Annotated in this window: 84 protein-coding genes and 1 pseudogene (2 of these 85 cut by a window edge); 29 read left to right on the top strand and 56 right to left on the bottom strand. The window is 46.8% G+C overall.

What is annotated here, in order from left to right; translation table 11 throughout:
* Together AAHN97_RS08505 and AAHN97_RS08500 are read right to left on the bottom strand one after the other, a co-directional pair.
* A protein-coding gene (locus AAHN97_RS08505; protein ID WP_317044463.1) for a DeoR/GlpR family DNA-binding transcription regulator crosses the window boundary here: on the bottom strand, nt 1-84 show its start. Its footprint begins 687 nt before the window's first position; only the first 84 of its 771 coding nucleotides appear in the window; its start codon is at nt 82-84; the stop codon falls past the left edge of the window.
* Between the two features lie 52 nt (nt 85-136).
* The gene (locus tag AAHN97_RS08500) at nt 137-961 is read right to left on the bottom strand and encodes an N-acetylmuramoyl-L-alanine amidase (RefSeq protein ID WP_343307146.1); all 825 of its coding nucleotides are present in this window, start codon (nt 959-961) and stop codon (nt 137-139) included.
* Between the two features lie 36 nt (nt 962-997).
* Here AAHN97_RS08500 and AAHN97_RS08495 point away from each other — a divergent pair, with 36 nt between their 5' ends.
* Complete coding sequence (locus tag AAHN97_RS08495) at nt 998-2,080, top strand: metallophosphoesterase (RefSeq protein ID WP_343307145.1); 1,083 nt, start codon at nt 998-1,000, stop codon at nt 2,078-2,080.
* Here AAHN97_RS08495 and AAHN97_RS08490 read toward each other — a convergent pair.
* The gene (locus AAHN97_RS08490) at nt 2,063-3,163 is read right to left on the bottom strand and encodes a Gfo/Idh/MocA family protein (protein ID WP_343307144.1); all 1,101 of its coding nucleotides are present in this window, start codon (nt 3,161-3,163) and stop codon (nt 2,063-2,065) included. The two genes, AAHN97_RS08495 and AAHN97_RS08490, sit on opposite strands and share 18 nt — an antisense overlap.
* A 132-nt stretch (nt 3,164-3,295) precedes the next feature.
* On the opposite strand from AAHN97_RS08490, the gene AAHN97_RS08485 reads away from it, so the two are divergent.
* Complete coding sequence (locus tag AAHN97_RS08485) at nt 3,296-4,849, top strand: PAS domain S-box protein (protein WP_343307143.1); 1,554 nt, start codon at nt 3,296-3,298, stop codon at nt 4,847-4,849.
* Nucleotides 4,850-4,906: 57 nt separating this feature from the next.
* Here the strand turns inward: AAHN97_RS08485 and AAHN97_RS08480 are convergent, their stop codons facing one another.
* From AAHN97_RS08480 to AAHN97_RS08430, 11 genes are all read right to left on the bottom strand, one after another.
* Entirely contained in the window at nt 4,907-6,307 is a 1,401-nt protein-coding gene (locus AAHN97_RS08480) for an alpha-L-fucosidase (RefSeq protein ID WP_343307142.1), read from the bottom strand.
* Nucleotides 6,307-8,052 (bottom strand): RagB/SusD family nutrient uptake outer membrane protein, encoded by a 1,746-nt coding sequence (locus tag AAHN97_RS08475; RefSeq protein ID WP_343307141.1) that lies wholly within the window; start codon nt 8,050-8,052, stop codon nt 6,307-6,309. The genes AAHN97_RS08480 and AAHN97_RS08475 overlap by 1 nt, the downstream gene beginning before the upstream one ends.
* A gap of 7 nt (nt 8,053-8,059) precedes the next feature.
* Nucleotides 8,060-11,134, bottom strand: coding sequence for a SusC/RagA family TonB-linked outer membrane protein (locus tag AAHN97_RS08470; protein WP_343307140.1), 3,075 nt, complete (start codon nt 11,132-11,134; stop codon nt 8,060-8,062).
* Between the two features lie 20 nt (nt 11,135-11,154).
* Nucleotides 11,155-12,798, bottom strand: coding sequence for a RagB/SusD family nutrient uptake outer membrane protein (locus AAHN97_RS08465; RefSeq protein ID WP_343307139.1), 1,644 nt, complete (start codon nt 12,796-12,798; stop codon nt 11,155-11,157).
* Between the two features lie 3 nt (nt 12,799-12,801).
* Nucleotides 12,802-15,585, bottom strand: a complete 2,784-nt coding sequence (locus tag AAHN97_RS08460; RefSeq protein WP_343307138.1) for a SusC/RagA family TonB-linked outer membrane protein — start codon at nt 15,583-15,585, stop codon at nt 12,802-12,804.
* 168 nt (nt 15,586-15,753) lie between these two features.
* Entirely contained in the window at nt 15,754-19,803 is a 4,050-nt protein-coding gene (locus tag AAHN97_RS08455; protein ID WP_343307137.1) for a hybrid sensor histidine kinase/response regulator transcription factor, read from the bottom strand.
* A gap of 83 nt (nt 19,804-19,886) precedes the next feature.
* The gene (locus AAHN97_RS08450) at nt 19,887-20,309 is read right to left on the bottom strand and encodes a DUF983 domain-containing protein (protein ID WP_343307136.1); all 423 of its coding nucleotides are present in this window, start codon (nt 20,307-20,309) and stop codon (nt 19,887-19,889) included.
* A gap of 3 nt (nt 20,310-20,312) precedes the next feature.
* Nucleotides 20,313-21,182 (bottom strand): AraC family transcriptional regulator, encoded by an 870-nt coding sequence (locus AAHN97_RS08445; protein ID WP_343307135.1) that lies wholly within the window; start codon nt 21,180-21,182, stop codon nt 20,313-20,315.
* 83 nt (nt 21,183-21,265) lie between these two features.
* On the bottom strand, nt 21,266-21,667 hold the full coding sequence (locus AAHN97_RS08440) for a GreA/GreB family elongation factor (protein ID WP_343307134.1): 402 nt from the start codon (nt 21,665-21,667) through the stop codon (nt 21,266-21,268).
* A gap of 10 nt (nt 21,668-21,677) precedes the next feature.
* A complete protein-coding gene (locus AAHN97_RS08435) occupies nt 21,678-21,857 on the bottom strand; it encodes a hypothetical protein (protein ID WP_343307133.1) in 180 nt (59 codons plus the stop codon).
* A gap of 53 nt (nt 21,858-21,910) precedes the next feature.
* Entirely contained in the window at nt 21,911-22,075 is a 165-nt protein-coding gene (locus AAHN97_RS08430; protein WP_343307132.1) for a hypothetical protein, read from the bottom strand.
* 217 nt (nt 22,076-22,292) lie between these two features.
* On the opposite strand from AAHN97_RS08430, the gene AAHN97_RS08425 reads away from it, so the two are divergent.
* Together AAHN97_RS08425 and AAHN97_RS08420 are read left to right on the top strand one after the other, a co-directional pair.
* Complete coding sequence (locus AAHN97_RS08425; RefSeq protein ID WP_343307131.1) at nt 22,293-22,721, top strand: SRPBCC family protein; 429 nt, start codon at nt 22,293-22,295, stop codon at nt 22,719-22,721.
* Nucleotides 22,722-22,781: 60 nt separating this feature from the next.
* Complete coding sequence (locus AAHN97_RS08420; RefSeq protein ID WP_343307130.1) at nt 22,782-23,660, top strand: arginase family protein; 879 nt, start codon at nt 22,782-22,784, stop codon at nt 23,658-23,660.
* Between the two features lie 401 nt (nt 23,661-24,061).
* On the opposite strand, the gene AAHN97_RS08415 is transcribed toward AAHN97_RS08420, so the two are convergent.
* The 4 genes from AAHN97_RS08415 to AAHN97_RS08400 form a co-directional block, all read right to left on the bottom strand.
* The gene (locus AAHN97_RS08415) at nt 24,062-26,008 is read right to left on the bottom strand and encodes a discoidin domain-containing protein (protein ID WP_343307129.1); all 1,947 of its coding nucleotides are present in this window, start codon (nt 26,006-26,008) and stop codon (nt 24,062-24,064) included.
* 8 nt (nt 26,009-26,016) lie between these two features.
* Complete coding sequence (locus AAHN97_RS08410; protein ID WP_343307128.1) at nt 26,017-26,619, bottom strand: SGNH/GDSL hydrolase family protein; 603 nt, start codon at nt 26,617-26,619, stop codon at nt 26,017-26,019.
* Nucleotides 26,616-27,878: a kynureninase gene (gene kynU / locus AAHN97_RS08405; RefSeq protein ID WP_343307127.1), complete on the bottom strand. Its 1,263-nt coding sequence runs from the start codon at nt 27,876-27,878 to the stop codon at nt 26,616-26,618. The genes AAHN97_RS08410 and kynU overlap by 4 nt, the downstream gene beginning before the upstream one ends.
* A 249-nt stretch (nt 27,879-28,127) precedes the next feature.
* A complete protein-coding gene (locus tag AAHN97_RS08400) occupies nt 28,128-29,255 on the bottom strand; it encodes a fatty acid desaturase family protein (RefSeq protein ID WP_343307126.1) in 1,128 nt (375 codons plus the stop codon).
* 135 nt (nt 29,256-29,390) lie between these two features.
* Between AAHN97_RS08400 and AAHN97_RS08395 the strand changes: the two genes are divergently transcribed.
* Nucleotides 29,391-30,779, top strand: a complete 1,389-nt coding sequence (locus AAHN97_RS08395; RefSeq protein WP_343307125.1) for an MFS transporter — start codon at nt 29,391-29,393, stop codon at nt 30,777-30,779.
* A 171-nt stretch (nt 30,780-30,950) separates the two neighbouring features.
* On the opposite strand, the gene AAHN97_RS08390 is transcribed toward AAHN97_RS08395, so the two are convergent.
* The 16 genes from AAHN97_RS08390 to AAHN97_RS08315 all read right to left on the bottom strand — a co-directional run bounded on the left by AAHN97_RS08390 (nt 30,951) and on the right by AAHN97_RS08315 (nt 52,521).
* Nucleotides 30,951-31,175, bottom strand: coding sequence for a hypothetical protein (locus AAHN97_RS08390; RefSeq protein WP_343307124.1), 225 nt, complete (start codon nt 31,173-31,175; stop codon nt 30,951-30,953).
* Nucleotides 31,172-31,507 (bottom strand): hypothetical protein, encoded by a 336-nt coding sequence (locus AAHN97_RS08385; RefSeq protein WP_343307123.1) that lies wholly within the window; start codon nt 31,505-31,507, stop codon nt 31,172-31,174. The genes AAHN97_RS08390 and AAHN97_RS08385 overlap by 4 nt, the downstream gene beginning before the upstream one ends.
* A gap of 12 nt (nt 31,508-31,519) precedes the next feature.
* On the bottom strand, nt 31,520-32,449 hold the full coding sequence (locus AAHN97_RS08380) for a DUF6772 family protein (RefSeq protein ID WP_343307122.1): 930 nt from the start codon (nt 32,447-32,449) through the stop codon (nt 31,520-31,522).
* Nucleotides 32,450-32,451: 2 nt separating this feature from the next.
* Entirely contained in the window at nt 32,452-34,971 is a 2,520-nt protein-coding gene (locus AAHN97_RS08375) for a sodium:solute symporter family transporter (protein WP_343307121.1), read from the bottom strand.
* Between the two features lies 1 nt (nt 34,972).
* Nucleotides 34,973-36,049, bottom strand: coding sequence for a sialidase family protein (locus tag AAHN97_RS08370; RefSeq protein WP_343307120.1), 1,077 nt, complete (start codon nt 36,047-36,049; stop codon nt 34,973-34,975).
* Entirely contained in the window at nt 36,049-37,566 is a 1,518-nt protein-coding gene (locus AAHN97_RS08365) for a RagB/SusD family nutrient uptake outer membrane protein (protein WP_343307119.1), read from the bottom strand. The genes AAHN97_RS08370 and AAHN97_RS08365 overlap by 1 nt, the downstream gene beginning before the upstream one ends.
* 4 nt (nt 37,567-37,570) lie before the next feature.
* Nucleotides 37,571-40,516, bottom strand: coding sequence for a SusC/RagA family TonB-linked outer membrane protein (locus AAHN97_RS08360; protein WP_343307118.1), 2,946 nt, complete (start codon nt 40,514-40,516; stop codon nt 37,571-37,573).
* A 29-nt stretch (nt 40,517-40,545) separates the two neighbouring features.
* Entirely contained in the window at nt 40,546-41,655 is a 1,110-nt protein-coding gene (locus AAHN97_RS08355) for a sialidase family protein (RefSeq protein WP_343307117.1), read from the bottom strand.
* Nucleotides 41,656-41,924: 269 nt separating this feature from the next.
* Nucleotides 41,925-42,623, bottom strand: coding sequence for a FadR/GntR family transcriptional regulator (locus AAHN97_RS08350; RefSeq protein ID WP_343307116.1), 699 nt, complete (start codon nt 42,621-42,623; stop codon nt 41,925-41,927).
* A 174-nt stretch (nt 42,624-42,797) separates the two neighbouring features.
* Nucleotides 42,798-44,585 (bottom strand): TlpA disulfide reductase family protein, encoded by a 1,788-nt coding sequence (locus AAHN97_RS08345; protein ID WP_343307115.1) that lies wholly within the window; start codon nt 44,583-44,585, stop codon nt 42,798-42,800.
* Entirely contained in the window at nt 44,585-45,973 is a 1,389-nt protein-coding gene (locus AAHN97_RS08340; RefSeq protein ID WP_343307114.1) for a RagB/SusD family nutrient uptake outer membrane protein, read from the bottom strand. The genes AAHN97_RS08345 and AAHN97_RS08340 overlap by 1 nt, the downstream gene beginning before the upstream one ends.
* 11 nt (nt 45,974-45,984) lie before the next feature.
* The gene (locus tag AAHN97_RS08335) at nt 45,985-49,173 is read right to left on the bottom strand and encodes a TonB-dependent receptor (protein WP_343307112.1); all 3,189 of its coding nucleotides are present in this window, start codon (nt 49,171-49,173) and stop codon (nt 45,985-45,987) included.
* Nucleotides 49,174-49,394: 221 nt separating this feature from the next.
* On the bottom strand, nt 49,395-50,546 hold the full coding sequence (locus AAHN97_RS08330) for a FecR family protein (RefSeq protein ID WP_343307111.1): 1,152 nt from the start codon (nt 50,544-50,546) through the stop codon (nt 49,395-49,397).
* A 63-nt stretch (nt 50,547-50,609) separates the two neighbouring features.
* Nucleotides 50,610-51,209 carry an RNA polymerase sigma factor gene (locus AAHN97_RS08325; protein WP_343307110.1) on the bottom strand — a complete coding sequence of 200 codons (600 nt, stop codon included), beginning with the start codon at nt 51,207-51,209 and terminating at the stop codon, nt 50,610-50,612.
* 20 nt (nt 51,210-51,229) lie between these two features.
* Nucleotides 51,230-51,883, bottom strand: coding sequence for a hypothetical protein (locus AAHN97_RS08320; RefSeq protein WP_343307109.1), 654 nt, complete (start codon nt 51,881-51,883; stop codon nt 51,230-51,232).
* A 26-nt stretch (nt 51,884-51,909) separates the two neighbouring features.
* The gene (locus AAHN97_RS08315; protein ID WP_343307108.1) at nt 51,910-52,521 is read right to left on the bottom strand and encodes a superoxide dismutase; all 612 of its coding nucleotides are present in this window, start codon (nt 52,519-52,521) and stop codon (nt 51,910-51,912) included.
* Nucleotides 52,522-52,593: 72 nt separating this feature from the next.
* On the opposite strand from AAHN97_RS08315, the gene AAHN97_RS08310 reads away from it, so the two are divergent.
* Nucleotides 52,594-53,223, top strand: coding sequence for a helix-turn-helix transcriptional regulator (locus AAHN97_RS08310; protein ID WP_343307107.1), 630 nt, complete (start codon nt 52,594-52,596; stop codon nt 53,221-53,223).
* Here AAHN97_RS08310 and AAHN97_RS08305 read toward each other — a convergent pair.
* On the bottom strand, nt 53,220-53,675 hold the full coding sequence (locus AAHN97_RS08305; RefSeq protein ID WP_074238078.1) for a YhcH/YjgK/YiaL family protein: 456 nt from the start codon (nt 53,673-53,675) through the stop codon (nt 53,220-53,222). The two genes, AAHN97_RS08310 and AAHN97_RS08305, sit on opposite strands and share 4 nt — an antisense overlap.
* 79 nt (nt 53,676-53,754) lie before the next feature.
* Between AAHN97_RS08305 and AAHN97_RS08300 the strand changes: the two genes are divergently transcribed.
* The 7 genes from AAHN97_RS08300 (at nt 53,755) to AAHN97_RS08270 (ending at nt 60,433) form a co-directional block, all read left to right on the top strand.
* Nucleotides 53,755-55,599 (top strand): hypothetical protein, encoded by a 1,845-nt coding sequence (locus AAHN97_RS08300; RefSeq protein WP_343307106.1) that lies wholly within the window; start codon nt 53,755-53,757, stop codon nt 55,597-55,599.
* A gap of 140 nt (nt 55,600-55,739) precedes the next feature.
* The gene (locus AAHN97_RS08295) at nt 55,740-56,027 is read left to right on the top strand and encodes a hypothetical protein (protein WP_343307105.1); all 288 of its coding nucleotides are present in this window, start codon (nt 55,740-55,742) and stop codon (nt 56,025-56,027) included.
* A gap of 168 nt (nt 56,028-56,195) precedes the next feature.
* Nucleotides 56,196-56,801 (top strand): START domain-containing protein, encoded by a 606-nt coding sequence (locus tag AAHN97_RS08290; protein ID WP_343307104.1) that lies wholly within the window; start codon nt 56,196-56,198, stop codon nt 56,799-56,801.
* The gene (locus AAHN97_RS08285) at nt 56,798-57,586 is read left to right on the top strand and encodes an SDR family NAD(P)-dependent oxidoreductase (protein WP_343307103.1); all 789 of its coding nucleotides are present in this window, start codon (nt 56,798-56,800) and stop codon (nt 57,584-57,586) included. Before AAHN97_RS08290 ends, AAHN97_RS08285 begins: the two co-directional genes overlap by 4 nt.
* Nucleotides 57,583-58,569: an NAD-dependent epimerase/dehydratase family protein gene (locus AAHN97_RS08280; protein ID WP_343307102.1), complete on the top strand. Its 987-nt coding sequence runs from the start codon at nt 57,583-57,585 to the stop codon at nt 58,567-58,569. Before AAHN97_RS08285 ends, AAHN97_RS08280 begins: the two co-directional genes overlap by 4 nt.
* A complete protein-coding gene (locus AAHN97_RS08275) occupies nt 58,569-59,672 on the top strand; it encodes a sensor histidine kinase (RefSeq protein ID WP_343307101.1) in 1,104 nt (367 codons plus the stop codon). Before AAHN97_RS08280 ends, AAHN97_RS08275 begins: the two co-directional genes overlap by 1 nt.
* Nucleotides 59,672-60,433, top strand: a complete 762-nt coding sequence (locus AAHN97_RS08270; RefSeq protein WP_343307100.1) for a LytR/AlgR family response regulator transcription factor — start codon at nt 59,672-59,674, stop codon at nt 60,431-60,433. Before AAHN97_RS08275 ends, AAHN97_RS08270 begins: the two co-directional genes overlap by 1 nt.
* A 137-nt stretch (nt 60,434-60,570) precedes the next feature.
* On the opposite strand, the gene AAHN97_RS08265 is transcribed toward AAHN97_RS08270, so the two are convergent.
* From AAHN97_RS08265 to AAHN97_RS08225, 9 genes and pseudogenes are all read right to left on the bottom strand, one after another.
* Nucleotides 60,571-63,276, bottom strand: coding sequence for a DUF7594 domain-containing protein (locus AAHN97_RS08265; protein WP_343307099.1), 2,706 nt, complete (start codon nt 63,274-63,276; stop codon nt 60,571-60,573).
* A gap of 140 nt (nt 63,277-63,416) precedes the next feature.
* Nucleotides 63,417-64,169, bottom strand: a pseudogene (locus AAHN97_RS08260) (penicillin-binding transpeptidase domain-containing protein).
* A 138-nt stretch (nt 64,170-64,307) separates the two neighbouring features.
* Nucleotides 64,308-65,621, bottom strand: a complete 1,314-nt coding sequence (locus AAHN97_RS08255; protein WP_343307098.1) for an IPT/TIG domain-containing protein — start codon at nt 65,619-65,621, stop codon at nt 64,308-64,310.
* Nucleotides 65,622-65,624: 3 nt separating this feature from the next.
* A complete protein-coding gene (locus AAHN97_RS08250) occupies nt 65,625-66,536 on the bottom strand; it encodes a phosphodiester glycosidase family protein (RefSeq protein WP_343307097.1) in 912 nt (303 codons plus the stop codon).
* Between the two features lie 21 nt (nt 66,537-66,557).
* Complete coding sequence (locus AAHN97_RS08245; RefSeq protein WP_343307096.1) at nt 66,558-67,844, bottom strand: RagB/SusD family nutrient uptake outer membrane protein; 1,287 nt, start codon at nt 67,842-67,844, stop codon at nt 66,558-66,560.
* A 19-nt stretch (nt 67,845-67,863) separates the two neighbouring features.
* A complete protein-coding gene (locus tag AAHN97_RS08240) occupies nt 67,864-71,214 on the bottom strand; it encodes a SusC/RagA family TonB-linked outer membrane protein (RefSeq protein WP_343307094.1) in 3,351 nt (1,116 codons plus the stop codon).
* A gap of 83 nt (nt 71,215-71,297) precedes the next feature.
* Nucleotides 71,298-72,455, bottom strand: coding sequence for a FecR family protein (locus AAHN97_RS08235; RefSeq protein WP_343307093.1), 1,158 nt, complete (start codon nt 72,453-72,455; stop codon nt 71,298-71,300).
* Nucleotides 72,456-72,521: 66 nt separating this feature from the next.
* Complete coding sequence (locus AAHN97_RS08230; RefSeq protein WP_343307092.1) at nt 72,522-73,121, bottom strand: RNA polymerase sigma-70 factor; 600 nt, start codon at nt 73,119-73,121, stop codon at nt 72,522-72,524.
* 146 nt (nt 73,122-73,267) lie between these two features.
* The gene (locus AAHN97_RS08225) at nt 73,268-73,825 is read right to left on the bottom strand and encodes a hypothetical protein (RefSeq protein WP_343307091.1); all 558 of its coding nucleotides are present in this window, start codon (nt 73,823-73,825) and stop codon (nt 73,268-73,270) included.
* Nucleotides 73,826-73,958: 133 nt separating this feature from the next.
* On the opposite strand from AAHN97_RS08225, the gene AAHN97_RS08220 reads away from it, so the two are divergent.
* Genes AAHN97_RS08220 through AAHN97_RS08210 form a run of 3 tightly spaced genes read left to right on the top strand, consistent with a single transcriptional unit; the run spans nt 73,959 to nt 76,557 of the window.
* Nucleotides 73,959-74,750: an MlaE family ABC transporter permease gene (locus AAHN97_RS08220; protein ID WP_343307090.1), complete on the top strand. Its 792-nt coding sequence runs from the start codon at nt 73,959-73,961 to the stop codon at nt 74,748-74,750.
* A gap of 7 nt (nt 74,751-74,757) precedes the next feature.
* Nucleotides 74,758-75,531, top strand: a complete 774-nt coding sequence (locus AAHN97_RS08215; RefSeq protein ID WP_343307089.1) for an ABC transporter ATP-binding protein — start codon at nt 74,758-74,760, stop codon at nt 75,529-75,531.
* A gap of 3 nt (nt 75,532-75,534) precedes the next feature.
* A complete protein-coding gene (locus AAHN97_RS08210) occupies nt 75,535-76,557 on the top strand; it encodes an MlaD family protein (protein ID WP_343307088.1) in 1,023 nt (340 codons plus the stop codon).
* A gap of 86 nt (nt 76,558-76,643) precedes the next feature.
* On the opposite strand, the gene AAHN97_RS08205 is transcribed toward AAHN97_RS08210, so the two are convergent.
* On the bottom strand, nt 76,644-77,498 hold the full coding sequence (locus AAHN97_RS08205) for an EamA family transporter (protein WP_343307087.1): 855 nt from the start codon (nt 77,496-77,498) through the stop codon (nt 76,644-76,646).
* A gap of 336 nt (nt 77,499-77,834) precedes the next feature.
* On the opposite strand from AAHN97_RS08205, the gene AAHN97_RS08200 reads away from it, so the two are divergent.
* On the top strand, nt 77,835-80,069 hold the full coding sequence (locus tag AAHN97_RS08200) for a GDSL-type esterase/lipase family protein (RefSeq protein ID WP_343307086.1): 2,235 nt from the start codon (nt 77,835-77,837) through the stop codon (nt 80,067-80,069).
* Nucleotides 80,070-80,107: 38 nt separating this feature from the next.
* On the opposite strand, the gene AAHN97_RS08195 is transcribed toward AAHN97_RS08200, so the two are convergent.
* The gene (locus tag AAHN97_RS08195) at nt 80,108-81,640 is read right to left on the bottom strand and encodes a glycosyltransferase family 39 protein (protein ID WP_343307085.1); all 1,533 of its coding nucleotides are present in this window, start codon (nt 81,638-81,640) and stop codon (nt 80,108-80,110) included.
* Nucleotides 81,641-81,713: 73 nt separating this feature from the next.
* Between AAHN97_RS08195 and AAHN97_RS08190 the strand changes: the two genes are divergently transcribed.
* From AAHN97_RS08190 to AAHN97_RS08175, 4 genes are all read left to right on the top strand, one after another.
* The gene (locus tag AAHN97_RS08190) at nt 81,714-82,709 is read left to right on the top strand and encodes a family 43 glycosylhydrolase (protein ID WP_343307084.1); all 996 of its coding nucleotides are present in this window, start codon (nt 81,714-81,716) and stop codon (nt 82,707-82,709) included.
* 99 nt (nt 82,710-82,808) lie between these two features.
* Nucleotides 82,809-83,231, top strand: coding sequence for a VOC family protein (locus AAHN97_RS08185; protein WP_343307083.1), 423 nt, complete (start codon nt 82,809-82,811; stop codon nt 83,229-83,231).
* 422 nt (nt 83,232-83,653) lie between these two features.
* Nucleotides 83,654-86,650, top strand: coding sequence for a SusC/RagA family TonB-linked outer membrane protein (locus AAHN97_RS08180; protein ID WP_343307082.1), 2,997 nt, complete (start codon nt 83,654-83,656; stop codon nt 86,648-86,650).
* Nucleotides 86,651-86,669: 19 nt separating this feature from the next.
* Nucleotides 86,670-88,250 carry a RagB/SusD family nutrient uptake outer membrane protein gene (locus AAHN97_RS08175; protein WP_343307081.1) on the top strand — a complete coding sequence of 527 codons (1,581 nt, stop codon included), beginning with the start codon at nt 86,670-86,672 and terminating at the stop codon, nt 88,248-88,250.
* An 80-nt stretch (nt 88,251-88,330) separates the two neighbouring features.
* On the opposite strand, the gene AAHN97_RS08170 is transcribed toward AAHN97_RS08175, so the two are convergent.
* Nucleotides 88,331-89,461 (bottom strand): MBL fold metallo-hydrolase, encoded by a 1,131-nt coding sequence (locus AAHN97_RS08170; RefSeq protein ID WP_343307080.1) that lies wholly within the window; start codon nt 89,459-89,461, stop codon nt 88,331-88,333.
* A 148-nt stretch (nt 89,462-89,609) separates the two neighbouring features.
* Complete coding sequence (locus tag AAHN97_RS08165) at nt 89,610-90,692, bottom strand: DUF2652 domain-containing protein (protein ID WP_343307079.1); 1,083 nt, start codon at nt 90,690-90,692, stop codon at nt 89,610-89,612.
* A 119-nt stretch (nt 90,693-90,811) separates the two neighbouring features.
* Between AAHN97_RS08165 and AAHN97_RS08160 the strand changes: the two genes are divergently transcribed.
* The 8 genes from AAHN97_RS08160 (at nt 90,812) to fucP (ending at nt 100,435) form a co-directional block, all read left to right on the top strand.
* Complete coding sequence (locus AAHN97_RS08160; protein WP_343307078.1) at nt 90,812-91,819, top strand: LacI family DNA-binding transcriptional regulator; 1,008 nt, start codon at nt 90,812-90,814, stop codon at nt 91,817-91,819.
* 63 nt (nt 91,820-91,882) lie between these two features.
* Nucleotides 91,883-93,019, top strand: a complete 1,137-nt coding sequence (locus tag AAHN97_RS08155) for a glycoside hydrolase family 172 protein (protein WP_343307077.1) — start codon at nt 91,883-91,885, stop codon at nt 93,017-93,019.
* Nucleotides 93,020-93,027: 8 nt separating this feature from the next.
* Nucleotides 93,028-94,569, top strand: a complete 1,542-nt coding sequence (locus AAHN97_RS08150) for an aldehyde dehydrogenase (NADP(+)) (protein WP_343307076.1) — start codon at nt 93,028-93,030, stop codon at nt 94,567-94,569.
* Between the two features lie 7 nt (nt 94,570-94,576).
* The gene (locus AAHN97_RS08145) at nt 94,577-95,347 is read left to right on the top strand and encodes an SDR family oxidoreductase (protein ID WP_343307075.1); all 771 of its coding nucleotides are present in this window, start codon (nt 94,577-94,579) and stop codon (nt 95,345-95,347) included.
* Between the two features lie 8 nt (nt 95,348-95,355).
* Complete coding sequence (locus AAHN97_RS08140; RefSeq protein WP_343307074.1) at nt 95,356-96,963, top strand: UxaA family hydrolase; 1,608 nt, start codon at nt 95,356-95,358, stop codon at nt 96,961-96,963.
* A 17-nt stretch (nt 96,964-96,980) separates the two neighbouring features.
* The gene (locus tag AAHN97_RS08135; protein ID WP_343307073.1) at nt 96,981-98,207 is read left to right on the top strand and encodes a DUF6786 family protein; all 1,227 of its coding nucleotides are present in this window, start codon (nt 96,981-96,983) and stop codon (nt 98,205-98,207) included.
* Between the two features lie 7 nt (nt 98,208-98,214).
* Entirely contained in the window at nt 98,215-99,072 is an 858-nt protein-coding gene (locus tag AAHN97_RS08130; RefSeq protein ID WP_343307072.1) for a fumarylacetoacetate hydrolase family protein, read from the top strand.
* Between the two features lie 100 nt (nt 99,073-99,172).
* The gene (fucP, locus tag AAHN97_RS08125; protein WP_343307071.1) at nt 99,173-100,435 is read left to right on the top strand and encodes an L-fucose:H+ symporter permease; all 1,263 of its coding nucleotides are present in this window, start codon (nt 99,173-99,175) and stop codon (nt 100,433-100,435) included.
* Here the strand turns inward: fucP and AAHN97_RS08120 are convergent.
* From AAHN97_RS08120 to AAHN97_RS08085, 8 genes are all read right to left on the bottom strand, one after another.
* The gene (locus AAHN97_RS08120; RefSeq protein WP_343307070.1) at nt 100,424-101,380 is read right to left on the bottom strand and encodes a hypothetical protein; all 957 of its coding nucleotides are present in this window, start codon (nt 101,378-101,380) and stop codon (nt 100,424-100,426) included. The genes fucP and AAHN97_RS08120 overlap by 12 nt on opposite strands.
* The gene (locus AAHN97_RS08115; protein WP_343307069.1) at nt 101,344-102,990 is read right to left on the bottom strand and encodes a DUF4091 domain-containing protein; all 1,647 of its coding nucleotides are present in this window, start codon (nt 102,988-102,990) and stop codon (nt 101,344-101,346) included. Before AAHN97_RS08115 ends, AAHN97_RS08120 begins: the two co-directional genes overlap by 37 nt.
* Nucleotides 102,987-104,762 carry a RagB/SusD family nutrient uptake outer membrane protein gene (locus AAHN97_RS08110; RefSeq protein WP_343307068.1) on the bottom strand — a complete coding sequence of 592 codons (1,776 nt, stop codon included), beginning with the start codon at nt 104,760-104,762 and terminating at the stop codon, nt 102,987-102,989. Before AAHN97_RS08110 ends, AAHN97_RS08115 begins: the two co-directional genes overlap by 4 nt.
* A gap of 20 nt (nt 104,763-104,782) precedes the next feature.
* Complete coding sequence (locus tag AAHN97_RS08105; RefSeq protein WP_343307067.1) at nt 104,783-107,836, bottom strand: SusC/RagA family TonB-linked outer membrane protein; 3,054 nt, start codon at nt 107,834-107,836, stop codon at nt 104,783-104,785.
* A gap of 133 nt (nt 107,837-107,969) precedes the next feature.
* Nucleotides 107,970-110,498, bottom strand: coding sequence for a GH116 family glycosyl hydrolase (locus AAHN97_RS08100; protein WP_343307066.1), 2,529 nt, complete (start codon nt 110,496-110,498; stop codon nt 107,970-107,972).
* A gap of 269 nt (nt 110,499-110,767) precedes the next feature.
* The gene (locus tag AAHN97_RS08095; RefSeq protein WP_343307065.1) at nt 110,768-112,237 is read right to left on the bottom strand and encodes a glycoside hydrolase family 28 protein; all 1,470 of its coding nucleotides are present in this window, start codon (nt 112,235-112,237) and stop codon (nt 110,768-110,770) included.
* Nucleotides 112,238-112,242: 5 nt separating this feature from the next.
* Nucleotides 112,243-115,095: a glycosyl hydrolase gene (locus AAHN97_RS08090; RefSeq protein ID WP_343307064.1), complete on the bottom strand. Its 2,853-nt coding sequence runs from the start codon at nt 115,093-115,095 to the stop codon at nt 112,243-112,245.
* Nucleotides 115,092-115,343, bottom strand: the 3' portion of a protein-coding gene (locus AAHN97_RS08085) for a sugar phosphate isomerase/epimerase family protein (RefSeq protein ID WP_343307063.1). The gene runs 573 nt beyond the window's last position; the window shows 252 of its 825 coding nt (coding positions 574-825); its start codon lies beyond the right edge, outside the window; it ends in the stop codon at nt 115,092-115,094. Before AAHN97_RS08085 ends, AAHN97_RS08090 begins: the two co-directional genes overlap by 4 nt.

Here is a 115,343-nt window from a genome sequence, read left to right as displayed (position 1 = left end):
CAGCTCCACTACGTTCACATAACCTTTCTCATAAAGTTTGCTAAGGATAAATTTGTGGCGTTCTGCTATGTTGATCATCGACATTTTTATCAAAGTTGCGCTTGCAATATAAGTAAAAAAGCCCCGAAGGGCTTCTTTACCTGTTAATAATGCTATATAATATCTTTCGCCCCGGCCCATCCAGCTGACCTTTGGTACTGAGGGAATCAGCCGGGATAAAATGCCGTTTAAAGGCCTGCACCGCCTCTGTTGTATCCTTCACATCATATCCCACCAGCCGCAATGCCATCGGCACGCTGAAAGGCTCCGGGACCTGTATATTGGTGGTATCCCCGTACCAGATCCCAAAACCTTTTTGCGCCAGTTGCTCCCAGGGGAAAAGTACACTCGGGTCTACCTTTCGTTTAGGCGCAATATCTCCATGGCCGATGAAATTATCTGCCGGGATATTATAGCGGTGTTTGAGAGTATCCAGCAATACGATCAGGCTGCGGATCTGCATGGAGTCAAAGGGCTCGCTGCCGTTATTATCCAGCTCAATGCCGATAGAAGATGAATTAATGTCTGTTATACTGCCCCATTTGGATACACCGCCATGCCAGGCACGCAGGTAGTCGTTCAGCATATGATGAATGGTACCGTTCCTGCAGATCACATAATGCGCGCTTACCTGCGTACGTTCCAGCGTAAAAGTGCGCAGGGTTTGTTCACAGGAGTTCTGGGCAGTATGGTGAATGATCACTAAATTAGGCTTCCGCAGGTTGAAGTTAGTGGTACCAGCCCACCAGTCTGTTGCAGGCACTGCATTCACCGGAATATTGCCCGGCTCCTGCCGTATCACACCAGACAGTGCTTTTGCCTGCTTGCGGTAAACTTTGTTGGTAACCTTGTAAGGTTGCGGCGCACAACCACAGATCGAAACGATCATGGTTATGATCAGCCATTTGTTCTGTTTTCCCATTGTTCTCAAATATAAGAAATCCCTATCTTTATCAGATTGAAGAAAGTACTGCAAATAATATTCCGGAAACCGGTTATCTGGCTCGCCAACAAATTATCATCCCGGCCTGAAAGCAAAGCTGTTTTCAGTAATCTCACGCAATTACAGCAGGATATCCTGAAAGGCAAGCAGGATAAGGGCCCGCTCCTCTCCTGCCATCCGGAGAGCGCGCGTTACATTATCCTTTCAGATCAGCATAAAGGTGCAAAAGATGCTGCGGATGATTTTATGATAGCGGAAGAAAACTACATGAAAGCCCTTCAGTACTACTACAATGAGGAATATACGCTTATTAACCTGGGGGACTGTGAGGAATTATGGGAAAGCACCCCTTCCAAAGTGATAGAAAAGAACCGTTTAACCTTACTGGAAGAGGCAAAATTCCTTCAGAAAGACCGTTATTACCGCATCTTCGGGAATCACGACCTGGAATGGAATTACCTCATTCCCCGGAATCAATTCCTGAAACCCATCTTCGGCGATAAACTAAAGATCTATGAAGGCATGATCCTCCAGATGCCTTATAACAACAAAACTTTCGACATCTTCCTCACCCATGGCCACCAGGGAGATCAGCGCAGTGACGGGAATGCTTTTTCCAAATGGTTTGTAGCTGCTGTCTGGACGCCCATTCAACGTTTGCTGGACATCCGCATGGATACCGTATCAGATTCCTTTGACCTGGTAGACCTGCATAATATTGTGATGTATGAATGGACGCTGCAGGCGAAGAACACCTTCCTTATTTCAGGGCATACACACAAACCCGTATTTGTTTCCCTCGATCATATAGACCGGCTTACGAAACAACTGGAAAAAGCCACGAAGGATCAGGATGAGGCCCTGATTAGTGCTTTACAGGACTCCCTTGCCAAACGCAAAAAGGAATATGAAGGGAAAGTGCTGATAAAAACAATGGCGCAGCCCACCTACTTTAATACAGGCTGTTGTTGTTTCAGTGACGGGGATATTACCGGCATTGAAATAACAGATGGTTTCATCCGCCTGATCAAATGGGAGGACGGCGCCAGGAAAGTACTGGAAGAATCACCGCTCTATTATCTATTTGAGCAGATCTAATTTCACTTTTTTACCGCTGGAGATGGCTTCATAAATACCTTCTATCACTTTCATATCCCGCAGCCCTTCTTCACCCGGTACATTGTTCGGCCGGTTCTCTAATATCGCTTTGGCCACTCCATCCATGTGCGCGGCCTGCTGATTGATAGGTGTGATCTCCATAGGGCCTTTGCTGGTACGGCCCTGCTGGCCCCTGTAGCCATATGCATTGTTCACTTCATACCATCCGCCTTCCGCTGCAGCATATAAACGGTTCACGCCGGTGACATACGTAGAAAAGGAATTGGCAATAGCACCGCTGGGGAAATACAGCTGCCATGCGAGTGACTCTTCAACATCCTTAAACTTCTCCGGCTCTGTTTTCGGGAACTCCTGCGCCGTTACATATATCGGCTCTTCCCCTACTGTGTAACGGGCGCCCTGGATGGCATAAATACCTACATCCATTAAAGGCCCGCCGCCGGATAAAGCATGTTTCAGCCGCCATTGATTGGGATCGCCTGCCCTGAAACCATCGCTGGCTTCTACGAGTTTTACTTTCCCGAATACTTTCTCCCTGGTGAGCCGCATCATTTCAAGATGGAATGGGTCGTAATGCAGCCGGTATCCTATCGCCAGTTGGCGGTTCGCTTTTTTACAGGCATCGATCATGGCCTGCCCTTCTTTCACACTCACTGCCATTGGTTTTTCGCAGATCACATGTTTTCCTGCTTTTGCGGCACGGATAGTATATTCTGCGTGCATGGAATTGGGCAGTACGATGTACACCACATCAATGTCCTTATTATCAACGATCTTATCGAAGTTTTCGTAGTTGTAGATGTTTTTGTCCTGGATCTTGTACTTCTCCACCCATACAGGGATCTTAGAAGGCGTGCCGGTAACAATGCCGCGCAGTTCAATATTTTGTGTTTGCTGCAGTGCGGGTGCCAGTTGGTTGGTGGCATAGCCGCCAAGGCCTACCAGTGCGATACCCAGTTTGCGTTGCTGCCATGGCATGGCCAGTCCTGCCAGCGGTGAGGCAAATGCGGATGCCCCCATTACTGCTGAATACTGAATGAATTTTCTACGGGAATGTGTCATAACGAAAGGGTTTTTTGAGGAGCTAATAAGATACATCATTTTTAAATATTTAGGTAGCATGGCCGGGCAGAGACTCATTTTTTTTTACTACTTTGAGTAAAGTAACCGAACCGCAACTGAAACACACCATGTATGATCAACCTTTTCTCTCCGCTTAGGACGGTGATGATCTTTATAATATTTGGTATTATATGGCTCCTCACAACGGAATCCCTGCTGCGCTCCCTTGCCGAACGTATTCCGACGCTTTTCTGGCATGGTCACTTCCTGAAAGGGATCGTTTTTATTTCTATTAACGGCCTGCTCTTATACTGGCTACTGAATAAATACATTACTTCTTTACATCATTCTGAGAAAGCCTATATCCGGATCTTTAAAGAAAGCCCTCATGCCATGTGGATCTACGACAGAAATGATCTGCGGTTCCTGAAAGTGAATGATGCCGCGCTGAATATCTACGGTTACACCATGGAAGAATTCATGCGCATGACGATACTGGACATCCGCCCTGAAGAAGACATTATCAAGATCCTCAATAATCAGGCAGCCTATTCGGAAGGGTTTCACACCGATGGTACCTGGCGGCACCTGAAAAAGGATGGCACTTTAATGTACATACAGATACAATCCTTTGGTACTTCCTATAATGGAAAAGAAGCGGAAGTGGTAAGTATCTGGGATGTTACAGATAAATACCTGGCGGAGGAGGCACTGGTACAGCAGGAGAAATTACTGAACACTATTATCAACAGTACGGAAGACCTGATCTGGGCGGTAAGTGCGGACAAACAATTCATTGCCTTTAATAATCCATTTCAAAATACCATTCAAAATTTCATGGGCGTAAAGCTCGAAGTAGGAGATAATTTAACCAAAGTGGAAACTGAAAGCGATTATCTCCGCTGGAGGGATTTCTATGATAAAGGCTTGCGGGGGGAGAAGCAGGTGATTGAGGAAGCCAGGGAACTGGAGGGTTTTGGTATGGCATATGCAGAGATCACCTTCAATCCTATTGCTGTTGAGGGAAAAATAACCGGTGTGGCATGTTTTGCAAGAGACATCACGGAAAGGAAACAGCAGGAGATCCAGCTTAAAAAAGCCGTGGAGCGATATGAGATAGTATCCCTGGCTACGAATGATGTGGTCTGGGATTGGGATCTGACCACAAACAAAGTGATCTGGAATGCCAATTTAAAAGAATTATTCGGCTATGAGGAGGTGGATGACAATGTTTCATGGTGGAAGAAAATGGTGCATCCGGATGATTATGCAAAAGCGGTATTCACGCTGGAAGAAGTGATCAGAACCCGGCTGAAACACTGGGAAGTGGAATATCGTTTTAAGAATGCAGAGGGAGAATACAGGTATGTAAACGACAGAGGGTATGTGCTCTATAATGAAGACGATCAGCCCGCCAGGGTGATCGGTGCTATGCAGGATATTGAAGATAAGAAAAACTACATAGAAGAACTGCAGAAAGTGGCACACATGAGTTCCCATGGCATGCGGCGGCCGGTTGCCTCTATGCTGGGTGTAGTTGGTTTATTGAACAAAGAAAACTTTGCAGACCCCGAGAATCTGCCGTTACTGGAATACGTAGAAAAAATTGCCAAAGAAATGGACGGCATCCTGCATGAGGTAGCGGATAAGTGTAATGCCATTTTCATGGATGTGGAAAAAGAATAGGGCTCCGCACCGCATTCCGGGAGAGCCCTTATCGTATTTATAGTAGACCGAGTAGCCTTATGTTTTTGCTTCCTGGTATTTATCTCCACTGCCACTGCTGCTTTCCGTTTCCAGGATGATCACCTGTGGTATTTTATACAGCTGTACGGGCATGTGGAACAGGTATTGGTCTTTTGCTATTTCCTCAAGACCCTGTTTGGTTTTAAAGCGTGTACCTGCAGGAGCTTTTATTTTCAGTAATCCACTTACCGGTATGTTGAATACTACCAGGTTGAGGGTATTACTTCCTTTCTGCTTTGTATAATATCCCCAGTCCTGCTTTTCCCAGCCGGCATAGTCACAATTGTAGATAACATTGCCATTTGCCTGCATCCATGCGCCGATTTCAGTGGCGATATGCTGTTCTTCTTTTCGGATGCTGCCATCTCCGGCAGGGCCAAAGTTGAGGAGGAAGTTGCCGCCCATGGAGGTTGTATGTACTACCATCTCCAGCAGTTCTAATGGTGATTTTACGTGGCTGATGCTCCAGTCCTTATGATAACCCCACTGGTTCTCGGGAACGGTCATACAGGCCTCCCAATCCCATTTAGTTACCTGCAGGTCTTTATAAGGACTGGGGAGGCGGCGTTCATAGCCGGATTCGTAATCTCCCATCAATTCGCCATTGGAATCAATATGCCTTTTACCAAAATCATCTGCACGCAAACGGCTGTTTACGATAGCGCCGGGTGTTACTTCCTTTAGCATCTTCTCTACTTCCAGCGTCCACCAGCCGTTCTTCTTGATGGAATTATCCCAGGTACCATCAAACCAAAAGGCTTTTACGGTGGGATAATTCGTGCCCAGTTCGCGCAACTGATCCGAGGCGAACTTCAAAAACCTACGGAAGGCAATACTGTCTTCTGCGGATTTGATATCATAGCGCCAGTCGGGGTGATGCCAGTCCAGTACGGAGTAATAGAAGTTCACATCAATGCCTTCCGCATTGTATGCTTCCACCAGTTCTTTCAGGATATCCTTTTTGTAAGGCGTATGACTGATATTGAACTCCGTGAACTTTGTAGGCCACAGGCAGAAACCTTCATGGTGTTTGGTAGTGATGGTCATGTACTTTGCGCCCATCTTCTTCGCCATTTTAGCCCATTCCTTAGCATTAAACTTCAGCGGGTTGAACTGGTACATCAGGGAATCCCAGGTGCTGGTAGGTATCTTGGCGCTGGACTTCAGGAACTCCGCCGCATAGTTATACGTTTTACCATTCCATACACCACCGGGAATGGCATACAATCCCCAATGGATAAACTGCCCGAACCGGTTGCTGCGCCATTTGTTCATGGCGGCGTCTGTTCTTTTGCCGGTGTACTGTGCACCAAACTGTAGTTTTTGCTGCGCGGTGGCAGAAATAGTAAGCAGTAACAGCAATACAGATAATTTATTCTTCATCGTTTTCATCATCATTACCAGCCCGGGTTTTGGATCAATGCCTGAGCGCGGTTAATCTCCTGTTGCGGAATAGGCATAAAATACATCTGCGGGCTTCTGAAAGTTCGAGTTTCAAAAACAAAGCGCTCCGGCGTAAATGTAGTTTCATTTACTTTGATAAGGCGCATGCCATACATTTCACCAGCTGCTTTTTTATCCAGCTCTTTCCAGCGCAATAGGTCAAAGAAACGGTGTCCTTCTTCCATAGCCAGCTCTACCCTCCTTTCGTTACGTATAACATCTCTCATCGCCTCTTTGCTTAAACCGCTGGTTAACTGGTATGGATTAAGGCCGGCACGTTTGCGGATCATTTCCACTGCATTGTATACTTCGCTTCCTGCACCGCCGTATTCATTCATGGCTTCCGCATAGTTCAGCAGGATCTCTGCATAACGGATGGCTGGCAAACAGCGGTTGGCATCTACGCCATAGTTACCACCTGCATTCTCATCCATCATTTTACGCCATAAATAACCGGTACGGGTAGCATTTGCATTTGTATTCAAACCGTCCTGCGGCGCAAACTGGTACAGCCATACCGGCTCTTTCTTATTGCTGGTCCTCAGCAACCAGGGAGCACCATTGTACAGGATGGATAAATAAAAGCGCGGGTCTCTGCCTTCATAAGGTTTGGCTGCATTATAACCGGAACCAGCTTCATTGATCATTTTACCATTCGCCATCGGGAATGCATCTACCAGTTGCTGTGTAGGAAAACTATAGGTGTTACCTCCGCGGGAAACAGGCAGCTGGTATAACTCCACGAACTTGTTATTTCCCTGCATGATCAGGAAGATCTGTTCTTTGTTCTTCCGTTGAATGAAAGTAGTATAGAAACCATTTCCGGGGCGGGTAACATTATCTTCCACCAGTTCATAGATCCCCAGGTCCATTACCGCCTTCAAAGCATCAGCGGCTTTTTTCCAGCGTTCGTTATCAAAGGAAGCATATCCCAGCGCGGCTTTCTGCGCTGCGGTTTCTCCCAGGTTCTGCCCGTTGAATAAAGGGCTCGCAGCCAGGAAAAGTGTTTTTGCCTTTACTGCCATGGCCGCACCTCTTGTAGGCCTGCCATATTCACTGCCTATTTGTTCCAGCGGAAGAATGGCGGCTACTTCATCCATTTCTTTAACGATATATGCTACACATTCTTCAAAAGAAGCACGCGGCAGGTTAAAATCGTCTGTAAGATCATATAAGCGGTCTCCGATCAGCGGAATACCACCATGTGTACGGAGCAGGTGAAAGTAATAGTAAGCGCGCAGGAACCTGGCCTCTGCTTTGGCCAGGACCTTCCGGCCTTCGGATAAAGGCCCCTGGTCTATACTGGCCAGGAAGATATTCACCCGGCGGATACAGGTGTAAGGATTCGTCCAGTGGTCTGCACGGATCCTGGCAAAATCTGCGCCGGTAGAGAAGGTAGCGGAATTATAAGCCTGTGCGGTTTGTGCTACGTTGCCGCTCCAGCGCATTTCAGAATCGTCTGTTATATCTGAATAACCCCAGAGTCCACCGCCAAAAAGACCATTGTCCAGGAAATACACAAAAGATAACTGGCGGTATACACCATTCAGGAATTGCATGGTCAGCGCACTGTCCGCAAATGTTTTTTCGCGGTCGATGGTGCCGGTATCTGTTTTGTCCAGGAAGTCGTCACCATTTGTTTTTTTACAGGCTGCTGCTGCTAATGAGAGTGCTATTGCACCAATGAATAATTTCTTCATGATCAAACTATTTAAAGGAAACCTGTAAACCAAAATTGAAAACCTTCTGTTGCGGATAGCTGCTGTATGCTTCTGTAAATGCACCGCCCCTCGCTGATTCAGGATCCACATCATAGATCTTGAGATTGAACCAGGTAATAAGGTTCAGGCCGTTTGCATACAGGCGGATATCCTGTACCCCTATCCTGTTCACCCATGCCTTAGGGATATGATATCCCATTTCCACATTCTTCAAACGCAGGTAATTCAAAGGCCTTAACCAGAAAGTAGACATATCAAAGTTCACACCACCCAGCCTCGGATATTCTGCGATATCGCGGGTTTCAGGGGTCCATCTCTTTTTGTGGATCTCAGAAGGTATACCGTTGGAGTTACCGATCTGTAACATGGTGGAAGCATCCATGCTGCCACGCGCTGCTCCCTGGAAGAGTACAGACATATCAAAGTCTTTGTAGCTGAAACCAGCACTGATACCATAGGTTACCTGCGGCAGGTTGGGATGGCCTATCGGCCCGATATCGTTCTGGTCTATCTTGTTATCGCCATTGATGTCTTTGAACTTAATATCTCCGGGTTTTACTGTTTTACCTACTGCTACAGGGCTCTTGGCAATGTCCGCATCATCATAATAGAAACCATCGAAGATATAACCATAGATCTGCCCTACCGGCCGGCCTGTTTGCAGCAACAGCGGATTGGAAGCATTGAATGGTTCATCGCGGAAGAGCACTTTGTTCTCTGCAAAAGAGAAGTTGCCTTTCAGGAAGTAATTCACGGCGCCGATCTTATGACGGTGCGTAGCTTCAATTTCATATCCTTTATTGCTCACCCGGCCAATGTTCACAGGTGGTAAAGAAATACCGGTATATACAGGTACAGAACCACGGGTAGTGAGGATATCGTAACGAAGGTTATCAAAGTAATCTGCTACGATCTCCAGTTTACCTTTAAAGAGGTGCAGTTCAATACCAACATCTATCTTACGTTCCCTTTCCCAACGCACATCTTCATTCGCCAATGCGCCGGGGATCACTACACCGGAAGCGGTGGGCGATTCTCCGAAATTGTAATCCTGTGAAGGTTTGGTGTATACCTCTTCGTAAATGTATTTGAAGGTGTTGGACAGCTGATCGTTCCCTACCTCCCCTATTGAACCACGCAATTTCAGGTAATCGATGAACTTCACATTATTCTTGAAGAAAGGCTCCTCGCTTACGTTCCAGCCTGCAGATACTGCGGGGAACAAACCATACCTGTTCTTTGATTTAAAACGGTCAGAACCATTGTAACCCATATTGAACTCCAGGAGATACCTGGAGCGGAAATCATATCCTACCCTTGCAGCATAACCTCTGAATTTACCGGGTACGTTAGCCCCCTGCACATCTGCACTCTGGTTCATCAAAGCCAGGCCATATAAGGTATGGTTGCCAAATGCCCTGCGGTAATCCAGGATAGCCTGCGTGTTCAATACACGGATAGGCCTTTTCAATCCATTCTGAAAATCCGCATCTTCTGCCATTACCGGGATCCTGAAGAGGTCTGGGAATACTGGTTCATAAGTATCCGATCCGGAGATATATTCATATACCGGGAAGCGGCCTCTTGTTACACTGCGCCTGCTCTGGAAATCGTTCCGGTAAGCCAGCGTTCCGCGAATGGATAAACCTTTGGTGATGAAATCCAGTTTATGATTAGCGGTGAGGTTGAGGTTAAGGTCGTTATCATATTGCCTTTTGTAACCGGCGTATTTGAGAATGCCCACGGGATTCAGTGTACCTGATTTTTTACCCCCGTAAGAACCATCCGGATTATAGATCGGATATACCCAGGGTGCTAAAAGACCGGAAGTGATCCTGCGCCAGAAAGGCCATGCACCACCACTTGTTACATCCGGGAAGTTAGGTTCATTGATCTCGGAAAGACGTGCAGAAAGGTCCAGCCGCAGGCTGAAATCCTTTGTTACATCTACATCAAGGTTAGAACGGAAGTTGTAACGTTTCAGATAATAGTTGCTGTTGAAGTCTTCATCTTTAGGCAGTTCCTTCATAATACCATTCTGGAAAATATATCCCAGGGAAACGAAGTATTTCACAGATTCCGTACCACCACTTACATCCAGGTTGTTCCTTTGCTGCAGGGTACTTTTTTTCATCACTTCATCATACCAGTTCACATTCGGATATTTATAGGGTTCATCTCCCAAACGGAAATGCTCAATGGCTTCAGGACTGGTATAACCTGGCAGCAACACATTGGGATCCTGCCCTGAGTTGGTATAATGTTCTATCAGTAAAGGAATGGCTTCGTGAGAAGGCAATGGTTTGCGGTAAACGGTTGGTTTCTGAAAGCCGGCTTCAGAGCGGAGCGTTACTTTCGGCGTACCTGTTTTACCACGGCGGGTAGTGATCACCAATACGCCATTTGCTCCTTTGATACCATAAATAGCGGTAGTAGAGGCGTCTTTGAGGATAGCAATGCTTTCCACTTCATTCGGATCTATCTGACTCACCTGGCTGTAATCATATTCAATATCATCCACTACGATCAGCGGATTGCTGGCACCGGTATAGGTACTGCTGCCACGGATAAAGAAGTTAGCACCATCTTTACCCGGCTGCCCGCTGGTTTGCTGTTGGAATAAACCCGGCAGGCGGCCTACGAGCGAGTTCTGGATACTGGCGGCAGGACTTTGGCGTAATTCCTTTCCACTGATCATGCTCACCGCGCCGGTGCTCGTCATCTTCTTTTGTTTCGCATAACCTACTGTTACCACTTCTCCCAAACCAGTTACGGCTTCATCCATCAGTATGCTGATGTTTGTTTTCCCTTTTATGTTCACTGTTTTGCTGGCATACCCTACGGAAGTGATAATGATCTCGTTGGAAGCTGTTTTCAGTGTGATGGTGAAGGCCCCTTTATCATCACTGAGCACCCCGTTTTTAGGATTCCCTGCTTCCTTTACGGTAACAAAAGGTACAGGCCCGTTGGCATCCGCAACGGTTCCGCGGATGGTCCTTTCCTGCGCTACCGCGGCAACAGCAAAGAAAGAAAGTAGCAGAATAGATATAATTCTTTTCATAATAGTTTTTTTCATTTGCGTTAATACTCCCAACCAATGTTCTGTTTCATATTTGGATTGGTTTCTATCTCGCTGTATGGGATAGGATACCAGTACATCCGGGTGATATCAAATGCGGAGGTGGTGGCCGCAAACCTTGTATAGCTGAAAGTGCCGTCTGTATTCTTTACGATCTTCATACCGGATAAAGGTGCATTCATCACTTTGCCGGCTATCTTCCAGCGGCGGATGTCCCAGTGGCGGTGTTCTTCAAATGCCAGCTCTATCCTTCTTTCATTCTGTATAATGCTCCGCATGGAATCTTTAGTGATGCCGGCCGGTAATCCGTAGGTGGTACCGGTGATGCCTGCTCTCTTCCTGATAAGGCCCAGGGCATCGTATACCGGTTTAACAGGACCGCTTTCCTCATTTTTTGCTTCCGCAAAATTGAGCAGCACTTCCGCATAGCGGAAAAGTATCACCGGCCTGATGGTATTACTGTAAGCAGTGGAGCTTTCAAATTTGCCCATGAACTTGCGCAGGTAGTAACCTGTTTTTGTTTGGGTGATGATGCCACCGGGTTTATCCAGCCCCCCTTCGAATGTTTCTACGGAGCGGTTCAGCCATTTCTTTCCGTTGTACAGAATAGTGGCTTCAAAACGCGCATCTCTTTTTTCGTAGGGTTTGGAGGCCACATAACCGGAAAGCGGGTCTGTAATGGGCAAACCGTTATTCATGGGGAAGGCATCCACCAGTTCCTGGGAAGGGCTGGTTAATCCTTTACCGGCTCCGGCATTCAGGTATCCTACAGGGCCATTGTACTGCTCTACGTTTTGGTTAGGTGTACCATTTTTAGCGAAGATCATTTCGGTGGTCTTGCTGGTGATGAACAGGCCCGGGAAGTCAGCAGACAAAGTGTAAACACCGAGGTCAGTTACTTCCTGTGCAGCATTTGCTGCGTCCGTCCATCGCTGTGTGATGTTATCTGGATTGTATAAAGGGCTGGCCCAATACAGCAGTAACCTTGCTTTCAGGGCAAGCGCCGCACCTTTGTTGGCACGCCCCACATCTGCATCATTCATATTGGCGGGCAGCAAAGAATCTTTATAATTTGCTATTTCTGCGAGGATATAATTCTTTGTTTGCTCCACCGTGCTCCTGCTGAAATTTAAATTATCCGTGATCTTCAGAATGGTGTCGCCCATCAAAGGCACGCCACCCCAGCGTTTCATCAGTTCAAAATAGAACAGGGTACGGAGGAAGCGGGCTTCCGCTTTCCAGGCACGTTTTAATTCTGCCGTGGCTGGCACCTTGTCTATTTTAGAGAGGAACATGTTCGCACGGCGGATACCACTGTAATTAGTTCCCCATGTATTATCTGTTACGTTCAAAGGACTGATGCGTCCTTTTCGGAAATCTTCCGTTCTGTCCCCGTCCTGTGAAGCCATGCCATCATCTGTGGCGTTATCTATATAGGCATTCTCCGTACGGTTGTAACCGGGAGGCAGTTGCGCATAGATGCCATAGAGGAAAGCTTTTGCATTGTCTGCATTCTTGTCCATTTCATCAAACACCAGGTCGCCCGTAAGCCGGTCCTGCGGCTCAGATTCGAGCACGCGTTTGCAGGCGGCCTGCAGCACACAAACACCTGCGAGTATATAAAGGAGATATTTACTTTTCATCATGGATTAGAGTTGAATGTTCACACCGAAATTGTAAATGCGCTGATTGGGATAAGCTCCCTGGTAAGATTCAGGATCTACACGGTCCAGCGGTGTAAAGGTGAGCAGGTTGTAAGCATTTGCAAATGCGCGGATGCTGCCTAACCTGGTGAACCTTACCCAATCCTGTGGCAGCGTATAACCCAGTTCCAGGTTCTTGAGGCGTAAGTATTTACCATCTTTCAGCCAGAAAGTAGAGTTGCGGTGATTGTTCACATTGGTGCCCACGGTTAATCTTGGATAGCTGGCTGTTGCTGCTGTAGCAGGCGTCCATCTTCCGAGGTGATGTTCCTGGGCCTGGCCTTTCCCGGCGTTCTGGAATTCATAGGTATTATTGCCGGTGAGGAAAATATAACGGTTCATTACTCCCTGCCAAACCATGCTGAGGTCAAAACCTTTCCAGTTAAGGCCTATGTTCACACCATAATATACCTGTGGTTTGGTAGTACCTATCGCACGTTCATCAAACACATTGATCACCCCGTCATTATTCAGGTCTTTGTATTTGAGATCTCCCAGCACAGGTGTGTAACCATCCAGCGCGGGGTGATTATCCAGTTCATCTTTAGTATTATAGAAACCATCAGCTACGAGCCCGAAGTTCTGCCCTACCGGCATACCGGTACGTTCATTCCAGCTGTAACGGCGGCTTACTTCGTCCATATCGTCCACACGGGATCTTATGAAAGACACGTTCGCATTTACATAATAACCGAGCTGCCCTACCCTGCTGTGATAATCTGCGCTGAACTCCATTCCGCTGTAAGTGCTGGCGCCGATGTTCTCAAGCGGTATCGTATTTCCGATGATCGTGCTGGCATTGGTGCCGCGGCGCATGATCAGATCAGTACGTTTTACATTAAAATATTCTGCGGTGAATTGCAGTTTGTCCTGCAGGAGCGAAACATCCAGCCCTACATTCGCCTTCTTTGCTTTTTCCCAGGTGAGGTAAGGATTAGCCAAAGCTGATTCGGTGATACCAGGGTAACTGGTAGCCGGGCTCCCTAATGCATAGGAAGTGTTCTGCGTATAGAATTGCAGGTAGGTATAATAACCTGCATTGCTGCTATTGCCTGTTAAACCATAAGAACCTCTGAGCTTCAGCGTTCCAATGGAGGGCAGCGCTTCCCGGAACCAGTTTTCCTTCGCTATGTTCCAGCCGATGCCCACAGCAGGAAAGTACCCCCACTGTTTCTGATAGTACATGTTATTGCGGGAATAAGCCATCGTGAATTCCAGCAGGTATTTCTGTGCGTAGTTGTAAGCGGCGCGCGCAGAGAAACTGGAATTAATGAGCGGCAATTGTTTCCCGTCCGTATAGGTATCTCTGAAATACAATCCAACAATGCTCAGCTGGTGGGCGCCGAAAGTAGAATCATATCCCACCTGGAATTCTGTATAGGCCTGACGGTTCTCGGCACTGTTGGTAGCGCCGTTAGACTGTGTGCCATCTGTACCTATTTTACTGGTACCATTATATACTGCAAAAGATTTACTCCGGTTGATGTTCTCATTATAGTACCCGTTAAAAGAAGCCAGTCCTTTTACGAACAAACCCGGCAGCAGCGCATCCAGTTTTTGCTTTACGGAAAGGTCTATAGAAAGGTTGCGGTTATAATTAGGCCGGTAACCTGAACGTACGGCCTGTCCATAAATGTTATTGGTGTATTCTGCATTTCCTCCCAAACTGCCATCATTATTCAGCATGGGGTAAGCGTTATTGGGTGTGGTGAGAATGGAAGAATAGATGCCCGAAGTTTCTGAGCCGGGTTCATTTCCGTTACGGATGCGGCCAAAAACATTCAGGTTCACCAGGGTGGTTTTAGTAAGGTCTACATCTATATTGGTTCTGAAAACATACCGTTTATAGAAGTTATTGGTAGGATAAGTGTTCTTACTGTCGGTTATAAAATATCCCTGCTGGTTCAGGTAATCCAGGTCTACGAAATAACGGGCAGACCTTCCGCCGCCTGCAATATTCAGGTTGTAACGCTGCATACCAGCCTGGTCTTTCAGCACGGTATTGTACCAATCCACATCCGGATGGCCAAAGGGATCACTGCCTGTCTTCCAGGCTTCCAGGTCTGCCGGGGAATAAATGGGCTGTTTGCCATCGTTCTGCAGGGCTTCGTTATAAAGACTTGCATAATCGAATGCCCTGAGGAACTTTGGTCTTTTCAGCTGTTGCTGAATAGCGCTCTGGGCTGTAAAAGAGATCCGCTTTTTACCATTGTAGCCGTGTTTGGTAGTGATCAGGAGCACGCCGTTCTCTCCGCGCATGCCATACATGGCAGTACCCAATGCATCCTTGATCAGGCTCACAGAAGCGATCTGCTCAGGATCAATGGAGGTAATAGACCTGGGCACCCCGTCTATTACAACCAGGGGGCCTGCGCCGCGGATAGACATGGTGGCAGCATCCTGCCCTGGCTCTATACTGGTTTGCAGGAGATACAATCCCGCCAGTTTGCCATATAAGCTGTTTTCCAATTGTGTTACCGGCATGCTGCGGATATCGTCATAACGGACAATGCCGTAAGACTGGAGCATGGTAGTACCGGATTGAGCACCAAATAAGACCGGAACGGTATCTTTCAGGGGTAAGATACGGCTGGCTGCTGCGGGCAGGCTCTGAGAAACGGAAGCCCTGCGAATGACCGTATCTTCCATTGGCTTTGCTGACATTGCCCGGATACCGGGAAGGCATAACGTCAGCCCAAAGAAAAGTGGCGTTGCGTACTTTTTCACCATAATAACGTAGTTGAAAACGACAATTGGTTGATTGATCTAAGTAATTGGTTGATCTCCAAAATTAGGGGGAAGGAAGGGCTAAGGTACCCGTCATTTGCTGCTTAAATACGGGTGAAATCCATCAAAATAGAACAGGTCATTTGTACACAAAAGGAGGAAAATGAGCCACTATGGCTGAATTGACTGAGAAGCGGCATAATCACGGGGTGTGCTGCCGAATTCTGTTTTAAACCATTTGCGGAAATAGTCCACATCAGAAAAACCTACCATATATGCTACCTCTGTAACGGTAAATTCGTTCCGGGTTAATAATTGCGCCGCACGTTTTAAACGTACGCTTCTGATAAATTCGATGGTGGTTTGGTTGGTGAGTGCCTTAATTTTCCGGTAAAGGGTGATGCGGGTCATGTTCACTTCTTTGGCCAGTTGTTCCACATTGAGGGTAGGCTCCAATATATTGGCGTCAATAAACGCCATCACTTTTTCCAGGAAGATCTCATCGGCTGAGGTAATGGCAATATTGCGGGGCTGCAACATAATATCCTTACTATACCGTTCCCGGAGCAATGCCCTGGAAGCCAGCAGATTATTTACCCGCAGCTGCAATAAGCCCAGGTTGAAAGGTTTGGTCACATAATCATCCGCGCCGGTTTCAAACCCTTCCATCTGGAAAACGAGGGGTGTACGGGCTGTGAGCAGGATCACGGGGATGTGGCTGGTCCTCTCGTCCTTTTTCAGTTTGCGGCAAAGGTCCGTTCCGCTCAGGCCCGGCATCATTACATCGGAGATAATAATGTCCGGCAGTACCTCTGTGGCTATTTTCCAGCCTTCTCTGCCGTCAATGGCTTCGTGCACAGTATAGTGCTGCCTGAAATGGCTGGCTACGAAGCTGAGCATTTCCGCATTGTCTTCCACGATCAGCATTACCTGGCCGTTGCCTTCTCCTTCTGTTTCTGCTTCCGCCGGTATTTCTGTTGTGTAGGGTTCCGGCCTTTCCGGTGTGCTGCCACTGATCTCACTTTGTACATACTGTTCCGCATGCATGGGGAAAGAAACCGTAAAACAGGTTTCTCCGGGTGTATTAATAGTGGATTGCCGGCTTTCTACCGTAATAGTTCCCCTGTGCAGGCTTACCAGTCCTTTTGTAAAAGCCAGCCCGATACCGGTACCCGAAATAGGTAAACCCGTATCATTATAATGATGGAAGGGATTAAAGATCTTACCAATATGCTGCGGTGCAATACCTGCTCCATTATCTTCCACACTGATCACTACCTGCCGCTGTGCGTTCGTTTTCACGGAAACTTTGATCCTGCCACCTGCCGGGGTAAATTTCACGGCATTGGAAATGAGGTTGAAAAGGATCTTTTCCAGTTTATCGTGGTCAAACCATACCCGCATTTCCGGTTCCGCTGCCTGCATAGTGAGTTTCAGGTTGCGTTGCCGGGCATAGGCATCAAAAGAAAGGATCACTTCCCGGATAAACTGCACAATATCCTGCTCCGCGATCTGCAGCTGCATATGCCCTGCTTCAAACTTGCGGAAATCCAGCAACTGATCTGTTAAACGCATCAGCCTTTCTCCATTCCGCTGCATGAGCAACAGCTGGTTCAACACTTTGTTATTGCCCTTCTCTTCATCCACCAGTTTTTCCAGCGGCGCCAATATCAAAGTGAGCGGCGTTTTGATCTCATGGGAAATATTGGTGAAGAAGGACAATTTGCGCTGCGCCAGTTCCTGGTCCTTCTCACGGCTCCGCTGCTGCAACAGTATTTCATGTTTCAGGCGGGTGGTTTTAATGGAATGGGACCAGAAGATATATAAGATACCGCCTATCACCAGCAGGTAGAAGAGGTAAGCGTACCAGGTTTTCCAGAGTGGCGGCAGCACCGTAATATGCAGGCTGGCATATTGTTCATTCCAATAACCATCGTTATTGGCGGCTTTTACTTTAAACACATAATCTCCTGCATCCAGGTTGGTATAAGTAGCCGTTTGCTGATTCCCTACATAGTTCCATTGCGTTTCTCCATGCAGGCCTTCCAGCATATAAGCATATTGGTTGGTGCTGGAATTGATATAGTTCAGTGCTGCAAAACCCAGCGTAAAATAAGCCTGGTCGTGCGTGAGCGTAATATGATCCGTATAACTGATGGATTGCTCCAGGGGAGAATGTTCTCCGCCAATGGGTACCGGTTTGTTTTTAATACTGAAGGAAGTGAATACCACCGGGGCTTTCACTTTATTGATCACGAGTTTGTCCGGGTGGAATTGAACGATGCCGTTATTGCCGCCGAACATCACTTCCCCAGATGCTCTTCTGCATGCGGCGGCCAGGAATTCATTACTGCCTAAGCCATTGTTCACGGAATAATTCACTACCTGCACTTCCTCTTTCGTAAAAGGCCCATGTGCTTTTCCTAAGGTGATGCGGGCAATACTCTGGTTAAAGCTCACCCAGAGATCTCCTTTTTTATCCTGCGTGATGCCATGCACAATATTGGAGGAGAGGCCGAAAGCGGTATCCAGCGTAAAGAACTGGTTGCGCTCTTTATTCAGCAGTTTCAATCCTCCTCCCCTTGTGCCTATCCAGATATTACGGCGGTCATCCTCATAAATACACAGGATCGCGTTCTTGTTGAACACGCTATCGTATTCTTTCAGGTAATTGACGAATTGCTTCCTTCCCTTCGGGAGGCAGGACAGGCCTACTTCAGTACCGATCCATACACCACCTTCACTATCCTGCATCAGGGTATTGATATCATTGGAGATGATGCTGTGCGGATCTTCTTTTTTATTCCGGTAACGGGTAAAAGCGCCGTTCTTATCCATCTGGAACAAACCGCCTTTGGTACCTATCCAGGTGTTTTCTTCATCTCCCACAATACCATATACCACATCATCCAGGAGGTGTTTAGGTGTTTCTTTCAGGGGATAGGAAAGCATTTTGCCGGAAGGCTGGTGATAACTGAAAAGCCCTTCCAGTGTACCTATCCAGAGGTTCTGTTTTTCATCCAGGTGAATGGCTTTCACCATTTCAGGATTGATGTGATGCGGTGCGCGGGGATTTACGCGGATGTATTGAAAAGTATTATTCTTTGTATTGTAATAATTCACCCCGCCGCCTTCTGTAGCGATCCAGAGGTTACGGTCTTTGTCTTCCTTGATGCTGCTCACCACCTTATAGCTCAATCCCGGCTGGCGGCCTAGTTGCTCGTTGATGTAGCTGAAGTTCTCATTCCCCGGATGTTCAATGCTGAGGCCACCGGCAAAGGTACCTACCCAAATGCTGCCGGCATTATCTTTCATAAAACAGAGCACCGAATTACCTGAAATGGAATAAGGATCGTACTTGTCCACCACATAATTCTTTACGATAGTTCTGCTGCCATTAATGGTGTACAGCCCGTTGCGTGTACCTATCCAGGCATCTCCGTTGTGAAAGAGGATAGCCCGTACCATATCGCTGCTGATCTGTAAAGGGCCGGTTTCTGAATTGTAGTTCTCTACCACATCCGTTTTGCGGTCCCATACGAGTAAACCATCTTTTTCCGTACCTATCCAAACATTCTGCACACTGTCTATGGCAATGCTGTGTACAAAGCTGTTGAGGTAGCGGGGATTTTGAAGAAGGGAAGCCGGAACCGGCAGAATGCGGCGGCTCTGGGGGTTATAGCAGATCACATCTTTTGCGCTGCCCAGCCATAATATGCCGTTTTTGTCTTCTGCAATGGCGCTGATAGAAGGCCTGCCGGGACCTTTGCCCAGATCTACAGGATGCAGCACCCGTTTCTTTTCATCATAACGGAACAGCCCTTTGTTGGTGGCTACCCAGAGATTGCCTTTACTGTCCCTTTTAATCAGCTTGGCGTATCGGAAATTGAAATCATTCCTTTTATCAGAGGAAACTATTTTATGGAAGCGTTCCAGCTTGCAGTCGAAAAGGTCCATGCCCAGGGAGGTGCCTACCAGCAGGTTACCCTCACTGTCTTCTCCCAGCGCAATGGGTTCATTGGAACTCATGCTGAAAGGGCGGGTCTGATCATATTTGAAGTGGCGGAAGCTGTAGCCATCGTAGCGGCTGAGACCATCAAAGGTACCTATCCAGATAAAACCTTTGGAGTCCTGGTAGAGGCAGTAAACGGAGCTTTGAGACAATCCTTCCGCGATGCCCAGATGTTTGAAACGCAGTTGCGCCTTCAAGGTAGTGGACATCAATAGAAACAATAAAGCGATTATATAGCAGGATCTCATGCTCACTTATACGACTCGGTTGAGCCGCAAAATACAGCATATCTTTAAACTTTATACTGAAGCCGCCAGTTTCTGTCGTAATAAACAAAGAAGGCGAGCCAGATACTCCGCGAAACCCGCATCAATATGGGTTGTAAGATAACCAGGAGTGCTCCGTTGATGCCCAGCCACCAGAAAAGGCGGCTATCATACAGGGAGAAACCCAATAAAACGTACCAGGCCACAAAGGTGGCCACACTCAGGGCAACGGAAAGGGCATAACTTACATAACCGGTACCAAAGTAGAAACCTGTTTCCGGCTCTGTGGGCTGGCCGCATACAGGGCAATGTTCATTCATTTTCATGAAGCTGCCCAGGCGGTAGGGATTTTTTTGCTGATAGAGATCTCCCCTTCTGCAACGCGGGCATTTATTACTTAATACACTGAGGATGAGGTTGGGTTTGTGGTCTGTTTTTTCGGCACACATATACTAATTATTTAAGCTTTTCCTGAAATCATCCGGGGTGAAACCTACATACTTTCTGAAGAAGCGGTTAAAGTAGGAATTATCCTGGAAGTTGAGTTCATACGCAATCTGTGTAACGGTAAGGTCTGCATTGGTGAGCATACGTTTTGCTTCCAGCAGGATCCTTTCCCGGATCAGTTCACCGGCAGTTTTGCCCAGGAGGTCCTGGCAAAGGGCATTGAGGTGATTAGGTGTGATATATAACAGTTCTGCGTATTCCTTTGGTAATTTAATGGTACGGTAGTGTTTGTTGATCAATTGCTGAAAGTTGCGCAATACCAGCAGTTTCTGCTGGGGAATGGCTTTCTTCTTTTCCCTTACACTCGTTCTTTCAATGAGCAGGAACAATTGCAGCATCAGCACACGGATCATATCATATTGCAGCGTTTCCATTTCTGCTACCAGTTTCTCAAACAAAGCTTTCACTTCTTCTCTTGCGGGAAGTGGTACTGTGAGTACCTGGTCTTTACTGTCACCACTGAAAAAAGAGAAACGTTCCAGGTAATCGTGATGCATCAAAAAAGAGCGGAAGAAGGTTTCCGAAAAATGGATCACATAACCATCCGTATCCGGTGAAAAGTGCCAGTTATGCACCTGGCCCGGGATCATAAAATAAACCTGGTAGGGCTGCACGCTGAACTTCGTAAAATCCAGGGTGTGGGTACCGCTTCCTTTTGTAAATAATACCAGGTGGTAGAATGAATGGCCATGCTGGTGCATGGCCTTGTGGTAGTTGTTCTGCAGGTAATGGTTTAATCTTTCTATCAGCAGGTCCTGCTGATCTTTCCCCATACTGAGGCTGCAAATATCATATACCGGGATGGCTGGTTTCATGATGGTACAAAGGTACTGCAGCGGGGGAGAATGGCCTATGACCAATCAGGGATTTTGTGGTACTTTTTACTGATTGGCAGTGTTTAAACCTCCAGGTTCTCTACTTCTATGATCGTAAACGTTTTCTTCCCGGAAGGTACCTGCCACATTACCTCCTGCCCTTCCCGGAATCCTATCAGGGCTACGCCTACAGGTGCCATTACGGAGATCTTCCTTTGTTTGATGTCTGCTTCGTCCGGCATTACCAGCACCAGCTCCATCACTTTATTGTTGCCTGCTTCTTTTAGTTTCACTTTTGAATTAAGGCGTACCACATCAGCAGGGAACTCATCCCGGCTCACCAGTTTTCCTCTTTTGAAATCTGCTTTCAGTGTTGCCATTACATGTGCGCCAAATGCGCTTTCGCGCTGTGCATCGTTCAGACAGGCTGTTAACATTTCATAATCATCTTCTCTGAACACCAGCTGATGTTTTACTTTTTGCATAGTACTTAATTTATGGTTTTCTAATAAGCCAGAGGAAGATCAGTGATAATGGTACGGTTATTACCAATGCCAGGTACCACCACTCATTTCCTGTAACCAGCGCGGCTTTGAGCACAAGCGCATTAGCGATTACAAGAATGAGTAAGATCATGCCTCTGACCGAAATCTTTGTTACAGGATTCCTGGTCATCGCAATTCAATTAAACATGTGAAATAAAGGTAGAAGGGGGCCCCTGTTCCTGTCTAGCAGGCCAGGGTCAGGGTATTGAAGTCTTTAAAGTTTGAAATGTAATACAGCTTATTACAAAAGGTGCGGAATTGCTTGTTGCCACAGGCGCTCACAGGTGCTGCATCAGGTGCGAAGCGCCTGATGGATACCTTAGTGATATGTGAAATAATGCCTGACATGTTATACAAACATAAGGAATTAAAATTAAACGGGTATTTATAGCTGTTTTTTCCAGTATTAATGCGCTTATGCCGGTCCTATTAAAAAAACGACCTTAGCTCCGATAAATTGTACAGGGTGATTCCCTTCTATGGGCACCATTTTTATTTTGTGTAACCAAAAGGTTTCTTATATTTGTAACCATAAGGTTACCAATTAATGTAAAAATCAATTCATATGACGGTATCTCCATTTGTAATCGAAAGGACGTACAATGCTCCTGCCGATAAAGTATGGCAAGCGATAACAGATCCTGCCAAAATGAAATCATGGTATTTCGACCTGCCGGGTTTTAAACCTGAAGTTGGCTATGAGTTTGAGTTTTATGGAGGGGAAGAAGGCGGTGAGCAATACCAGCACCTTTGTAAAGTAACAGAGGTGATCCCGGGTAAAAAGCTGACTTATAGCTGGCGGTATCCAAAATATCCCGGCAATTCCTTTGTTACCTGGGAGCTTTTTCCGGAAGGGGATAAAACCCGGTTGCAACTGACGCATGCAGGGCTGGATACTTTCCCGCAAGACAACAAGAATTTCAGAAGAGAAAGTTTTGCACAGGGCTGGACGGATATTATTGGTACAAACCTGAAGGCATTTTTGGAGCAATAGGCTATAAAAGTTTATCAAAGCCGGCCAGTATTCTGGTCGGCTTTTTGCTTTCTGTAAAACATGCTGCGTAATGTAGAGATCATATCTGCCCCCTCTATCCTGGGTTTAAGGCACACGGGTGTTGAATACCTTGCAGACAGCTTGCTACGGGCTGGTTTGGCTAAACAGCTCCATGCAGCCGTTCATCATGTACCCACACTTAATGCTGATTATAATCCACAAAGGGACCCACATACGCAGTGCCTCAATCCACTACTGCTGAAAGACTTTTCTCTCACTTTGGGTAAAGCTGTTTCGGAGGCGGTTCATTTCCCGATCGTGCTCGGCGGGGATTGCAGCATTCTGCTGGGTATTATGCCGGCGTTGAAAGCAAAAGGGAATTATGGGCTCCTTTTCCTGGATCAGCATGCTGATTTCTATGAGCCGATAAAATCCACTACAGGGGAAGTAGCAGATATGGACCTCGCCATTGTTACCGGCAGAGGCCCTATGCTGCTTACAAATATCAATGGTTTGCGGCCTTATGTGAAAGATGAACATGTGGTTCACCTTGGCCAGCGGGATCAGGAAGAAACGGAAAAATATGGCTCGCAGGACATCCGGGAAACAGCTATCAAATGTTTTAGTCTCACAGATATTGAACGTAATGGAGTTGATCAGATCATGACTTCCGTACAGCAATACATCGATACCTTAAAGCTGGATGGTTACTGGCTTCATTTTGATACAGATGTATTGTCTGATGACATTAATCCCGCAGTAGATTACCGTTTGCCGGGAGGATTATCTTTTGAACAGGCGGCTACTATTATGCGCAGGCTGCTGCATGCGAATGATATAGCGGGCATGAGTGTAACCTGTTTTAATCCTACGCTGGATGGGGATGGAAGTATTGCGCAAGGGATCACTGCTTGCATTGTTGATTGTTTAAGCACATAATGCTGAAGCAGAATAGACTGTTGCACAGTACAAACTCTTTCACTTAAGTTGCAAAGTCATACAAAATCCAAGCTCACCTAACTGATAACAGGCGTGCCTGGATAAATATCTTATTACTATTTTTATTCAGATACAACCCGCGTCATTAATAGCAGGCGGGCTTACTTATCTTATTTCAGAAACAAACCCACTTCACTGATAGCAGGCGGGCCTGGATAAATATCTTATTACTATTTTTATTTCAGATACAACCCGCTTCACTGATAGCAGGCGGGGCTTACTTATCTTACTTCAGATACAAACCCACTTCACTGATAGCAGGCGGGCCTGGATAAATATCTTATTACTATTTTTATTTCAGATACAACCCGCTTCACTAATAGCAGGCGGGCTTACTTATCTTATTTCAGATACAAACCCACTTCACTGATAGCAGGCCTGTCTGTTGCACTGATGATCGTTACTCGTACTTTCCAGATCGTTTCCTTTGGGAATTCAGCTGTTTTACGTTTGCCGATAGCAGTACCTTCCGCTAACAATTTCCAGTCGCTGTTCACCTGCCCTTCTACTTTATAAGCTGTCACCCTATTCCCCAATACTTCGCTGATAGCAATGGCACTGAGTTCTGCAGGGTTTTCCATATCAATTTCCAAAGTACCGGTTGTTTTACCTTCATCTGTAGTCCAGTACGTAGCGGGATCACCATCAAGGGTATTTTCACCACGTGTACCACCACTTGTATTAATCGGGCGGTGTAAGGCTTTGTTGATGCCGTATACAGGATCTGTTTCTGCTTTCAAAGGAGGTAATGGCGCTACCTGTTTATTGGTGAATCCTCCATTCTCTTTATACCCAATATTCTGCAATGCTTTATTACCCAGGCGTTCGGATAATTGCGCCAGATAAAGACTTTGCGGAAAAACCGGTTTATCATGGGAATCAAAATTACCATCCGGCAAGATAGGACTGCTGTCAAACAAACGCGCTGTCTGGTATCTTGTACCAATACATCCGATAGCCCAGTTTGCAGCACCGGGGGGGTTTTGGATCACATACGTTTTAGCTATACAATTCCATGCAACACCCCAACCCATCGTCCAGCCATGACCTGAGCCGGCAACACCACGGTTCATGAAATCAATACCTCCATCTGCTACGGTACAATTGTCTACCAGCAAACCGGTTGACCAACGCATATGTGGCTGAATACGGCTGCCATGGCCACGGAAAGTACTGTTCAATATAACATTGGGCCCAGCTCTCAAACCAGCCGTCCAAACAAAGTAAGTGTTACCTCCTGTTACTTCGCAGCGGTCTATCAGGTTCTGGCTGCCTTCCAGGCTGAAATCAGTTGGTTTGGAAGCACCCAGGTTGGTGTAAGTATGTGTTACCACCACCTGCTGCATGGTAATGCGGTTACCTGCTAAGGTAGTGGTGTTCATGGTTTCTTCGCAGTATACATCTTTCACCCAGCAGTCGTCTGCATTGATCTTAATACCGGAATACGGTGCATGACCGTAATCAATTTCCAGTGGCGGGCATTGTATGTGCAATTGTTCCACACCAGCATCTGTAATACGTGTGGAAGCTCCGGCATGGCTGATCACAATACCCTTTCCACCATCTGCCAGTGGAATATCTATGGTGATGGTATTACCGGAAATGGAAGTGATCTTCCGTTCCATTACCAGGAAGGAATTCTTACTGATCCATGTCTGTGGTTTACCATCACGTTTTAAATTATCCATTTCCATCTGGTGGATCCATTCTTCTGTGACAGGTTTCTTTACGAGGATCTGATCACCTTTTGAAAAAGCAACAGCATCGGCTACTTTGAAGGAAGAAGTACCTGCAGGAAGGTAAGTATCTGTTACAGGAATGCTTTTGGAACCAGCAGCTTGTTTTCCTGCTACTCCTATTAAAATGGCTGCATGTTTGGGGCCTGTCATTTTAATAGTAGTACCATTTTTACCACTTCCACTGCCACGCAACACAACACCTGTGGCATGTATATTCAGCGAACCGGCACAGGTAAAAATACCCGGCTCCAGTAATACCGTTCCCCGGAAGCCCTGTTGTAAAGGCAAAGCGGATACTTCGTCAATGGCGGATTGGATGAGTTGTGTATCATCTGTGCTACCGGATGGGGCTACTTTTTTCTTCACAGGTACATTGGGCAGGACTACTCCGCCGCCTTTATATCCTGCATAAGAGAAGTCCATGATACGGTCCCCGGCGGCTGTGGTTTTATAAACGAGCCGGCCTTTTTTATCGGGATATACCCATTGAGACCTGTTCTGCGCATAGGAGAATGTGCTGCCCAAGACAAAGAAGCAGCAAAAGATCATAACGTGTTTCATTTTCCAATATAAAAAACTTCCGCTACCTTTTCCGCCCATTCTTTATAAACCTTCCCTGATGGATGCAGTTTATCTTCTACCACACTTTCCTGTAACATGCCGGTGCTCCGGTAGCCGGTGGTAATATCTATGTAATGGAATCCTTTTTCTTTACTGACTTTCAGATTAACGGCGTTGAACTGATCAATGGCATTGTGAATAGCATTGGCATCACGATCCTGTGCAAAAGGAGTAACACCCCAGTCGGGAATACTGATCACCACTACCCTTTCCACATGATTATTGGTGAGCTGTAATGCTTTTGCAGCCAGCCATTCCAGCGTAGTTTCAAAATCCTTTACATCCATGCCGCGGTATTGGTTATTTACACCGATCAGGATACTTACCATATCATACTCCTGCTGTAAACGTACCTGCTGTATATGCGCGATAAGTTCATCACTCGTCCAGCCGGTTTTGGCAATGATCTCCGGCGCGTGGAATAATAAGCCACGATTACGCAGTAACTGCAATGCCTGGTAAGGATAATTTTCGTGTAAGGGAACGCCTTCGCCAATGGTATAAGAATCGCCCAGGGCCAGCCAGGTATTTATTTTCATCTTTTCAATTTAAGTACTTCATAAAACCTGAATACATCCATATAGGAACAATACAAAGGTGCAGGTGCCAGCCGGATCACACCTGGTTCACGATAGTCACAGATAATACCTGTTTCCATCATTTGCGCGTGAACAGCCTTTCCATTTTCGGGGAAGAATAAAGAAAGCTGTGCACCTCTCTGCGTTGGATCTTCCGGTGTGATGATCTCACATGGTAAGGGGGATTGGCGGATCAGGTGTTCCAGGTAAGCGGTGAGCTGCAAACTCTTTTCGCGTAATACATGGATACCTGCTTCCTCAAATATTTCCATAGATGCTTTCAGGGCTACCATATTAAACACCTGTGCAGTGCTGATCTGCCATCCTGCAGCTCCTTTCCTGGGCACAAAACCTTTTTCCATTTTGAAGCGGGTTTTCTCATCATTTCCCCACCAGCCACCTAAACGCGGGAAAGCAGGATCATTCCCAAAACGTTCATGTACATACAGGCCACCTGCTGCGCCGGGGCCGGCGTTCAGGTATTTATAGGAACACCAAACGGCAAAATCCACATCCCAGTTATGTAACTGTAAAGGAATATTGCCAGCCACATGCGCGAGGTCCCAACCGGCATAAGCGCCTGTTTTATGAGCTGCTGCAGTAATAGCGGGTATATCATAGAATTGGCCGGTGTAGTAATTGATGCCGCCCATCAGCACCAGTGCCAGGGTATCCTTATGGTCCTGTATGGTTTGCAGGATCACTTCCCTGCGCAATAGCTTTTCACCGGCTACAGGATGTACTTCCACAATAGCGGTTTCCGGATCAAAGCCATGGAGTTTTACGGCGGTTTCTATGGCATACTGGTCAGAGGGGAAAGCACCGGCTTCCATGATGATCTTAAAACGATCCTTCGTGGGGCGGTAAAAGCTTTGCAGGATCAGGTGAAGGTTTACGGTAAGCGTATTCATGACGGTCACTTCTTCCTCACTGCAACCCATCATAGCAGATAATCCTTTCCCGAAATTGTACTGATAGTATAACCAGGGATTTTTAGCACGAAAGTAACCTTCTACCGCCATTTCCTGCCAATCGGATAATTCCTGCTGTATAGCCGCAGTGACGCTCTTTGGTTGTAATCCGAGGGAATTGCCACAGAAATAGATACTGTCTTTTCCCTGGTGTTGCGGGAAGTGGAAACGGGATTTCAGAACGTGCAGAGGATCAAGCACATCCATGCTTTGCGCAAAAGATGCGGAGGCTTCAAATTTTGTTGTCATAAGCAGCAAGTTAGCAATTTATGACAATTCAGACCAAAAAGATTAGTAATCAACTACTTCCGCAAAAGGGAAGATTTTAATAACTGTTAAGTTTCGGTTAACAACAGTAAAAACGCTACGTTCACCAGATAAAACTGCACGTTGGCAAAATGAAGTATTGGAGGGAAAGTTCTCTGCCTATCTTTGTTAAGGTTTTTCATAGGATATGGTTAAAAAATTTATGAGGGCGGTATTCTTACCGCCCTTTTTTTATGTCCTGGGCTTTCGTCCCAACATATGTAACATCCGGGCATGGTCCCAAAGGGCATGCAGGAAAGTAGGCTGTACATTATAGGGCAAACCAAAGGCTTGCGCGGAACTATGAATGATAGGCGACAATTTAGCGTAATGCACATGGCAGATACCCGGGAACAGATGGTGTTCTATCTGGTAGTTCAATCCACCAATAAACCAGGAAAGCCATTTATTACGGGGCGCATAGTTAGTAGTGTTCAGTAACTGATGCACGGCCCAGTTCTCTTCCATCCTTTGTTCACCACCTTCATCCATTACCGGCTCAGCATAAGAAGATGTTTCCATCACGTGGGCCAGCTGGAATATACAAGCCAGCGCAACACCTGCGATCACATGCATCACGGCAAAACCTACTAATACCATCCACCAGGAAACGCCTGAGAACAGTAAGGGTAATGCAATGATATAACCGTAATAGAACAGTTTATACAAAGTAAGATGGGTGATGGCTTTTGGCAATGTGGTTTTAGCTTTCTTGAGCAGGGAGAACTGATTGTAGCGTACCAGCTGACGGTATTCTTTTACCGTCATCCAGAACAGGGTCATTACTGCGTAGAGGCACCAGGCATAAAGGAACTGAAAACGATGGAACCAGCGCAGCTTATGATTCGGAGAGAAACGCAGCAGTGCAGTGGTATCAATATCTTCGTCCAGGCCGGATACATTGGTGTAGGTATGGTGCAATATATTGTGCTGAATCTTCCAGGTAACGCTGTACCCGCCGATCATTTCCAATATATATGCCATTAGTGAGTTCACATTCTTTTTAGAAGAATAGGTACCGTGATTGGCATCGTGCATTACAGAGGTACCAATCCCTACAACCCCCAGGCCCATCAGTGCCCAGAATCCAAGATAAAGCCAGTTACTGGATGCACCAACACCGGTAACCATCAGCACATAAGGTGCTACGTAGATCAGTATCATCACCACTGTTTTCACCCACATGCCTTTAGTGGCATAACGGGATAATTTATTGGTAGTGAAATAATCATCCACTTTCGCTTTCACCATTTCGAAAAAACTGTCATTCCCCTTTGGTGCAAAGCGGACGATGGCATGTTTTTTATTCTTGTCATTCATGTTGTTAATATGTTATACGAAATTCACAAAAATGTATACCTGTAAGCTACGTTTTATTTATAGTACTCAGTGTGTTCAAAACGTTAAATAATAAACCAAGTATTTATTTGGTTTATTATTACCTTTACGCCCATTATGTTCATTACAAAGGAAAAGACCGGCTGGGCGGCATTGCTTACAGGAAACAACGGCATTAAATCAATAGCATTGGCAGGTGGCGTAATGCTTCATGCAACAGACGTTTATTTAGCCACAACTATCATGCCCTCTATCACCAGCGACATTGGTGGTTTGAATTTCTACTCCTGGGCTACTACGGTATATATTGTAGCAGCTATGATCGGTTCTGTGATCTCTTCCCGCACGCTTGTAAAACAAGGGCCCCGTGTGGCTTATAGAACAGCGATCCTTTCTTTCTCTGTTGGTGCGTTGATCTGTGCGCTGGCACCATCCATTTATATTTTACTGGCCGGCCGTTTTATCCAGGGCATCGGGGGCGGATTATTATTCGCGCTTTCTTATGCAATGGTGAGCATCGTATTTGAAGAGAAACTCTGGCCCAGGGCTATGGCATTGATCTCTGCCATGTGGGGTGTGAGTGCGTTTTCCGGTCCTTTTATTGGGGGTATTTTTGCACAGTTCGGGCATTGGCGTTCTGCTTTCTTTACTTTGCTGGGTATTGCCTTCATCATTGTACTGTTAACGGAAAAGGTATTACCGAAGAAAGAACCGGGTGGTGCGGAACCGGATAAGATCCCTTTATTTAAACTACTGCTGATCACTTTGGCGGCGCTCTCTATTTCTGTGGGAAGCATCACAGCACATATGGCTGCAAACATCGCAGGAGTTGCTGGTGCTGTTATATTACTGGGCGCATTGGTGTTAAGTGAGAAAAATTCTTCCAACCGGTTATTACCACATGGCGCCTATAAGATCTCTTCCAAACTGGGCACAACTTATCTCGTGATCTCTTTTTTAGCGATCGCTGCCACAGTTGAGATCTATGTACCTTATTTCATGCAGGAGATCCATCATTTTTCACCACTCAAAGCAGGTTACCTTACCGTACTCATTGCATTGGGCTGGTCCGCCGCATCTATTGCGTTTGCAGGAATGGATAAACATGCCAATAAAATGATCCTCATGGGACCGGTATTTATTTTTATCGGGCTGGCAGGTTTGAGTGTGGTATTACCCGGGAGTTTTAATATCATAGGGATGTCCTTGTTACTGGTATCTGTTGGTGCAGGCGTGGGAATGGGCTGGTCACATTTACTGACCAGGGTGCTCAAAGCAGCAGCGCCGGGAGAAGAAGCAAAAGCTTCTGCTTCCATTTCTATTGTGCAGTTATTGGCCACTTCCTGTGGTACTGCGCTGGCTGGCCTGGTAGCGAATTCCACAGGTGTATTATATCCCGGAGGGATGGTTGGCGCACAACAGGCGGCAGGCTGGCTGATGGGAACATTTGCGATTGCTCCCCTGCTGGCATTTGTATTACTGCTTAAGAATGGGAAGCGCCAATAGTGAGATGCTGGTAGTATATTAACGATTACGCTGGGTCCAGGATGGGTATAGGATAGTAAAACGAATGATACAGGAGTACCCTATGTGAAGGAATGGTAAAATAGTATTAAAACAGAAGGTCTTTCTGTGTTTAGACAGAAAGACCTTTCAGCTAAAATACGATTTTTTTCTTTATAATCTACGGATGCGGATATTCCATTGCGCCCTGTGAAGCCCGGTTTTTCCCTTATAATCTGCGGATGCGGATATTCCATTGCGACCTGTGAAGCCCGGTTTTTCCCTTATAATCTGCGGATGCGGATATTCCATTGCGACCTGTGAAGCCCGGTTTTTCCTTATAATCTGCGGATGCGGATATTCCTGAACCAGATCTTGTTCCCATGGTCCTTTGATCATGCTTTCAGATGTAGGTGAACAGATGCTTTTATTTCAGCGTCCTGGCCTGTTATCTCTCCATGCACTCTTAACCAGTTGCCGAAATGGGATACTTTGCAGAAGTAATGCCCGGGTTGATCTATAGCCGGAAATACGGATCCTTCTTTGATCCAGTTGATACCATCTGCTGAAATTTCTACACATGCGTTTAAACGGGCATCCTTTCCTTTTAATTCTTCTATGATCAAAAAGAAGATGGCTTCTCCTGCCCATCCGGCTTCCATAGGGTGAGAGCTCATTGTCCCTTTAAAATACTTCCTGCGCTCTACGGCAGATGCATGAAAATGTCTCATATCAATTAATAATTATTCGCCTGAAATAACAACCGAGTCTGCATAAAAGAATACCCGCCTGTCTGTATCGTTTTCCACCCACATACTTGGATTGAACAAACCTTTTATTCTCGCATAGGGAGCGGTAAGTGTGGGTTTCATCCCTCTGAGGTCAAAGATCTTACTGCCGGACTGCAATTCCACATATTCTCTCTTTTCTGTGTCTATCAGCAGGCGCAGGTAACTCCAGTTGATCTTGTCGTCACTTTCATTGTAGCAGAGGTCCTGGTAACCATCGGGGATAAATTCAAAACCATCTGTGGAACCATCTGCATAACGTTTGCCGTACCACATGGCATCGATGCCCATTTTACACCAGTCGTTCTCCACGCCATAGGCCCATTCCACATCCGTTACTTCCTTTGCTTTAAAGATCTGCCAGCGGCGCACCATTTCTCCATTCACGGCATTCAGATAGCGGGCACCAATGAAATAGCGGTATTCATCATCCTGGATATCAAAGAAAATTCCGAATGCGCGCATGGCCTGTTCGCTGAGTCCCTGCCTGTCCTGTTCAGGTGTATAGGCATACCACATTTCATACTGGCGCAAGCCTTTGGGAAGATGTGTGGTCAAACGTTTTATGCCATGTGATAAACTACCGGGTGCAGGTGCTTCTGTATAAGGATTTGCTGCCTGGCGGGTGGATAATTTCAAGGAGTATGTACCATCCATGGAACCATGTGTGCCTGCCAGCCTGAAACTGGCACTGCTCAACATCAGCGGCCCCCATTGTGTTTTATCCACATGGCTGTACCGCAGTGTATTGAAATCTTTCCCGACATAATTAGGATGCAGGTCCATCCAGCCGTTCAGGCCTTTATCAAAATCATCATAACAAATGATCTTTTTCAGCGGCTGGTATTTGTTCATCCCTGCATCCAGCGCAATAACATGTTCCATATTTATTTCTCTTTTAAATGATCTTTGATCGTATAATAAGTAAGTCCCTGTAACCCTCTTCTGCCCGGCAGGATGCAACTGGCCAGGTAACCGATGATGTAACAGCTCAGGAAACCGATAGCGCTGTATAACCAGAAGCTAAGTGGTGTATATGTTTTAACGCAGTACAGGATCAAACCACTGCTGATCGCTCCGATCAATGCACCGGTGGCATTGGCCTTTTTAGTGAAGATGCCCAGCATGAAGAGCCCGGTGGAGGCACCAATGAATAAACCTGTGATCTCCTGGAATACATCAAGGATGGAATTCACACCCATAAATACCAGGACCACGGAAAGGCCAGTTGCAAATACGCCAAGGATCACGGTGGCGATCTTTGCTACTTTTGCTGTTTCCCGTTGTGTAAGGTCCTTTTTATACCTGCCGTAGAAATCTGTGGTGAAAATAGTGGCTACGCTGTGTATGTGACTTTCGAGGGTAGCCATAGACGCGGCAAAGATGGCTGCAATGATCAGCCCGCTGAGTCCTACCGGTGCATGCTGTGCAATGAACATCGGAAGGATGCCATCCGTAGTAACGGAGGGATTGAGTTGTTCAGGATGTTGTTTATAGAAGATGTACAACGCTGTTCCCAAACCGTAGATCACAATGGCCCAGGGTATGGATACTGCCACGTCTGCCCATACACTTCTTTGTGCCTGTTTAAGGTCCTTGCTGACCATATATCGTTGCACTACTGCCTGATCGCTGGTGAGGTTGCCTAAACGGATGAAGATATTCCCGATCAGGATCACTATCAAAGAGGAAGAAGTAAAATTCCAGTCCGCCTGCCCCAGGCTGAATTTCTGATCTGCTATGCCTTGTGTGAAAAAATCAGACAGGCCTCCCTTCAAACCTATAATCGCCAATACCGCGCAAACCAAGGCCCCGCCGAATAATAATACCGCCTGTACCACTTCTATCCATATCACTGCTTCAATACCTCCTACTACAGTATATACCGTGCTCAGCACACCCATGATCATGATACAGGTAATGATATCCAATGGGGTAACGGCGGATAATGCCAAGGAAGGAAGATAGAGTACCAGCCCCATGCGTGCCAGTTGGTAGAACACAAACACCGAAGCAGCAAAGAGCCTTGCGCCTGAATTGAACCGTTCTTCCAGGTAATGATAAGCACTCGCCACATTCAGTTTTCTGATGAAGGGAATATAAGCTTTGGTTACGATGGGCACTGCAATAAACCAGGTGAATACACCAGCGAAATAGGCCCAGTTAATAGCATAAGCTTTAGCCGGTATGCTCATGAATCCTATAGCACTTACCTGTGTGGCCATGATACTGATCCCCGCCACCCAATAAGGGATATTCTTACTTCCCAGCAGGTAATCATCCGTTTTTTTGCGGGAGAAGTAATAACTCATCAATGCCAGTATCAGGAGGTAAATGACCAGCGTGCTGTAATCGATCCAGCCGAACTTACTTTTTTGCCTGGCAGTTTGTAATGCAGCAATCTGTATCTGGCTGGTGCGAACGCCGGGGCGCAATTCTCCTCCTACCAGCATAAGCTGGTTATTCCAGCGTACGGCTGTAGCCCCTGCTACACCTGTAGGTACATCGTTCAGTTTTATCCAGGTATCCGTGATGGTATGATAGGCCAGCACTTCTTTTACCATGTGATAATCATCTTTCAGCTCAATTGCCTTATTTGCATCATGCCCGTCTGATCCACTGAATAAGATCACATGTGTTGGGCCCAACACTATAGCAGGACTGAACCATGCCGGCCTTGGCAATGCGGCCAGTGTTTTCCATGTACGTTTATTGGTATTATAAGCAAAGGCATCTTTTAAATATCCCGCCGTTCCTTTACCACCAAAGAGGTAAAGGCATTCGTACTCTCCATTGCTCTGCGTGAGCATCACTGCGCCTGTTCTTGCTGCCCCCGGCCAGGATGGCAGTGCCTGCCATTCAGGTTTTGTAAGGTCCAGTTTCCAGAAACCCTGAGATGGCTGACCTGCATCATCCAGCCCGGCAGCAACATAAATATTGTTACCAGCTTTGGCTGTTGACAGAGAAGAGAGTTTCGCAGGAAGGCGAGGGTAGTTTGTATCTGTTTCAACTTTGTTTGTTACAGGATTCCAGCGCAGTAAGAATACTTTATCCGAATTGCTTTTACCATTGGTACCCCCTATCACCAGCAAACCATTGTTTGTATTCACTACTGCCGCATTCGCTAAAGGGAAAGGCAGATTGCCTGCTTCCTTCCAGTTCATGGTTTTATCATCGGTGGTAACATAGATCCTGTCGTAAATGATCTTCTGCCCTCCTTCCTGAATGGGTTGATTAAAATTGCTGCCACCGGCCACAATCAAAGCACCGTTACTGATACCTGTTATGGTATTGCTTAATCCTTCCTTCACCGGCAACTCCTGTGTTCTGTTCCATGAAAACCACTGTTGCGCCTGCACCTTTAAAGAGAACAACACTACACAGAGCAGGTATATATATTTCTTCATATTATTTCTTATCTAATCTAAAACGGGCCAGTGACACCGTGTCCGGCATATGTTTATTTCCTCCATGCCCATACAGGCAAATGATGCTTTTATCTGGCAGCACGGCTAAGTCTGAATAAGTAGCGCTGCCTTCCTGCAGCAATCTATCCGTTACCCAGGTATTACCATCATCTTTACTTAGCCTGATGGTGAGGTCTCTTCTTTTCTTAAGGTCAGCAGGTTGCGATACGAGTATGATATTAGGCTTTGAGGCATAACGCACTAATCCAATATCACATACACTGCCCGTGAGTCCTTTATCATATACTATCGGAGAAGACCAGGTGATCCCTTTATCCTTGCTGACCACCTTTGCCTGATAAGAACCATCTTCTCCTGCATGTGTACGCCCGATCAGCAGGATATCTCCATTTGATTTCGTTACGATCTGTGATTCATTAAATTGACCAACAGGTGCGTCCTCTCCCACTTTCCAGGTTTTACCATGATCATCGCTGTAGATACAATTAACGCCGTAAGCTCTTTCTGCAGCAGCGAAGGAAATAGATCTCCTGTGCCATACCGGAACGAGCAGGCGTTTGTTCTTCCATTGAATACCATGGCCGGGACCGGGCAGGTGGAAGGTCCAGCCTTGTTTATTGTTCTCAAAGATGGAAGTGATCTCTGTTGCGTTGGACCATGAAAGGCCATCATCCTTACTGCTGATATAGAATACCTGTGTACTGGTGTTGTGATGATTGAGGGCATAAAAGAGGAACAACTCCTTTGTTTTAATATCCTGTACAATCGTGGGATTCGTCCAGGATTGGCCATCTACGCTTTTCACGAGGATGACAGAAGGAGAAAAGGAATTTCCTTTATCTGTACTTCGTTTCAAAACGATATGGTGTGCGCCATCGTCTTTACTTTCTGTTATCCGGGCTTCGGCAAAAGCCAGTATGGTTCCTTTATCCGTTACCGTGAGGCCATAAACGAAGTGTGCTAAGATGTTATCCTCGTTTGCTGCCCACAGTGTTGTTTTCTGCCCCTTCGCCAGGAAGGGGCAGATCAGCAGCAGTATGATCTTTATTACTTTCATTACCATTCTGGATTCTGTATGATCTTAGGATTCAGTTTTATTTCATTGGCCGGGATAGGGAACAACAGATTTTTATCTGTAACCGGATAGGTAGGATGAATAGCCTTGATGGTTTCCACCAGTCTTTTTGTTCTTACCAGGTCAAACCAGCGATGGCCTTCAAACCCCAGCTCCAGCACACGTTCATTCAACACGGCATCCCGGAAGGCATCTTTCGTTAAGCCGGACAGGTCAGCCGGTGTGGCGGAAGGATTGGTTCCGTTCCGCTTTCTCGCTCTTCCCCTGATGGCATTGATCATGGCGTATGCATCAGCAACAGGTCCTGAGATCTCATTCAGTGCCTCAGCCCTCATGAGATAAACATCCGACATCCTGAGCACTACAAAGTTGCCGGAAAAGGCAGCAGCATCCCTCGTTGTGCTGGTTTTATTGATATACTTTTTAGCAGGACTGGGATAAGGTACTGCCAATTGTTGCCAGGTGATGGTATTTCCGTTCTTATCAGGCCCTGAAGTATAAAAGGTACATTCTTTACGGTAATCGTTATCAGGATATTTGTTGAAATAAGTCACCTCACTGGCAATAGATCCTCCGTCAGAAGCCGCCTGGCCGGGTATTACATACATTCCTCTTGGTAAAGAGAAAGAACCTAAGACGCATAACTCGCTGGAAGTAGTTAAAACACGGTCTCCCTGCCATTCAAATAGTGATTCTTTATTAAATTCATCCTCTCCTCCTATTGCTTTTTCATAATCCGGCAATAGTACGTGTTCCGGCATAGCCAATACTTCATTGCAGAGGTCCGCACATTTCTGATAATCATCCGCCTGTTTAGCTGCTGAGGATGCCTTCGTCAGATAGACCTTTGCCAGCAAAGCTTTTGCAGCTCCTTTCCTGGCCCGTCCATTCTGATTGGAAGGCGCCAGGTGCAAACCTGCGAATTCAAGGTCTGCGATGATCAGGGCATACACATCACTGATTGGTGAACGGGCAATATCCACTTCGCTGATAGCGGTTACTTCTTTTGCCACAAGCGGCAGATCGCCCCATAACCTTACGCCATAAAAATAACTCAGTGCCCTGAGGAAATGTGCTTCTGCCAGGTATTGCGTTTTCAGGTTTTCATCCATGTTGATCTTCGCTACCCTGTTGAGTACAATGTTAGCCTGGTTGATAGCTGCATACATGGAATTCCATACCCTGGATACATCATCGTTATCTGCAACGTAGCTGAACTGATCCAGGGGTTGCTGTGCTGTAAGTGTGGGAGGTAATGCTTCATCAGAAGCGTACCAGGTAATGTAATGCAGCCTTCTGGCCATATATGATTCACCGCCACTGCCCAATGCATCGTAAGCACCTGTTAGTGCTATAAATGCATCTTCGGCTGTTTTATAATAGTTCTCCGGTGCCAGGAAACTTTTGGGCTCTTCTTCCAGGAATTTTGCACAGGAAGTGAATGAAACACCAGCGAGTACGAGCAAAGCAGTGGCTATATTTTTAGTGGTTGTTTGCATGGTTTTAGAGTTTAAGGTTTATGCCGAACATGAGTGTGGTTGCAGTAGGATATCCTCCGCCACCATCGGGATCATAGCCGATGTAATCTGTTTTGGTCAGCAGGTTCTGGCCGGACAGATACACACTGGAACCTGAGCGGAAAGTATAACTCAGCTGTACATTCCTTATTTTCAGATAAGATGCATCCATCAACTGATATGTAGAAGTAAGTACATTGCTGTAACCTGCTCTTGGTATATTGCTGTTGGGATTGGACGGCGTCCATCTGTTCAAAAGGTTCAGGGATTTATTACCTGTGCCGGAAGGATCATTTAAACCTGTGCCCTCTGTTCTGTCTGCGCCCGCAGCTCCCTGCAGGAATACCGTTAAACTGAAATTCTTATATCCGAATACATTACTGATGCCATAGGTGAATTCAGGCAGGGAATTCCCCATTACAATCCTGTCGTCCGCATTCAGGAAACCATCGCCGGTAACATCTTTATATCTTGCGTCTCCTGGTTTAACATTGGTTTGCACGGTCTGTGCATCAATTTCGGCCTGCGTATGAAATACTCCTTCATACACATATCCAAGGAAGTTGCCGGGAGGATAACCAACAAACAAGGTGGTAGAAGTGGCACGGCCCAGGGAGGTGATCTTTGATTTATTATGCCCAAGGTTCATATCGGCCGTCCAGGTGAAATCACCGGTAAAGATGTCTCCACCCAGGCTTATTTCAAATCCTTTGTTCTGTAAGCCACCTGTATTATAGAGTGCGCTGCTATAACCGGAATAGGCTTGCAGGTCGATCGTGAACAAGAGGTTCCGCGTATCTTTCTTATAATAATCTGCTGTTAATCTCAGGCGGTTATTGAAGAAGGCGGCATCCAATCCAATATCCCACTGCCCTGTTTTCTCCCATTTCAATTCTCCGTTTTCCAATCTTGTATGCCTTGCAGCAGGTACCAGTTTGTTATCGAAGATATAGGCGTTGGAAGTGGTTAAAGTGGCGAGGGACTGATAACTTCCGATCTCCTGGTTACCGGTAAGCCCATAGCTGCCTCTTAATTTCAGATCGGAAATGAATTTCAGGTCTTTCATAAAAGGCTCTTCAGATAACCGGTATCCCAGTGCTACAGAAGGGAAATAGCCCCATTTATTATCTGCGCCGAATTTAGAAGAACCATCCGCCCTGAAAGATGCCGTCAGCAGGTATTTATTATCATACTGATAATTGACCCTGCCGATGAAAGAGGCCATGCTCCATTCTGTTAAAGAAGAACCAATGATCGTAGCGCCGGTAGCACTGCCAATGGAATTGAGTCCTAACCGGTCGTCCGCAAAACCGGAAGGTTCTGTGGTAGCGCTAAAGTCTTGTTCTTTTTGCCAGGTAAAACCGCCCAGCAATTCCAGGTTGTGTTTCTGCTTAAAGATCTTTGTATACCGTACCGTGTTTTCGTTGAGAACATTCGTGACCTTTCTTTCTCCGATCATGCCCAGGCCGCCTAAAAGTCCTCCTATATAGGTGGTTGCCCTGGGATAATATTCCTGGTTACTCCTGTTGGTAAGGTTGATACCGAGCAGCGATCTGAAGGTGAGGTTTTCTATTGGTTTGTATTCGAGTGCTACATTTCCCAGGAAGTTATCTCCTTCCAGTTTGTTCTTTACGCTGAGTAAAGAAGCTACAGGGCTTTCTGCTTTTGCAGCATTGTACCAGTAATCCACATAATCTCCGTTCTCATCAAATACAGGAATGGTGGGGGATGTTTCGTAGATCTTCTCTCCTACAGACCTCACGTTGCCGCTGCCTGCTCCTGTTGTAGGTACAGAGCGGTTGATGGTTCTGCTGTAAGACAAAGACTGTGAAACTTTTACTTTCTCATTGATCTTCGCATCTGCATTTACGCGGAAGGAATATCGCTTCATGTTTGAATTGATCACAATACCATCCTGGTTATAATAGTTACCGGAAACAAAGTATTTCAGGTTTCCTTTTCCGCTGGATAAAGATACCTGGTGGTTCTGGATCATGGCAGGCCGGAACAGTTCATCCTGCCAGTCTGTTCCTTTTCCAATGGAATCCGGTTTAGCAAAAGGGATGGGCAGGTTGCGGGTTTGTGCCCAGTCGTTCAGGAATGCAGCATGCTGCGTTCCATTCATCAGCTTCAGTTTGTTTGCTACTGTTTGCACGCCATAATAACCATTGTAATCTACGGCCACCCTGTTGCCTGATCCGCGTTTGGTAGTGATGATAATTACCCCGTTAGATCCTCTTGAGCCATAAATAGCGGTGGCAGAAGCATCTTTCAATACCTGGATGGATTCAATATCATTCGGGTTCAGTGAAGCCAATGCATTGGTGGCAGTGAATGTTCCATAGGAAGTACCCGAAGGATCTTTACTGCTGTTGTAAACAGGCACATCATCAATTACAAAAAGCGGTTCGTTACCGGCATTCAGTGAGCTGGCTCCCCTGATGCGGATATTCAGCCGTCCTCCGGGAGCTCCGGAAGCCTGTGAAACATCCACACCGGCAGCCCTTCCCTGTAATAACTGGTCCACACTCACAGCCGGTTGGTTTTTGATCTTACTGGCTGATATAGTAGAGATAGAACCTGTGATATCTTTTCGTTGTTGTGTACCATAACCCACCACTACTACTTCCTGTACAGAAGCAGCAGAAGGATCCAGCACGATATTTATTTTAGTCTGTCCGTTGAGCTTTACTTCCTTTGTTTTATAACCAACGTAGGAAATGATCAATGTAGCATTGGGGTCTGAAACGCGGATGGTATAACGACCTGCAGAGTCAGACCTGGTGGCGTTTGTTTTTCCTTTTTCCAGTATCCCTGCTCCGGGCAGGCTTTCTGCATTTTCCGAAGAGGTGATGGTACCTGTTATGACCTGTGCGCCTGCAGAAAGCAGCAGCCCACAGAGCATACATAACGTAATCATTAATTTCTTCATGGCATTAGTTTTTTCATAACGGTGAAAGCTTATTGGCGTGCGAGCCTGTCTGTTTCGGACAGCGAAAAGCGGGTGCTCACTATGGAATTTTTGTTCTCTCCGGACCGGTATTTAATGTAAGTAGTGGCCACGAATGTTTGGTCCGGCAGTAGTTCCAGGCCGCTGTATCCGCAATCCCATGTTTTATAACTGTGGAGTAGTTTTATGCGGTATTGTCCGGGTTTGCCCTGGATGATATCTTCATAGGTACCTACCCAGGCCATGTAATGATCTTTTGTGGCGCTTTTCTTTCCAGTGTCCCTGAAAACCACTACCAGTCTGCCATCCGGACTGTATTTTGCTTTGTGTCTGTCTCCCCATAATCCTTCAGGGAGTGGTTTGATCGTGGACCATGTTCTTCCTTCATCATCACTGAGCATGTATAGCGAGATCTTGTAATCGTTTTCTCTTATTAAGCAAAGCAGTTGTTTACCATTCGGAGATCTTATGATCTCCGGCTCGCAGGGCTTCAGGCCCATGGTATCTAAAGTTGTTTGTAATGGCGACCAGGTGAGTCCGCCATCTTCAGAGATGCTTTGTACGAGGATACATGATTTCTTTTCTACCTTTTCGCCGGGTCTTCTTTGGTTGGTCATGCCCAGTAATCGCTTGCCGCCGTCTATTGGTATGATGGTACAGAATGGCATGCCTGTGAGATCCAGGCCGTTGCTTTTCATCGGGCCCCAGGTATTGTTTTTTAGTATGGCCTGCTGCATCTGGTGATCAGGTCCGCTTCCTGCGAATGCGATGACGTTTTGCCCTCCATCCGGGCGGGGTAAGAGATAAACTGCAGGGCAGTTTACAGCGGCACTCCAGTTTTCAGGTACAGGCTGGGGTACCCAGGTAAGTCCGCCATCGTCACTTCTTTTTGCCGGGCCGCATTTACCGCCATGGCCATAGGTCCATACACAGTGGATTGTTTTTCCATCCGGCAGCAGTACGGTGGTAGGCTGGCCGTTATAAATATCCGGTGTACCCTGTGCTACTACTACCTGCCGGGTGGAGTCTGCTGATAGATCTACAACAGGCAAAACCGACCGGCTTCCGGAAATAAAAGGCATAAAGAGGCCTGTAAGCAAAAGTATCTTGCTTAAAGTCATAACTGTGGAGATTTGATTATGTGAAGGTGATATGTTCTATATGTACTACATATTGACAAATCTAAAAAATAATTCCTAAGCTTTCCTAATTTTTTTTGCTTAAAACCCGGGGATGTTTGCTGGGAGGGGGATTGGGGTTATTTTATGCGATCAAAATGGGGTTTCAGGTGCTCGTACATCGCTTTCTTAAAATCTTCTTGGGGTTATTTTATGCGATCAAAGTGAGGCTTCAGATGTTCGTACATCGCTTTCTTAAAATCTTCTTGGGGTTATTTTATACGATCAAAGTGAGGCTTCAGATGTTCGTACATCGCTTTCTTAAAATCTTCTTTAGTGCCGTTCTTTAAGATATTCACCAATCCCCTGTGGTCTATCTTACCACTGGTGGGTTTATCAACAAGGGTGATCACATAAGCGAAAACAGGGAGCAGCATGATCTGGAAACGCTTGAGGGTACTGTTACCCGTCATTTCATAAAGTTTACCATGAAAAGCGATCTCATTCTTTACGAGGAAGGACTTGTCTTTATTGATCTCACTGTTGGCAATCTCTTCCAGTTCATCAATATCATCCTCCGTCATGCGGGCATATAATAAGTCTGCCAGTCCCATTTCCAGGACCAGGCGCAGTTCAAATACATCTCTTAAGGTGGTATCGTCTATAATGAGGGGGTCCAGTACCCGCTCAAAGGCTTGCAGGATATCCGGGCTGGCCAGTACCATGCCTTTGCGTTTACGGGTTTCGATCATGCCTAACATGCGTAAACGGCTCAGGGCCTCTCTGACTACATTCCGGCTTACGCCCAGCGCTTCGGCGAGGTCTGTTTCCTTGGGGAGGGCATCACCCGGTTTAAAGGACATCTTCTTGAGATACTGGCGGAGTTTGACTTCTACCGAATCAGCCATTGTATTGGCCCTTACGCGCCCGAGGTTTTTGCTCAGATCGTTTTTATCATCTTCTTTCATCATGCTCAGATAGCTTTGTCCATTATGTACTACAAATATACAAAGTGTATCGATTCCCCCTAAAAAAGATTACCTGGCGTTTTTGAGGCGCCAGGTAAAACCATTAATATTTCTGATCTGTAGCTGGTTCTCAGCTATAATGATCAGCAGCTTGCTTTTGAGCAGCATTGTGATCTACTAGTTATTCAGTAACATCTCAATCTGCAGCTTGAGTTTCGTTTCCACTTCTGCTCCTTCAAATCCGATGTTGGCAAACTGTATATTTCCTTCCTTATTAATAATATAAGTGGCAGGGATGATATTGAATTTGAACTTATCTCCGATAGCGGGATCTGTATTATAGTACACGGGGAAGGAATACTTCTTATGCCCGCTCCAGCCCTGTGCATCTTTCAGCGTGTTGCGTGCGCCGCTGTTAACAACCAGGAAAGCAATGTCCGGGTTGTTCCTGTATTTATCGTAGATCTTCTGGAGGTAGGGCATTTCTTCCATGCAGGGAATACACCATGTAGCCCAGAAATCAATGACCAGGATCTTGTTCTTCCAGGTTTCCGGAGGAACGGGCTCTCCTTTCATATCAACAAAAGTATTCAATGTGGGAACAGGTCTGTTGGTGCGGAGTTTCGCTATTTTCTCCTGCAGCAGTTTTTCCCGGAGCACCTGTAATTCCGCCAGCCTGGCCGTATTGCCGGTTTGCTGAAAGAACACCGTGGCGTTATCCAGTGTTTCCTTATCTGATGATAATTGCAAGGCTTTATCCATATTACGTATAGCTTGCGGTAACCGGCCAGCTTTCATGTCTATCAGTGCTATGATGGACAGCAGGTTGGCGGAAGATCTATCAAACACCGCTTTCCGGGTGCTATCATTGGCATAAGGCAGGATATACCCTGTTTCCGGAAAATGACGGATGATGCCGGTAGGGAATTTATCTGCCATGGCCAGTGAACGCTGTGCATAAGCACGTGCAGAATCCAGCGCAATGTTATTCTCCATGAGCGTTTGCGCGATCATCTTCAGTGTTTCCGGTTTATAGGGGCTATCATCATTTCTGGAGAATTTAGGTGCATGCAACAAAGCTTTGCTGCTGTTCTTCTTAGCTGCGTATAATTCAAATAACCGGCGGTGCATGGCTGAAAAGGAAGCAGCGTTCTGGTTTGTTTCCTTCTTTAACTCCTTTTCAAACAGGGCGATTTGTTTAGCCGTGTCCTTTTCTTTGGAGATCATGTCTGTCACCAGGTCGCGGCCTACTTCTGAGTCTGGGTATTTCTCCCGGATCACTTTGCGGATAGAATCGAGGCGGCTGTTCTCTCCTATGATCAGATATCCCATCGTTACTTTGTTGATGTTTCCCATAACGGTGGGCGCTTCATAAAACTTATCTGCAATCACTTTCTGCGCCTGTTCCCTGAGCCACTTTTTGTCCTTATCGTCTGCTTTGCTCATTTTATATACGAGTAAACGCAGCTTTGCTTCATAGTTGGCGGGATACAGCGTTAGCTCTTTTTCATATTGCTCCGCCTGTTTTACGGCCACCTCAGGAGATTTTCTCATTTGTGCGCTGAGGCTGTATCCCCTGTACAGGTTGCTATTCTGTACAGGCGTTTTATTTTCATACACCATCACTTCATAATGACTATCTGCTCCCGGTTTCTGAATAGCCTCGCCACTTTGCAGGTAGAAAGTAGCAAAGGCGGCAAATTTAGCCAGCACGAAAGAAGCTGTCCATACTTCTCCTTTCTTTTCCATGTCTATCCGCCAGGGTAGATCATAAAAAGTGGAATAAGAGAAAACGAGCGTAACAGTTGTAGCGCTGGCAGGTATTTGTGCTCCCGCAGCAGCAGGATCATATGTGACAGTCACAGTTTGACCCCGTTGCGGGTATTGCGGTGAAATCGTCACTGCCTGCTGGGCTAATGTGATCTTTCCTATAAAGATGAACAGGATGGCTATTAATCGTTTCATTATTTGTACCCTTCATTCTGCGTGAGAAATACATTCGTTCTGACAGCATCGCTGGGGATGGGATAGATGGTATCCGTAGCCTGCCAGTTAGCGCCTTTGATAGGACCGAGCACTGCGGTTGATCTGTTTGTACGTTTCAGATCAAACCAGCGGTGTCCCCATTCTACAAAGAGTTCCATCTTACGTTCTTTTTCTACGGCACTGATGAGTGCTGCCTTATCCAGGTTGGTGGGCAATGCAGTTAAACCTGCACGCATACGGATGGAATCAAGATCTGCACGGCCGGTTTCCAGTTTATCCTGCTGCACGCGTGCTTCTGCACGGATCAGGAATTGTTCTGCGACACGCATTACCATGGAAAATTCTGTTACTGCGCCGCCGAGGTTGGTGCGCACCTTGTATTTCAGGGGCAGGTAATAAGTAGCACCTGCAGTTGTTTTGCGGAAGTCTGTCCATTTGGCCAGCCGTTGATCACCTGCTTCAAATTTGCGAATGAAGTTGATGGTATCCAGCCTGAATAAGGCAGTAGCTACAGGTGTTGCAGGCGTTGACGCAAAACCTTCCCAGGTATTGCGGCCGCCGGCCACATTCACCGGTTGCAATTGCCAGATAGCTTCCCGGCTGTTGGCGAGGAACACAGTGTTCAGATCTTTCAGCAAAGAATACTGGCCATTAGTGATCACTTCATTTGCTTCTGCTTCAGCCAGTGCCCATTGTTTGTTGTACAGGTAAGTTCTGGCCAGCAAAGCAGTAGCTGCTGCTTTATTCGGGCGGATCCGCTGACCGGTAGGATAATTAGCACCCATCAGCTTTTTAGCTTCTGTAAGATCGCTGATGATCTGTGCGTATACCGCGGCAGTTTTCTCTCTTGGCTTTACATTGTTCACTCTCCAATCTGTGCTGGTGATCAAGGGAACATCGCCATACATATTCACCAGATAGAAGTGAAAGAAAGCACGCATAAAATAAGACTCACCCAATAACTGATCCTTCACAGCAGGAGTTAATCCCTGTGCTACGGAAAGCCCTTCTATGCACGCATTCGTCTGATAGATATAACTGTATTGATCTCTCCACATGCTTTGTACATACTGGCTGCTGGGCAGCAGATTGTTCATCAGGAATACATCGTAGTTGGCAAAGTTTGTATAATAATACATATCATCTGCCTGCATGGCAGAGAGATAACTCAGCAATACGTTTGCGAAATAATAGTTCAGCTGGTTCATGTCGCTGTATAACCCGGTAACGGAAGCCGTAGCCGTTTTATCATCTGTAAAAACCAGGCTCGAGGCCAGTTCGTTCTTTGGCGTTGGTGTTTCCACATACTTTGAACAGGAGAACAAAGTGAGTGAAAAACCGATGAGCAGTATATGAAGTTTTTTCATTGTTATAATTTTTAGAATGCAACATTCAAACCAGCCGTAATTGTTTTCATTGGCGGCATTACATAACCTTGTGTTTCAGGATCAAATCCATCATAGCTGGTAATGGTGAACAGGTTTTGCGCCAGCGCAAATACACTTACTTTATCCAGTTTCCAGCCTTTTGTGAACCGGGATAGATCATAACGCAGCGATATGTTCTTCAGGCGGATGAATGAAGCATCTCCCCATACGGCGGTTGATTCGCGGTAAAGGTCAAAAGATGAATTAGCTGGAGTAAGGGCTGCTTTGGGGATGCTCTTAATATCTCCTGCCGCTTGCCAGCGCTCCAGTGCACTGAGGTCTTTATTCCTTGAGCCTCCGTAGGCACCGGACAATCTGCTATAGTTAAGCAGGTGCCCCTCCTGTTTCACAAACTGGAAGAGAAAATCCAGTTCAAAGTCCTTATATATGATAGTATTCTGCAGACCACCATAAAAATCAGGCATGGTTTTACCCATCACTACATAATCATCATTTTCTGCAATGGTGCCGTTCTTATCTACATCCAGGAAAGTAGCTTTCCCGGTTTGAGGATCCACTCCTGTAAACTGATACCCGTGAACGATAGTCAGTGATTTACCGATCGCGAAATCATATGTATAGGCAGAAGATTCGAAATCAGGATAAGCAATCAGCTCATTCTTATTAAATGTGAGGTTGAAAGAAGATTTCCAGGAGAAAGATCGCTTATCCACGTTCACGGTATTCAATTCAAATTCCCAGCCTGCATTCAACACCTTGGCGGGAAAGTTGGCTACTATATATTCAAATCCTACCTGCGGCGACAGTTGATAATTCACCAGTTGATTAGTGGAAATATTGCGATAATAGTTAGATGTCAGCAGGATGCGGTCTTTGATAAAACCCAACTCCAGCCCAACTTCCATTTTCCTGTTCTCTTCCCAGCGGTAGTCAGGATTAGCAAGTCGTGAAGGTCCAAGGCCGGCTAAATTATCATAAGGATAAGCAGTGGAAGTCCAGCTATCGAGGTATTTATATTCACCTATCAGGTCATTACCGGTGGTACCGTAACTGCTGCGCAATTTACCATAGCTCAGCACAGCACCTTCAGGGATAAAGGATTCATTGCTGAAGATCCATGCAGCGCCGATGGAACCAAAATTACCAAATCGTTTACCTGGCCCGAAACGGGTAGAACCATCGCGGCGGAATGTTGCATTCAGTACATAACGTTCATCCCAGTTATAAGTAGCTCTTCCGAATACAGAATTGTAGCGGTAGAACTGGTAACGAGAAGGCCTGGAGGTTAGTTTGCCAGCCGATTTAATGTCTTCCAGTAAAGCATCGCTGGAATAATTCTCTGCCAGGATACTTTGCCCCTGGGTGAGTTTCTCCTGGAATGTGCCTCCTGCCAGCAATTGCAGTTTACCTTTGTCTATCTGTGTTGTATAATTGAGTTGCGGCTCTATGATATAACCTTCACTACTACCATTCCCGAAATAGGAAAAACTGCCTGTAGAGAGCGCCGGATTAAACACCTTTGTTGGAAAGATCTGTTTCTGGTCCTGATCACCTTTATTATATCCCAGGTTCAGGCTTACTTCCAATCCTTTTATAATATTATACCTGATCACACTGTTAGCAATGAGGTTGGTGCTGCGAATATCCGATCTTCTTAATAAATAAGCCTCAGGGTTCTGTTCTGTGCCAAACCAATAATAACTACCATCAGCATTGAAACCGGGATAATTAGGTGGCATGTCAAAGAAAGTAGTAAGATCGCTGGCCAGGGAATTATCCTTTGTGCTGGAATAATTCACAGAAGCTGTGATATTGAATTTTTTATTCTCACTGCTGTGATCAATATTCATATGTACAGATCCACGTTTGAAAGCATTGTCATTCGGCAATACAGTTCCATCTTTACGGTAGGTACCACTCAACAGGTAACGGGTGTTTTCGTTTCCTCCGGAAACAGAGCCTTGCACCTGCAATTGCTCAGCAGTATTTCCGCCCAGGCGTTTTTGCCAGTCTGTATACTGTGTCTGGTTCCAGGTGATGAGATCCGGCGCTGTAAATTCATCTGGTACCTTATTATCGTTTACGAATGCTTCTTTGCGCATTTGTAAGAACTGTTCAGTATTCAGCATCTCTACCCTGTTCGTCACTTTACTTCCACCGGTGAACGCATTGAAGTTAAACTGTGTTTTACCTGCTTTACCTTTCTTAGTGGTGATCAGGATCACCCCGTTTGCACCACGTGAACCGTAAATAGCAGTAGCATCCGCATCTTTCAACACATCTATCCTTTCAATATCCGCAATATTCAACGCTGCCAGCGGGCTTTGATTACCGTTAGCAGAAGTGAACTGGTTCAGGGATTCAGAATAGAAAGGCACTCCATCGATGATATATAAAGGTTCATTACCGCCAGAGATCGAATTCTGCCCACGCAGCATTACTTTGAAACTGGAACCCGGTAAACCGTTGGAGGACATTACAGACAAACCCGGTATCCTACCCTGCAATGCAGCCAGTGGATCCAGCACCGGCTGATTAGCCAGATCCTTTGCTTTCACACTGGATACACTACCTGTATTCGTACGGCGGATGGCAGTTCCATAACCTATTACCACTGTTTCATCCAGAGAGCTGGAAGAAGGTTTCAATATGATATTGAGGGATTGAGAAGCAGCGACTTCCTGCGTTTCAAATCCTACATAGGAGATCACGAGGATCTGCCCGGCTTCAGCATTCAATGAGAACTTACCTTCGGTATTCGTTACCGTACCGGTGGAAGTTCCTTTCACTCTGATACTTACACCAATGAGGGCTTCCCCATCGGCACTTTTTACAATGCCACTCACAGGCACAGGAACTACAACTACAGTATTGGCGGAAGGAGTTGGCTTTCTTTTGATGAAGATCGTTTTGTTCTTGATGGCGTAATCCAGTGGCTGGTCTTTAAACACCGCAGCCAGGAATTCCTGCAGGGCAAGATTATTCGCCTGTATGGTCACCGGTTTGGTGCCGTTCAGCATGTCCCTGTCGTAAAAGAACAGGAAACCCGTCTGCTGTTTTACAGTAGAGAAAACTTCTTCCAGTGGCGCTTTTTTAAGGGATACGGAAACAGACTGTGCGTAAGTTCCCGCGGTAACCTTAAGGCAGGCGACTGTTATGAGCAGTAAAGTCAATCGCATGATTAGAACAGTTTTACTTCGTTCAGTAATTAACCTCCTGAACGGCCATTTGGTTGATGAAAGCCCCGGTATAGATCGGGCTTTAACATGATGATTCAATTGCATAGATTTGCATTGTTTGGAAGGTGTGATCAATATTTGTCAAGAAAGGTTGGTATACTCCTCATCCAGGCATAGCCGGGGGCGGGTCCAAGCGCCTCCGGTTTCCTTTTTTTTAATGTTTATGGTTTTACTATGATCTTCCGGCCTTCGATACTGAAGTTGATCTCCGTATTCTTCAGGCCTTCCAGTACATCTGATAAATTTAAGTTCCGTTGGATCTCTCCCTGGAACCTGCGCGCAGGAATCTTTCCGCTATAGCTTATTTCTACATCATACCATCTTTCCAGCTGCCGCATCACTGCCTGGAGGTCTGCATTCCTGAAATAGAAGAGCTCATGTTTCCAGGCCAGCGCCTCATCCAGGTCTGCTTTCTCTATCAATTGTATGTCTCCCTGGCTGTTCACCTGTGCCTGCTGGCCGGGAGAAAGTGTGCGGGACTGTTCATTCACCGTTAATCTTACGGCTCCCTCAATTAAAGTGGTTTTAATACTGGCCTCATTGGTATAGGCATTGATGTTAAAGCTGGTGCCCAGTACTTCTATAGCTGTTTGCGCATTGATCTGCACAATAAAAGGCCTCGTTGCATGCTTAGCCACTTCAAAATAAGCCTCCCCGGTTACTTCCACTTTACGCGTTCCTCCCACAAATGCAGTGGGATAACGTAAAGAAGAAGCCGCATTCAACCATATTTTGGTTCCGTCTGCCAGTGTGATCTGGAATTGTCCGCCTTTAGGTGTGCGGAGGGTATTGAAACTAATTGCAGCCTGTTCCCCATATTCCAATTGGCCACCGGCTTGCCTGATCCCCTGCCCGATCACTTTATTCCCTGCACTATCCAGCGTTACGGTGGATCCATCTCCCAGTGTGAGGATAGCTTTATGGGTGCCGGGCTTTACATCATTCACCAGTTCAGATACAACGGTTTCTTTTGTTGCCGGCTTTTGCTGGTTCCAGAAGTAAACACCTGCCAGTAGTACCACGGCAGCTGCAGCGGCCCATTTCCAGCGGATGGTTCTTACTTTGGCGGGTGGAAAATGACGGGAGGTAAAGGCATCCCAGGCAGCATCTGTATCAAAACTGCCCAATTGCTGTAGCTTTTGCAGCAACTGCTGTTCATCCTTAAACTGGTCGAAGAAACGTTGGTTTTCTGCAGATGCAGCTATCCAGGCCTGCAGTTCTTCCTGCTCGGCTGCGGTTATTTCATCCCGCAGATGCCGTAGTATCAGGTAACTGGCCCTTTGCAGCAAAGCCCCTTTTTCGTCTGTTTCCAAGTTGATATTTTACTATAGAAACAACGGGATCTGATTTTCGATGAAAGGAACGGGAAAGTTTTTTTAAGCGTGCAGCTTTATGAAGGTGATATAAGCGTAAAATGCCGTGAGCAGGTTCTTTTTAAGCAGGGAGGCCCGGATCAGCTTCAGGGCCCGTAATTTCTGGGTGCGTACGGTATTATAGGAAATGCCCAGAGTGCTGGCGATCTCCTCATTCTTCATGCCCTGCAGGTAACTCATTTTAAAAACACGCTGGCATTGTTTGGGCAGGTTCTCCATCTCAGAATACAACTCCTGTATGATCTCTGTTTCTGCCAGAACAGGATCAAAATCGTCTGACAGGGGCTCCCGGAGCAGGTAAGTGAACTCTTTTTCCCTGGAAGATTGCCGTTCTTTTTGTTTGAGGAAGTTGAGACAGGCGTTTTTAGTAGCGATATAAAGAAAAGCTTTAATGCTTGTAGCGGAAGTGAAATCGGCCCGTTTGTTCCAAAGTTTGGAAAATGTTTCCTGCACAAGGTCTTCTGCCTCCTGCCCGTCCAGTATAATGGAACTGGCAAAATAACACAATGCCTTATAGTGCTGCTGAAAGATCAGCCGGAAGGACTCCTGATCACCTCTTGCTACGCCTTGCATCAATTCTCGTTCATTATTTGTTGATCCCAAGGGGTAAATTTACAAAAAAATCAGCTGGCAGGCCTGATGGAAACCCCGTCATATTCATACAACTGGTAGGGCTGCTCAAAATTCAGGTATAACTGCGGCAGGGAATCCGTGAGATGTTTAAACCGCAGCAAATAACCTTCCTTCATTTCTTCCACCAGTATAGCAACACTGTCCGTGTGTTTGTCCACAATACTTCTGAGCGGTTGGCTGGTAGTATTGGCCATGTAATAACAAGCCCTTTTGAAAATGATGTCATGTGCATACTCGGTTAGTGCGTCCGGAAAGGCAAAGGTAAAAGTAATGGGATGGCTTTTCAGGAAACTGCTCAACGCGCCTTTTTTTACCAGCGTATGCTGCTGTACATACTGCGCCTTTACAGAAGAAGATGGATCGCCGGCAGGACTATAGGTGGAATCTTTCCAAACCAGCCCTATCCTGTCTCCCATCTGATAGGTGATAGCCTCATCCGTATTATAGATCATACCCAGTGTATCTCCGGCCTTGCAAACCACAAACAGGTACTCATCTCCGTTCTGGTCAAAATCGAGAAAGGTGAAATTGCCCAGTTTAATACTGTCCGTTGTTCCGGGCGTTTCAGGTGTTATTACTGTTTTAGGTGTTGTTGGTGCATTACAGGCAAAGAGTACAACAAGGAATAAGCAAGGGAATTTCATGGGTTAAACATATAAAAAAGGGCTTATTAAAAGCCCTTTTGCTGAAAGTTTTTATCTGCGATATCCCAATTCACCACATTCCAGAAAGCGGCGATATAATCAGCGCGCCTGTTCTGATAGTGCAGGTAATAAGCATGTTCCCATACATCCAGTGCCAGTATGGGCGTACCTTTTATTGCTGCGATATCCATGAGCGGATTATCCTGGTTGGCGGTTGAAGTGATCTCCAGTTTCTTATTATCTGTCAGCACCAGCCATGCCCAGCCGGAGCCAAACCTGCCGGTAGCAGCATCTGCAAATTGTTTCTTAAATGCTTCCAGGGAACCGAATGATTCATCGATCGCTTTTGCCAGTGCGGCGCCCGGTTCTTTTGCACCACCCGGTTGCAGCAGGTTCCAGAAGAAGCTATGGTTATAATGGCCGCCGCCATTGTTCCGTACTGCCAGGTGCTGGGTAGAAATGGAAGAAAGGATCTCCTTCAGGGGCGTGTTTTCAAATGCTGTGCCCGACAGCGCTTTATTGAGATTATCTACATATGCCTGGTGATGTTTGGAGTGGTGAACCTCCATTGTTTTTGCATCGATGTATGGCTCCAGGGCATTGTATGGGTAGGGCAACACCGGTAATTGATGTGTCATATCTATATGTTTTAAATTCTCTGACAAAGGTAGTACCTTTGTCTAATAAACCAAATAATTGCTTTGTTTATTATGAATAATAATCTGGCAGAAAATGAACGGGCTATATGGTTGTTGAAAACCAGGGGACCGCAGCCGCTGACCGCTATTGCTATAGAACTGGGCATTACGGTAGAGGGCGCGCGTTTCCAGTTATTGAAACTCGCCAACGAAGGACTGGTATTGGCTACCACGGAATCTAAAGGAAGGGGCCGCCCGCAGCAGATATGGGGTTTGACGAGTGCAGGGCATGCCAAGTTCCCTGATACCCATGCGGAACTGACGGTGAAGATCCTGAACACCATGCGGGATACTTTGGGCCAGGCAGCTATTCAAACAGTAATAGATGCCAATGAGAAGAACGGCATCCTTAAATACAAAGCAGACCTGAAAGGATTAACAGACCTGGAAAGTAAGGTACGTCAGCTCGCAGAGGTCCGCAACCGGGAAGGTTATATGGCCGAGTATAAAAAGGAGGACGATGGCTACCTGCTCATAGAGAACCACTGCCCTATCTGTGCAGCAGCCACCGTATGCCAGGGATTCTGCCAGTCTGAGTTAAACACTTTTAAAATAGTACTGGGCAAAGGCGTGAGCATTAAAAGGATAGATCACATCCTGGCCGGTGCGCGCAGATGTGCCTATAAGATCACAGGATCTTAGTTCACGCTGATCTTGATCACTACTTTCTTCACAGGTCCGGGAACGTCTACACGCAGGTTAGGCATGTGCAGGTCTGTAGGGAAAAAGATAGCAAAATGATCCTGTGCCAGCAGGGAAAAGAAAGAAGGTTTTTCCGCAAACAGCATATAATCATCCTCTTCACTATAAGCTTTGGAAGGCTGTTTCTCCTGCATAAAGTCGTGCCCTATCAGTTCCGCTCCGCTTACAATGTACTGCACATCAATGTATTTCCTGTGGGATTCCATTTTCTCCCCGGAAGGGTCTATGGTTTCATATTCGTTGACAATCGCGAAGATGTTCTTCCCGTCAATTTCGTATTTCCCTTTTGCTAACGTGGTAAAATCTGTCTGGGCCAGGTATTCAAAGGCTTTGATGAACTTCTCACCCAAACCATAGTAGCGATGAGCGTTTTCTAACGTATCTAGTATCATGATGTATCAATTCGAGGCAGAAAGATAGGGAGAAAATATAATTTTTTCGTTCTTTTGCTTCTTATAAATCCCCTGACCGATGAAGCGCTTGTTATTCCTGCTGTTTGCTTTGACCTTCTCTTTACACAGCATAGCCCAGAGTTTTAAAGATGGCCGTAATACGCCTGCCTGTGCAGCATGCGAGCAATTATTCAAAAGCAAACCCAAGGAAGTGCAGTTTGGTATCAAGGTAAATCCGGATGGCACTATCGTTTTCCTTACTAATAATATCGATTGGTTCAACAAGTTATTTACAGCACCAGGAGACGCTTTGACAGCAGATCTTGTACGCAAAAGCCAGTATAACTGTGATAAACCACTACCTGCACGTGCCCTGCCCAAAGGGGAATTCCTCACACCGCTTTACCTCTCCCAGTTAAGGAGCAAGATCAAAAAATTCAACGGAGGGCAGATAGCCATTGAGCTCGGCAAATTGCCTGCCCATCTGCAGAAGGAAGAACTGGAGGGCAACCTGGTTGTTATTAAAAATGGTGTGATCTGCCATTATACGAACTTTGTGAATATTGAACGGAGCTTATGGGAACTTTTGCCTATGGGCTTATATGCGGATTCTTTAATGAACAGGAAAATATCCGGTTCTGTTTATGCACGTAAGCTGCAATTCACCATTCCTTTCCCCAAGAACAAAAGTGTTTACAACGCCGCAGATCTAAAGCCTTTGTATGATTCCCTGCAACTCGCAGGCAACCACATCACCCAAATGGATATCAGGGCCTATGCTTCCGTCGAAGGCAGCACGGAACTTAATTATAAGTTGCAGGAAAATCGCGCCGCTTCCATCATAAAAGCATTGGAGCAATACCAGGTGTCAAAGATCCCCGGCACTATCACTACTGCTGAAAACTGGGTAGAGTTTTTACGGGATATCAAAGGCACTGCTTTTGAAAACTTAACACCCTTATCCCAGCCGGAGATCAAAAACCGCCTGCTGGATAAAACATTACAGGCACAGCTGGAACCCATATTAAAAGAACACCGGAAAGCGGTGATCACTATTTACATCAACAGGAACAATGATCTGGAAAGCCTGACCGATGAGGCATTGATCAGCAGATTCACAAAAGCGATGGAAGGGAAAGATACCAAAACAGCTTCTGCTGTTCAACGGGAAGTGTTTGATCGTGCAGCGGACAAACGCCTGCCCGGCAATTACCTGGATAAACTGGAAATACCCCGCACAAAAGAGAACCTCTTCCTGCTCAATAACCGGGAAACCTATCGTTACCAGTTAAATCCTACAAACGAACAAGGTATCATAGAAAAACTGGAAGAACTGTTAAAACTGGACCCGACAGATAAAAGGGTACTCTATAACATCTGCTCGCTCACATTTAATGTCTGGAAGAATGATTCAGGCTACATAGCCTCCGGCGATTTCCTGCAGGAGATCAATGAACTGGAGAAACTCGGCATTCCATCCCCCCTGGTGAAAAGGATGCTGATCAATTATCACATCGTTTACAGCGAGCAAACATACCGCAAGTTTAACTATGCAGCGAAGGATGCATCCGTCGGTTACATCCTGGATAACTATGAAAACCTGCAGCTGACAGATGAAGAAACATTGGCCCTGGCTAAATACCTGGCCTATTATTCCCTGCGGAACGATGCCATAGATCTTTTGCAGGAGCGTGTAAAAAAGATAGATGTGAATGAGGAAATGCTCTTCTATTATATCAATCTACACCTGTTCACCCCGGAGATCTTCAAGGTGCCCGATCTAAGAACGGTTGTACTGAATGCCATCAGCATCAACCGGCCGCGTTTCTGTAAGTTCTTTAATTCCATCGGCAACGGAGGCGCCAGTTTTCAATTGCTGGATGCAGAAGCTTTGTGGGGTTTATACTGTGAATATTGCAGGTAAGCGTCCATTTCAGCACAAATAGTGTCCGAAAATGAACACTCCCCCCTCCTGTTCGTACCGCAAATGCCCGTCACGGCTGTACCTAAAGATGTGGCAACCTTCTTGTGGGGGCATATCAGGAATTTTAAACTCTCAAGACCATGAGTTACATAATGATCCCCATCCCTCCTTTGCCGGGAAGGCAGGAGATTGAAGTGCAGGTAGTTATCAATAACCAGCACCAGCAGTTACGTTACCGCGTTGAACTGTTTTACTGGAGAGATTGCCTAAATCCCCAGGCCCACCGGGCGGATTGTATCAGCGAAATGTTATCCCGCCATGATCCGGAATGGATGGTATACTATATTGGCTCTCCTACGGATGAATTTGTACCTATCACCTTCGTCAGCAAGGACAGCCGGAAGTTATTATGGAACGCCACTGCTTAGCTCCTTTAAAAAGCCTCCTGAAAAGGGGGCTTTTCTTTTGCAACTCCCCCAAATTCCACGGTTCAATTAACTTATCCTACAACTCAAGGGAAAATCTGCTGTCATTAGCCCGCCTGTCGGCAATTTTACATAAATACTTATTACGTGAAAGGTTTAAAGTTATTATGTATGCTGAGTTTAGTTTTCTCCCGGATGCTTTTTGCCCATACATTAAGCGAAGAGGAATTCAAACTCGTAAGAACAGATAAAGGGATCTCTCTGTATGAGCGCTGGATACCCAATGCGGAAGATGAAAAGGTGCGTGAAATAAAAGCCACTTTCATTGTACGGGCAGATGTGGCCGGCATTTCCCGGTTAATGACCAGCCCCGCCATGGGTACCGACTGGAATGTGAATGCCAAAGAATACAATGTAATACCCTCCGGCACAGCAAACACCTGGATCACTTATATCAAATACAGCATTCCATGGCCGTTTGAAGACCAGGATTGCTGTCTCTTATATCATCTGCGCAGAGAAGAGCAATACGCGGAGATAAGCTTCGAAAGCACTTCCCACAACAGGTTCCCTGTTTATAAGAATATTACCCGCATTTCAGGTGCCAAAGGAAAATGGCTGCTGCATGACCTTGGAAATGGAAATATGCGGGTCACTTACTTCATTTCTACCAATCGCAGTAAAAAGGTGCCCCGCTGGATCTCTGATCCTATTGTACAGGGCAACCTGATAGAAACCATGACAAGATTTAAAACACTCGCAGAGAGAAACAAATGAGCAATGCAAAATACACCCTGATCACAGGAGCGAGCTCCGGCCTTGGAAAAGAGTTTGCCGTACAATGCGCCAGAATGGGCAGGAATATCATATTGATTGCCCTCCCTGGCGGTTGTACTCCCTCTCTTGCAGAAAACCTGGCCAGTACATACAACATAGATGTGCGCATCTTTGAGTTCGATCTCACCAATTGTGATGAATTGAAAAAACAGGTAAAGCATATCCTGGAACATTTTGAAATAGACTTCCTGATCAACAATGCCGGCGTAGGCGGCACCTCCCTGATCACAGAAACGTCTATCGAAAAAATAGATCAGATCATGCAGCTCAATGTACGCAGCACGGTATTGATCACACATATGCTGATCCCTCACCTGCTGCAGCATGAACGGAGTTATATCATGAACATCTCCAGCATGGCGGCCTTTTCACCCATTGCCTACAAAACAGTTTACCCTGCCTCCAAGGCTTTTATATCTTCCTTTTCGCTGGGCCTCCGGGAAGAGCTTTCCGGTACAGGTGTTTCTGTTAGCGTGGTGTACCCCGGGCCCATTATGACCAATTCCAATACGGCGCAGCGCATCATCTCACAGGGTATTAAAGGAAAAATGGGACTGCTGTCCACCGCTGAAATAGCCAGTACTGCCATCATTGGCACCATCACAAAATATCCAACCATCATCCCCGGATTCATCAACAAACTCAACCACTTTCTGATGAGCATACTGCCCATGGAACTAAAGCTGAAAATGATCTCCCGGGCGGTAAAAAAAGAACTGATATGAATAAAGTACTCGTTACGGGAGCAAATGGTTTCCTCGGGTCTAATCTTACAAGAGAGTTATTCCGGCTGGGTTATGAAGTACGGATCATGATCCGTTACAATGCAGATATCAAAGGTATTTCAGATATCCCCTGCGAAGTTTTCTTCGGGGATATCTCCAACAAAGGTGATGTGGAGCAGGCAGTGGCAGGCTGTAATATTGTGATCCATGCGGCATCCATTACAGACCAATGGGGCATTACTTTTGAAGAATACGAAAAGGTGAATTTCACCGGCACTAAAAATATGGTAGAGGCCAGCCTAGCGCAGCAGGTGGATAAATTCATTTATGTGAGCACCGCTAATACCATGGGGCCGGGCAGTAAAGAAAAACCAGGCAATGAACTGAGTGGCTTTACACTTTTCCATGCCAATTCCGCCTACATCAACACCAAATATCTCGCGCAACAATATGTACTGGAACAAGTGGAGTATAGTCAGCTGCCGGCAGTGATCGTTAACCCCACTTTCATGATAGGCCCCAATGATGTTAAACCCAGCTCCGGCAAGCTGGTGCTCTATGGCCTGGGCAAAAAGATCCTGTTTTATCCACCGGGAGGCAAGAATTTTGTTTATATTCACGATGTTTGCCAAGGCATTGTGAATGCGATCGATAATGGAAAAATGGGGAATTGTTATCTGCTGGCGGGGCATAACCTCAGCTACCGGGAATTTTTCTCTTCCCTGAACAGCGTATCAAAGGAAACAAAGATCATGATCAGGATCCCTGCATTCATTTTAAAACTGGGCGGCATTCTGGGTACCATCAAAGAAAGATTGACCGGCAGGAGCAGCAAACTGAATTACACCTCCGCTTACCTGTTATGCCTGAATAATTATTATACCGGCAAAAAATCAGAAAATGAATTAATGGTGCGGTACACACCCGTAAAAGATGCACTGAGAAATGCATTAACCTGGTTTAAAGAAAACAATTACTATTGATGGCCACATCCGATAAATCAATTGAGCAGGACCTGTTTAAAAAGAATGAAAGGATCTTTTCCAGCAAAACCTTCAAATACCTAGCAAGGATCGTTATCCTTTACCTGTTCAGTATTATTTTCAAGTCTTTTGATCTCTCCTTTATTGAAGGTGTTGATAGTAACTTCTTCAGGTCGCTCTTATTCAGTGTTTTGTATGTAGCGCTTGGACTGATATGCTGGGAAGGCGCCATCTGGCTGAGCCGGTACGTGGAAAAGGGTGTACTGAAAGGTTATATCTCCAACCGCCTGCTGGTACTTTGTACAGCTATGCTGTTATATGGCCTGATCCCGGCCTTCCTCTTCGCATTCCTCTATGCCACTATGGACATTGTGGTGTTTAACCGTTATGAGGCCTGGGAAAGCTTCAGGGCCGTGAGTTACAACATGATCTTTGGCCTGTATATCTTCTATGTGCTCATCCTCACTGTTAATGGCATTATTTATTATTACAAGGGGCTCAAAGAATACCAGGTGCAAACGGAACGGTTAAAGCGGGAAAACATCCAGGCACAATATGATGCACTGAGGAACCAGATAGATCCACACTTCTTCTTCAACTCCCTGAGTGTACTCACCAACCTGGTGTATAAAAGTGCGGACCTGTCTGCCGATTATATTACCCAGCTGGCTAAGATCTACCGTTATATCCTGGATAAGAAGTTCGAGAACCTGGTATCTATTCAAACGGAACTGGACTTCCTGGATTCCTACCTCTTCCTGATCAGCATCCGGCACCAGAACAGTATCCGCTTTACTGCTGAGATAGATGAACAGATGAAAGCACAGGGCACCATTCCTCCTGCTACCTTGCAGATGCTGATAGAGAATGCTATTAAACATAACCGCTTTTCCGCGAATGATCCTTTGCTGATCCATGTAAAAAGTGAAGGTGGCTATCTCCTCATTTCCAACCAGGTGAGAAAGAAAAATGTGCCGGCCATATCATCCGGCATCGGGCTGGATAATATCAGGAAACGCTATGAGCTGGCCAGCGGCAGAGTGATTGAAATACACCAGTCAGATGAAGTGTTCATTGTAAAGATCCCCGTAATAACGCCATGATGAAAGTTGTCATATTTGAAGATGAGGTCCATAATTCGGAAAGACTGATCCGCCTGTTGCAGAAATGTGATCAGCAGATAGAAGTGGTGGCTGTGATCCCTTCCCTGTCTGAAGGACTCAAATGGATGGACCAGCATAACAAAGTAGACCTGATGCTGATGGACATCCAGTTATCAGACGGCAATTGTTTTGAACTTTTCAAGCAGGCTAATGTAAAAACACCTATCATCTTTACCACTGCTTACGACAACTTTGCCCTGCAGGCATTTAAAGTGAACAGTATAGACTACCTGATGAAACCCATAGAACTGCAGGAACTTAAAAATGCGCTCAATAAATACGAACAATTGAAACCCGCACAGCACAATATTGATATCGCCAGGATAGCGGATGAATTCCTGAAGCGGGACAGTGCCAGGTTTATTGGTAGGCTCAATAACCAGCTGATCTATGTGAAAGCAAAGGATATCGCTTACCTGCAATTTGTAAAAGGCGTTACTTATGCCACCACTTTTGCCGGGGAAAAGATGCCCCTGGATTATTCCCTGGATCAGATCGAAAAAATGCTGGACAGGAATACCTTCTTCCGCATCAACCGGCAATTCATCATCCATATCGATGCCATTAAAAAGATCATGGCTTATTACAACAGCAGGCTGATCCTGCAATTACAGCCGCAGGTAGATGCAGATGTGGTGATCAGCAGGGAGCGGGTGGTTGATTTCAAGAGCTGGCTGGAAGGGAAAGACGTGGAAAAATAATTCAGATAAAAGCAAAAAGCCCCGCATATGATGTGCGGGGCTTTTAATATGCATACAACAGGGGCTTTTATTATTTAATGCTTGCAGCAGTGTTATCGTGCAGAGGCCTTTTTATAATGCAGCAGTATTATTTTGCTTTACTGCCTGGCCACCTTCGCCGTTATTTTCTTTCCATTATGTTGCAGATGCAACATATACAATCCCTTCGGCCAGGCCTTCCCGTTAAACCGCATGGAGTGATTACCCGCAGCTAATCTTGCATCGATCAGTGTAGCCACTACTTTACCGGAAAGATCATATACCCGCAGTACCGTTCTTCCTTCTTCTTTAAGTTCGAACTTCACCTGTAATTCTTCATAGAATGGATTGGGGAATGTGAGTATGCCCGGTACGGGTTTTTCAGGTTTTAAAACGACTGCCTCCTGCTGAGCTTTCCGCGCAGTACCCGTTGTTTGCACTGTGAGTACCAGTTGCGGTTTATTGGTAGCCGCTTCACTGGAATTCCAGGCAATGAGAGGCGCTGTGGCAATGTGCGCCAACATGGCCAGTGAAATGCTCGTTCTGCCTGCAGCCAGTTCAGCCTGTACATAAGCGCCAAAGTCCCAGTCGTAATAACGCGGTATGGAATCTGTTACAATCGCAGAATCCAGCAACGGGGAGCCCGTGGCAGGCTTATTATTCCAGGTGAGGGTAGATTCCAGCCAGGTAAGATTGGCAACCTTATACAGGCCAATAGGTATGTTAGCGGAGCGATTATCAGCCAGACTTCCATATACTCTCAGTTTGGCTGCAGTCACTGTACCGCTTACACCACTCAGGTCAAATTTCAGGTAGGTCTGCCTGTCGTTTCCAGCGGCAGGATTGGAATTGAGTTTTGTAACCAGTGTGGTGGAATCTGTAATGCCATGTGTAACCGCGGCATTTGTACCGTTACGTACGTAAGCATCATGCACGGGGGAAAGTGTTACCTGCGTGGAACCTGTGGCTAGCCTGATCTTCACTTCCGTATAACTGTTCCAGAGGTTGGCAGAATTACCATGCCCTACAATGCGTACATATTTTCCGGTTACCGCCGGGAAATTGAATGTTTCCAGGTTGAGTGAAGTACCGCTGCTCACAAGACCGGTGGCTGCGTTGGTCCAGTTATTACCATCTGCACCTACCAGTACATCAAAGGTGGAAGTGCGGGTATTACCACTATAAAAAGCAATATCCACTCCCGTTACGGATGCAGAATTCGCTAAACAGAACTGGATCCATTGCCCATCGCCGCTGGCAGACCAGCGGGTGCTGAGATTATTATCCAATACATTCGCCGCCACATTTCCATCATCTGCACTGGCAGTAGCGGGCACGCAGGATGGAGCCCCCAGCCGGTCAGCCAGTTGCTGTGCATACAGGCTTTGCGGGATCACATGGTTACCGGTGGATTCCCATATACCGGGATCACCATCATGCCAGGTACCATTGTCTGTTACGGTTCCTTTACAGCCAATAGCCCAGTTCAGATGTTGCGGAGGTTTCTGGTGAACGAACTTACTACCCACGCAATTCCAGAACACACATTGTGCGCCTGCCCAGCCATGGCCGGATCCGGATGCTTCGCGGTTCTGTATATTTAATTCTCCGTTGCCGGTGATGTTATCGAACAATATACCAGTGGACCAGCGATGATGCGGTCCGTTATCTGCTTTCTGTTGTTCGGATGTGCAGTTATAAAAAACATTCGGACCTGAAACGGTGCTGCCACTTACAAAATCATGGCGCCCTCCACGGGTGAAACAATCTTTGAACAGCACCAGTTCAGACCCATCTATCATGAAAGAATATTTTCTTCCACCGGTGGTCTGTGATTTGGGATCAAGCATTTTGCAATCCAGAACGGTTACTTTGTAAGCTCCACCTGTTACGCTTACACAGCTATATCCAAAATAATAAGCGTCCACATTCTTCACCCATCCATTCTCAATATTGCCCAGGTTGATAGCCGTCCAGCCATGGTTTTCATCATCTTCTGCCGCGTAAGTGGATTCTATGCGCATATCTTCCACGCCAGACTCCTGTATTTTACCCGTCCAGTTGTATTTGTAAATGTACCCGCTGCCATATTGCTGATCGATGGGGTCAACAATAGGTGCATCTATTGTTACCGTGTTGCCTGCAATGGCTTTGATCACGCGGAGATAGCTCATGTTGTAGCCGGAGGGCGTCCATCCGAAAGGTGCCATCCCTAAAAGATCTACCCATGCCTGGTTAGGCATTTTCAATACGCGGATCCTGTCTCCCACCGCATAACCTGCAGCAGAAGAAACCGTAAAGGAAGTAGCACCTACCGGAACATAAGTATTGGTAATACTTACCCGGGTACCACTTACTTCTGAGGGCCCGCCGCTTCCCTTTACATTTATAAGCGTGTGCTGGGCTGTACGGGTGGCTACGAGTTTTGTTTGCGTGCTGCCGGTACCGGTACCCCGCAACACTACACCACTGGCAGTAATATTCAGTGTGTTGCTGATGTTGTAGGTACCACTTTCCAGTAACAAGGTTCCCCGGTATCCATTGGCATCCGGTGTGCGGGCAGATACTTCGTTGATGGCCGCCTGGATGTGGGCCAGGTTGTCTCCGCTTACAGGAGAGATCGTTTTTACGACAGGCACAAGAGGTAAGGCAGCCTCGCCATGCCGGTAACCGACCATACTGAAATCAGGAATGCGGTTCCCCCTTGAATCCGCTGTGTATTGCAACTTGCCGTTGCTGCCTATGCTGGCCCATGTGGATATACCGGTCTGGGCTAAACTGATGGCGGGGGACAATAAAAAGAAAATCAGGATGTTTCGTAACATACATTTCATAACGGGAATTGTTTATAATGAGTAATGAACAAACAGGGCCAGGGTTTATCAGCACTATAATCAGGGTCTTAGATCTTGGTTCTCTTTCCTAAGTTAAGCAAACGGTTGCATTAAATAATGATGCTTATTTATCAATCAATGATCTTTAATTCTCTTAATACTTTCTTTGTAAGGTCTTTCCGGCATTGACCGAATTGGGGGTTATATGCAGAACGGTCTTTGGTTATTCTTGTAGCAAAAAAATACGCTTTTCCATTGCGCTCCACATACCCTGTCCACCAGCCGATATCTTTTCCATCAATTCGCGTCCAGCCGGTCTTTGAACGGATAGTATACGAGGCTGTCTTTTCCGTTATCATCACACGTTTCAATATCTAAATGTTCCGTTTGGAGAAAGGTGTTTTGTTTTCATAGACCTTTACCAGGAATTTCACCTGGCCTGCAGGGGATATCTTCATGGCACCAAAGTTCCAGAAATCATCTCCCCGCTCACTGAGGTCCTGGTTGCCATAATCACTGGCTTTCAGGTACCAGGCATATTTCCTCCTTTCAATCTTTTTAGCCAGTTCAATAAACACCCAGCCGGCGGAAACTTCAAAAGCTTCCCTGACCGTCATGTCTTTATAAATATCGGGCCTGTATCCGTAAAGGGAGGGATCTGTTTTACCGGGCCATTTCACAATAGCCATTTCATCTTTGATAACACCGGTTTCCAGTGCTATCAGCAGGTTGATGATCTTAAAGGTAGAGGCGGGCTGCGCTTCCCTGAATGCATCTGCAGAATCAGTATAATGCCACTGTGCGCGGCTGTGATCATAGATGGTTACACTGCCATTGAACTGGCAATCCTGAAGCAAAAAGAGGGAAAGGAAGAAACTGATCATCTCCCAATTTATAACAAAAGAGGCTGTCCGCAATGAACAGCCTCTTCTGAAATTTGTTTAATCAATGTTATCTTCCTGATACAAATGAACAGCCTCTTATAGAAACATTATTTGCTCAGCAATATATTCTTGCAGCTATTATTTAATCAACGTGATCTTCCTCACACAATTATTCCCCAGATCGGCCACATACACATTCCCGTCAGCATCCACACATACATCTGTAGGTTGATTCAGTTGTGCACTGGCGCCAGGGCCATCCAGGAAACCTTTGCTGGAACCAGCTATAGTAGTCACCGTCACTCCTGCCAGCTTGCGCACTTTGTTATTATTGAGATCTGCAATGACAATATTCCCATTGCTATCTACTGCCACGCCATAAGGATCAGCAAACCTTGCCGCACCGGCCTCCCCATCTTTATAACCACTCACCCCGTCACCTGCTATGGAAGTAACTACACCAGCCGGTGTGATCATACGGATGCGATGGTTCAGCCTGTCTGCTATGATCAGGTTGCCATCTTTACCAATTGCCAGCCCGCTGGGGTTCCTCAGCTTTGCAGCAGTTCCTGTACCGTTGGCAAATGCAGCAGTACCATCTCCTGCCAGGGTACTTACATCTCCCTGTGGTGTGATCTTACGGATACGGTGGTTCAGGTTATCTGCTACGTAGATATTCCCTGCCGCGTCAGCTGCCACATCCAGCGGTTGATTGAACATGGCGGTTGTTGCAGAACCATCTGCAAACCCGGCCGTACCGGAACCAGCAATGGTGCTGACCACACCTGCAGGTGTGATTTTACGGATACAATTATTATCACGGTCTGCCACGATGATGTTTCCCGCAGCATCTACTGTTGACTTCCAGGGCAGTCTGAACCTTGCATCGGCAGCAGCGCCATTCACAAAACCCACAACATCCGCGCCGGCTACAGGGCTCATGATCCCGGCCAGTGAAACTTTGCGGATGCGGTTATTACCTCTGTCTGTAATGATGAGGTTCCCCGCGCCATCCAGCTCCACGCCTTCCGGACTTCTCAACCTGCTGATGGATAAGGCGCCATCTACTGAACCTGCCGTCAGATCTCCGGCGAACAGCTTCACATTATACTCCTGCCGGGGAGCTTTGTAGGTAAAAACAGGCCCGGTTACCGTAGTATTGCGGACTGCCACAGTGATAGTACCCGTAGCACCGGTGGCAGGAGCTACTGCCAGTAACTCGCCCTGGCTGGCTTCAATAACAATAGCGTTCACCCCATTAAACTGTACAATATTCTCTGTACGCACCGTACTGAAATTCTTTCCCCTGATAGTCACAATGGTGGAAGGGCTTCCATCCAGCGGCCATACGGTATTGATCACAGGTGCGGAGGAAGTAACCGTTTTATCTTTATCGCAGGCGGTTATGGCTAATAGCACAAGCGCCATGCAGCAGGTAATTATTCTCTTCATACATTAAGGTTTGGAAATGATCATCCATGCATTACCCACTGCCCTGTTGGTTCCGTCAGAAGGCCGGTTGCGTACCTGCCATACTTCTGCCAGCGGATGTTTGATCATGAAAGTGGAAGATCCGCCGCCATCTACATTAATAACTTTGGTAGCACCGCATGCTTTCAGCAATTGGCCCAGCTGTGTAATGGTAATACCATTGGAATAGTAGAAGCTGCGGCCATCAATGACCATCCAGTACATTTTACCCTGCTCGTTCAACCCGATACCGGTACGGGGTTCAATACTGAGGTCTGTTTGTGTTAAGATGGCATTGTTCTTCACCAGCATGGGTCCTCCACCCAATGCATCTTCAAAATCGTTCTGCATGGCTGCAAATTCTGCACGATCGCCGATAAAGAGTTTACCATCTTTTTTCACACCCAGGAAAGTGCTGCTGCGGTCATTGAACCAGGTGGTTTTGAGCACTTTGTTGTTCTTGATGAGAACACCGCGCGGCTCACCTGTGGTAGTGTTGAAGAAATCGGCATTCACACCTGCCACTACTTTACTGTTGGGACCATTGATATACTTCACCATGTCCGGAACAGTTTGCATGGCATAAGGCGTAGCATCATACGGCGTAGCGGCTTCCAGCTTCAGTTTAGGATTATTCATATCCGCTTCTATGATGAACATATGCATGGAATAACCTTCCCTGCTCAGGTAATGCACATCTGTTTCCTGCACACCTTCACTGATCTGAAATACGGTATCTGAAAATACTTTGGCGATAATATTGGTACTATCCACCATCCTTTGTGTAAGCGGACTTTTAATCGTTACATGCGGCACCTGTGCCTGTGAGTCCTTTTTACAACTGGCGATGGTGAAATAAAGCAGGCTGAGTATAGAAACCAGTTTAATCCTGTACATATCTTTGCTTTTAATATTAGATTAATAATCATCGTTCTGTTCCAGTAATTTGTTGATGGCCAGTTCATTCATGGGAAGCGGATATTTCAACTCCCTGTCTGCCAGCCCCAGTTCTGTTTGCGCGCGGCCGGTACGTACGAGATCAAACCAGCGGAACCCTTCGCCCAGCAACTCCTTCCTCCTTTCCAGCATCACAGCGTCCATATAAGCGGCTTCGCTCGCTGGCTGAATAGCGGTGAGTCCGCGTTCAACACGCAGTTCATTCAACCTGCCCAGCCCTGCAAGCCCCTGCGCTTCTGCGCTGATGAGGTACATCTCTGCAAGCCGCACCACAATAATGGGATCGCTGCCTGATTGCCCGCTGGGGTATTTGTTGATCACCCGCAGGCCCTGGTAGGTATCCACGGACATAGCAGTACGTTTATCACCGGCAGTGAACATATCCATCACCTCCTGCACAGGGCGGTATACGTAACTGCCTTTTACCGTGTGTGCATAGGTATAGAATAACGTGCTTACACGCAGGGAAGATTCTATGGTCAGGTTTTTAAAAGAGAAGATCTCTTCCTGGTTCGATTGTGCCCGGAAGATCTTCTCGAAAGCATCCAGTTTAAAAAGGCCGGAAGTGATCACTTCTTCTGCCAGTGTAGCGGCCTCTGCTTTTTTGCCCTGCGCAAGTTTTACACGTGCCATTAGTGCTTTAGCCGCAATGGAAGACACCAGGTAATATTGCCCTGCAGCATAGACCGGCGCATCTGTCATGGCCAGTGTTAATTCCTTTTCAATGAAAGCCCATGTTTCTGTTTCTGTGTTGCGTTTCACTTTTGCGGCTGTATTCTGCTCCAGCACAGGCACACCGCCGAAGCGGGTCACCAGGTTATAATACAGGTAAGCACGGAAGAAGTGCGCGACACCGGAGATCTCTTTATTACGCTGTGTGGCAGGCAGATTGGCGGAAACATCCAGCAGGTTGTTCACCTGGTACAGGGCAGCATAATAACCGTTCCATGCGGCAGACATCAGGCCATTTTCCGGACGCAGTACATTGGTGATAAAGGTATTCAGTCCACCGTCTGTAGCAGCCCCTGAGTTGATCAGGTTGCCGCCGGTGATATCGAAGGAAATGGTAGATTCTGCACCGGGGGCGTTTTGCATGCGGCTGTAAATGCCTGTCAGGAAGGCCTCCACATCTGCAGCAGATAAAGTATTGGTAGCTACGGCAGAATGCGATTTCACATCCAGCATCTTACTGCACGAAGCAAACAGGCACAGGCCGGAAAGCAATACTGGAAATACTTTTCTTTTCATGAGAATATTATTCATCGGTTTAGAAATTCAGATTAACGCCTGCATTAAATGAACGGGGCTGCGGTAATACCAGGTTATCTTCTCCCAAAAAGCGCGGGTCCATATCTGAACTCACTTCAGGATCCATACCGGAGTATTTGGTGAACAGCCATAAGTTATCTGCCTGCAGGTAAACACGCACGCGTTTGATCTTTGCTCTCTGCAGGATAGACCCGGGTAATTCATATCCCAGGGATACCGTACGTATGCGGATGAAAGAACCATCTTCCATCCAGCGGCTGGAGTTATACAGGTTGTAAGCCTGGCTGTAGATAGCACGGGGAGTGGTATTGCTCGTACCGGGACCGGTCCATCTGTTCTCTGCAGACTTTTTAGTGATGTTCACTGCATTCTGTCCCAGCCTTTCAATGGTAATGCGGGAAGAAGCATATACATCCTGCCCGTAGGTATAGTTCAGGAAAACAGAGAGATCAAAGTTTTTGTACCGGAAGGTATTGTTCCATCCGCCATAGAAGTCAGGATTGGAACTGCCCACGATCTGGCGGTCGTTAATATCAATATTGCCATCATTGTTCAGGTCTTCGTACTTCACATCACCCGCACGTACACCGATCTTCTGCAAGGGCTCAGGTACTTCTTTATCATCCTGGAAAATGCCTAACATCTTATACACCCAGATGCTGCCGATATCCTGACCTACCTGTAAGGCGCGGTTAGCTCCTACAGACAGTGCATCGCTGTTACCGATCAGCGAAGTGATGCGGTTTTTGATGAAAGAGATATTGAAATCAGAACTCCAGTTCAATGCACCAAAGTTAAAGTTGGTGTTCACTGCAGCTTCCAGGCCATGGTTCAACATAGAACCAATATTGCTGGTGATGCTGGTAAAACCGGATGTTCCCTGGATAGGCATGTTGTACAACAGGTTGGTGGTATTCTTACGGAAGTAATCCACTGTAAGGTTCACAGAGCCGCCCAGCAGCCCTAACTCAAGACCAGCATCCAGTTGGTTGGCTTTTTCCCAGGTAAGGATATTATTTCCAAAACCGGAGATCGCAATACCACTCTTGCCATCATAGTTATAACCACCACCGGTGAGGGATTGATATGCATAATTGCTCACCCCTTCCTGGTTACCAGTAGAGCCATAGCTCACGCGTACTTTAAGATCTGTTTTTGGCATGGTCCAGAAAGGTTCTTTGGAAACCTGCCAGCCAGCTGATACAGAAGGGAAATAACCATAACGGTTATCAGGTGAGAAACGGGAAGAACCATCCGTACGGATAGACATGCCCAGCATATATTTTTCTTTCCAGGCAAGATTGGCACGGCCGAAATAAGATTCCATGGCATTGCCATACAGGTTAGTACCTGCATTGTTGATCACTGCAGCAGCACCCAGCACATCAAAAGACGGGGCAGGGAATCCATTACCATCTATACCGTTGGTAGATACCATCATGCGCTGGAAAGAGTGACCAGCCAATACATCCAGCTTCAGCGCACCGAAAGCATGGGAGTAGTTCAGGGTATTTTCCAGCAGCAGGTTAGTGAGCAATCTGCGTTCATCTATGATGCGGCCATTACCGGTACCATATGGATGTTTCTGATTGTAGTAGATATAATCGTGCGTATAACCAATGTCTGAACCAAAGGAAGTTTTATAGGTAAGGTCTTTGGTGAACTTCAGTTCTGCAAATGCGTTGCCTAACAAACGATAGTTCTTCAGGTTCGCCACTTCTTCTTTCAATATCTGTATAGGGTTATGATACACCAGGTCTGCCGTACCACCTACATAATATTCACCATTGGGTTTATAAGGCCTGTCGAACGGACGTTGCGGAAGGCTTCTGCCCATTACCGTAGAACCCAGGTTAGAACCCGGTACCCGGTTGTTATCAGAATAACCGAAGCTGATATTCACACCGGTACGCAGCCAGGATAAAGGTTCTGTGGTAAGATTGATCCTGCCGGTGTACTTTTTCAGATCGTTATAAATAACAACACCCTGCTGATTGAGGAAACCGCCGGAAATATAATACGTTGTTTTATCTGTGCCGCCGGATACAGAGAGGTCGATGTTCTTTGTATAGGCTTTGCGTAAAACTTCCTGCATCCAGTCCGTATCCGGTAAACCGGGATAAGGATGATCTATGCCGGGAATGAATTTGCTGTTACCCGGCAGATAGCCGAATTGTTTATTATAGTTATCAATTCCTTCATTCACTACTTCCAGGTATAATTTGGAATCTGCCATTTCCACTTTATCCAGATAGGGTACATCCTGCATACCTGCATAAGCATTAATGGCCAGTTGCCCGCTGCCTTTGCGGCCGTTTTTGGTGGTAATGAGTATTACCCCGTTGGTGGCGCGTGATCCATAGATAGCAGCAGAAGCAGCATCTTTCAGTACATCCACGGAAGCAATGTCGCTGGGATTCAGTTGCGCCAGCGGGTTCATTTTAGCACCGAAGTTTGTTACGGCTGCATCGTGCGGAATAATGGGCACACCATCTATTACATAGAGGGGTTCATTACTCGCACTCAGGGAACCGATACCCCGTACGCTTACACGCATCGGCGCTCCGGGCATACCATTGGCGGAAGATACATTCACACCTGCCATGCGGCCCTGCAATAACTGGTCCGGTCCCAGAACAGGCCGGGCGTTGAGATCATTCGGGCGGAAGGTACTGATAGAACCGGTGAGTTCTGTTTTCTTCTGCGTACCATATCCGATCACTACCACCTGTTGCATGGAACGGCTTTCTCTTTGCAGCTGTATGGCAAATTCCCTGCGTGCGCCTGCTTCTACAGATTGTGTGGAAAAGCCGATATAAGAAAACACCAGTGTTGCAGGCGGTGTAACATTGTTCAGCAAAAAGCGGCCGTTCGCATCTGTGGTGGTACCATTGCCGGTGCCTTTCACACTCACGGTTACACCCGGTAACGGATCTCCGTTCTCTGCATCTCTTACCACACCACTCAGTTTCACCACCTCCTGGCGGGCTGCAGGTTTTTCATCACGTTTAACCAGGATCACCGTATTATCAACAATCTTATAAGTAAGCGGAGAACCTTCCAGGCAGCGGTCCATCACCTGTTCTATGGTAGCATCTTTCAGGCGGAAAGATATTTTCATATTAGTGCCGGCCAGGTTCTCATCCCTGAATATAAAAAGGTAATTGCTCTGCTGGCGTACAATCTTGAATACTGTTTCCAGGCTGGCATCATTCACATTTACATTTAAAAGTTTATCCTGCCCTTTGGCTGCTGCATTTAACTGCAGGCCTGTTATGAGCAGGAACAGGAACAGCGGTTTGAACCACCGCCATGCGGAAAGCTGTGTACTGTGTAATGATCGTTTCATTGATTTCATTGTTTAACTTTTCTGCATACGGCATACAGTACCGGCAGGCGCCTGCCGGTTCAATTGCGTGATGATATGATGATCTATTTTTTGCTGACAGTAATGGTTTTTCCCTGCACCGAAAAATGCAGATCTGCTGTGAGCTCCAGTATTTTTAAAGCCTGCGATAAATTATCCTGCCTGCGCATTGCACCCGTAACATGGATCTTTTCATCAATTCCCTTATCATATATAATATCTACATCGTACCAGCGGCTGATATCTCTCATCACAGCCGCGAGTTCATGATTTTTAAAAGTAAAGATGCCGTTCTTCCAGGCAATAGCGTCTTCCGCATCTCCGCCTGCACGTTGCAGAATACCTGAGTGTTGTTCCAAACTGGTTTGTTCACCAGGAGCCAGCGTCAATCGCTGGTTGCCCGCCACTACCCTCACAGCACCTTCCAGTAAAGTGGTGGTAAAGCGCTTTTCTTCTGCATACGCATTGATGTTAAAGTTGGTACCCAATACCTGCACCGTCATGCCATTCATCTGTACAAAGAAAGGTTTGGCAGCATTTTTCGCTACTTCAAAATAAGCTTCACCAGTCAGCCGCACTGTACGGTCGCTGCCATTAAAGGCAACAGGGTATTCCAGGGAACTGGCGGCATTGAGCCATACTTTCGTTCCGTCTTCCAGTTGTACACGGTATTGCCCTCCTTTTGGTGTGATCAGGGTATTAGAACTATTGCCACCGGAAGGTCCGTAAACCAGCGCTGCATCTTCTTTATGTAATTGTGCGTCTCCGCTGATTGGTCCGTCTGCCATCTGGTCCAGCACAAGTGACTTTCCGTTACCCAATAATAAACGGGCTTTATTACCACCCGGAGCCACATCTTCCATGGCAGCAGGTGTAAGCTTTGCGGTCTGTGGTTTAGAAGGCATTTGCATAAAATACATAGTAGCCGCCACACTTATAACAACGGCTGCGGCGGTACCTTTCCACCAGCGGCGGTAAAGGGGTACTACCTTCGTTTCAAATGAAGGCAATGGCTGCATACGCGCATGGATGCGGCCTAACAGGTTTTCTGCCAATGCCTGGTCCCGCACCTCCAGGCCATGTGCCCTGAAGCGCTCCAGCATGAGGCTTTTCAGTTCAGTGCCGGGAGTTTCCTCCAGGTATTGCAGCAACCAGCGGCACTCCTCCTCCGTCCAATGTTCTTTGGCCAGGAGCTCGTGTAGATATGTTTCAGAATGATTCAATAAGGTCGCGTTTCAGTAAATACACCGGAAGCGAAAAAAAGGGGGGCTGTGCGGGAAAGATTTTTTTTAACGGTCGAACAGGCTTGTCAAAAGCGGGAAGGCAACAAGCAATGCCTGCCATTCAGGTTGCAGGCGTACATAATCACGGATAAAGCGGCTGGCTTTTGTCAGATGTTCTTTTACGGTATAATGGGAGATCTGCAGTTCCGTAGCGGCTTCTGCATAGGTTTTACCCTGCATTTTACACAGCAGGAAAACCTTTTTACGTTGAGGGGGTAACTTGTCTATCGCTCTTTCCAGCATATCCAGCTGAATGGAAGTGACTTCCCACTCCTCTTCTTCCGATTCCACTGTATCCGGCGCCAATGCTGCTAATTTCAGCCGCTGGCGCAGGGTGGAACGAAGATGGTTCAGGGAACGGTTATAACTTACCACAAACAACCAATTGCCGGCAGGCTGACCGGCCTGCAGTAATTTTCTTTTTTCCCACAGGCGGATGAATACCTCCTGCACAATATCCTGCGCAGCAGCGCTATCCTTCACCAGGTGAAGGATGTTGGCATACACGGCGGGAAAATACATGCGATAAAGGGCATCAAATGCAGCTACACTATCCCCCTGCAATGCTGCTACTAATGCTATTTCTTCTGATGCGTTGGAAGACATGCCTGTGAGCTTAATTTAATCCGGTCGGCAAATATTTAATTTTTTGGTTGAATGGCTATGCGGATAACGGCAAGTTAATATAAAATTAATCAAAAAAGGAAACGCCGAAAAGCGTTTCCTTTCCAATATATAATATAACCGGTATATTATTTCCCCGTCTTCTCAAACTCCGCCCGCCTGTTCTTTGCCTTACCTTCCGGCGTTGTACTCTCTGCCAGCAGCGCCGTTTTCTTCTTTTTATGATTAACATGGTAAGTATAGAATAATTTCCACTCCCCCTTATCATAACCCAAAACCCTTACCTTACAGCTATCCTTATCAGATGCAGGCTCATATTCCAGGTAAAGTACAGTGCGTGCACCTTTTACTAAAGGTTCCCTGAGCACCAGTGCCTTGATTTCATCTTTATGCAGATATAAATTCTCCACATCTTCCTGGAAACGCTCCTGCCAGTTCGGACCATGTCTTTGAGTTAAAATGGCATAAATGCTGTCATTATGTTTTTTCACACTGTCCTGCAGTTCCCAGGGTATCACACATCCGCCGACACTGTAATATTCAAATCCGTATTTTTTTGTACCACCGTCTATAACGTTTTCAGATAAGCCGGCAAGCCCCCAGCCAAGGACCTTCAGCAATGTATCCTGCTGTGCCTGAGCCTGAACGGAAAGAAAAACGAATAAGATGAGCATTAAACGTTTCATAGGCAGTCAAATGAGATTTCAATGCCATTTAAACAAAAATCACACCCAATTTGGGGAAAACTTCCCCAATTTTATCCCTTTTTTAATACCGGTACACCATTTGCTGCTACCTTTAACTGACTAAATGCAGCTAATGGAACCTAAGGAACAACCGGATAAACCCTTTATCTCAAAAAGTGCAGATGCCTTTTTCATCAGTGTATACGACATCTTCCGGTTCATTGCCCGGTTCTTTCGGGAGGCTTTCCGCCGCCCGCTGGAAGTGAAGGAGTTTATGCATCAGTGTTATATGATAGGCTACAAGTCGCTGGCACTGATCAGCCTTACCGGCTTCATCACCGGGCTTGTATTCACGAAGCAGTCCCGCCCCTCCCTGGCAGAGTTCGGCGCTACTTCCTGGTTGCCCTCCCTGATCTCCATTGCCGTGATACGGGCTTTGGCCCCTTTGGTGACCGCCCTCATCTGTGCCGGTAAAGTAGGCTCCAGTATTGGTGCGGAACTGGCTTCCATGAAGGTAACGGAACAGGTAGATGCCATGGAGGTATCCGCCATCAATCCATTTAAATACCTTGTAGTGACCCGGGTACTGGCTACCACCGCCTGCATCCCGCTGCTCATGTGTTACACCGCTGTGGTAGGCCTTGCTGGCTCCTACCTGGATGTACACCTGAATGAACAGACCAGCCTCATCGCATTTATACAGAAAGCATTTGTGAATATATCCTTCCTTGACCTGGGGGCCTCTCTTTTTAAATCTATTGTGTTCGGGTTCACTATTGGCATTGTTAGTGCTTATCAGGGGTATAATGCCTCACAGGGAACACAGGGCGTAGGTAAAGCTGCCAATGTTTCAGTGGTAATATCCATGTTCCTGATCTTTATCGAAGAGATCGTTATCGTTCAAGTTGTTAATTCGATCCGTTAAATAAATTATGAAACCATTCACGCCTGAAATAGATTTTGATAACACCGTGATCTCTATCAGAGGTCTCTTTAAATCCTTTGGCGACAATCACGTATTGCGGGGTGTTGACCTGGATGTGCACAAGGGCGAGAACGTTGTGGTACTCGGCCGTTCCGGTACCGGTAAATCCGTACTGATCAAGATCATTGCCGGCCTGCTGAAACCGGATGCCGGCACAGTGAATGTACTGGGGCTGGAAGTAGAACACCTGGATACCCAGTCTCTGCGGGAACTACGCATGAAAGTGGGTTTCTGTTTTCAGAACGGCGCGCTGTATGATAGTATGACGGTTGGGGAAAACCTCAACTTCCCACTCGTTCGCAATCAACCCCGCCTGAAGGCAGCACAACGGGCAAAACTGGTGGACACGGTACTCGATGCCGTAGGGCTTTCACAGACTATCGACCAAATGCCCTCAGAGCTTTCCGGCGGGCAAAGGAAACGTATCGGTATTGCCCGTACCCTCATCCTGCGCCCGGACATCATGTTGTATGATGAGCCCACCGCAGGCCTGGACCCTATCACCTGTACAGAAATTAATAACCTGATCAACGAAGTACAACGCCGCTTCAAAACCAGCTCAATTATCATTACGCACGACCTTACCTGCGCCAAAGTAACCGGCGATAATATTGCCGTGATGAAAGAAGGACAATTCATCCGGCAGGGAAGTTTTGACACCGTCTTTGCCACCGGCGATGACCTGATCAAAGAATTCTATGACTATAATTTTATTCAGTAAACTATGAAAGATAAGACTACTAAAAGAACGGTGATCGTAGGCATATTTATCCTCCTGGGAGTGATCATCTTTGCCGTGGGCATACTCACCCTGGGCGGACAGCGCAAATCCTTCGTTCAATCCGTAAAAGTGAAAGCGATCTTTCATGATATCGGCGGCCTGGCAAAAGGTGATAACGTATGGTATTCCGGCGTAAAAGTAGGTACCATCAAAAGCATCACCTTCATCAACCACAGCCAGATAGAAGTATTGATGAATATAGAAAAGGCATCCCGCGAGTTCATTCATAAAGATGTAAAGGCCAAGATCAGTTCAGACGGGCTGGTAGGTAATAAGATCATTGCACTCACTGGCGGTACCACTACCGTTCCGGCTATTGAAGACGGGGATATCATTACCGTGGAAGTAGCCATCAGCACAGATGAGATCATGAACACCCTGCAGGTGAATAACAAAAGCCTAGTAGAGATCACCGGCAACCTGAAGGTGATCACCGGTAAGATCATGAAAGGAGAAGGTTCCATCGGCAAGCTCATCAACGATGAAGCCATTTATAACGATCTGCAGGGCACTATGGCCACCCTTCGTAAAACTGCCGCCAATACCCAGATGCTGACGGAAGGCCTGGCAGAATACAGCGCTAAACTGCATACCAAAGGTACATTGGCAAGTGACCTGGTATCAGATACTGTAGTATTCACCAAACTGCGTTCTACCATTTCGCAAATGGAAACCATCGCGCAGGGAGTGGACAGCGTGGTGTTAAATCTCCGCGATGCCAGCAGCGGTGTAAAAGAAAACCTCCGCAGCAACAACAGCCCTGCAGGTGTTTTGCTGAATGACGAAAAAACCGCACAGGCATTAAAGCAAACTATCTCCAACCTGCAAAGCAGTACGGAGAAACTGGATGAAAACATGGAGGCGCTGCAAAGTAACTTCCTGCTAAGAGGTTTCTTCCGTAAAAAAGCAAAACGTGAAAAGAAAGAAGCTGAACAGGCAGCAAAAGCACCAACAGAACAGAAATAAAGATTATTGAGCCAGCTTTTATAATCATTCAGCCGCCGTTGTGTCACACACTTCGGCGGCTGAATGATTTTCGGCAGGTCCTGCTATTATGCCTTTTCCTTCCACACATGCAACAATACAATCGCCAGCAGCATGATCATCACCCCTACCCATTGCACCCAGCCTACCGGCTCCTGCAATACAATATGAGAGCAGATCACGGCTACCGGTAATTCCGCCGTCATCACAATAGCACTGATCCCAGCTCCTATTTTAGGGATTCCTTTTGCAAAGAGAACAGGTGGAATGATGGTGCCGAATAAAGAAAGGAACAAAGCCCATTTCAGTATACCCCAGTCAAAATGTTCCACTACTACTAGTTGATGCGCATTCACAATGAAAATGCTCAAGGCGGAACCCATCATAATAATGGTACTTTTCTTCAGCGTTTCCATCTGCTGCCCTATCCTGCTATTGGCCACAATGAAGCCTGCATAACAGAAAGCGGACAATAGCGCATATCTCAGGCCTTTTAGTGAAACATTCCCTGTAATGTCCCCACTGGCCAGAACGGTCCCAACCAGGATCAGCAGGGTAACAAAGCTCTGTATCCAACCCGGCCGTTTTTTAAAGAGCACCCAGTCCAGCAATATCCCCATCCAGGTACATTGCATCAGCAGCACAATGGCCAGAGAGGCTGGTATGTATACCACGGATACATAATAGAAGAAAGTAGTGAGCCCTATGGCTACACCTGTTAACAACACCGGCAAAGCCCCTTTAAAACCCTTTTCCCGGCTGAAAAGGAGTTGCAGCACAAAGAGTACAAGAAAACCTGTAAAGGCCTGGGAAAAGGAAATACCGGCAGCAGAATAGCCTTCCCGGTAAGCTAGTTTTACAAATGTAGAGAGGATGCCAAAGCTGCACGCCCCGGCAAAAACCATGAATATATACCTGGTCATTATTTTCGCTAATAAAATAAGTGATACATCAATTTTTCAGACAAATTGGTGCAGGCGAAAACAACCAGGCTCTTTTGAGTTGGTGAATGATCCGTTAATGAGAGTGGGATCGCTGGTTATTTTGCTTGCAAAACAACCACTGGAGGAGGCGTGCTGGAATATGTGAAATGCATATAGCCGCAAATTAAAACAATCGTTAATGAGAAACAAAAAATACACAAGAATAACGTGGTTTCACCTAAAATTCATAGCTTTATACACGATTTCCACGTATCCTAATACCGTACCGCACCTCCTGAATTAGTTCTATCAACTGATCAATTAATCCCAATTGAAATGAAAAGACTTTTACTTTTCTTATCCCTCTTCTGTGCAACTGAAATCAGTTATGCACAGAACTGCAACACACCACTGCGTATCGTTGTACTCGGATCCTCTACCGCCTGGGGAAACGGAGTACCTGTGCGGGACAGCGCATGGACCTTCCATTACCGGAAACACCTGAAAGCCACACATAACACGGCAGACACGGTGTACATCCTGGCCATCGGCGGGCACACCACGCATAACATACAGGCAACGGGCACACCCAATTACACCGTGGGCGGCATTACCTTTGCGGTAGACCCTAACAATAATATCACCAAAGCCATTTCACTGGCTCCCCATGCTATTATCGTGAACATACCATCAGAGGATGAAGCCCGCAATTTCCCGTTAACTGTACAGGTAGCCAACCTGCTCAAACTGAAACAACTGGCTGCACAAAACAACATCCCGCTGTGGGTATCTACCACACAACCACGCAGTAACCTCGGCAATGCGGCAGCACTACGGCTGAAGCAGATGAAAGATAGTATCAATCTGTATTTCGGGGATAAGGCTATCGACTTCTGGACCACCGTTGCCCAGTCAACAGGCCAAATAGAACCCGCCTACGCCAACGGGGACGGGCTTCACCTGAACTCTGCAGGGCAACGGATCCTCTTTACACGTGTGGCTGATAAGAATATTCCGCAGGCATTGTGCACACCTGCGCCGGTTACGCCGTTCCAATTAACCAGCTTTACTGTCAACAGGTTTGAAGATAAACTCAGACTTAACTGGCGCACTAATACGGAAACCAAAACGCTTCGTTTCATCATTGAAAGAAGTACGGACTCCACTAACTGGAGCAATATCGGCACGCAGAATGCTGCAGGTAATTCTGCTACTCCCAGGGATTACGAGTTCACGGATAATACGGTGCATTCATCTGCCAGGTATTACCGCCTGAATATGGAAGATTCGGCCAATGCACATTATTTCACACCTGGCGTAAAAGGTATACCGGACACTATTTATCATACACCTTTCAGATTATCTTCCTTTACGATCAGCCTGGTGGCCGGTAAACTGAAACTGGACTGGGGTACACTGCGGGAAAGCAATACCGTTAGTTTTGGTATTGAGCGCAGTACAGATGCCCAGAATTGGGTAAACATCGGCAACGTGAATGCAGCCGGCAGTTCCGGTAGCCCGATAAATTATTCCTTTACGGATAATAATCCCGCGGCCAATCAGCTGTATTATTATCGTTTGAACATGCTAGCCAGTGCCAACAGGCGTTTCTTCAGCAGTAATGTATCAGGCACCTCACCCGGCGTACCGCAGAACTGCACCGCTCCTATCAGGATAGTGCTGCTAGGTTCTTCCACCGCATGGGGTAACGGCCTTGCCAGCAGAGATAGTGCATGGGCCTTCAGGTACCAGCGTTGGCTCAAAGCCAATCACAACGCTGCCGATACGGTGATCAACCTGGCCAATGGCGGTACGAATACCCATACCATACAACCGGATGGCACTCCTCCATATACTGTAAGCGGTCTCACTTTCTATGTAGATCCCAACAGCAATATCAGCAGGGCCGTTGCTTTGAACGCGGATGTGATCATCATCAATATGCCTACCAATGACGAAGCCCGTAATTTCCCAATGACCCAATCAAGGGACAATTACCTCGTGCTGAAAGCATTTGCGGCACAACATAATATCCCATTGTGGGTAACTACTACCCAGCCAAGAGGTAACCTGGGTGTGGCTGCGGGCGTAAGACTGCGCCAGTTCAGGGATACTACCATCAAATATTTCGGCAGCAAAGCCATCGACTTCTTTACGGGTCTGGACAGCAGCAACAATAATATTAAAGCCATTTACAACAGTGGCGATGATGTACATTTCAACTCTGCAGGTCATAAGATCCTCTTTGAAAGAGTGGTGGCTGAAGGCATTCCTGATACACTCTGTGCAGGTGGTGGTGCACCACAGGGTTTAGCGCGTACCATCGTGTATGGTGAAGATATAGTGGAAGAACCGGCCTTATCCATCTTCCCTAACCCTGCCAGCAGGATTGTAACCTTACCTGGTGTAGCCGGCAGAGAATATGTGCTGGATGTATTTAATGCGCAGGGCGTAAGAGTACTTTCCGTGCAAAGGGCTACCACCAACAGGCTGGATGTAAGCGAATGGAAAACAGGGGTCTATTTTATCATCATCGATAATAAACACCGGTATAAACTGGTGAAGATATAATGAACAATAAAGGCTGAACAAGTTGTTCAGCCTTTATTTTATTCCGCCATATCCTGTTTGCGCCCGATCACTTCTTCCCGTAATAATCTGTTCACATCAATAAAAGGTTCTTCCAGCAAAAACACCTTTGTTTCATATTCACGGGCCAGCTTATTCCGGATCATGCCGGCCAGGCTTATTTTATTAAAGAAGATCTTTTCCCGCCTTCTTTCCGGATCCCTGTCCCAGGTATCTTTTATCAGTATCACATACCGGATCGGTTCATCCAGTTTGAACCAGTTCATATAATCCGCATTAAAGGAAACCGCCTGCAGGCCTTTAACCTTAGTATAGTAATTGATAGCACCTGCCTGACCATAGTTATCTGTAATGATACATATATTCGCTTTGGCAGGGATAGTAGCATATACAGAATCCACAATGCCCGCCAGCTCCTTCCAGCCCTGCATATCCGCAAAATCCTGTGGCAGATCATGGTTCTTTCCATCCTCCCACCTTAAAATGCCAAATGGCGCAAAACGCTCCTTCTTCATCACCATTTTCTCCGGGGAATACACCGGGAACATTAAAGGGATGGTGGGTAGGTAAAGCAATACGATAAGTACCGGTAATGCAATCTTCATCCATCTTTTAGTAAAGATCACGCCGATGTACACACAACCCAAAGCCAGTTGCACAGGATACAATCCAATGGAATAATAGCTCTTTGCCTTGAAGTACAGGAAGAGCAATAAGGTAAAAACAAAGGTGAAACCTATCCAGGCATATTTCCGGAATGGCTTGTGGAATATATACGCAGCAATAATAGCCACAAGGATGAGGGTGTCACAAACAAAGAATAGCCACTGGCTCTTCAGGAAATCTATCCGGCTGACATTTACCAGTTGCCTTTCTGCCAGTTCTTTCATGTGGTGTATCACCGGGAACTGGTTTTGGACCTGCCAGATGATATTGGGTGAAACAATCACCAATGCCAGCAGTATCGCGAAGTACAAATGTTTATTGGCAAATATTTTCCTTTGTGGCGTTACGATCAATGCAGGTACCAACCCCATCACCAGGAACAGGATGCTGTATTTGTTCAGGAAACCTACAGCAAGGCAAACTGCGGCAGCATACAGATACTTTGGTTTTTCATGATTAAAATAACAAATGAAAAAGTAGAATACGGCCGTCCAGGAAAGGATATCAAAAGTATTAGGCTGGAATAAGAGGTCCAGCCGCTGAATGGCCGAGCAAAAAATGGCCACGCACACCAGGAATTTAGCATATAGGTTTCCCTTCAGTTCTTCCACGATCAGCCAGGAGAAGATCAAAGTACCACAGCCAATGATAGCAGGGATCAGCCTTACCCATATTTCCCCGTTACCCAGCAACCTGATCAGCCAGGCAAAGAGGGAAGTAACAGGCGGTACAGATAAATAACCGGGAGCCAGGTGAGCGCCCTGGTCCAGGTGCAGGAATTCATCCCTATGCAGTTCGTATATAGGATTTACCAAAAAGAAAACAAGGATCAGTTTCAGGAGGATAAAACCTAAAAGGATGTAACGTTCGTTTTTGGGCTTATACATACTTTAATATACGGCAGAATTTCCAACCCTCCGTTTTTTGGATTATTTTGGCTGCCTTAACGAACCACGCTACATGATGAAAAAACGCTCTTTCTTATTTCTGCTTTTAGCTTGCTGCAACCTCTTTGCTGCCGCACAGTTCAAAAACCCGGTATTTGATCATGATTTCCCGGACCCGAACCTGATCAAAGCTAAAGACGGTTATTACTACGCCTATTCCACCCAAGCCAACTGGAAGCGGGATAGCTTAGGCGGCCCTTACATTATTCCTATTCTCCGTTCAAAAGACCTGGTGAACTGGCAGTTCGTAGCACCTGCGCTCAGCCAAAAACCATCCTGGAAAAAAGCTGGTGGCATATGGGCGCCGGATGCGGCGGAATATAAAGGGAAATACCATCTCTATTATTCCTTTTCCACCTGGGGCGATCCTGATCCCGGTATTGGCCTGGCTGTCAGCGATAAACCCGAAGGGCCTTTTACAGACAAAGGCAAAGTATTCCTGAGCAAAGAAATAGGTGTGGCTAATTCCATCGATGCATTTTTCATAGAAGACAAAGGCAAACCCTATCTCTTCTGGGGAAGCTTCCATGGTATCTACGGCGTACAGTTGTCAGATGATGGCACCAAAGTGAAAGGAGATACCTTCCGCATTGCCGGTAATGCCTATGAAGCCACTTATATCTACAAACGTAATGGTTACTACTATTTCATTGGTTCCGCAGGCTCCTGCTGCGAAGGCGTTAAGAGCCGCTATCATTTGAAAGTAGGCAGGGCCACTTCCCTCAAAGGCCCCTACCTCGATCAATCCGGCAAACCACTGTTGAATAATGGCGGCACCCTGTTGCTGGAAGCCAATAAAGGAGAAGAAGGGTTTGCAGGGCCGGGGCACAATGGTGATATTATTACAGATAAAGCCGGAGATACCTGGATCCTGTATCATGGATACAGAAAAGAGAACGATAAAAAAGGCCGGGTAATGCTGTTGGATAAAATAACCTGGGAAAACAACTGGCCGGTGATGAAAGGTGCCGTACCCGGGTTGGACACGCAAAAAGCACCCCTGTTTTAGCCTGTCGCATTACCCCCTGAATTTGTCAGATTCGGCCACCTTGTTGTAGCAGGAATTACTTTAGTTTTGAAGATAATCAATCACCTAAAACTAATTATCATGGCACTAGTTAATCCTTATCTGGCATTCGATGGCAACTGCGAAGAAGCCTTCAATTTCTACAAATCTGTTTTCGGCGGTGAATTCTTAGGAGGCATTTCAAGGTTCTCGGACATGCCTGCAGAACATTATTCTCCCGGTCAGGAAAACCAGGTGATGCACGTGATGTTACCACTGGGTAACGGCACCTCCCTGATGGGCAGTGATACGCCCGGCCCGGAAGCTGCCGGAAAAGATCATAACGTTTCTATTGCCGTATCTCCGGATAGTGAAGAAAATGCACGCCATATCTTCAACGGCCTGCTGGCCGGCGGAACAGTGATCATACCAATGGACTTTGCTCCCTGGGGAGCACTTTTTGGAATGCTTATTGATAAATATGGTTTTAAATGGATGGTGAATTACGATACAAGTAAGAAATAATTCGCTGCGTTAGCTGTGCCATTTTTGCACAGCTAACGTTCTTCCTGCCTCCCAACCAAGTCCACATCAAGTCCACCCTATCTCCACATCAAGTCCACATTAAGTCCACACTATACCCTACTGAGGCCCGTAGTCTCCATATTATCTGCCCATACATCCCCCATAGCAGAAGCTGCTAAAATCCAATGAATATTCATCAAAAACGGCAACTATACGGCTCCCTCCGTAACCTAATTTTATCCTACATACTAGCTATCAGCTTTCCCTGAAATACTGTTGATGAAAAACATCAACATGCGGATGCCTTTGCCAAATCTGATACATGTCAAACAGACAATTAATATTCCATAGATAAACGTTATGACCGTCAGCAACTGGATAACCAATTAAACCATTTTAAAACCAAAACTAAAAAGCAGCTTATGATAAACACAACTACTGTTGTAAAAGCAATGTGCATACTCCTGCTATGCCTCACCAGCCATGGCTTGCAGGCAGCGGTGCACCTTGCTCCCATCACTGTATCAGGTATCATTACAGATAAAGCCACCGGCGATCCCGTACCCGGCGTTACCGTACGCATAAAAGGGACCTCGGCAGGCGTTACTACGAATGAAAGCGGGTATTATAAAATAGAAGCCCCCGGCAGTGAAAGCATTCTCGTTATTTCCATTACCGGTTACGCCACGCAGGAAGTAGCAGTAGGTACCCAGTCCACCATTAATATTTCACTCAGCACCAAAGCATCTGACCTGGATGAAGTAGTGGTGATCGGATATGGTACACAACGGAAAGGGGATGTGACCAGTGCCGTGGCCAGCGTGAAGTCGGAGAACTTTGTGAAAGGCTTTGCAAAAGATGCCGGGCAGCTGATCCAGGGTAAAGTAGCAGGACTGGCCGTTACTACGCCCAGCGGTGATCCCAATGCCAATACACAGATCTCCCTGCGCGGAAACAGTACATTAATGTCCTCAACCTCTCCGCTTGTACTGATAGATGGTATCCCCGGTTCGCTCAATACCGTATCACCGGAAGATATTGAATCCATCGATGTATTGAAAGACGGTTCTGCAGCTGCGATCTATGGTACACGTGGTACCAATGGTGTAGTATTGATCACCACCCGCAAAAAAGGCAGCAGGCCGGCCACTTTATCTTATGAAGGTTATGCCAGTATACAAACCATCGCCAGGAAAATGGAGTTCCTGAACGCTGATGATTACCGCAGGCTGCTGGCAGAGGGTTTCTTTGTTCCTACAGCAAACGAAAAATGGAACTACGGCACTTCTACGGATTGGCTGGATGAGATCACACGCACTCCGCTCAGTCACACACATAATATCACCCTGCAGGGAGGTAATGCTCAAACCAATTACGTGGCTTCTGTGAACGTCCGCCAATGGCAGGGGCTCTTTAACCGCTCTGAAAACCAGCAGCTGATCGGCCGTGCAGATATCAATCATTCCATGCTGGACAATAAACTGAAGTTCAATGTGAACGTGATCGGCCGCAACCGTAAATTCTTTGCGGCACCCAACTATGCTTATATCTACCGGCAGGCTATTATCAGAAATCCAACAGACAGTGTATATACCTATGATGGTAAATGGCGGGAAGATCCCAACGGCTACAACTATGATAATCCCGTTCGCCCCATTGAAGAAGTGGATGGTGAAAGCAGGGCCACCGAATTGCGCTTCAACGGTAATGTGATCTATTCCCCGCTAAAGGATTTCAATATTAAACTGCTGCTCTCCAGTTCTAAAACCAGCGAGCTCACAGGTTACTTTGAAACATATGATCACCGCGCCTCCGTGATCAATAACCGCAAAGGTTATGGTTCCCGTGGTACCGGTTATTTCCAGGACAATCTCCTTGAACTCACCGCAGATTATTCCAAAACATTCAGTGGTCATAAATTCACGATCCTGGGTGGTTACAGCTATCAGAATGTTACACGGGAAGGTTTCAGCGCATGGAACTCTGACTTCCCTTCAGAATTATATACTTACAACCGCCTGCAATCCGGCGATGCTGTATCCAATCCTTTTGCCACCACTGGTATGCGCGGCGTATCCAGCTATAAGAACAATTACAAGCTGATCGGTTTCTTTGGCCGTTTGAATTATTCCTGGGAAGATAAATACCTGTTAATGGCCACCCTGCGGCACGAAGGTTCTTCCAAATTCGGGGTGAACTATAAATGGGGGACCTTTTCCGCATTTTCTGCCGGATGGCGCATCAGCCAGGAAGGATTCCTCGCCGGCAGTGAAGTAGTGAACGATCTGAAGATCCGCGCCGGATATGGTATTACGGGTACCGTACCCAATGATCCCTATATGTCGCTCATAGTACTGAACTATAACAGCGACAGCCGCTTCCTCTACAACGGCACCTGGATCCAGCCGCTGGAACCTAACCGGAACCCCAACCCTGACCTGCGCTGGGAAAAGAAAGAAGAGATCAATGTGGGGCTGGACTTCTCCTTATGGAACAGCCGCATATCCGGTTCACTGGATGTTTATCAGCGGGATACAAAAGACATGCTGTATGACTTCCCCGTACCGGTGCCACCCAACCTCTTCGGTTCCACCCTCGCCAATGCAGGCCGTATGCGTAACCGCGGTGTGGAAGTATTGCTGAACTATGAGATCATCCGTTCAAAGGATTTCAGCCTGACCAGCAATATCACGTACATGAATAACAAGAACACGCTCCTCAGCATCTCTAACGACCTGTATAAGACCACGAATGATTTCTTCTTTGCAGGCCATACAGGAGAACCCATCCAGCTCACCACCCACCGCGTGAAAGTAGGCGAGCCCATCGGTAATTTCTACGGCTACAAATCCATCGACATCGATGAAAACGGCCAATGGATCATTGAAGGCCAGGATGGAAAACCCAAACCTATTGATGATGCTGTACCGAACGACCGTAAAGTATTGGGTAATGGTATTGCCCGCCATACGGCCGGCTGGAACCTTGGTTTGCGTTACAAACAATTCAGCCTGGGCCTCAACATGCGCGGCGCATTCGGCTACCAGATCCTGAACTTCCAGCGGATGTACTACGAGAATCCTACCATCAAACAATACAATATGCTGAAAACCGCATTCGACAAAATATACGGTAAGGAGCAGCTCGCCAATCCACTCGCCTATGTTTCCCACTATATAGAAAATGGTGATCACTGGAAGCTGGATAATATAACAGTAGGGTACGACATCAATGTTTCGCGCAGCAAATACTTCAAATCGGCGAAGATCTATGTATCCGGCCTGAACATGTTGGTGCTCACGGGATATAAAGGCATAGACCCTGAGATCAGCCGCCTTGGCCTGGATGCAGGGAATGACTCACGCGATAAATATCCTACTACCCGCACCTTCACTTTCGGTACGAACATCACTTTTTAACCTTCTAAACGAAAAGAATATGTACAAGAAAATATTGATCCTGCTATTCCTGATCGTTCCGGCAGGTTGCACCAACCTGGAAGAAGAAGTATTTGATATCGTACAGGAATCAGACTATCAGCCCGGCGCTGGAGATATTCCTTCCATCATGGCACCTGCTTATACCGTATTGCGTGGTATGTATGCAGGCTGGCAGGGAAACTTTGACCTGCAGGAAGAACCCGGTGATGCCATCGTTACACCTAACCGCCCTAACGGATGGTACGATGCAGGTACTTACCAGATCATGCATAAACACGACTGGCCGGCTAACCAATGGCAGCCGGAGAATGTCTGGCGGCAGGCCTATTCCGGTATCAACAATGTGAACCGCATCATTTTCCAGATAGAAGAAGGCAAGATACCCGTTACCACCGGTAAAGAAAGTCTCATTGCAGAACTCCGTGCAGCCAGGGCCTTCTACTATTCCGTACTGGTAGATACACATGGCAATGTGCCCATTGTTACCGATTTCCGTGATGGTTCCGCTCCAAAGCAAAGTACCCGGCAGCAGGTATTTGATTTTGTTATTAAGGAACTGAACGAAACCATGCCGCTTTTAAGCACCGAGGTTTCCAAATTAACCTATGGCCGTGTGAACAGGTGGGTGGCGAAGGCTATCCTGGCCCGGCTTTATCTCAACGCACAGGTGTATACCGGAGTTGCCAAATGGGATGAATGCATCGCTGCATGTGACGATATTATCAACAGCGCCAAATATACCCTGGAGCCTTTGTATAAAACCAGTTTTCTAACGGAAAATCAAAACTCTAAAGAGATCATTTTTGCCGTACCATATGATGAGATCTTTGCGTCACAGAACTCTATCCATATGAAAACGCTGGCTACGGCTCACCGGAATGTGCTGAACATGGCAACACAGCCCTGGGGCGGCAACTGCGCAGTACCACAGTTCATTGATACATACGATGCAGATGATACCCGCCTGAAAGATACCTGGATCATGGGGCCACAGTACAATGTTACTACCGGCGCGCTCGTGCTCACTTACAGAAAACAGGTACCCAGCCTTAACGGAACAGATTATTTCGATGGTTACCGCATCGGCAAATACGAGATCAAGGTTGGTGCACGGGGTGGGCTCAGCACAGATTATGTGATCTTCCGCTATGCGGATATCAAGATGATGAAAGCGGAATGCCTCTTAAGAAAAGGCCTCTCCGGCGATGCAGCATTACTCGTCACTGAAGTGCGGCAAAGGGCATTTGCCACCACCAACCCTGCAAAAGCTACTGTAACCGGTGCACAATTGCTGATGGGAAGTGTATACCAGTATGGATACCAGGAACTGAATGGCAGCATATCAGGACTGGAAGGTGGTGCAGATATCCAGTTTGGACGGTTCTATGATGAACTGGGTTGGGAATTCGCCGCAGAGGGGCACCGCAGGGCGGATATGATCCGTTTTGGTGTATTTGCCCGGAAAACATGGTTTAATCACCGTGCCAAGAATGATGGTAAACTCAGGATCTTATTCCCGATCCCACAGGCCGAAATTGATAAAAACCCGAACCTGGTACAGAATCCCGATTATAGATGATAAATCAGTCAAGGAAAGCAGCAAAAGAAAAGCCCGGTGTTCACGCCGGGCTTTCTTATTACCATGGATCTTACTTCATTTTATTCAACACCTTTCCACCAGGCCTTAAAGGTCTGCGAAGGATTGCTGAGATACACCACTTCTCCGATCATAGGTGTTGCCAGGCGGTAAGGCTGCCCGGCCGAAAGTTCAGAAACCTTTATCAGCGGTTCATCCCAGGCATGTTTGCCTAAAGTGAATTTAGAATTATGTACGGGCAGCATATTTTTTGCTTTCAAACCCAGGGTAGCCTGTACCACTTCTTCGGGTAAAAGGTGCACGGACTGCCAGGCTTTATCGTACTGCCCGTCCTCCATGATCGCCCAATCCACCGGGCCGAATTTCTCTCCCATTTCCGCAAACCTCCCATCATAACCACCATCGCCGCTGATATAAATTTTCAGGTCGGGTGATTGTATGAGGTAAGACATCCATAATGATTTACCGCGGATAAAACCTCTGCCGGATTCATGGTGGGAAGAACCGGTATGTATCGTAAAACCACTGTCTGCAACAACGGTTTCATACCAGTCTTTTTCTATGATCTGTTCAGGCGCATATCCCCAGTATTCAAAATGTGCGCCTACACCTAAACCGCAAACCACATGTTTTACTTTATCCTTTAACGCCACCACTGTTTCATAATCCAGGTGATCGTAATGATCGTGCGAAATGAGTATGTAATCTACAGGGGGCATATCTGCTGCCGTATAGGTATTGCTCCCCTTGTAGGCTTTCACGGAACCTGGCAGTGGGGATGCCTTCCCACTGAAAGTAGGGTCTATGAGGATCTTTTTCCCGTCAACCTGCAGGAATACGGATGAATGCCCGAACCACACCGCTACATTACTGTCTGCCGGTAACTTAAACAGGTCTGTTTTGATGGAAGGAAGTGCAGCAGCAGGCTCCCGTCTTGGATACGATGTAAAAACGGTTTTATAAACCTCTCCGATGATACTGTAACCTTCCGTTATTGTAGGCCTTTCCACCCGGTTGCGAAACCGCCCTTCTTTGTAATGCGGTGAGCTTTCTATCCTTGCCAGTCTTTCACCGGAAGGCGCTTTACCGAACTGCGGCTGGCGCATATAGAAATAAGTAACTACTATCAACAAAAGGATGAGCAGGAACAAGATCCCCGTTATCCATTTAATTATTCTGAAAGTTCTTTTCATGGCACTGCAATCTAGTTACAAATCCGGAAACCTGTTACCAGGCTTTCCGCTGTAACCAGTATCGCTGCCACAAAATTCCATAGAAAAAAGCACAGGCTGCTTTGTTAGAAAGATCTATTTACTTTGTTGGGAAGCCGGCCGGGGCAGGTTAAAACTCTCCCGGCAGCGTGATCTCTTTCATAAATACTTCGAGGTTATCCAAAGACCGTTTATACTTTTGTTCCAGCTCTTTCTTTTTCCCAAAGCGGAAGAGGAACTCTTTAAAAACATTCATCTTTTCATAATACTCCAGCGTTAACACCGTAGTGTCCGGCCCTTTTTTCTCCATGATATAATTCGTAGCCTGCTGGTTATTCTGTTCCGTTTCACTAAACAGTATCCTTGATTCCGGATGATAGGAAAAACCGCTCGAATAATACAGTGTCTCCTGCCCGTTTGCCAGCTCCCCGCGCAGCAGGCTTCCTACGCCCGGGATCAGGTGGCTCACCTCCTTTACATTCAGCACACCTTCCATCCAGTGCTCCCGGAACTCGTAATGCACAATGGTAAAAAACACCTTCTTGATCTCTTCATTAAATTCTTTGGTGATGGAAACCAGTTTCACTTTATCCTTTACTTCCAGCTTCGGCAAGGGGTCTGCCAGTATCTCCTTTTTAAGCTGGCCCAGTTGCGTATAATGGAAAGAGACCTCCCCTGTTTCTGTTTGCCGTACACTCGTATTCCACTGCATCCATTCCCTGAAATCCGCGGGTTCCTGGTCCTGCAGCATATTGGAGGTCACCAGCCAGTATTCATGCTGCTGGATATCGTTCTTCAGTAACTGATGCGCTACAATCACATCCTTCCCGATCAGTTTAGAGAAGTTCTTTACATTGTACTCTGTGAATTCACCATAATGGGTGATCACTTTCAATGAAAGGTCGATGGCAGATATGCAGGCATGGCATTGGCAGATCTTACGGTGATCGTAATTGATCAGGTAACGGTGGAATTCACAGAACATCTTTTCCACCTGCTTGTACAGCTCGCGTAACTCAGCCGGTTTCCCGAACTTATAAAAGAGGATGGCATCTCCTTCTATCTCGGAGATCTCCAGGCCAATTTCGTTGGCGTTGATGAGTATTTCCAGCAGGTCTTTAATAATATACCTGCTATGTTCAATCTCAGCCTCGTTAACAAATTTGGAAAAGCCACTGATATCGGGAATAAAAAGCAGGCCCCTGTTTTCCATCGCTTTTCTTTTTGAGTTATAAAATCCGGAGAGCAATAATTAGGTCACCGCTGCAATATAATTAATTATTTTTTCGCCCGAAATTTGTTTACTTAAACGTTTAAGCATATTTTTAGTGCATGAAGAAGAAGGTCTCCTTAAAAGATATTGCCCAGGAAGCCGGTGTATCTACCGCGCTGGTATCTTATGTACTTACCAATAAAGAGGAGAAAGCAAGAGTAGGCCAGGAAATGGCCAAAAAGATCCGCAAAATAGCCCGCAAGCTGAACTATCAGCCCAACCACATTGCCCGCAGCCTTAAAAGCGGCCGGTCGGACACCATTGGGCTGATCGTAGCAGATATCTCCAACCCCTTCTTCGCCAACATTGCCCGCACCATCGAAGACGAAGCCAAACGGAATAACTATACCGTGATCTTCGGCAGCTCTGATGAGAATGTGGACAAATCAAGGGACCTGATCAATGTACTCCTGAACCGGCAGGTGGATGGGCTGATCCTCATTCCCACGGAAGGTTCCGAACAGCAGATCAAAAACCTGCAGAACCAGAACGTGCCTTTTGTGCTGATAGACCGGTATTTCCCGGACATCCCCGCCAGCCACATCAGCATCAATAACTACGAATCTGCCTATAATGCTGTTACCCATCTCATTAAAATGGGCCGTCAGCAGATAGGTATGATTGCCTATAAAACAGCCCTTCATCATATCAGCGAACGCAAACGCGGATATACGGAAGCCCTGGGTGAAAAGAAAAGCCAGATGAAACTGGCCCGGTATTCCCACCTGAAAGAAGATATCAAACTGGCTATCGATCAATTGCTCAAGGCGCGCAAACCCGCAGACGCCCTCTTTTTTGCCACCAACAGCCTGGCCATTGAAGGACTGAAATACATTAATGAACTGGGCATCCGTGTACCGGAGGAACTGGCCGTAGTAAGCTTCGATGAAAGTGAAGCATTCGACCTCTTCTACTCCCCCGTTACCTACGTAAGGCAACCCATCCTGGAAATGGGTAAAACAGCCGTGCGCGTATTGCTCGATCAGATAAAAGACGCAGAGAAACCCGCAGAACTGATCTGCATTGATACAGAACTCGTGATCAGGAGATCCTCCGGAAAAAAGTAAGCATAACTAAATAAACTATTATTGCTTAATCGTTAAAGCACAACACGTAAATTAAAACACTGTATGAAAAAACTGTTCCTTCTCTCCATGGCGGTCTGCTTTAGCTGGACGGCCTTCTCCCAACAAACCTTTAACGGGCTGGACATGAACCTGGGTAATCTCTCCCGCCTTTCAGACGCAAAAACGCGTTCTATCAGTCCGGAGAACTTCACCGGCGAACCCGGCAAAGGCGGTATGGCCACACTGGATCAGGGCAATGCAAAAAATGCCGCAAGAGACCTGGGGCAGGGTTGGAAAGTGAATCCATACATTCATATTGAACCGGGTAAAACAGTTACCCTCGCAGAGATCAATGGCTCAGGCGCTATCCAGCACATCTGGATGACACCTACCGGTAACTGGCGCTATTCCATCCTCCGCTTTTACTGGGACGATGAAACCACTCCTTCCGTGGAAGTACCTGTAGGTGATTTCTTCGGCATGGGCTGGGGTGAATATGCACAGATGAACTCCCTCGCCGTTACCGTAAATCCCGGCAGCGCATTTAACTGCTACTGGTCTATGCCCTTCCGTAAAAAGTGTAAGATCACCATGGAGAATATCAATACAGAACGTATGACGCTCTACTACCAGGTAGATTACACACTCACACCGGTGCCGGAAGACGCTGCTTATTTTCATGCGCAGTTCCGCCGCAACAATCCTGTAAAAGGTGCTGAGTTCACTATGATAGATGGTATCAAAGGAAAAGGCCATTACGTAGGAACTTACATGGCATGGGGTGTGAACAATAACGGCTGGTGGGGTGAAGGTGAAATTAAATTCTTCATGGACGGCGATAACAAATTCCCGACTATCTGCGGCACGGGTACAGAAGATTATTTCTGCGGTTCCTACAACTTTGACAACAAGGGTAAGTACCAGGAATTTTCCACACCCTACGCCGGCCTGCACCAGGTGATACGGCCGGATGGATTATATAAATCGCAGCAACGTTTTGGCCTGTACCGCTGGCATATCATGGACCCGGTGCGTTTTGACAAAGAGCTGAAGATCACTATCCAGGACCTTGGCTGGCGCAGCGGCGGACGTTACCTTCCGCAGCAATCGGATATCAGCAGCGTAGTGTTCTGGTATCAGCGTGAACCGCATGCTCCTTTCCCCAAATTACAGGCAAAAGACGAACTCGAAGTAAACTAACAACACAGATGAACCAAACAGGATCACAGATCATCGGCAATCATTTCAGCAGTGAGGGCGATAGTACTTTTCGTGCTTTCGCACCACAGCAGCAGCAATGGTTACCGCAGGAATTCAGGGAAGCAACACCCGGAGAAATTGACCAGGCAGTGAAACTGGCCGCGCAGGCTTTTACCATATACAAAAAAGTGCCTGCACAACAACGTGCCGCTTTTTTAGAAGCCATCGCAACAGGTATAGCAGCCTTAGGAGATGAATTGATCAATACCGCCTCGGCAGAAAGCGGCCTGCCACTGGCACGCTTACAGGGAGAAAGAGACCGTACTGCCGGGCAGCTGCGTTTATTCGCCACCATGATCTCGGAAGGCTCCTGGGTGAACGCACGCATCGATAAAGCAACGCCGGATGTACGGCAGATGCAGATACCGCTTGGCGTAATTGGCATTTTCGGGGCAAGCAATTTCCCCTTGGCATTTTCTGTTGCCGGTGGTGATACCGCCGCCGCACTGGCTGCAGGATGTACGGTAGTGTTCAAAGCACATCCTGCGCATCCGCACACTTCTCATCTTGTTGCCAATGTGATCCGCACCGCCGCCAATGATACCGGCATGCCGGAAGGTGTATTTTCGTTAGTACATGGTGCCTCCATTAATACCGGCCAGCAACTGGCAGTTCATCCGCAGTTGTCTGCCATCGCTTTTACAGGCTCATTCAGGGGCGGCAAGGCCCTCTATGATACAGCCACCCGTAGAGCAGTGCCCATTCCTGTTTATGCAGAAATGGGCAGCGTAAACCCGGTTTTCTTTCTGCCCCGCGCATTGAAAGAAAAAGGAGAAACATTAGCTGCACAGTTTTTACAATCCCTTACCATGGGTGTGGGCCAGTTCTGTACCAACCCGGGCGTATTCATTACACCCGCGGAAGATGAACTATTCCTCAGCACCCTGCAAAAAGGAATCGCAGCAATGCCCACCGGATGCATGTTAACTCCCGGAATCCTGGAGGCTTACAACAGCGGTATCAACAGCCTGCGGCAGGCAGGCGCCCAATTATTAGGAGCAGCGTCTGCCACCGCACACCAGGCATCTCCCGCCCTCTTACAGGTAAATGCCACACAGGTGCTGGATAACCCATCCCTCTGCCATGAAGTATTCGGCCCCTCTTCTTTACATATCAGCACCAACAGCAAAGAAGAACTGTTCCGGCTCGCCCATGCACTGGAAGGGCAACTCACCGCCACTATTCATGGTACGGAAGAAGACCTCCGCGAATACACGGAACTGGTGAATATCCTTAGAGAAAAAGCAGGCAGGATCGTCATCAATGGTTTTCCTACAGGCGTAGCCGTTAACCACGCCATGGTACATGGCGGCCCATGGCCAGCTACCACACCCGCAGCAGGCACCTCCGTTGGCAGTACTGCCATCTATCGTTTCTGCAGACCTGTCTGTTACCAGGACTTCCCCGCTTACCTGTTACCGCCTGAGCTGCAGGACGAAAATCCACTCGGCATATGGCGCTTATTTAACGGAAACTTTTCTAAAACATAATTTATCTATGGACCTGGGATTAAAAGATAAGATCATCATAGTAACAGGTGGCGCCAAAGGGATCGGTGCAGCTATTTCAGCCGTACTCGCCGGAGAAGGTGCCTTTCCTGTGATCATCGGAAGGAATGAATCAGATAACCTGCAACACCTGGCCCAAATCGGAAAAGGCTGGCAGATAACTGCTGAACTCACTGACCCCGATACCTGTAAAGCAGCGGTAGAAGCTATCATACAACAATATGGAAGGATAGACGGGTTAGTGAACAATGCCGGTATCAATGATGGCGTTGGGTTGGAATCCGGTTCTTACGAAGGCTTTATGCAATCCCTTCACCGCAACGTAGTGCATTACTATCTCATTGCACATCATGCCCTGCCTTACCTTAAAAAGAGCAAAGGTCCTATTGTGAACATCACTTCCAAAACCGCCGAAACAGGCCAGGGTAATACCTCCGGTTATGCTGCTGCCAACGGAGGCAGGAATGCACTCACCCGTGAATGGGCAGTAGAACTACTCCCCTACAGCATCCGTGTAAATGCCGTAGTAGTATCGGAATCATGGACACCTTTGTACGAAAGCTGGATCAATACTTTTGCCGATAAAGAAACCAAACTCGCCAACATTGTGGAAGGTATACCATTGGAAAAAAGAATGACCACGCCGGAAGAGATTGCACAGATGGTTACCTTCCTGCTGTCTGAAAAGTCCAGCCACACCACCGGCCAGCTGATCCATGTAGATGGCGGATATGTGCACCTGGACAGGGCTTTAAAATAGAACATAACATGCGCTTACAAATATTAAAGATCCATCAGGATGATAATGTGTGGGTAGCCCTGCAGGATATCCCGGCCGGCACAACGGTGGAAGGTATCACCGCTATCCGTAATGTGGCTGCCAAACATAAACTCACCGGGGAATTCATTGCGAAAGACAGCCCTATTATCATGTATGGCGTGCTGGTAGGTTTAGCCAATGAAGATCTCCCCAAAGGTGAACTGATCACCACAAAGAATATCCGCCACGCTTCCGGCAATTTTGCCGTGAAAGAAGAACGTAAGATCAATTGGGATGTACCGGATGTCTCCGAATGGAAAGACCGTCATTTCATGGGTTACCATCGCACAGACGGACGTGTGGGCACTGGCAATTACTGGGTGATCATTCCCCTGGTGTTCTGTGAAAACCGCAATGTACAGATGTTGCATAAAGTGCTGGTGAAAGAACTGGGTTACCGCAAACACAATCCTTATGAAGAAATGCTGCAGCAGTTGCTGCAGGGTAAAGAAGATCCTGAGATAGTTATAAAACCACCCAAACGCAGGACCTTTGAAAATATAGACGGCATTAAACTCCTCTCCCATACTTTAGGCTGCGGCGGCACCAAAGATGATGCCCGCACGCTTTGCGGCCTGTTAGCCGGATACATCACGCATCCCAACGTAGCAGGCGCTACCGTGCTCAGCCTCGGCTGCCAGAATGCGCAGATAGATATGCTGAAGGAAGAGATAGAAAAAAGAGTACCGGGTTTCGACAGAACAGTGATCTGCCTGGAACAGCAAAAGATAGGCTCTGAAAAAGTATTGATGGAACAGGCATTGCAACTCACTTTTGAAGGACTTGCCAAAGCCAACAAACAACAACGCCAGCCCGCACCGCTCAATAAACTGATCATTGGCATGGAATGCGGCGGTTCAGACGGCTTCTCCGGCATCTCTGCCAACCCGGCCGTGGGAAGGGTTTCGGACATACTGGTAGCATTAGGCGGCTCCGTGATCTTATCTGAATTCCCCGAACTCTGCGGTGTGGAACAGGAACTGAGCGACCGCTGCATCAACACAGAACTCGCTGCACGTTACACACAACTCATGCGTGAGTATGCCAGCAGAGCGGAAGCTGTGGGATCAGGCTTCGATTCCAATCCTTCTGCCGGCAACATCCGCGATGGACTCATTACAGATGCCATCAAATCTGCCGGCGCAGCAAAAAAAGGAGGCTCCTCTCCCGTTACAGATGTAATTGACTATCCGGGCAGGGTACAACGCCCGGGCCTTGCATTGCTCTGTACACCCGGCAGCGATGTGGAATCCACTACGGCAGAAGTAGGTGCAGGCGCTAACATCGTGCTCTTTACAACAGGGCTTGGCACTCCTACCGGCAACCCTGTTACGCCGGTGCTCAAGCTCTCCACCAACAGCAAACTTGCCAACAAAATGGAGGACATCATTGATATAGACACAGGAACTATTATCAATGGAGAAGAATCTATCAATGAAGCAGCAGACAGGATCTTAAATTTAGTGATCGATACCGCCAGTGGTTTATACACCGCAAGGGCACAGGTGCTGGAACAGGATGATTTCATTCCCTGGAAAAGAGGGGTTTCTTTATAAGTTTTCAAAACACCGTTATGAAATTAAACATTATCGCAGCCGCATTGCTGACAGGCATGATCAGCTGCAACCAGGCCGAAACGAAAGAAGAAAAGAAACCCGGCACTTTCGGGGAAGACGTAGCTTTCCTGCAAAAACACCTGCAGAATGTAGTAGTACTGCAAAGCAGCAGCGACAGCAGCCGTGTGGTGGTAACAGGCGATTATCAGGCCCGCGTAATGACCAGCACCGCCAGCGGCAACGCAGGCAAAAGTTTTGGCTGGATCAATTACAACCTGGTATCCTCCGGCAAACTCTCGCCGCACATCAATGCATTCGGTGGTGAAGAACGCTTCTGGTTAGGACCCGAAGGCGGACAGTATTCCCTGTTCTTCCCCGGCGGTAAATCCTTTGAATTCGATAACTGGCAAACACCCGGCCTGATAGATACTGCGCACTACAACGTGAAATCCCAGTCCGCCAACGCCATCACGTATCAATATGCAGGAAGTATTCAAAACTATTCCGGCACTACCTTTAAACTCGATATCAGCAGAACCATCCGCCTGCTGGATAATAACGCCATCGCTGCACGACTGCAATATGCATTGCCCGAAGGTGTTAAAAGCGTAGCTTATGAAACAGAGAATGTACTGACCAATACCGGAGATAGTGCATGGCAGGAAAAGAACGGTCTGCTAAGCATCTGGCTGCTGGGTATGTTTATACCCTCTGATCAGACGGTGGTGGTAGCGCCTTTCAAAGGAGTAGCAGATGCCCGTGCACATATCACGGATGATTACTTCGGCAAAATACCTCCGCAGAACCTGCAGGTGAAAGACAGCCTGCTGCTCTTCCGCGCAGACGGTAAAGCCCGTGGCAAACTGGGCCTCTCTCCCCTCGTTGCCAAATCAGGTGCAGGCAGTATAGACCTGGAGAACAACACACTTACCGTGCTTTTCTATGAAGTAGTGCCACAGGGCCGTTATGTGAACTCCAAATGGGAACTGCAGAAAGAACCATTCAAAGGAGATGCCGTGAATTGCTATAACGATGGCCCGCTGGCAGATGGTTCTCAAATGGGCCCTTTCTATGAAGTAGAATCTTCTTCCGATGCACGCGCCCTGCAACCCGGAGAAACACTCAGTTACAAACAGGTGACCATGCACTTTGAAGCTGCAGACCGCATAGCCCTGAAAGCCCTCGCTGCCCGCTTGTGGAACCTGCCGCTGGAAGATGTACAACAATTCCTCAGCAAAAAATAATTACACCATGCAGATCATTCGTCTCTATAAAACCGCCGCCACATTGCTGGCCTTCTACGATGAACAGTATTATTCCATCAAGGCGGACTGGAATAGTTTCGTGAACAGGAAAGAGTTATTCAAAAACATCCTGTCAGAACTTCCTGCCCAAACGCGCATAGATAAAGCCACCGCAGAAACCATCATTGAAAATGAGCTGCAGGCGCCCATTGCCACACAGGAAGTATGGGCTGCCGGTGTTACGTATTTCCGCAGCCGTACCGCTCGCATGGAAGAATCTGAGGTTTCCGGCGGTGCTACCTTTTATGATAAAGTATATGTGGCAGAAAGGCCGGAACTCTTTTTCAAAGCCACGCCGCACAGGGTATCCGGCCACAAACAAGTGGTGTTCATCCGGGAAGATTCTTCCTGGGATGTACCGGAACCGGAGCTTACGCTCTTTGTAAGCAGCCATGGTACCATTGAAGGATATACCGTTGGCAACGACATGAGCTCCCGCAGTATTGAAGGAGAAAACCCCCTGTACCTCCCGCAGGCAAAAGTTTATGAGAAATGCGCCGGTCTTGGCCCCTGTCTGATTGTAACAGATACACCTATCCCGCCGGATACGCTCATAAAAATGTCCATCTTCCGGAAGGAAGACATGAAGTATAGTGATAGTGTTCCCATCAGCCAGATGAAACGCGGCCACCAGGAGTTGGTAGATTTTCTCTTCAAAGGATGTGCATTTCCTGACGGTTGTTATCTTATGACAGGCACCTGCCTGGTACCGGATAACAGTTTCACACTGCAGGATAATGACCGTGTAGAGATCAGCATAGACCACATCGGCACATTGATCAATGACGTACAGACACTGCATTGATCAGGTTGGCCAATGACCTTCAAACACGCTAATCAATACAAAACGCATCATTGACTACAATGATCAACCAGGTTCCAACACTGCATTAAATCCGCCCTATATGAATTCCACCGTTGAAACGTTGCAGCCCTCCACGCACAGCAACACTGTTAAACTGACGTTCATACTCGTTATCAGCCTGTTCTTTTTATGGGCACTGACCGGTAACCTGATACCCGTGCTGATCCCGCATCTCCGCAAAGCCTGCCAGCTGAACGACTTTCAATCCGCCTTCATTGATTCCGCCTATTGGGTGAGCTATTTCTTTTTTGCATTACCAGCGGCATGGGTGATGCGTAAATGGAGTTACAAAACAGGCATCATCACAGGCCTGCTCATTGCTGCCACCGGGGCCATTTTATTCTTCCCCGCAGCTGAACTGCGTTCCTTTGGCCTCTTCCTGTTCGCACTGTTCTTGGTAGCAGCAGGTATGACCTTCCTGGAAACTGCCGCCAATCCTTACATCACCATTATGGGATCAAAGGAAACTGCTGTACAACGCCTCAACTTTGCACAGGCCTTTAACGGGCTGGGAGCTTTTGTAGCTGCCTTCTTCCTGAGCAAAGTGATCCTCTCCGGCAAAGAGTTCTCCACGGAACAACTCAATGCCATGAACCCAGAGGCACTGAACAGTTACCTGCTTTCAGAAGCAAGGTCTGTACAGGTCCCCTATCTCGCTATTGCAGGTGTACTATTACTGGTAGCACTTACTTTCAGGCTGGTGCATTTTCCGCCGGTACAGGAAGAACATGGTGGTAAACTCAGCATCAACCTGCGCGTATTCAGGCATGTACATTTCCGCTGGGGCGTGATAGCACAGTTTGCATATGTAGGGGCACAGGTATGTATCTCCAGCTTCTTTATCCGTTACGCAGGTTTCAGTGCAGGTATGCCGGAACTGGAAGCCACCACTTTCCTGGGCATGCTGTTGCTCTGCTTTATGATCGGGCGTTATGTGGGCACTTTCCTCATGCAAAAGATAGCACCCCGGATCCTGCTGATCATTTACAGTGCGGCATGTGTGTTATTACTGGCGTATTGTGTATTACAGGGCGGAAAGACCGGTGTGTATTTCTTACTGATGGTAGAGTTCTTCATGTCTATCATGTTCCCAACCATCTTTTCACTCGCTATCAGGGACCTGGGCAATGAAACCAAATCCGCTTCTGCTTTCCTCGTGATGTCTATTGTGGGAGGCGCTTTGGTGCCCCTGGGGCTGGGAGCTATCGCTTACTATTATAATGTGCAGCTGGCCTATGTTGTGCCGATGATCTGTTTTGCGGTTGTGTTGTATTATGCGTGGCGGCATGCATTACCGAAGTAATTCCGCCACCGGTTTAAGACTTAAACCGAAATAGGCTTTCTGCCCTGCATGATATTTCTCTCTCAACTCAAAATTCTCAAAAGAAGGCCCGCCCGGTATAGCAATATACTGCCGCGGGTCTCTGTTTCCTCCGCTCCAGTATTTAGCACGGCCATTCACTCTAACTTGCAAAGAAGGCGTTGCCGTATCTTTCCGCCAATATTGTGTAAGCATATAAAAGGGCCGGTACCGCCAGTTCCAGCGGGCCAGGTAAGCAGGCTCCTGCGGCCATGCGGCCAGTTGCGCAAAAGATTCATCCGGTGTTGCTAAAACAATCTTATCTACAGGATACGTCTCTTTCTCAATGAAATCAATGCCATCGTAACCGGCATACAGCTCCCGGGAGTTGATCACCGTATCTTTTAAATACAATTTCCGCAGGCGGGAATAATTCCCCATCGTAGCCGTGATCCCGCAACGCTCCATAGGAGCGCTGCCGGGATGATGGAATACTTCTATGCATAATTCCTCCGGCCTGTCTTTATGTATACTTAACCTGAGGTAAGGATGTGCGCCGTTGGCGAATTTCTCCATGTGAACATACAGGTTCAATGTATTTTCCGTCATCACAGTATCCCCTATCCACATCTGCTTCCCCCATTTGCCATCCGATGCTGAAGGTGAGATCTCGCTGAATTCTATCTTCCCATTCACCACCGGTTCTACGGCGATGTAATTGATATGATAGGTTACGCCACCAAAGTGATATCCGATACGTAACAATCCCCGCGGGCCTCCGTTAGCCCCTTCCTTCAGACTTTCAATGGCACCTGGCCAGAGGCCCACCACTATACCATTGCGAACACCCCATACAGTACTGTCCCGCCTGATCCATTGCGCCCTGCCTGCCGTAAAAGCAAACAGGAGTATTAAAATAAAACCTGCTTTAATGCCGCTGTTATCCATGCTGATGTTTTAGGAAAATCTTCATAAGAAAGTAAAGGAGTGAACAACTTATCGTCCGGATCAATACCCGCAGATTGCAGGATAGCATAGTCCTGCAGCGACTCTGCAAACACCTCCCAGCGGATGGAATCATAAGGCCCCTCAGGACCCGGATACACCACAAAGGGATCGCCATCCGGTATACCCGGATAAGCGTGTGCAGAACCATTCGTATAAGGGTCTGATGCTTCCTCTGAATCCAGTTTATGCCAGTAATTATACCCCCAATGCAAAAAGCCCTCTGCCTTCAGATGGTAAAACAACCAGCCGGACATCCGGATCTTCGGAAGCGGTGTATCAAAGAAACGGTTCAGCCATTTATCCCTTGGACCGGTACAGAAATACACCCAGTGTGGGATCTTTTCTTTCAGGTATGCCGCTGCCGAGCTGATAATGGGCACCGGTATATCTGTCAGGTGTTCTTTTCCATAACGGATATCGCTTAAGGCGTCCATTACTTTCATCCAGGGCGCCAGATCTTTCAGCACCTGCCGTGCACGTTTGTAATTAGGCACATGTTCAGACCAGGGTTCATCCGATAAATGAAAATAAGAATCTTCCAGTATATTTTCCTTTTGCAGGAAGGCGTGAAAGGCGGGCAGGAATTGTTTCAGGAAGCTGATGTACTTGTCTGAGAAAGCCGGAAGGTCCGCATCCCACAGTAACACATACTTTCCATCTTTCACCGTATACACCCGCATGGCCGTTGTTACCCCCCAGTACATCCACAGATGTGCCCATTCGAATTTCCGGTAGCCCATTTGCTTACACATATCCGTGAACCGTTTGATCACAGACCAGTCGAATGTATACTTCCCCGGGCTTGGCTCATCAACGAGCAACATCTGGCAGGGTTGTTTAAACAAGGTTTTAAACTCAAAGAAGTTCTGCACAAAAGCCACATCCGTTCCATGCTCCATCAGGTTCCGCATTTGTGCTTCCGTGTGTTTCCACCATTGTTCATCGAACATTTTAGTTTTGTAATAAATGCTCGTAGCTTCTCCCCGCCACCAATGTGTAACAGGGAAATTACGGCGGGGCTGCAACACCAGTTTGCTCACATTCACTTTCAGTTTTAATACCCGCTCCCCTTTATTCCACTTCAGCTTCACATTGTAAGTGTGCATGCCGGGTGTAATGTTAGCGGGAATGTTCAGCGTTACCCAGAAAGAACGGCTTGCATAAGGATTTGCTTCCACCTTTGTAAGCGGGTATAATGGTTCCGGCACCAGTCCCGGGAGGAAGCCGATTCCGTCCATTTCTTCTTTCCTTACGTCCGTTGTAAAATGATGCATGGGCACCAGCCCCACATAACGTATCCGGGGTTTTAATTCCGCCGCATTCTCCATACTGCATTCAATATGCACCTGGTCTTTCAGATCGCTGTGAAAAGCTGCCTGAAAGGAAATGCGGCTGCCCCTGGCTGCGGATAACTCCAATACAGAATCGGTACCCGCAGGAGATTGCGGAAAGATCCTTTTCAAAGAAGTTTCCAGCCATACGTTCATACTTTGTGCCTGTGCTGTGAAAAAGCCAGCACTCAGCAACAATAAAATAATTACTTTTTTCACCATCCGGGATTTTGTACCAGGTTACGATTCTTATTGATCTCCTCTTGTTGCAAGGGCCATAAATAGTGCTTCGGTGCAATGAACACCCGTTTCTCTATCACCGTACGTTTATAAAAATTGTTGTCGGACAAACTGGTGCCTGCACCAATGTTCATCCCATGAATTTCTTTGCTGTCAATACCCGCTGCAATCTTCCAGCGCCGTGTATCAAAGTACCGATGTGTTTCAAAGGCCAGCTCTATCCTCCGCTCATGCCATATGCGGGCCCTCATTTCATCCTGACTTAAACCTGCTGGTAAAGGAGGCAAACCGGATCGTTCCCTGATCAGGTTCACGTACTTATATACATCCGGCACAGCACCATCCATCTCGTTCAATGCTTCCGCATAGTTCAGGTATTCCGCTCCCAGCCTGTAGTAGATGAAGGTATTCAAAGAAAACCTGTTCTGGAAGATATCTGAAGTAGGGTTCACCATTTTCTTCATCAGGTAACCGGAAATGCAGTAATCAGAACCAGCCCGCTTCCTGCCATCCAATCCTTCAAACCAGAACTGTATACCCCGGCCTTTCCAGATGGAACCGTTGAAATTGATGCTGGCATAAAAGCGGGGCTCCCTGCCCACGTACATATTGCTCACACCGGCAGGGTAATAATCCAGCGGATGTTTTGCCGCAACATATCCTGCCTCCACATAACCGGAACCTGCATTGATCACCGGTGAGCCGTCTGCATTATAACCATTGATAGGCCGCTGCCCGTTGGCCATTTCATAATCATCCACTAATTCCTGCGTAGGGCAGAAAATAGAGAAACCGCCATAACTGATAGGATTGCTGCAACGTTCAAAATGCGAATGTTCTCCTGCATTGCGGGCAAATAATACCTCAGCGTTATTCCGTTCAATGAACACTTCCTGGTAATTCCTCACAGGATCGTTATTCGCGGCACGGTATAACCTGTATCCATTTGCTTCTACCCCATCTATGCATTCCTTTGCTGCAACCGCCGCTCTTCTCCAGCGCTCTTTGTCGAAAGCAGGAAAGAGCTGCACCCCCTCTTTATCTTTGATGCCGGTGTAATCAGGGTTACCATTCCAAAGCGGACTGGCCATATACAATAAGGCCTGCGATTTCAATGCCAGCGCTGCCGCTTTGGTAACACGGCCCAGTTTATCCGGGGCTACTTTCCATTCCAGCAATGGCACAGCTTTATCACATTCCCTGGTGATGAATTCAATCACTTTTTCAATGGGTTGCCGGCGGATCTTGGAATAATCTTCACTGAGGGTATACGCATGATCACCGATAGGAATGGCACCATAGATACGTGCCAGCATAAAATGAAAGAAAGCCCGCAGGAAAGTAGCTTCTCCTATCCACCTGTTCCGCTCGGTTTCATCCATCGGCACCTGTGCCACATTGTCCAGGAAAAGATTTGTTTTACGGATGCCTTCATACATAAAACCCCATACATCCGGGAAGTAGTCATTCGCACTCCAGGCGCCTGAGTTCAACAGATGGGAATAAGCCCCCAGGAAAGTGATCTCCATTTCATCACTGGCGCCCGTGAATGGATTACGCTGATCCCAGTCTGCCGCGCCCAGCATAACGGGAACATTGTTGTAGGCCGAAGAGAGGAAAGACTCTGCGTATTTCCTTTCGGAAAATACCTTTTTTATGTCCAGGTCTTCATCCGGCGCTTTTTTAAGATAGTCTTTGGTGCATGATGCTGAAAAGAGCAATATGGTGACTAAAACAAGAAACTTGTTCATCTGTTAAGTTTGAAGATTGATTAAAACGAAAGCTGTGCCCCGAAATTGATGCTGCGCTGCAAAGGATATCCCCCCGTACCGTAATTGGATTCCGGATCTATCACTTTTATCTTATCCCAGGTAGCCAGGTTGTATCCGTTAATGAACAGCCGGATACCTTCCAGCCCGCGTTTGATGACAAAATTATAGGCTATCTCCGCACTCTTCAGCCGGATGTATGATGCATCCTGCAGGAATAAGGTAGACGTTCTGTTATTGTTGGGATTCTGTAAAGGGGATGCGCGCGGATATTTGGCATTGGGGTTTTGCGGTGTCCAGCGGTTATCATAGTACTCACGTAAGATGTTGTAAGTACCCAATCCCATCTGGAAGGCATACATGGAAGGGCCGTCTACGAACAGGCTGGTGCGTGCCACACCTGTAAAGAAAAAGCTCAGTTCAAAACCCTTGTAGCCAAAACTCGCACCGGCGCCATATACCATCTGCGGCGTCCTGGGATAACCTATGGGCACACGGTCGTAATCATCCACTACACCATCGTTGTTATAGTCCTGGTACTTGATATCACCCGGCCTTACCTGGTCCATGAAATTCTGTTTCGGGCTTTTCTCTATATCCGCCTGGTCTTTAAAAAAACCCAGCGCAATCAATCCCATGGGCTGATCAATAGGCTGCCCTACGAAAGATTGATAATCATACTTCGGGATGGGATCATCGTTTTGTGTACAGATACTTTTAGCATAGGTGAAAGTACCCCTGAAGTTGTAATAGAAACCTTTGCGGGTAGTATGCCGCACTTCCAGCAATGCATCAACACCGGAATTCTTTGCTTTACCCAGGTTGGCATAAGGCAGGGTCCAGGGATAATAACCTGTAACGCGTGGTATTACACCCCGCTGAATAAGGATGCCTTCCCTGTTTTCTTTAAACGCATCTACCTGCAGGCTGATGATGCCTTTGAATAACTCCAGGTCCATACCAATGTTTGATTTGGTGGCCACTTCCCAGGTCACATCGTCATTCCCGATCTGTGCTTCTTCAAAACCCTGGTAGAACCGCTGGTTATCTCCAAAGAAATAGGACTGCCCCTGGCGGTTGATGGTAGTGAGGAATAAGAAACGCCTTGCCCCTATCTGGTCATTACCTACCTGGCCATATGATCCTCTTATTTTGAGGTTGGAAACAGCGTCTATGTGCCAGAACTTTTCATTACTGATGATCCAGCCTGCCGAAGCAGAAGGGAAGAAACCGTATTGTTTGCCTTCCGGAAAATTCTCTGATCCGTTATACCCTGCATTCACTTCTGCGAGGTAACGGTTCTTATAATTGTAAGTGATCCTCCCTGCCAGCCCCTGCCGCCTGTATGGCAGGTTGTTTAAAGTAGATCCTGCCGTGAGGTCAATGTATTCACGGCGGTTCCCTAACGCCATACCTGTCAGGGTATGATCCCCGAAAGTGCGGTTATAGTTGATGCCTGCTTCTGTATAATAAGCCCGGTTAGCACCATTGTGCAACACATAGGTCATGGGCTGTTCCTCACGGATGGGTGGTGAAGAATACCGGTCGTTCCCGTTCGCATCCTTACCCAGGTATTGTTTGATGGCATAAGGTTTTATACGGTCAGTTGAAGCAGAATAATAGTGATCGTAAGCAAATAGTCCGCGTACGGAAAGGCCTGGCGTTACAAGTTTGGAAAGGTCCCATTTACCACCGAAAGTTCCCTGCAATGTATTCCTGTCCTGCCGTGTATACCCCGATTGCGTTACCAGCCCCCAGGGATTGTTTTGCAGATAAGAAGTAGAAGCTCCGGCAACAGAACCATCGGGATTCAGTTTCGGATAGTTGATCGGTGAGGTGATCTTTAGTGCATCAAAAATGGCAGGTGCGCCTGTACCCGGGTAATTGCCTTTTTGTATCACACCACCGATGCCCAATTCAATGCTGATAGTTTTGGAAACATTGATATCCATATTGGAACGGAAGTTATACCGTTTCATCTGTGCATTTGTTTTGTAGGCGTTCTTAGGGTCTTGTTTATAAATACCATTCAGCACCGTGTACCCAACATTTGTATAGTACTTAATAATTTCATTCCCACCGGAAACACTCAGGTTGTTGATGCTCTGGAAAGTGTTCCTTTTCAGCACTGCATCCGTCCAATCCACATTGGGATAGAGATAAGGATCAGAACCGTCTTTGAACTTCTGCAGCTCAGCCTCCGTGTACCTTGCAGGCTGGCCATTGTTCGCCAGGGCTTCATTGATCAGGCCTGCGTACTCCGGGCCGTTGATATAATCCGGTAAGCGCAAAGCCTGTAAACTTGCATTCTCCGTACGGAAGATCACTTTCGGTTTACCCGTACTACCTCTTTTTGTAACAATAAGAATTACGCCGTTAGCTCCTCTTACTCCATACACTGCAGTAGCTGATGCATCTTTCAGGATAGAGAAACTTTCAATTTCCTGTGTGTTGATCTGGTTAATATCACGTTCCACCCCATCTACCAGTATCAAAGGTGCCCTGTTAGCCCAGGTACCGAAACCACGGATGAACACAGCCGCACCATCATATCCCGGCTCACCGGAACTCTGCCGTGTAATGATACCCGGCATACTGCCGGCCAGTGCATTTGATAAAGAGGGTGTAGCAATCCGCTGGATGTTGTTTACCGGTACGCTGGATATGGCACCTGTTACCGTCATTTTCTTTTGCTTCCCGAAACCTACTACCACTACATCACCCAGTGTGCTGGACTGTTGTTTCAGTTGTATGTTCAGGATGCTGTTATTGCCCACCGTGATCGCCTGCGGTTCATACCCTACATAGGTATACACCAGCATGGCCTCATTCCCTGAAACTTTAATGGCATAAGTGCCATCAGGGTAAGTAGTGGTGCCAACCGGCGTTCCCTGCACCACAATCGTTACTTCAGATAATGGTTTACCATCAGCGGCAGAAGTCACCTTACCGGTGATCACCTTCTGCGCATAACTGACGGCTGTGATAGTGAAGAAGAAAAGAAAGAAGCAGCATGCCTTTTTCTTTAATGCTCTTTGATGGGAGGAGCCTTTCATAAACGTGTTGTTAGTTTTGGTTATAGGAGGATTAGGTACTTACTTAAACGTTTAAGCAAATATCACATAGTATGCCTCTGAAAATGGGGATGAACGTACTTTTACATCATTGGCCGTTAGGTTGTCTTTATCTCTATCCCAATTGAACTTTTTTACCGGAAACGATCACTTCTTTCACCGGTATATTGCCATATGCTACTGTTAATGATGGTTTCCCTTTATGGAGACTAACAGTGCCGAAACCTTTTTCTGTTGAAATGAAACTGGTGAAATCCCCTACCCTGGAATCAATAAACAGTGTACCATCCACCGCATCAAAACGAACGCCGGTAAGGCCCTGCAGCATACCATAACTGCTCATGGCCCGTGCATACCAGTGGCCGCATTCATATTCGTTGAAGGGGTTGCGCACAGATCCATCGTAACGGTTACGGCAGGCTCTTACAATATCCAGCCCTTTTTCCACTTCCCCCATGAACATCAGGTGAGATGCCACCTGGTATTCTATACCTGTCCATACTTCATTGCTGTACACGAATGGTAAAGACAGCATGCCGCCCTTTGGCCAGGAACATAATAGCAATCCGCCTTCATTGCCTAAAGCAAACGTAGGCCGCTGGGGATTCACATGTGCACTGAGGTCTTTCTTTAAGTTGTATTTATGTACGGCCAGCAGATGGCTTTTTGTTTTCGCTGCATCAACAGGTTCCTCCATGCCGCATACGCGGGCAATCCATGAACCCAGGATACCATCAGAAAGGCAGCCGGCTCCATATTGGTATTTGGGGCCTTCTTTTTGCAGGAGCTGCCTTGCTTCTTCGGAGTATTGCGTATGGAAAGATTGTGCTTTCGTGGGGTCCGGTGCATTCAATCCTGTCCACTGGATCTTTTGTATAAAGTATTCACCGTTATAAAGCTCTGTTTCCAGGAACTGTTTTCCTTTTGCGTAAAGTGTAGTATACTCCGTTACATCTTTACCCAATGATTTGCCCATTAATGCAATAGCTTGTAATGCACCCAGGTAGAAACTGGTGCACATACCCGTAGGGCCCCAGAATTCAATATCATAGGTATTATGATGCGGTTCTTCCACGATCCCTTTTTTATGAGGATCCCAGGTGCGGATACAATAATCCATACTGGTTTTCACTGCGGGGTAGATCTGTTGCAGCCATGCATTGTCGCCGCTGATGCGCCATTCCCTGTGCACTTTCATGATGCCGCCCAACTGTCCGTCTGCTGCTGCATGGAAATTATGTACTAAAGGAGAGATAGGAATGTTTGCACGGAACCCCTGGTGCCCGTCTGCATTCTGGTTCTCTTTAAACTCGGTATTACGCAGGCTTCTTTCCAGTGCAGGAAATAAGTGAGGAACAGCCTGCGCATAATTCCATACATGTGTACAGGAACCGTGGCAACTGCCCCAGTTATCGCCGGAACCTTCCCAGCACCAGAAACGGCCATCATACTGCCGCATTACTGTAGCTGATTTCAAAATGGTAAGGTTAGCCGCTACAGCTTCCACTACTTCCGGCGGTAAAGTACTTTTATAAAAGGCATCAGAGAATAACGAAGTTTTTTTATACAGTACTTCGTAATTCTCCTTCCAGTGATCTGCTACTTCATTGATACTTTTAAACTTACTGCTATACCATGGTTTATGGAAGGTGTGCGGAGCACCGGTGGTATCATCACCAATACGCAGTTTGGAATCCGGTACATACCAGGCCATCATCAAACGAACTGTTTTCTTCTCTCCCGGTTTTAAAGTGAAAGGCACAAATAAAGATCCGCCCGGTGCATCTTTTTCTACAGGTGCATTGCTCCTGGGTTTACCATCTTTCACCGTGTTCCATACCATACTCAGCGGGTCGAACCAACCGCCCCGGAACCAGCAATGATCCACCACAGTGTTGTCATCTGTTGTATAGATCGCGAAGTGGCCCTGCTTTTCCGGGGCATTGGTGATGGCTTCCTGTGATAAGATGAATCCGTTTTTTATAGATTTAATATTGTTCTGTACATCTCCCTGCCGCATGAAGTTGCGGGCATTGTAAGAGAATACAAACTCTTCTGTTTTAGTGCCGGTATTGGTAAAATGATATTCCAGTGCACCAAGCGGAAGGCTGGAATTATCTTCTTCCGTAGGCACAAATGGGCTCCATGCTTTGATACTCGCTGCCACAGGCATGGTAGCATCTTTCAAAGTGATCTCTGCAAATGGGAAACGTGCTTTAAACTCAGCCGCCGCAAAACGCGGAAGGCCCCAGGTAGCACCACCTGTTCCACCAAGGCCGGCATCCCGCTGCCCGAACTTCTTCCAGTCCGGCACCAGTTGTTCCAGCACTTTTGCGCCCTTACCTTTTATACTGATCGCAGCAAACATGGCAGGTTCAAAGAACATCTCAGGGTTATGGCGGATGCTCATATGCGAAATAGCACCTGTACCTTCAATGCAGAACATACCTGCGCCGATACCGCCAATAGGAAATGCAATACGGTTATTGTTCTTTCCTTTATATACTTCATTAAAACCACGCGCTCCGGGCGCTTTCCTTTCAGGTGTGTCTTTCGCTAAAACTGCCGCCGGTAAAGCGGTTACGCCAATAGCGCCTAATGTAAAATCTTTTAAAAAGTTACGCCGGTTGTTACGTGATTTCATGATGGTATTTGGTTCGAATTGGCAAATAGATCTACTGCTGCAGGAAATATCTTTCCTCAGTTTTCATAACGCTTAAACGATTAAGCAAAAAGAGATAAAAAAAGGAGCTTTCGCTTCGGGGATGAAAGTATAAATTTTAGGAATAGTTACCAAATATTTTTTTCAGCACGAACAAAAAAAAGCGGAGCTGCCTGATAAGTGTTCCCCCCCGGGAGATGAAGACAGCGCCTTCATCCCACTTGTCTGGCAGCTCCGCGCTGATCTGTTGATTATTTAACAGGCTGATTGTTGATAGTTATTCCTGTTGAACGTTTTGCATAACTGATGGCTTTCTTCTCCGGCTCTTTCACCGTGAGGTTCGTGAACTTTGCATTCTGCACATTATCAAACACCACTGCCGTTCTGAAATCTTTCTTTGCCACTGTAAGCGTGAGGCCGGAGATATCAATGTTCTTTGCATGCCTGATAAACAATCCCCAGGCCGGTAACTCTTTAAACATCGAAAACTCAGGGTAAGCGTTTGCCTTATTATCGATCCTGTCCAGCGTATCCAGCGCTACCTTTGCAAAGAAGGGATTCGCACCGCCGGGATAACTGATGGTCACGTTTTTAAAACTAACGTTGTTGATCAGTGCATCCGGCATACCTACAATAGCTGATGGTGAAATATTACGCGGCATATCTTCTGTTGGCCCTTCATATTCATATCCCACATCCGGTTTAGTGGCAGGGATCTCTGCATACAGATTGCTGATCCTGATATTCTCCAGTCTTCCTTTTCTGCCTGCTACCCGCTCTCCTATCCGCAAAAAGATAGCATTGCCGGTATTAAATGCTTCCAGGCTGTCCACTTCCACATCTTCCAGGAAACCGCCGTCTACTGCCTGTAAAGCCACAGCAGAACGGTAGGTATCAAACACCTTGATGTTCTTAATCCGGATATGACTAAAGCCGCCATGAGAAGCTGTGCCGAATTTGATGCCATTTGCACTGGAACGGATCACACAATTCTGGATCAGCACATTTTTGCAGGCCTTTGTACCATCGTGTGATTTTAAACACACCCCATCATCATCTGAATCAATATAGGAATTGGTGATCTTCACATCTTCACAGTCTACAATATCAATCCCATCATTGTTCCAGTATGCCTTACTGTCCACCACAATACTATCCAGGTGCAGGTTCTTACATTGATCATATGTTTGCACCCAGCTGGCAGAATTTTTGATCGTTATACCCTTAATAAGAACATTATTGGTTTTATAGAAATTGATGACCATCGGCCGGCTTTCTGCTTCCGGACGATCATAACGGAACCCATCTTTCAGTATTCCCTTATGAATATTGTCTACCACATTACGTGCCACCTGGCGCCCCTGCCCATCAATAATACCTTTACCCGTGATACCCACATTCTCCTGTTCATAGGCAAAAACGAGCGCGGTGAATATCTTCCGGTCGTAATCCCAGGGATTCAGCGACCCAAGCAGCACCGCGCCTTCCTGCAGTTGTATGGTAACATTGGATTTTAGATAGATAGAGCCTGTGAGGTATCTGCCCACATGGAATACCAGCCTCCCGCCGCCATTTTTACTGATATAGTCGATGCCATATTGAATAGCGCGGGTGTTCAGTGTTACACCATCGGAATAGATGCCGAATAAAGAAGCATTGTAATCTTTGGCCGATGCCTGCAGGCACGTCAGCGTCAATAATAGTATTATAAATGATCTCATCTTTGTTATTGTTTAGTTTTAGCAGACATTACACTCACGGGACCTATCATGCCCAGAGGCTGAATAGGCTGGTTCTTCCGGAGTTCATTCGTCCAGTATTGTGCTACTTTATTATCAGTGAGCGTTTTCATATAGTTCCCCATATTGGTGGTGATCTTTACCTCTATCGTATTATCCCCGGTTTTTACATCGGATGCAATATTATAGATCCGCCTGCCATACCATTGCACACCCAGGGATTTTCCATTAATGGTCACTTCTGAAACCCCGTGCACTTTGCCCAGGTTCAGCCAGATGGCATCTGTTTTATCCGTTACCGGCAGGTTATTGCGATAAGTGATCGTTCCTGTAAAATGCTGCAGCGTTTCTACCGTGGCCAGGTCTTTCAGTTCATCCAGCGCTACCTCTTTCACAGTGCCATCAATATGTTTAAAGGTCGCCTTCCATGCACCAGCTATCTTTACGCCTTCTCCGGATGGAAATGGTGCTGCAGGTTTTCCTTTTTTCGTTTTATCAAACACCAGCAATCTTGAATCAGAAGGCCCGAGGTCTAATGTATAAGATCCGTTCACGCCGTTCAGGTAATACCTTTCCCCGTTATCAGGGTTCCAGATCCAGCCTTCCCTTTTACCCATCAGCTCTTTGGAAACAGTGATATCCATGGTGTAGCCATCATCCATATGCGAGTTGGTGAACAGCAGGATCTCTGTATCCCCGGCCTGGTAACGCACCTGTGTTACAAATGGTTCCGGTTTGACGATCTTCACATAAGGTTTGATCTGGTACTCTTCCTGTACTTCTTTATACCATCCGATGAAATCCTTTTCGGGTTTCTTCAGCAGGATGAATTTATCAGGATAGGATTGCAGTTTAGCTACGAGGGCTTTCACCTGCTGATCACGCTGCACGGCATCTTTCCAGCCGGTGGCTTTCTCCGGATATTTTTCTATGCAGAAAACCCTTCCGCCTGCTGCTACAAATTCCAGCAACTTTTGCAATGTGGCAGGTTCCATGCTCAGCACTTCTATCAGGAAGAGGGTGTGATACTTCCGCGGGCCGTAATGCATGAAGCCATTTTTAAACGTAGCATCGCGGATCACGGATTCAGACACATGATCGCAGGCGTTCCCGTTTTTGTGGATCGCTTCCCATATCAATGGCTGGTAAGGCGGATGGATAATGAAAGGGAATGGCTCGTTCTGTGCGCTGTATTGGCCCCACATATCTGCTGTTGGCGGTAATACTGCGATATCAGCAAACATATCCCCCTGTTGCAGTAAAGCGGAGATACGCGCTTTGTAATCTGTAAAATGGCGGAAGTAAGGCCACCAGGTATTCTTTTCGTTATAAAACCCACCATACCTGATCCAGCCCGGGAAAGGTGCATCCGGCGGTGTGTAATTAAAACCATGGAAGATGGGATGCGTAACACCTGATATCGTACTCTGATCTCCTGCTACCTTCAGCATCTCCAGGGAATCGTTGAATACCATATCCGTATTCGTCAGTTCTTCTGCGCTGATATACCGTTTCCCTTTCAGGTGGGCTGCAGAAGATACATACTTGTTGATCATGGTATAAGCCCTGCCCAGCAGCGGTGTATCTTCCGGCATCTTATAACCGATGCCATACTTCAGCCAGGTTTCACATTCCGGCAGATCGAATTCAAAGCTGCCTTCCAGCAGGAAGTATCCCCGGCCGTATGCCTGCGCACGGGACTTCACATTGTTCTTCTTACACCAGGCCACGTATGTTTTGATAAAGCTGTCTTCCAGGATCTCTGCTTTGGTCAGCTCAAAATCATACCGCATCCTTTGTATCATATCAGCAAATTCCGGCGTGAGGGTAGCCCCATATGTAAAATTGTAGGTGTTGCCCATGGAGGCGATCTTCAGCAATACGAAAGGCAGATAAGGATAAAGGTCATACCCGCGCCGCTTCTTAAACTCATCCATCATGTCACTGCTCCAGTTGGCGCCTTCCAGCTCCATACTGTCTGTGAACAATGCACGTACGTGGCGCGACAGAGGACCTATCCTATTCTGTATGGTGTCCGTCATATGATTGAGGTACTTGTTCACGGCCGTTTTATTGTAGTGATTCAACACAGGGCCGTTAGCCCCCGGAGCACCGTTGATCACTTCCATAAAACCTTTTATTTTAACAAGTCCGTATAAAGCATATTTTCCTTTAGGTATATCCAGTTTAATGATATCATCTTTTACCTGTGCTTTCAGGTCTTTCACCTGGCTCAGGTCACCCAGCGGTTCCGGCACCAGTTTCAGTTCCATCATTTCCAGCGTTCTGCCCGGGAAGGGAGAACTGATGGCAGGATCCGCTTCTTTGAACAGATCGAACATAGACGTTTCATAATACAGCGGTCCTTCCAGTTTTTTCACGCCTATCACCACCACATCCGAACGCTCTTCCCCTTGCAGGTATTCAGCCCCAAAGGGCCAGCCGGAGCCAACGATCAGGTCGCAGGTCATGCCCAGGGATTCCGCTTCTTTGAATGTGGCCAGCAACAGATCGTTCCATTCATTGCTGAGCCATTGCAAAGAAGGTTTGCCCATATCATCTGTACGGGCAGGGAATTTGATGGGATTGATCTCCACACCGCCGATACCGGCAGCATGCATCAGCCGCAATTCCCTGATCAGTTCATCTTTTTCTACTTTATCACCATTCCACCACCAGCGAACAAAAGGACGGTACACGGGCAGTGGGTCTTTAAACAATTTATACAGGTCCGTATCCAGGGGAGCCAGTGCTGTACGGGCTATTCCCGGCAAGGCACCCACAATGGAATATCCGGCGGTAAGGAATGTACTATTTAACAGGAACTCTCTTCTTTTCATGTGGTGCGGTTGTATCTTTTATCCAGAAACGTTTTCATCCATAAATTAATGCGCCATTGCTCCTGTTGTGCAGGAACTGTTCTGTTCCCCATCACCATATAAGGCGGAGGTCCGAACTCAGGCGTAATGGTACAATAGCTGTCCCCGTTCTTTTCCCTTTGTCTTATCCATTCATCCCAGATGGCCAGGTGTGCAGCCAAAGCTGCTGCATATTCCGGCAATGCAGGATCCCATACCTGCGGCCCTTC

This window comes from Chitinophaga niabensis (genome assembly GCF_039545795.1).
Lineage (GTDB): Bacteria > Bacteroidota > Bacteroidia > Chitinophagales > Chitinophagaceae > Chitinophaga > Chitinophaga niabensis_B.
This window is presented reverse-complemented; position numbering and strand designations above follow the sequence as displayed.

Excerpts from the sequence above, each read along its gene's own strand:
- AAHN97_RS08500 (WP_343307146.1), bottom strand. The coding sequence starts at position 961 with ATGGGAAAACAGAACAAATGGCTGATCATAACCATGATCGTTTCGATC.
- AAHN97_RS08490 (WP_343307144.1), bottom strand. The coding sequence starts at position 3,163 with ATGACACATTCCCGTAGAAAATTCATTCAGTATTCAGCAGTAATGGGG.
- AAHN97_RS08485 (WP_343307143.1), top strand. The coding sequence starts at position 3,296 with ATGATCAACCTTTTCTCTCCGCTTAGGACGGTGATGATCTTTATAATA.
- AAHN97_RS08480 (WP_343307142.1), bottom strand. The coding sequence starts at position 6,307 with ATGATGATGAAAACGATGAAGAATAAATTATCTGTATTGCTGTTACTG.
- AAHN97_RS08475 (WP_343307141.1), bottom strand. The coding sequence starts at position 8,052 with ATGAAGAAATTATTCATTGGTGCAATAGCACTCTCATTAGCAGCAGCA.
- AAHN97_RS08470 (WP_343307140.1), bottom strand. The coding sequence starts at position 11,134 with ATGAAAAGAATTATATCTATTCTGCTACTTTCTTTCTTTGCTGTTGCC.
- AAHN97_RS08465 (WP_343307139.1), bottom strand. The coding sequence starts at position 12,798 with ATGATGAAAAGTAAATATCTCCTTTATATACTCGCAGGTGTTTGTGTG.
- AAHN97_RS08460 (WP_343307138.1), bottom strand. The coding sequence starts at position 15,585 with ATGGTGAAAAAGTACGCAACGCCACTTTTCTTTGGGCTGACGTTATGC.
- AAHN97_RS08455 (WP_343307137.1), bottom strand. The coding sequence starts at position 19,803 with ATGTCCACTACCTTGAAGGCGCAACTGCGTTTCAAACATCTGGGCATC.
- AAHN97_RS08450 (WP_343307136.1), bottom strand. The coding sequence starts at position 20,309 with ATGTGTGCCGAAAAAACAGACCACAAACCCAACCTCATCCTCAGTGTA.
- AAHN97_RS08445 (WP_343307135.1), bottom strand. The coding sequence starts at position 21,182 with ATGAAACCAGCCATCCCGGTATATGATATTTGCAGCCTCAGTATGGGG.
- AAHN97_RS08440 (WP_343307134.1), bottom strand. The coding sequence starts at position 21,667 with ATGCAAAAAGTAAAACATCAGCTGGTGTTCAGAGAAGATGATTATGAA.
- AAHN97_RS08435 (WP_343307133.1), bottom strand. The coding sequence starts at position 21,857 with ATGACCAGGAATCCTGTAACAAAGATTTCGGTCAGAGGCATGATCTTA.
- AAHN97_RS08430 (WP_343307132.1), bottom strand. The coding sequence starts at position 22,075 with ATGTCAGGCATTATTTCACATATCACTAAGGTATCCATCAGGCGCTTC.
- AAHN97_RS08425 (WP_343307131.1), top strand. The coding sequence starts at position 22,293 with ATGACGGTATCTCCATTTGTAATCGAAAGGACGTACAATGCTCCTGCC.
- AAHN97_RS08420 (WP_343307130.1), top strand. The coding sequence starts at position 22,782 with ATGCTGCGTAATGTAGAGATCATATCTGCCCCCTCTATCCTGGGTTTA.
- AAHN97_RS08415 (WP_343307129.1), bottom strand. The coding sequence starts at position 26,008 with ATGATCTTTTGCTGCTTCTTTGTCTTGGGCAGCACATTCTCCTATGCG.
- AAHN97_RS08410 (WP_343307128.1), bottom strand. The coding sequence starts at position 26,619 with ATGAAAATAAATACCTGGCTGGCCCTGGGCGATTCTTATACCATTGGC.
- kynU (WP_343307127.1), bottom strand. The coding sequence starts at position 27,878 with ATGACAACAAAATTTGAAGCCTCCGCATCTTTTGCGCAAAGCATGGAT.
- AAHN97_RS08400 (WP_343307126.1), bottom strand. The coding sequence starts at position 29,255 with ATGAATGACAAGAATAAAAAACATGCCATCGTCCGCTTTGCACCAAAG.
- AAHN97_RS08395 (WP_343307125.1), top strand. The coding sequence starts at position 29,391 with ATGTTCATTACAAAGGAAAAGACCGGCTGGGCGGCATTGCTTACAGGA.
- AAHN97_RS08390 (WP_343307124.1), bottom strand. The coding sequence starts at position 31,175 with ATGATCAAAGGACCATGGGAACAAGATCTGGTTCAGGAATATCCGCAT.
- AAHN97_RS08385 (WP_343307123.1), bottom strand. The coding sequence starts at position 31,507 with ATGAGACATTTTCATGCATCTGCCGTAGAGCGCAGGAAGTATTTTAAA.
- AAHN97_RS08380 (WP_343307122.1), bottom strand. The coding sequence starts at position 32,449 with ATGGAACATGTTATTGCGCTGGATGCAGGGATGAACAAATACCAGCCG.
- AAHN97_RS08375 (WP_343307121.1), bottom strand. The coding sequence starts at position 34,971 with ATGAAGAAATATATATACCTGCTCTGTGTAGTGTTGTTCTCTTTAAAG.
- AAHN97_RS08370 (WP_343307120.1), bottom strand. The coding sequence starts at position 36,049 with ATGAAAGTAATAAAGATCATACTGCTGCTGATCTGCCCCTTCCTGGCG.
- AAHN97_RS08365 (WP_343307119.1), bottom strand. The coding sequence starts at position 37,566 with ATGCAAACAACCACTAAAAATATAGCCACTGCTTTGCTCGTACTCGCT.
- AAHN97_RS08360 (WP_343307118.1), bottom strand. The coding sequence starts at position 40,516 with ATGAAGAAATTAATGATTACGTTATGTATGCTCTGTGGGCTGCTGCTT.
- AAHN97_RS08355 (WP_343307117.1), bottom strand. The coding sequence starts at position 41,655 with ATGACTTTAAGCAAGATACTTTTGCTTACAGGCCTCTTTATGCCTTTT.
- AAHN97_RS08350 (WP_343307116.1), bottom strand. The coding sequence starts at position 42,623 with ATGATGAAAGAAGATGATAAAAACGATCTGAGCAAAAACCTCGGGCGC.
- AAHN97_RS08345 (WP_343307115.1), bottom strand. The coding sequence starts at position 44,585 with ATGAAACGATTAATAGCCATCCTGTTCATCTTTATAGGAAAGATCACA.
- AAHN97_RS08340 (WP_343307114.1), bottom strand. The coding sequence starts at position 45,973 with ATGAAAAAACTTCATATACTGCTCATCGGTTTTTCACTCACTTTGTTC.
- AAHN97_RS08335 (WP_343307112.1), bottom strand. The coding sequence starts at position 49,173 with ATGCGATTGACTTTACTGCTCATAACAGTCGCCTGCCTTAAGGTTACC.
- AAHN97_RS08320 (WP_343307109.1), bottom strand. The coding sequence starts at position 51,883 with ATGAAATTCCCTTGCTTATTCCTTGTTGTACTCTTTGCCTGTAATGCA.
- AAHN97_RS08315 (WP_343307108.1), bottom strand. The coding sequence starts at position 52,521 with ATGACACATCAATTACCGGTGTTGCCCTACCCATACAATGCCCTGGAG.
- AAHN97_RS08310 (WP_343307107.1), top strand. The coding sequence starts at position 52,594 with ATGAATAATAATCTGGCAGAAAATGAACGGGCTATATGGTTGTTGAAA.
- AAHN97_RS08305 (WP_074238078.1), bottom strand. The coding sequence starts at position 53,675 with ATGATACTAGATACGTTAGAAAACGCTCATCGCTACTATGGTTTGGGT.
- AAHN97_RS08300 (WP_343307106.1), top strand. The coding sequence starts at position 53,755 with ATGAAGCGCTTGTTATTCCTGCTGTTTGCTTTGACCTTCTCTTTACAC.
- AAHN97_RS08295 (WP_343307105.1), top strand. The coding sequence starts at position 55,740 with ATGAGTTACATAATGATCCCCATCCCTCCTTTGCCGGGAAGGCAGGAG.
- AAHN97_RS08290 (WP_343307104.1), top strand. The coding sequence starts at position 56,196 with ATGCTGAGTTTAGTTTTCTCCCGGATGCTTTTTGCCCATACATTAAGC.
- AAHN97_RS08285 (WP_343307103.1), top strand. The coding sequence starts at position 56,798 with ATGAGCAATGCAAAATACACCCTGATCACAGGAGCGAGCTCCGGCCTT.
- AAHN97_RS08280 (WP_343307102.1), top strand. The coding sequence starts at position 57,583 with ATGAATAAAGTACTCGTTACGGGAGCAAATGGTTTCCTCGGGTCTAAT.
- AAHN97_RS08275 (WP_343307101.1), top strand. The coding sequence starts at position 58,569 with ATGGCCACATCCGATAAATCAATTGAGCAGGACCTGTTTAAAAAGAAT.
- AAHN97_RS08270 (WP_343307100.1), top strand. The coding sequence starts at position 59,672 with ATGAAAGTTGTCATATTTGAAGATGAGGTCCATAATTCGGAAAGACTG.
- AAHN97_RS08265 (WP_343307099.1), bottom strand. The coding sequence starts at position 63,276 with ATGTTACGAAACATCCTGATTTTCTTTTTATTGTCCCCCGCCATCAGT.
- AAHN97_RS08255 (WP_343307098.1), bottom strand. The coding sequence starts at position 65,621 with ATGAAGAGAATAATTACCTGCTGCATGGCGCTTGTGCTATTAGCCATA.
- AAHN97_RS08250 (WP_343307097.1), bottom strand. The coding sequence starts at position 66,536 with ATGTACAGGATTAAACTGGTTTCTATACTCAGCCTGCTTTATTTCACC.
- AAHN97_RS08245 (WP_343307096.1), bottom strand. The coding sequence starts at position 67,844 with ATGAAAAGAAAAGTATTTCCAGTATTGCTTTCCGGCCTGTGCCTGTTT.
- AAHN97_RS08240 (WP_343307094.1), bottom strand. The coding sequence starts at position 71,214 with ATGAAACGATCATTACACAGTACACAGCTTTCCGCATGGCGGTGGTTC.
- AAHN97_RS08230 (WP_343307092.1), bottom strand. The coding sequence starts at position 73,121 with ATGTCTTCCAACGCATCAGAAGAAATAGCATTAGTAGCAGCATTGCAG.
- AAHN97_RS08225 (WP_343307091.1), bottom strand. The coding sequence starts at position 73,825 with ATGAAACGTTTAATGCTCATCTTATTCGTTTTTCTTTCCGTTCAGGCT.
- AAHN97_RS08220 (WP_343307090.1), top strand. The coding sequence starts at position 73,959 with ATGGAACCTAAGGAACAACCGGATAAACCCTTTATCTCAAAAAGTGCA.
- AAHN97_RS08215 (WP_343307089.1), top strand. The coding sequence starts at position 74,758 with ATGAAACCATTCACGCCTGAAATAGATTTTGATAACACCGTGATCTCT.
- AAHN97_RS08210 (WP_343307088.1), top strand. The coding sequence starts at position 75,535 with ATGAAAGATAAGACTACTAAAAGAACGGTGATCGTAGGCATATTTATC.
- AAHN97_RS08205 (WP_343307087.1), bottom strand. The coding sequence starts at position 77,498 with ATGACCAGGTATATATTCATGGTTTTTGCCGGGGCGTGCAGCTTTGGC.
- AAHN97_RS08200 (WP_343307086.1), top strand. The coding sequence starts at position 77,835 with ATGAAAAGACTTTTACTTTTCTTATCCCTCTTCTGTGCAACTGAAATC.
- AAHN97_RS08195 (WP_343307085.1), bottom strand. The coding sequence starts at position 81,640 with ATGTATAAGCCCAAAAACGAACGTTACATCCTTTTAGGTTTTATCCTC.
- AAHN97_RS08190 (WP_343307084.1), top strand. The coding sequence starts at position 81,714 with ATGATGAAAAAACGCTCTTTCTTATTTCTGCTTTTAGCTTGCTGCAAC.
- AAHN97_RS08185 (WP_343307083.1), top strand. The coding sequence starts at position 82,809 with ATGGCACTAGTTAATCCTTATCTGGCATTCGATGGCAACTGCGAAGAA.
- AAHN97_RS08180 (WP_343307082.1), top strand. The coding sequence starts at position 83,654 with ATGATAAACACAACTACTGTTGTAAAAGCAATGTGCATACTCCTGCTA.
- AAHN97_RS08175 (WP_343307081.1), top strand. The coding sequence starts at position 86,670 with ATGTACAAGAAAATATTGATCCTGCTATTCCTGATCGTTCCGGCAGGT.
- AAHN97_RS08170 (WP_343307080.1), bottom strand. The coding sequence starts at position 89,461 with ATGAAAAGAACTTTCAGAATAATTAAATGGATAACGGGGATCTTGTTC.
- AAHN97_RS08165 (WP_343307079.1), bottom strand. The coding sequence starts at position 90,692 with ATGGAAAACAGGGGCCTGCTTTTTATTCCCGATATCAGTGGCTTTTCC.
- AAHN97_RS08160 (WP_343307078.1), top strand. The coding sequence starts at position 90,812 with ATGAAGAAGAAGGTCTCCTTAAAAGATATTGCCCAGGAAGCCGGTGTA.
- AAHN97_RS08155 (WP_343307077.1), top strand. The coding sequence starts at position 91,883 with ATGAAAAAACTGTTCCTTCTCTCCATGGCGGTCTGCTTTAGCTGGACG.
- AAHN97_RS08150 (WP_343307076.1), top strand. The coding sequence starts at position 93,028 with ATGAACCAAACAGGATCACAGATCATCGGCAATCATTTCAGCAGTGAG.
- AAHN97_RS08145 (WP_343307075.1), top strand. The coding sequence starts at position 94,577 with ATGGACCTGGGATTAAAAGATAAGATCATCATAGTAACAGGTGGCGCC.
- AAHN97_RS08140 (WP_343307074.1), top strand. The coding sequence starts at position 95,356 with ATGCGCTTACAAATATTAAAGATCCATCAGGATGATAATGTGTGGGTA.
- AAHN97_RS08135 (WP_343307073.1), top strand. The coding sequence starts at position 96,981 with ATGAAATTAAACATTATCGCAGCCGCATTGCTGACAGGCATGATCAGC.
- AAHN97_RS08130 (WP_343307072.1), top strand. The coding sequence starts at position 98,215 with ATGCAGATCATTCGTCTCTATAAAACCGCCGCCACATTGCTGGCCTTC.
- fucP (WP_343307071.1), top strand. The coding sequence starts at position 99,173 with ATGAATTCCACCGTTGAAACGTTGCAGCCCTCCACGCACAGCAACACT.
- AAHN97_RS08120 (WP_343307070.1), bottom strand. The coding sequence starts at position 101,380 with ATGGATAACAGCGGCATTAAAGCAGGTTTTATTTTAATACTCCTGTTT.
- AAHN97_RS08110 (WP_343307068.1), bottom strand. The coding sequence starts at position 104,762 with ATGAACAAGTTTCTTGTTTTAGTCACCATATTGCTCTTTTCAGCATCA.
- AAHN97_RS08105 (WP_343307067.1), bottom strand. The coding sequence starts at position 107,836 with ATGAAAGGCTCCTCCCATCAAAGAGCATTAAAGAAAAAGGCATGCTGC.
- AAHN97_RS08100 (WP_343307066.1), bottom strand. The coding sequence starts at position 110,498 with ATGAAATCACGTAACAACCGGCGTAACTTTTTAAAAGATTTTACATTA.
- AAHN97_RS08095 (WP_343307065.1), bottom strand. The coding sequence starts at position 112,237 with ATGAGATCATTTATAATACTATTATTGACGCTGACGTGCCTGCAGGCA.
- AAHN97_RS08090 (WP_343307064.1), bottom strand. The coding sequence starts at position 115,095 with ATGAAAAGAAGAGAGTTCCTGTTAAATAGTACATTCCTTACCGCCGGA.